This window comes from Cellulomonas sp. Leaf334, assembly GCF_001424195.1.
Lineage (GTDB): Bacteria > Actinomycetota > Actinomycetes > Actinomycetales > Cellulomonadaceae > Cellulomonas.
The window spans coordinates 230,687-343,695 of sequence record NZ_LMOO01000005.1; the positions used below are offsets into that span (position 1 = coordinate 230,687).

At 72.9% G+C, this 113,009-nt stretch carries 105 protein-coding genes and 4 tRNA genes (2 of these 109 running past the window's edge); 59 read left to right on the top strand and 50 right to left on the bottom strand.

Going from position 1 to position 113,009, the window contains the following annotated elements:
- The 3 genes from ASF78_RS11515 to ASF78_RS11525 all read left to right on the top strand — a co-directional run.
- Positions 1-430, top strand: partial view of an ATP/GTP-binding protein gene (locus ASF78_RS11515; protein ID WP_055916480.1) — the 3' portion only. The gene continues 182 nt to the left of window position 1, outside the view; 430 of the gene's 612 nt are visible here — the last part of the coding sequence; the start codon falls outside the window, past its left edge; the stop codon is at positions 428-430.
- Between the two features lie 89 nt (positions 431-519).
- Positions 520-1,053, top strand: a complete 534-nt coding sequence (locus ASF78_RS11520) for a hypothetical protein (protein WP_235518533.1) — start codon at positions 520-522, stop codon at positions 1,051-1,053.
- 33 nt (positions 1,054-1,086) lie between these two features.
- Positions 1,087-2,577, top strand: coding sequence for a DUF2252 domain-containing protein (locus ASF78_RS11525; protein ID WP_082494998.1), 1,491 nt, complete (start codon positions 1,087-1,089; stop codon positions 2,575-2,577).
- 7 nt (positions 2,578-2,584) lie between these two features.
- On the opposite strand, the gene ASF78_RS11530 is transcribed toward ASF78_RS11525, so the two are convergent.
- Genes ASF78_RS11530 through ASF78_RS11550 form a run of 5 tightly spaced genes read right to left on the bottom strand, consistent with a single transcriptional unit; the run spans position 2,585 to position 5,015 of the window.
- The gene (locus ASF78_RS11530; protein WP_056589151.1) at positions 2,585-3,301 is read right to left on the bottom strand and encodes a copper homeostasis protein CutC; all 717 of its coding nucleotides are present in this window, start codon (positions 3,299-3,301) and stop codon (positions 2,585-2,587) included.
- Positions 3,298-3,753, bottom strand: coding sequence for a PTS glucose transporter subunit IIA (locus tag ASF78_RS11535; protein ID WP_056589154.1), 456 nt, complete (start codon positions 3,751-3,753; stop codon positions 3,298-3,300). The genes ASF78_RS11530 and ASF78_RS11535 overlap by 4 nt, the downstream gene beginning before the upstream one ends.
- Positions 3,753-3,983, bottom strand: a complete 231-nt coding sequence (locus ASF78_RS11540) for a PTS transporter subunit EIIB (protein WP_056589157.1) — start codon at positions 3,981-3,983, stop codon at positions 3,753-3,755. Before ASF78_RS11540 ends, ASF78_RS11535 begins: the two co-directional genes overlap by 1 nt.
- Before the next feature lie 10 nt (positions 3,984-3,993).
- A complete protein-coding gene (locus tag ASF78_RS11545; RefSeq protein WP_056589159.1) occupies positions 3,994-4,239 on the bottom strand; it encodes a glucose PTS transporter subunit EIIB in 246 nt (81 codons plus the stop codon).
- Positions 4,236-5,015 (bottom strand): GntR family transcriptional regulator, encoded by a 780-nt coding sequence (locus ASF78_RS11550; RefSeq protein WP_056589162.1) that lies wholly within the window; start codon positions 5,013-5,015, stop codon positions 4,236-4,238. The genes ASF78_RS11545 and ASF78_RS11550 overlap by 4 nt, the downstream gene beginning before the upstream one ends.
- A 133-nt stretch (positions 5,016-5,148) precedes the next feature.
- On the opposite strand from ASF78_RS11550, the gene ASF78_RS11555 reads away from it, so the two are divergent.
- Together ASF78_RS11555 and ptsP are read left to right on the top strand one after the other, a co-directional pair.
- A complete protein-coding gene (locus ASF78_RS11555; RefSeq protein WP_056589165.1) occupies positions 5,149-6,492 on the top strand; it encodes a PTS transporter subunit EIIC in 1,344 nt (447 codons plus the stop codon).
- Positions 6,489-8,186 (top strand): phosphoenolpyruvate--protein phosphotransferase, encoded by a 1,698-nt coding sequence (gene ptsP, locus ASF78_RS11560; RefSeq protein ID WP_056589168.1) that lies wholly within the window; start codon positions 6,489-6,491, stop codon positions 8,184-8,186. The genes ASF78_RS11555 and ptsP overlap by 4 nt, the downstream gene beginning before the upstream one ends.
- On the opposite strand, the gene ASF78_RS11565 is transcribed toward ptsP, so the two are convergent.
- Positions 8,183-8,446: an HPr family phosphocarrier protein gene (locus ASF78_RS11565; RefSeq protein WP_056590774.1), complete on the bottom strand. Its 264-nt coding sequence runs from the start codon at positions 8,444-8,446 to the stop codon at positions 8,183-8,185. The two genes, ptsP and ASF78_RS11565, sit on opposite strands and share 4 nt — an antisense overlap.
- Before the next feature lie 110 nt (positions 8,447-8,556).
- Between ASF78_RS11565 and ASF78_RS11570 the strand changes: the two genes are divergently transcribed.
- Positions 8,557-8,648 (top strand) — tRNA-Ser (locus tag ASF78_RS11570).
- A 185-nt stretch (positions 8,649-8,833) separates the two neighbouring features.
- Positions 8,834-10,348 carry an RNB domain-containing ribonuclease gene (locus ASF78_RS11575; protein ID WP_235518534.1) on the top strand — a complete coding sequence of 505 codons (1,515 nt, stop codon included), beginning with the start codon at positions 8,834-8,836 and terminating at the stop codon, positions 10,346-10,348.
- Here ASF78_RS11575 and ASF78_RS11580 read toward each other — a convergent pair.
- Genes ASF78_RS11580 through ASF78_RS11590 form a run of 3 tightly spaced genes read right to left on the bottom strand, consistent with a single transcriptional unit; the run spans position 10,291 to position 13,369 of the window.
- Entirely contained in the window at positions 10,291-11,022 is a 732-nt protein-coding gene (locus tag ASF78_RS11580) for a glycosyltransferase family 2 protein (protein ID WP_056589171.1), read from the bottom strand. The two genes, ASF78_RS11575 and ASF78_RS11580, sit on opposite strands and share 58 nt — an antisense overlap.
- Positions 11,019-12,380, bottom strand: coding sequence for a PIG-L family deacetylase (locus ASF78_RS11585; protein ID WP_056589175.1), 1,362 nt, complete (start codon positions 12,378-12,380; stop codon positions 11,019-11,021). Before ASF78_RS11585 ends, ASF78_RS11580 begins: the two co-directional genes overlap by 4 nt.
- Positions 12,374-13,369, bottom strand: a complete 996-nt coding sequence (locus tag ASF78_RS11590; protein ID WP_056589178.1) for an acyl-CoA dehydrogenase family protein — start codon at positions 13,367-13,369, stop codon at positions 12,374-12,376. Before ASF78_RS11590 ends, ASF78_RS11585 begins: the two co-directional genes overlap by 7 nt.
- Positions 13,370-13,526: 157 nt before the next feature.
- Here ASF78_RS11590 and ASF78_RS11595 point away from each other — a divergent pair, with 157 nt between their 5' ends.
- The 3 genes from ASF78_RS11595 to ASF78_RS11605 all read left to right on the top strand — a co-directional run bounded on the left by ASF78_RS11595 (position 13,527) and on the right by ASF78_RS11605 (position 15,470).
- A complete protein-coding gene (locus ASF78_RS11595; RefSeq protein ID WP_056589181.1) occupies positions 13,527-14,549 on the top strand; it encodes a hypothetical protein in 1,023 nt (340 codons plus the stop codon).
- Between the two features lie 178 nt (positions 14,550-14,727).
- The gene (locus ASF78_RS11600; RefSeq protein WP_056589184.1) at positions 14,728-15,321 is read left to right on the top strand and encodes a YdeI family protein; all 594 of its coding nucleotides are present in this window, start codon (positions 14,728-14,730) and stop codon (positions 15,319-15,321) included.
- Positions 15,322-15,381: 60 nt separating this feature from the next.
- Positions 15,382-15,470, top strand: a tRNA-Ser gene (locus ASF78_RS11605).
- A gap of 21 nt (positions 15,471-15,491) precedes the next feature.
- On the opposite strand, the gene ASF78_RS11610 is transcribed toward ASF78_RS11605, so the two are convergent.
- Positions 15,492-16,712, bottom strand: a complete 1,221-nt coding sequence (locus tag ASF78_RS11610; protein ID WP_056589186.1) for a low temperature requirement protein A — start codon at positions 16,710-16,712, stop codon at positions 15,492-15,494.
- A gap of 99 nt (positions 16,713-16,811) precedes the next feature.
- On the opposite strand from ASF78_RS11610, the gene ASF78_RS11615 reads away from it, so the two are divergent.
- The 3 genes from ASF78_RS11615 (at position 16,812) to ASF78_RS11625 (ending at position 18,024) form a co-directional block, all read left to right on the top strand.
- Positions 16,812-16,884: transfer RNA gene (locus tag ASF78_RS11615), tRNA-Arg, on the top strand.
- Positions 16,885-17,006: 122 nt separating this feature from the next.
- Complete coding sequence (locus ASF78_RS11620; protein WP_056589191.1) at positions 17,007-17,372, top strand: hypothetical protein; 366 nt, start codon at positions 17,007-17,009, stop codon at positions 17,370-17,372.
- Between the two features lie 106 nt (positions 17,373-17,478).
- A complete protein-coding gene (locus tag ASF78_RS11625; protein ID WP_056589195.1) occupies positions 17,479-18,024 on the top strand; it encodes a M15 family metallopeptidase in 546 nt (181 codons plus the stop codon).
- Here the strand turns inward: ASF78_RS11625 and ASF78_RS11630 are convergent.
- Entirely contained in the window at positions 18,007-18,408 is a 402-nt protein-coding gene (locus ASF78_RS11630; protein WP_056589198.1) for a phage holin family protein, read from the bottom strand. The two genes, ASF78_RS11625 and ASF78_RS11630, sit on opposite strands and share 18 nt — an antisense overlap.
- Positions 18,409-18,572: 164 nt before the next feature.
- On the opposite strand from ASF78_RS11630, the gene ASF78_RS11635 reads away from it, so the two are divergent.
- Both ASF78_RS11635 and ASF78_RS11640 read left to right on the top strand, forming a co-directional pair.
- Positions 18,573-21,044 (top strand): glycogen/starch/alpha-glucan phosphorylase, encoded by a 2,472-nt coding sequence (locus ASF78_RS11635; RefSeq protein WP_056589201.1) that lies wholly within the window; start codon positions 18,573-18,575, stop codon positions 21,042-21,044.
- An 86-nt stretch (positions 21,045-21,130) separates the two neighbouring features.
- Complete coding sequence (locus tag ASF78_RS11640) at positions 21,131-21,547, top strand: DUF5997 family protein (protein ID WP_056589204.1); 417 nt, start codon at positions 21,131-21,133, stop codon at positions 21,545-21,547.
- Positions 21,548-21,578: 31 nt separating this feature from the next.
- On the opposite strand, the gene ASF78_RS11645 is transcribed toward ASF78_RS11640, so the two are convergent.
- The 4 genes from ASF78_RS11645 to ASF78_RS11660 all read right to left on the bottom strand — a co-directional run bounded on the left by ASF78_RS11645 (position 21,579) and on the right by ASF78_RS11660 (position 25,819).
- The gene (locus tag ASF78_RS11645; protein WP_056589208.1) at positions 21,579-23,108 is read right to left on the bottom strand and encodes an APC family permease; all 1,530 of its coding nucleotides are present in this window, start codon (positions 23,106-23,108) and stop codon (positions 21,579-21,581) included.
- A 242-nt stretch (positions 23,109-23,350) separates the two neighbouring features.
- Positions 23,351-24,196, bottom strand: coding sequence for a LysR substrate-binding domain-containing protein (locus ASF78_RS11650; RefSeq protein WP_056589210.1), 846 nt, complete (start codon positions 24,194-24,196; stop codon positions 23,351-23,353).
- A gap of 67 nt (positions 24,197-24,263) precedes the next feature.
- Positions 24,264-25,004: a tRNA (guanosine(46)-N7)-methyltransferase TrmB gene (trmB, locus tag ASF78_RS11655; protein WP_082495000.1), complete on the bottom strand. Its 741-nt coding sequence runs from the start codon at positions 25,002-25,004 to the stop codon at positions 24,264-24,266.
- A gap of 32 nt (positions 25,005-25,036) precedes the next feature.
- Complete coding sequence (locus tag ASF78_RS11660) at positions 25,037-25,819, bottom strand: VOC family protein (protein ID WP_056589213.1); 783 nt, start codon at positions 25,817-25,819, stop codon at positions 25,037-25,039.
- A 90-nt stretch (positions 25,820-25,909) separates the two neighbouring features.
- Between ASF78_RS11660 and ASF78_RS11665 the strand changes: the two genes are divergently transcribed.
- Together ASF78_RS11665 and ASF78_RS11670 are read left to right on the top strand one after the other, a co-directional pair.
- Entirely contained in the window at positions 25,910-26,899 is a 990-nt protein-coding gene (locus tag ASF78_RS11665) for a cation diffusion facilitator family transporter (protein ID WP_082495001.1), read from the top strand.
- A 31-nt stretch (positions 26,900-26,930) separates the two neighbouring features.
- Positions 26,931-28,238 (top strand): ion channel protein, encoded by a 1,308-nt coding sequence (locus ASF78_RS11670; RefSeq protein WP_082495002.1) that lies wholly within the window; start codon positions 26,931-26,933, stop codon positions 28,236-28,238.
- On the opposite strand, the gene ASF78_RS11675 is transcribed toward ASF78_RS11670, so the two are convergent.
- Both ASF78_RS11675 and ASF78_RS11680 read right to left on the bottom strand, forming a co-directional pair.
- Entirely contained in the window at positions 28,228-29,112 is an 885-nt protein-coding gene (locus tag ASF78_RS11675) for a YhjD/YihY/BrkB family envelope integrity protein (RefSeq protein WP_056589216.1), read from the bottom strand. The genes ASF78_RS11670 and ASF78_RS11675 overlap by 11 nt on opposite strands.
- Positions 29,109-30,059: an alpha/beta hydrolase gene (locus ASF78_RS11680; protein WP_056589219.1), complete on the bottom strand. Its 951-nt coding sequence runs from the start codon at positions 30,057-30,059 to the stop codon at positions 29,109-29,111. The genes ASF78_RS11675 and ASF78_RS11680 overlap by 4 nt, the downstream gene beginning before the upstream one ends.
- A gap of 108 nt (positions 30,060-30,167) precedes the next feature.
- Between ASF78_RS11680 and clpB the strand changes: the two genes are divergently transcribed.
- On the top strand, positions 30,168-32,756 hold the full coding sequence (clpB, locus tag ASF78_RS11685) for an ATP-dependent chaperone ClpB (protein WP_056589222.1): 2,589 nt from the start codon (positions 30,168-30,170) through the stop codon (positions 32,754-32,756).
- A gap of 61 nt (positions 32,757-32,817) precedes the next feature.
- Positions 32,818-33,438: a TetR/AcrR family transcriptional regulator gene (locus tag ASF78_RS11690; protein WP_056589224.1), complete on the top strand. Its 621-nt coding sequence runs from the start codon at positions 32,818-32,820 to the stop codon at positions 33,436-33,438.
- Positions 33,439-33,468: 30 nt separating this feature from the next.
- Here ASF78_RS11690 and ASF78_RS11695 read toward each other — a convergent pair whose 3' ends face one another.
- The 4 genes from ASF78_RS11695 to ASF78_RS11710 form a co-directional block, all read right to left on the bottom strand.
- Positions 33,469-35,721, bottom strand: a complete 2,253-nt coding sequence (locus ASF78_RS11695; protein ID WP_056589227.1) for a glycoside hydrolase family 3 C-terminal domain-containing protein — start codon at positions 35,719-35,721, stop codon at positions 33,469-33,471.
- Between the two features lie 67 nt (positions 35,722-35,788).
- The gene (locus tag ASF78_RS11700; protein ID WP_369816337.1) at positions 35,789-36,544 is read right to left on the bottom strand and encodes a DUF4190 domain-containing protein; all 756 of its coding nucleotides are present in this window, start codon (positions 36,542-36,544) and stop codon (positions 35,789-35,791) included.
- On the bottom strand, positions 36,463-37,620 hold the full coding sequence (locus ASF78_RS23405; RefSeq protein WP_156374145.1) for a DUF4190 domain-containing protein: 1,158 nt from the start codon (positions 37,618-37,620) through the stop codon (positions 36,463-36,465). Before ASF78_RS23405 ends, ASF78_RS11700 begins: the two co-directional genes overlap by 82 nt.
- 52 nt (positions 37,621-37,672) lie before the next feature.
- Positions 37,673-38,464 carry an exodeoxyribonuclease III gene (locus ASF78_RS11710; RefSeq protein WP_056589231.1) on the bottom strand — a complete coding sequence of 264 codons (792 nt, stop codon included), beginning with the start codon at positions 38,462-38,464 and terminating at the stop codon, positions 37,673-37,675.
- Between the two features lie 125 nt (positions 38,465-38,589).
- Between ASF78_RS11710 and ASF78_RS11715 the strand changes: the two genes are divergently transcribed.
- Positions 38,590-39,345, top strand: a complete 756-nt coding sequence (locus ASF78_RS11715) for an SDR family NAD(P)-dependent oxidoreductase (protein WP_056589233.1) — start codon at positions 38,590-38,592, stop codon at positions 39,343-39,345.
- Between the two features lie 48 nt (positions 39,346-39,393).
- Here the strand turns inward: ASF78_RS11715 and ASF78_RS11720 are convergent, their stop codons facing one another.
- The gene (locus ASF78_RS11720; RefSeq protein WP_162243355.1) at positions 39,394-39,990 is read right to left on the bottom strand and encodes a TetR/AcrR family transcriptional regulator; all 597 of its coding nucleotides are present in this window, start codon (positions 39,988-39,990) and stop codon (positions 39,394-39,396) included.
- Positions 39,991-40,061: 71 nt separating this feature from the next.
- Here ASF78_RS11720 and ASF78_RS11725 point away from each other — a divergent pair, with 71 nt between their 5' ends.
- On the top strand, positions 40,062-42,362 hold the full coding sequence (locus ASF78_RS11725) for an MMPL family transporter (protein WP_082495085.1): 2,301 nt from the start codon (positions 40,062-40,064) through the stop codon (positions 42,360-42,362).
- Between the two features lie 58 nt (positions 42,363-42,420).
- Here the strand turns inward: ASF78_RS11725 and glpK are convergent, their stop codons facing one another.
- The 3 genes from glpK to ASF78_RS11740 form a co-directional block, all read right to left on the bottom strand.
- The gene (gene glpK / locus ASF78_RS11730; RefSeq protein ID WP_056589240.1) at positions 42,421-43,944 is read right to left on the bottom strand and encodes a glycerol kinase GlpK; all 1,524 of its coding nucleotides are present in this window, start codon (positions 43,942-43,944) and stop codon (positions 42,421-42,423) included.
- Positions 43,945-44,036: 92 nt separating this feature from the next.
- A complete protein-coding gene (locus tag ASF78_RS11735; protein WP_369816324.1) occupies positions 44,037-44,723 on the bottom strand; it encodes an MIP/aquaporin family protein in 687 nt (228 codons plus the stop codon).
- 113 nt (positions 44,724-44,836) lie between these two features.
- The gene (locus ASF78_RS11740; RefSeq protein WP_056589245.1) at positions 44,837-46,645 is read right to left on the bottom strand and encodes a glycerol-3-phosphate dehydrogenase/oxidase; all 1,809 of its coding nucleotides are present in this window, start codon (positions 46,643-46,645) and stop codon (positions 44,837-44,839) included.
- 146 nt (positions 46,646-46,791) lie between these two features.
- Between ASF78_RS11740 and ASF78_RS11745 the strand changes: the two genes are divergently transcribed.
- Genes ASF78_RS11745 through ASF78_RS11755 form a run of 3 tightly spaced genes read left to right on the top strand, consistent with a single transcriptional unit; the run spans position 46,792 to position 48,384 of the window.
- Entirely contained in the window at positions 46,792-47,787 is a 996-nt protein-coding gene (locus ASF78_RS11745; protein WP_056589248.1) for a sugar-binding transcriptional regulator, read from the top strand.
- 34 nt (positions 47,788-47,821) lie between these two features.
- On the top strand, positions 47,822-48,040 hold the full coding sequence (locus ASF78_RS11750) for a ribbon-helix-helix domain-containing protein (protein ID WP_056589251.1): 219 nt from the start codon (positions 47,822-47,824) through the stop codon (positions 48,038-48,040).
- Positions 48,037-48,384: a type II toxin-antitoxin system PemK/MazF family toxin gene (locus ASF78_RS11755; protein ID WP_056589254.1), complete on the top strand. Its 348-nt coding sequence runs from the start codon at positions 48,037-48,039 to the stop codon at positions 48,382-48,384. Before ASF78_RS11750 ends, ASF78_RS11755 begins: the two co-directional genes overlap by 4 nt.
- Here ASF78_RS11755 and uca read toward each other — a convergent pair whose 3' ends face one another.
- The 3 genes from uca to ASF78_RS11770 are packed head-to-tail and all read right to left on the bottom strand — an operon-like array spanning position 48,385 to position 53,413.
- The gene (gene uca, locus ASF78_RS11760) at positions 48,385-51,969 is read right to left on the bottom strand and encodes an urea carboxylase (RefSeq protein WP_056589257.1); all 3,585 of its coding nucleotides are present in this window, start codon (positions 51,967-51,969) and stop codon (positions 48,385-48,387) included. It abuts the gene before it with no gap.
- Complete coding sequence (locus tag ASF78_RS11765) at positions 51,966-52,571, bottom strand: urea amidolyase associated protein UAAP2 (RefSeq protein WP_056589260.1); 606 nt, start codon at positions 52,569-52,571, stop codon at positions 51,966-51,968. The genes uca and ASF78_RS11765 overlap by 4 nt, the downstream gene beginning before the upstream one ends.
- Positions 52,568-53,413 (bottom strand): urea amidolyase associated protein UAAP1, encoded by an 846-nt coding sequence (locus ASF78_RS11770; RefSeq protein WP_056589263.1) that lies wholly within the window; start codon positions 53,411-53,413, stop codon positions 52,568-52,570. The genes ASF78_RS11765 and ASF78_RS11770 overlap by 4 nt, the downstream gene beginning before the upstream one ends.
- A gap of 290 nt (positions 53,414-53,703) precedes the next feature.
- Here ASF78_RS11770 and ASF78_RS11775 point away from each other — a divergent pair, with 290 nt between their 5' ends.
- From ASF78_RS11775 to ASF78_RS11790, 4 genes are all read left to right on the top strand, one after another.
- The gene (locus ASF78_RS11775) at positions 53,704-54,345 is read left to right on the top strand and encodes a TetR/AcrR family transcriptional regulator (RefSeq protein ID WP_056589266.1); all 642 of its coding nucleotides are present in this window, start codon (positions 53,704-53,706) and stop codon (positions 54,343-54,345) included.
- A 244-nt stretch (positions 54,346-54,589) separates the two neighbouring features.
- The gene (locus ASF78_RS11780) at positions 54,590-56,107 is read left to right on the top strand and encodes a sodium:solute symporter family protein (RefSeq protein ID WP_056589268.1); all 1,518 of its coding nucleotides are present in this window, start codon (positions 54,590-54,592) and stop codon (positions 56,105-56,107) included.
- A 58-nt stretch (positions 56,108-56,165) separates the two neighbouring features.
- The gene (locus ASF78_RS11785) at positions 56,166-56,816 is read left to right on the top strand and encodes a GDSL-type esterase/lipase family protein (RefSeq protein WP_056589271.1); all 651 of its coding nucleotides are present in this window, start codon (positions 56,166-56,168) and stop codon (positions 56,814-56,816) included.
- Between the two features lie 9 nt (positions 56,817-56,825).
- Positions 56,826-57,329 carry an amino-acid N-acetyltransferase gene (locus ASF78_RS11790; protein ID WP_056589274.1) on the top strand — a complete coding sequence of 168 codons (504 nt, stop codon included), beginning with the start codon at positions 56,826-56,828 and terminating at the stop codon, positions 57,327-57,329.
- A gap of 4 nt (positions 57,330-57,333) precedes the next feature.
- On the opposite strand, the gene ASF78_RS11795 is transcribed toward ASF78_RS11790, so the two are convergent.
- Together ASF78_RS11795 and ASF78_RS11800 are read right to left on the bottom strand one after the other, a co-directional pair.
- Positions 57,334-57,807: a DivIVA domain-containing protein gene (locus ASF78_RS11795; protein ID WP_082495086.1), complete on the bottom strand. Its 474-nt coding sequence runs from the start codon at positions 57,805-57,807 to the stop codon at positions 57,334-57,336.
- A 13-nt stretch (positions 57,808-57,820) separates the two neighbouring features.
- Positions 57,821-58,723 (bottom strand): A/G-specific adenine glycosylase, encoded by a 903-nt coding sequence (locus ASF78_RS11800; protein ID WP_235518542.1) that lies wholly within the window; start codon positions 58,721-58,723, stop codon positions 57,821-57,823.
- Between the two features lie 187 nt (positions 58,724-58,910).
- Here ASF78_RS11800 and ASF78_RS11805 point away from each other — a divergent pair, with 187 nt between their 5' ends.
- Positions 58,911-59,504, top strand: a complete 594-nt coding sequence (locus ASF78_RS11805) for a hypothetical protein (protein ID WP_056589280.1) — start codon at positions 58,911-58,913, stop codon at positions 59,502-59,504.
- 3 nt (positions 59,505-59,507) lie between these two features.
- On the opposite strand, the gene disA is transcribed toward ASF78_RS11805, so the two are convergent.
- From disA to radA, 4 genes are all read right to left on the bottom strand, one after another.
- On the bottom strand, positions 59,508-60,584 hold the full coding sequence (gene disA / locus ASF78_RS11810) for a DNA integrity scanning diadenylate cyclase DisA (protein WP_056589283.1): 1,077 nt from the start codon (positions 60,582-60,584) through the stop codon (positions 59,508-59,510).
- Between the two features lie 62 nt (positions 60,585-60,646).
- Positions 60,647-61,726, bottom strand: coding sequence for a LacI family DNA-binding transcriptional regulator (locus tag ASF78_RS11815; RefSeq protein WP_056589286.1), 1,080 nt, complete (start codon positions 61,724-61,726; stop codon positions 60,647-60,649).
- Between the two features lie 71 nt (positions 61,727-61,797).
- Positions 61,798-62,028 carry a hypothetical protein gene (locus ASF78_RS11820; protein ID WP_056589288.1) on the bottom strand — a complete coding sequence of 77 codons (231 nt, stop codon included), beginning with the start codon at positions 62,026-62,028 and terminating at the stop codon, positions 61,798-61,800.
- Positions 62,029-62,157: 129 nt separating this feature from the next.
- Positions 62,158-63,579, bottom strand: a complete 1,422-nt coding sequence (gene radA / locus ASF78_RS11825) for a DNA repair protein RadA (RefSeq protein WP_056590796.1) — start codon at positions 63,577-63,579, stop codon at positions 62,158-62,160.
- A gap of 74 nt (positions 63,580-63,653) precedes the next feature.
- On the opposite strand from radA, the gene ASF78_RS11830 reads away from it, so the two are divergent.
- From ASF78_RS11830 to ASF78_RS11845, 4 genes are all read left to right on the top strand, one after another.
- Positions 63,654-64,304, top strand: a complete 651-nt coding sequence (locus ASF78_RS11830; RefSeq protein ID WP_056590799.1) for a TetR family transcriptional regulator — start codon at positions 63,654-63,656, stop codon at positions 64,302-64,304.
- Positions 64,301-65,227, top strand: a complete 927-nt coding sequence (locus ASF78_RS11835) for an ABC transporter ATP-binding protein (protein ID WP_056589291.1) — start codon at positions 64,301-64,303, stop codon at positions 65,225-65,227. Before ASF78_RS11830 ends, ASF78_RS11835 begins: the two co-directional genes overlap by 4 nt.
- Positions 65,224-66,831 carry an ABC transporter permease gene (locus tag ASF78_RS11840; RefSeq protein WP_056589293.1) on the top strand — a complete coding sequence of 536 codons (1,608 nt, stop codon included), beginning with the start codon at positions 65,224-65,226 and terminating at the stop codon, positions 66,829-66,831. Before ASF78_RS11835 ends, ASF78_RS11840 begins: the two co-directional genes overlap by 4 nt.
- Before the next feature lie 66 nt (positions 66,832-66,897).
- On the top strand, positions 66,898-67,713 hold the full coding sequence (locus tag ASF78_RS11845; RefSeq protein ID WP_056589296.1) for a hypothetical protein: 816 nt from the start codon (positions 66,898-66,900) through the stop codon (positions 67,711-67,713).
- Here ASF78_RS11845 and ASF78_RS11850 read toward each other — a convergent pair.
- Positions 67,692-68,528, bottom strand: coding sequence for a helix-turn-helix domain-containing protein (locus tag ASF78_RS11850; RefSeq protein ID WP_200940596.1), 837 nt, complete (start codon positions 68,526-68,528; stop codon positions 67,692-67,694). The genes ASF78_RS11845 and ASF78_RS11850 overlap by 22 nt on opposite strands.
- A 72-nt stretch (positions 68,529-68,600) precedes the next feature.
- Between ASF78_RS11850 and ASF78_RS11855 the strand changes: the two genes are divergently transcribed.
- On the top strand, positions 68,601-69,005 hold the full coding sequence (locus tag ASF78_RS11855; protein WP_056589299.1) for a DUF1761 domain-containing protein: 405 nt from the start codon (positions 68,601-68,603) through the stop codon (positions 69,003-69,005).
- Positions 69,006-69,033: 28 nt separating this feature from the next.
- On the opposite strand, the gene ASF78_RS11860 is transcribed toward ASF78_RS11855, so the two are convergent.
- From ASF78_RS11860 to ASF78_RS11875, 4 genes are all read right to left on the bottom strand, one after another.
- Complete coding sequence (locus ASF78_RS11860; RefSeq protein ID WP_056589302.1) at positions 69,034-69,414, bottom strand: VOC family protein; 381 nt, start codon at positions 69,412-69,414, stop codon at positions 69,034-69,036.
- 145 nt (positions 69,415-69,559) lie between these two features.
- Positions 69,560-71,044: a cell wall metabolism sensor histidine kinase WalK gene (locus ASF78_RS11865; RefSeq protein WP_056589304.1), complete on the bottom strand. Its 1,485-nt coding sequence runs from the start codon at positions 71,042-71,044 to the stop codon at positions 69,560-69,562.
- 1 nt (position 71,045) lies between these two features.
- Positions 71,046-71,783, bottom strand: coding sequence for a response regulator transcription factor (locus tag ASF78_RS11870; RefSeq protein WP_056589307.1), 738 nt, complete (start codon positions 71,781-71,783; stop codon positions 71,046-71,048).
- A 51-nt stretch (positions 71,784-71,834) separates the two neighbouring features.
- Complete coding sequence (locus ASF78_RS11875; protein ID WP_056589310.1) at positions 71,835-72,488, bottom strand: TetR/AcrR family transcriptional regulator; 654 nt, start codon at positions 72,486-72,488, stop codon at positions 71,835-71,837.
- A gap of 153 nt (positions 72,489-72,641) precedes the next feature.
- Between ASF78_RS11875 and ASF78_RS11880 the strand changes: the two genes are divergently transcribed.
- The 6 genes from ASF78_RS11880 to ASF78_RS11905 all read left to right on the top strand — a co-directional run bounded on the left by ASF78_RS11880 (position 72,642) and on the right by ASF78_RS11905 (position 81,113).
- Entirely contained in the window at positions 72,642-75,143 is a 2,502-nt protein-coding gene (locus ASF78_RS11880; protein ID WP_056589313.1) for a beta-glucosidase, read from the top strand.
- Positions 75,144-75,221: 78 nt separating this feature from the next.
- A complete protein-coding gene (locus tag ASF78_RS11885) occupies positions 75,222-76,907 on the top strand; it encodes an ABC transporter substrate-binding protein (protein ID WP_056589316.1) in 1,686 nt (561 codons plus the stop codon).
- A gap of 79 nt (positions 76,908-76,986) precedes the next feature.
- A complete protein-coding gene (locus ASF78_RS11890; protein WP_056589318.1) occupies positions 76,987-78,048 on the top strand; it encodes an ABC transporter ATP-binding protein in 1,062 nt (353 codons plus the stop codon).
- Positions 78,045-79,022 carry an ABC transporter permease gene (locus ASF78_RS11895; protein ID WP_056589322.1) on the top strand — a complete coding sequence of 326 codons (978 nt, stop codon included), beginning with the start codon at positions 78,045-78,047 and terminating at the stop codon, positions 79,020-79,022. Before ASF78_RS11890 ends, ASF78_RS11895 begins: the two co-directional genes overlap by 4 nt.
- 1 nt (position 79,023) lies before the next feature.
- Positions 79,024-80,016, top strand: a complete 993-nt coding sequence (locus tag ASF78_RS11900) for an ABC transporter permease (protein WP_056589325.1) — start codon at positions 79,024-79,026, stop codon at positions 80,014-80,016.
- Positions 80,013-81,113, top strand: coding sequence for an ABC transporter ATP-binding protein (locus ASF78_RS11905; protein ID WP_056589328.1), 1,101 nt, complete (start codon positions 80,013-80,015; stop codon positions 81,111-81,113). Before ASF78_RS11900 ends, ASF78_RS11905 begins: the two co-directional genes overlap by 4 nt.
- A gap of 112 nt (positions 81,114-81,225) precedes the next feature.
- Here ASF78_RS11905 and ASF78_RS11910 read toward each other — a convergent pair whose 3' ends face one another.
- Positions 81,226-81,792 (bottom strand): helix-turn-helix domain-containing protein, encoded by a 567-nt coding sequence (locus ASF78_RS11910; RefSeq protein WP_082495089.1) that lies wholly within the window; start codon positions 81,790-81,792, stop codon positions 81,226-81,228.
- An 89-nt stretch (positions 81,793-81,881) separates the two neighbouring features.
- Here ASF78_RS11910 and ASF78_RS11915 point away from each other — a divergent pair, with 89 nt between their 5' ends.
- From ASF78_RS11915 to topA, 4 genes are all read left to right on the top strand, one after another.
- A complete protein-coding gene (locus tag ASF78_RS11915; protein WP_235518544.1) occupies positions 81,882-82,862 on the top strand; it encodes an NAD(P)/FAD-dependent oxidoreductase in 981 nt (326 codons plus the stop codon).
- A 184-nt stretch (positions 82,863-83,046) separates the two neighbouring features.
- A complete protein-coding gene (locus tag ASF78_RS11920; RefSeq protein WP_056589336.1) occupies positions 83,047-83,388 on the top strand; it encodes a hypothetical protein in 342 nt (113 codons plus the stop codon).
- Between the two features lie 54 nt (positions 83,389-83,442).
- Positions 83,443-84,390 carry a phosphatase PAP2 family protein gene (locus ASF78_RS11925; RefSeq protein WP_235518546.1) on the top strand — a complete coding sequence of 316 codons (948 nt, stop codon included), beginning with the start codon at positions 83,443-83,445 and terminating at the stop codon, positions 84,388-84,390.
- Positions 84,391-84,460: 70 nt separating this feature from the next.
- Positions 84,461-87,181 (top strand): type I DNA topoisomerase, encoded by a 2,721-nt coding sequence (gene topA, locus ASF78_RS11930; RefSeq protein WP_056589340.1) that lies wholly within the window; start codon positions 84,461-84,463, stop codon positions 87,179-87,181.
- 11 nt (positions 87,182-87,192) lie between these two features.
- Here the strand turns inward: topA and ASF78_RS11935 are convergent, their stop codons facing one another.
- Positions 87,193-87,657, bottom strand: coding sequence for a hemerythrin domain-containing protein (locus ASF78_RS11935; RefSeq protein ID WP_056589343.1), 465 nt, complete (start codon positions 87,655-87,657; stop codon positions 87,193-87,195).
- Between the two features lie 185 nt (positions 87,658-87,842).
- Here ASF78_RS11935 and ASF78_RS11940 point away from each other — a divergent pair, with 185 nt between their 5' ends.
- The 6 genes from ASF78_RS11940 to ASF78_RS11965 all read left to right on the top strand — a co-directional run bounded on the left by ASF78_RS11940 (position 87,843) and on the right by ASF78_RS11965 (position 92,955).
- Positions 87,843-88,850, top strand: a complete 1,008-nt coding sequence (locus ASF78_RS11940; RefSeq protein WP_056589345.1) for a Gfo/Idh/MocA family protein — start codon at positions 87,843-87,845, stop codon at positions 88,848-88,850.
- Between the two features lie 29 nt (positions 88,851-88,879).
- Complete coding sequence (gene tmk, locus ASF78_RS11945) at positions 88,880-89,506, top strand: dTMP kinase (RefSeq protein WP_056590804.1); 627 nt, start codon at positions 88,880-88,882, stop codon at positions 89,504-89,506.
- Positions 89,503-90,639, top strand: a complete 1,137-nt coding sequence (locus tag ASF78_RS11950; protein ID WP_056589349.1) for a DNA polymerase III subunit delta' — start codon at positions 89,503-89,505, stop codon at positions 90,637-90,639. The genes tmk and ASF78_RS11950 overlap by 4 nt, the downstream gene beginning before the upstream one ends.
- 88 nt (positions 90,640-90,727) lie before the next feature.
- On the top strand, positions 90,728-92,308 hold the full coding sequence (locus ASF78_RS11955) for an alpha/beta hydrolase (RefSeq protein ID WP_056590807.1): 1,581 nt from the start codon (positions 90,728-90,730) through the stop codon (positions 92,306-92,308).
- 43 nt (positions 92,309-92,351) lie between these two features.
- Positions 92,352-92,846 carry a hypothetical protein gene (locus tag ASF78_RS11960; protein ID WP_056589352.1) on the top strand — a complete coding sequence of 165 codons (495 nt, stop codon included), beginning with the start codon at positions 92,352-92,354 and terminating at the stop codon, positions 92,844-92,846.
- A 33-nt stretch (positions 92,847-92,879) separates the two neighbouring features.
- Positions 92,880-92,955 (top strand) — tRNA-Thr (locus ASF78_RS11965).
- A 211-nt stretch (positions 92,956-93,166) separates the two neighbouring features.
- Here the strand turns inward: ASF78_RS11965 and ASF78_RS11970 are convergent.
- Both ASF78_RS11970 and ASF78_RS11975 read right to left on the bottom strand, forming a co-directional pair.
- Positions 93,167-94,102 (bottom strand): hypothetical protein, encoded by a 936-nt coding sequence (locus ASF78_RS11970; RefSeq protein WP_056589355.1) that lies wholly within the window; start codon positions 94,100-94,102, stop codon positions 93,167-93,169.
- Between the two features lie 170 nt (positions 94,103-94,272).
- On the bottom strand, positions 94,273-94,824 hold the full coding sequence (locus tag ASF78_RS11975; RefSeq protein WP_056589358.1) for a hypothetical protein: 552 nt from the start codon (positions 94,822-94,824) through the stop codon (positions 94,273-94,275).
- A gap of 131 nt (positions 94,825-94,955) precedes the next feature.
- Between ASF78_RS11975 and ASF78_RS11980 the strand changes: the two genes are divergently transcribed.
- Positions 94,956-95,600, top strand: a complete 645-nt coding sequence (locus tag ASF78_RS11980; RefSeq protein WP_056589361.1) for a hypothetical protein — start codon at positions 94,956-94,958, stop codon at positions 95,598-95,600.
- 138 nt (positions 95,601-95,738) lie between these two features.
- The gene (locus ASF78_RS11985; RefSeq protein WP_056589364.1) at positions 95,739-99,170 is read left to right on the top strand and encodes a hypothetical protein; all 3,432 of its coding nucleotides are present in this window, start codon (positions 95,739-95,741) and stop codon (positions 99,168-99,170) included.
- A gap of 8 nt (positions 99,171-99,178) precedes the next feature.
- Here ASF78_RS11985 and ASF78_RS11990 read toward each other — a convergent pair whose 3' ends face one another.
- Complete coding sequence (locus tag ASF78_RS11990) at positions 99,179-100,165, bottom strand: hypothetical protein (RefSeq protein WP_056589368.1); 987 nt, start codon at positions 100,163-100,165, stop codon at positions 99,179-99,181.
- A 171-nt stretch (positions 100,166-100,336) separates the two neighbouring features.
- Here ASF78_RS11990 and ASF78_RS11995 point away from each other — a divergent pair, with 171 nt between their 5' ends.
- Complete coding sequence (locus tag ASF78_RS11995) at positions 100,337-100,534, top strand: hypothetical protein (protein WP_056589371.1); 198 nt, start codon at positions 100,337-100,339, stop codon at positions 100,532-100,534.
- A gap of 31 nt (positions 100,535-100,565) precedes the next feature.
- On the opposite strand, the gene ASF78_RS12000 is transcribed toward ASF78_RS11995, so the two are convergent.
- Positions 100,566-101,744 carry an RtcB family protein gene (locus ASF78_RS12000; protein WP_056589374.1) on the bottom strand — a complete coding sequence of 393 codons (1,179 nt, stop codon included), beginning with the start codon at positions 101,742-101,744 and terminating at the stop codon, positions 100,566-100,568.
- A gap of 83 nt (positions 101,745-101,827) precedes the next feature.
- Between ASF78_RS12000 and ASF78_RS12005 the strand changes: the two genes are divergently transcribed.
- Positions 101,828-102,862, top strand: a complete 1,035-nt coding sequence (locus tag ASF78_RS12005) for an RDD family protein (RefSeq protein WP_056589377.1) — start codon at positions 101,828-101,830, stop codon at positions 102,860-102,862.
- Between the two features lie 14 nt (positions 102,863-102,876).
- Here ASF78_RS12005 and ASF78_RS12010 read toward each other — a convergent pair whose 3' ends face one another.
- The gene (locus tag ASF78_RS12010) at positions 102,877-104,445 is read right to left on the bottom strand and encodes a nitrilase-related carbon-nitrogen hydrolase (protein ID WP_056589380.1); all 1,569 of its coding nucleotides are present in this window, start codon (positions 104,443-104,445) and stop codon (positions 102,877-102,879) included.
- Positions 104,446-104,654: 209 nt separating this feature from the next.
- Between ASF78_RS12010 and ASF78_RS12015 the strand changes: the two genes are divergently transcribed.
- The 4 genes from ASF78_RS12015 (at position 104,655) to ASF78_RS12030 (ending at position 109,005) form a co-directional block, all read left to right on the top strand.
- Positions 104,655-106,934, top strand: coding sequence for a LuxR C-terminal-related transcriptional regulator (locus ASF78_RS12015; protein WP_156374148.1), 2,280 nt, complete (start codon positions 104,655-104,657; stop codon positions 106,932-106,934).
- 105 nt (positions 106,935-107,039) lie between these two features.
- Entirely contained in the window at positions 107,040-108,005 is a 966-nt protein-coding gene (locus ASF78_RS12020) for an alpha/beta fold hydrolase (RefSeq protein WP_082495009.1), read from the top strand.
- A 33-nt stretch (positions 108,006-108,038) separates the two neighbouring features.
- Positions 108,039-108,701, top strand: coding sequence for a LiaI-LiaF-like domain-containing protein (locus ASF78_RS12025; protein ID WP_056589388.1), 663 nt, complete (start codon positions 108,039-108,041; stop codon positions 108,699-108,701).
- 4 nt (positions 108,702-108,705) lie between these two features.
- Positions 108,706-109,005 carry a hypothetical protein gene (locus ASF78_RS12030; RefSeq protein ID WP_056589392.1) on the top strand — a complete coding sequence of 100 codons (300 nt, stop codon included), beginning with the start codon at positions 108,706-108,708 and terminating at the stop codon, positions 109,003-109,005.
- Positions 109,006-109,009: 4 nt separating this feature from the next.
- Here ASF78_RS12030 and ASF78_RS12035 read toward each other — a convergent pair whose 3' ends face one another.
- The 4 genes from ASF78_RS12035 to ASF78_RS12050 are packed head-to-tail and all read right to left on the bottom strand — an operon-like array spanning position 109,010 to position 112,221.
- The gene (locus ASF78_RS12035; RefSeq protein WP_056589396.1) at positions 109,010-109,711 is read right to left on the bottom strand and encodes a hypothetical protein; all 702 of its coding nucleotides are present in this window, start codon (positions 109,709-109,711) and stop codon (positions 109,010-109,012) included.
- 47 nt (positions 109,712-109,758) lie between these two features.
- Positions 109,759-110,187 carry a YdeI/OmpD-associated family protein gene (locus ASF78_RS12040; protein ID WP_056589399.1) on the bottom strand — a complete coding sequence of 143 codons (429 nt, stop codon included), beginning with the start codon at positions 110,185-110,187 and terminating at the stop codon, positions 109,759-109,761.
- A gap of 13 nt (positions 110,188-110,200) precedes the next feature.
- Complete coding sequence (locus ASF78_RS12045) at positions 110,201-110,917, bottom strand: DUF5701 family protein (RefSeq protein WP_200940597.1); 717 nt, start codon at positions 110,915-110,917, stop codon at positions 110,201-110,203.
- Positions 110,918-110,937: 20 nt separating this feature from the next.
- Positions 110,938-112,221 (bottom strand): hypothetical protein, encoded by a 1,284-nt coding sequence (locus ASF78_RS12050; protein WP_056589403.1) that lies wholly within the window; start codon positions 112,219-112,221, stop codon positions 110,938-110,940.
- Positions 112,222-112,330: 109 nt separating this feature from the next.
- Between ASF78_RS12050 and ASF78_RS12055 the strand changes: the two genes are divergently transcribed.
- Positions 112,331-113,009: the 5' portion of a D-alanyl-D-alanine carboxypeptidase family protein gene (locus tag ASF78_RS12055; protein WP_082495010.1), read on the top strand. The gene runs 410 nt beyond the window's last position; the window shows 679 of its 1,089 coding nt (coding positions 1-679); the start codon lies at positions 112,331-112,333; its stop codon lies off the right edge, out of view.

Consider the following 113,009-nt stretch of genomic DNA (forward strand, 5'->3'; position numbering starts at 1 on the left):
CGGCGTCGACGACGCCGGCGGTGTCTCCGACCGCAAGACGACCACCACGGTCGCGATGGACTTCGGTCGCATCGCGCTCCCCGGGTCGCTCTGGCTCTACCTGTTCGGTACCCCTGGCCAGGACCGGTTCCTGTTCATGTGGGACGACCTGGTCCGCGGTGCCATCGGCGCCGTCGTCCTGGTCGACACCGACCGGCTCGACCAGTGCTTCCCGGCCGTGGACTACTTCGAGAGCCGCGGCATCCCGTTCGTCGTGGGTGTCAACTGCTTCGACGGCGTCGCCAAGCACCAGCTCGACGACGTCCGTGAGGCGCTCGCGATCCCGGCGCACGTGCCGGTCCTGTACACGGACGCGCGTTCGCGTGCGGCCACGAAGCAGGCTCTGATCTCCCTCGTGCAGCTCGCGATGGAGCGTCTGCGCAGCCGGTGACCCGAGAGGTCTCACCGCGACCACGGCCGGTCCCCGCAGGGGGGCCGGCCGTCGTCGTGCGTCCCAGGTCCGTACGCGATCATGGGGTGGTGTCCGTCCCGTCCCCCGGCCCGAGGCCGCGTCCGCCCGGTGGCGGCGGCGTGCTGCCGCACCCGCGGCCCGCGGGCGACGACGTGGTGCAGCCGGCTGACGCGTCCCGTCGGGTGGCGCGCGTCTACGCGGACGGTTCGGCGCTGTCGCGGTACCTCGTCGGTGCGCCGTGCCGTGAGCAGTGGCTCGCCTGGACGGCCGAGCACGAGTCGCAGCTGGTGACGACGCCGCTCGGCCTGACCGAGCTGCGGCGCGTCGCGCAGCCGCGCGGGGTCGACGCGTCGGGGGTCGCGCACGAGGTCGAGGAACGCCTCGAGGTCATCCGGTTCTCCGACCAGACCCTGAGGGCGGCGACGAAGGTGTCCGGGGTCCTCCCGCCGTTCGTCGCGCTGCACATCGGGGCGGCTCTGGCGCACCCGGACGTGTCGAGCGTCGCGACGTACGACGTGCAGCTGGCCCAGGTGTCCGCCCTGCACGGCCTCGCCGTCGTGTCGCCCGGGTGGCCGTCGGCCTGGTGGGAGCGCGAAGGCTAGGCACGGCACGCTCCGCGAGCCTAGGTTCGGAGGATGGTGGACGACGACGGTGCACAGGTCACGACGGTGCTCGATCCCGGAGCAGTCGGTCCTGCCCCGCCGCTGACGCCGACCCGGCGACGCGCCCCGGCGCAGGTCCACCTCCTGAGCCGCGACGAGCGCGAGTCGCGGGGGGCGGCCGCCCGGGTGCTGCTCCCGCGCGAGAACCTGGCGGACGTCGGGACGGCGACCAAGCGGCCCGACCCCGTCGACCTGCTGGTGTCCCAGGGCCGGTCCCGCGTGCCGGAGCTGCTCCCGCTGCGGTACGGGCGGATGTCGGCCTCGGCATTCGCGTTCTACCGTGGTGCGGCCCTCCTCATGGCGTCCGACCTGGCGGCGACCCCGGACTCCGGGCTGGACGTGCAGCTGTGCGGTGACGCGCACATGTCGAACTTCGGGCTCTACGGCACGCCCGAGCGCCGCTTGCTCTTCGACCTGAACGACTTCGACGAGACCCTGCCGGGACCGTTCGAGTGGGACGTGAAGCGGCTCCTGGCGAGCGTCGAGATCGCCGCGCGCGGCATCGGTGCGGGGGACAAGGAGCGTCGGAAGATCGCGATGGACGTCGCGAAGGCGTACCGGACGGCGATCAGGGAGTTCGCGGCGCGGCCGAACATCGACGTCTGGTACGCCCGGCTCGACGTCGACGACTTCCTGCGCGAGCACGGCGGGTCGTTGGGCAAGGCGCAGTCGAAGACGACCGCGTCGACGGTGAAGAAGGCGCGCAGCCGGGACCACCTGCGGTCGGTCGAGAAGATGACGGCCCTGGTGGACGGGCGTCGGCGGTTCGTGTCCGACCCGCCGCTGGTCACGGCCCTGGACGACCTGCTGGGGGACGAGGCGCCCGCCTTCCGCGCCGCTCTGGGGGAGCTGGTGAGCGCGTACCAGGCATCCCTCCAGCCGGACCGTCGGCACCTCGTGGGTCAGTACCGGCTGGTCGACATGGCCCGCAAGGTCGTGGGCGTCGGCAGCGTCGGCACGCGCGCGTGGATCCTGCTGCTGGAGGGTGCCGACGACGGCGACCACCTGATCCTGCAGGCGAAGGAGGCCCAGTCCTCGGTGCTCGAGCAGTTCCTCGGGGCGAGCGAGTACACGCAGTCGGGGCAGCGGGTCGTCGAGGGTCAGCGGCTGATGCAGGCCGCGAGCGACGCGATGCTCGGGTGGCAGCGGACGCGTGGGATCGATGGGGTCGAGCGCGACTTCTACGTCCGCCAGCTGCGCGACTGGAAGGGCTCGGCCGTCATCGAGGACATGCGTCCCGAGGGTTTCAGCCGGTACGGGGGCCTCTGCGCGTGGACCCTGGCCCGCGCGCACGCCCGATCGGGGGACCGGGTGGCCATCGCGTCCTACCTCGGCGGGTCGAAGACGGCCGACGAGGCGTTCGCGGCCTTCGCTGCGACGTACGCCGACCGGAACGAGTCGGACCACGCCGCGCTCGTGGCGGCCATCGGGTCAGGTCGGCTCGCAGCGGTGCACGGGGTCTGACGCGCGCTCAGCCTCGTCGCAGCGCCGCGACGGCCGCGGACACGAGCGCAGGGTCCGTCGTCGTGTAGCCGGACGCGCCGCCACCGGGGCCACCGGACTCGTCGACGTGCCGGCTGGCCGACAGGTGCACGGCGTCGACCCCGGCCGCCACGAGTGCTCCCACGTCGACGGGACGGACCCCGCCGCCGGCCATGACCTGCAGGCGCCCCGTGGCGTGCGCGACGGTGGACCGCAGCCGGTCGAGGCCGTCGATGCTGCGGGGCGCGCCGCCGGAGGTGAGGACGCGGACGACGCCCAGCGCGACGAGGTCGTCGAGGGCGGGTTCGAGGCGGGGGACGGTGTCGAGCGCCCGGTGGAAGGTGACCTCGCGCCCGTCGGCGGCGTCGACCAGCCGGGCGACGACGGCACGGTCGACGGCTGCCCTCGGGGTGAGTGCGCCGACCACGACGCCGGCGGCACCCGCGCGCACGGCAGCGCGGACGTCCCTGACCTGCACGTCGACCTCGTCGGCGGTGTAGACGAACGACCCGGCACGGGGCCGGACGAGGACGTGCACCCCGACGTGCGACGGCAGTGCGCCGACGACGGCGTCGAGCAGCCCGATGCTCGGCGTCAGACCTCCGGTGGCGGCGAGCGCGGCGCACAGCTCGAGCCGGTCGGCGCCCAGCTCGGCGGCCAGGACTGCGCCGGCGACGTCCTGGACGGCGATCTCGAGGAGGGTCATGCCCAGGACAGCAACGGCTCGCCGGCGGCGACGGTGTCGCCCGGACGCGCGAGCCGGGTGAGGGCGTCGGCGCCCGCGTCGAGGCCCACCACGGGGCAGACCGGGGAACGACCGCCCAGCGAGGACGGGTCCCAGCTCACGACGACCTGCCCCGCGCTGACGACCGCACCTTCGGCGGCGTGCAGCGTGAATCCGGTGCCGCCGAGCTCGACGGTGTCGATGCCGAGGTGGACGAGGACCGCGCGACCGTCGTCGTGCTGGACGACGAAGGCGTGGGGGTGGAGCTTGACGATGGTGCCGGCGATGGGGGAGATGACCTCCGAGCCGGCGGCGAGCGGCGGGTCGAGCGCGAGGCCGGGGCCGACGAGCTCGGCGGAGAACACCGGGTCGGCGACCTCGGACAGGCCCAGGACCTGGCCGCTCACGGGGGACAGGACGGTCAGGGTCGGCATCAGCGCAGGTCCTCGATGTCGGAGGCGAGCGTGTCGGCCTCGGGGCCGACGATCACCTGGACGGCCACGCCGGACCGCACGACCGCGATGGCACCGGCGGCCTTCAGCCCGGGCTCGTCGACGAGCGACGGGTTCTCCACCTCGACGCGCAGGCGCGTGATGCACGGCTCGAGGTCGAGGACGTTGGCGTCCCCGCCCAGCGCGGCGAGGATCTGCTCGGCCTTCGTCATGTCCTGCTCCTCACATCAGCTCGTCGAGATCGGTGGCGATGAGGTCGACGTGCGGCCCCACCACCACCTGGACCACGCGTCCGGAGATCATCACTCCGAACGCCCCGGCTGCTCGCAGCCCGGCGGCGTCGACCCTGCTCGCGTCGCGTACGAGCGACCGCAGCCGCGTGGTGCACGGCTCGATCTCGTCGATGTTGTCGACACCTCCGAGGGCGGCCAGGATCGCGGCCGCCTGGTCTCTGCTCTGCGGCCTCATTGCCGTCCTCCTGAGATGGGTGCGGTTGTCTCGGTGCGGCGTCGGGGGACCAGCACGGGCCCGGGGGCGCGCAGTGGGACCCACACGCTGTAGCGGTCGGCGCGGTAGCAGGCGCGGGAGAACATCGTCGCGGTGTCGACGGAGTAGGTGCGGCGCTCGGCGCGCAGGACTGCCCGGGCGTCACCGAGTCCGAGCAGGGAGGCCTCGGTGTCGGTGGCCTCGTCGGCGGACAAGGTGTCCTCGCCCCACTCGGGGGCCAGCCCGCGCTCCCGCAGCGCGTCGTAGATGCTCGCGGGGGGCCCGTCGTCGAACAGCGTGGGCGCCAGGGCGACGGGCACCCAGGCCTGCTCGATGCAGATGGGGACGCCGTCGGCGCTGCGCACCCGGTAGAGGAAGTGCACCTTCGTGCGCGGCTCGAGCTCGAGCGCGGTGGCGACGTCGGGGGTCGCGGCGACGACCTGCGCGGTGAGCACCGTCGTCGCGGGCTCCATGCCACGTCGGCGCATCTCCTCGCCGAACGTGGTCAGCCGCATCTCGAAGTCCATGCGCTGGGGGGCGACGAAGGTGCCGCGCCCCTGCTCGCGGACCAGGACGCCGTCGGTCACGAGGGTGTCGACGGCCTGCCGCACGGTCATCCGGGACAGGCCGAACTGCTGGCTGAGGTGCCGTTCCGACGGGATCGCGTCGCCGACCTGGAGGTCCTGCGCGACGAGCGTGGCCAGGTGGTCGCGCACGGTCAGGTACTTGTGCGCGCTGCCGTGCTCCGGTTCGTCCACGCGGTGCCACCCCTCTGCGACGACGGTCTGCGTCGTCGCGACGTGACCCTTGACACATCATGAGGTCTAGACCAGTCTGCTCGCAACTGGTCCAGACCAGACAGATCCCAGGACACCCAACGAGGAGTGCTCCATGACCACCGCCACCGCGGACGCCCCCGCGTCCACCGAGAAGCGCGGCTTCCCCGGCCTCGCCCAGCTCCAGCGCATCGGCCGTTCCCTCATGCTCCCGATCGCCTCCCTGCCGGCCGCCGCGCTGCTGCTGCGGCTGGGTCAGCCGGACATGCTGGGCGCCGACGGCCTCGGCGCCCACCTGCCTTGGATGCTCCCGGTCGCCGACGTCCTCGGCGCCGCGGGCAACGCCCTGTTCGCCAACCTGGCGCTGCTCTTCGCAGTCGGCGTCGCGGTCGGCTTCGCCCGGAAGTCCGACGGCTCGACGGCCCTCGCGGCTGTCATCGGCTACCTCGTGTTCGACGGGGTGAGCACCGCCCTCTCGCCGTACGTGCTGGAGAAGGCGGGCGAGGGCGAGACGCAGGAGGTCATCAACTACGGCGTCCTCGGCGGCATCGTCATGGGCCTCGTCGCCGCCCTCTTGTTCCAGCGGTACTACCGGATCAAGCTGCCCGCCTACCTCGCGTTCTTCGGCGGCCGCCGGTTCGTGCCGATCGTCACGGCCGGTGCCGCCATCCTCGTCGCCGTCGCCGGTGCGCTGATCTACCCGGCGTTCAACTCCGGCTTCACGGCCGTCGGCGACTGGGTCACGGGCTCGACGATCCTCGGTGCCTTCGTCTACGGCACCATGAACCGGCTGCTGGTCCCCATCGGTCTGCACCACCTGCTGAACTCGCTGCCCTGGTTCCAGTTCGGCTCCTACACCGACTCCAACGGCGAGGTCTGGCACGGCGACATCGCCCGCTTCCTGCACGGCGACCCGACCGCCGGCACCTTCATGACCGGCTTCTTCCCGATCATGATGTTCGCGCTCCCCGCCGCCGCCCTGGCGATCGTGCACACGTCGAAGGCGAAGAACCGCAAGGTCATCGCGGGCATCATGGGCTCCGCCGCCCTGGTCTCGTTCGTCACGGGGGTCACCGAACCGCTCGAGTTCGCGTTCGTCTACGTCGCCTACCCGCTCTACGTGATCCACGCGATCCTGACCGGCACGTCGCTCGCGCTGGTCAACGCCCTCGGGATCAAGGACGGGTTCGGGTTCTCCGCGGGCGCGATCGACTACCTGCTGAACTTCCGGATCGCGACGATGCCGCTGCTCCTCCTCGTCATCGGGCTCGGGTACGCGCTCGTGTACTACTTCCTGTTCCGGTTCGTCATCACCCGCTGGAACCTGCGGACCCCGGGCCGCGAGGACGACGACGATCCGGCGACGACACCCACGACCGAGGACCGCACCCCGGCGGAGGCTCCGGCCGGGTCCGTCGATCCCGCCGGGCCCGTCGACGAGAAGGCCGCGAGCCGATGACCTCCGCGGTCGCCGCAGCCCCGCTGACCCTGCGGGGGTTCGGGGTCAGCCCAGGACGTCGGGCGGGTGTCGTGGCGCGCATGCCCGACGCCCCGCCGGCACCGTCGCCCGAGCCGTCGGCTCCGGGAACGGACCTGGAGGCGGCGGCGACCGCGGTCGACGAGGCGTCCGCGCGCGTCCGCGACGCGTTGGCCCGGGCCGCTGCGGTCGCTTCCGGTGAGGCCGCCGAGATCCTCGCCGTCACTGCCGCGATGGCGGCGGACCCCTCGCTCGCCGACGAAGCGCGGCGGCGGGTGGTCGAGAACCGGTCCACGCCCGCGCGTGCCGTGTGGGACGCGGCCGAGCTCGTCGCGGAGCAGCTGCGCGCGCTGGGCGGGATGTTCGCCGACCGGGCGCGGGACGTGCAGGACGTGCGGGATCGCATCGTCGCGGAGCTGCTGGGCCTGCGCGCACCGGGCGTGCCGGACCCCGGGACACCGTTCGTGCTGGTGGCGCGGGATCTCGCCCCCGCCGACGCCGCGCGGCTGGACCCGGCGCAGGTCCTCGCGATCGTCACCGCGGGCGGCGGGCCGACGGCCCACACGGCCATCCTGGCGCGGTCGCTGGGCATCCCGTGCGTCGTCGCCGTGGCCGGCGCGCTCGACATCGTCGACGGCGAGACCGTGCTCGTCGACGGGTCAACGGGCGACGTCGTCCGGCACCCGTCGCCCGAGACGGTCGAGCGCGCGTCCCACGTCCGCCCGCGTCCGACCCGGCTCAAGCACCCAGGACGCACCGCCGACGGGCACCCCGTCGCGCTGCTGGCCAACGTCGGAGACCCCGCCGGAGCGCTCGCCGCGGCGCAGACCGGCGCCGAGGGGATCGGGCTGTTCCGCACTGAGTTCGGCTTCCTCGGTCGCACCGCCGCGCCGAGCATCCCGGAGCAGGTGACGGCCTACGCGCAGGTGTTCGCAGCGTTCCCCGGGCGACGCGTCGTGATCCGCACGCTCGACGCCGGCGCCGACAAGCCACTCCCGTTCGTCACGGCCGCGGGCGAGCCCAACCCGGCACTCGGCGTCCGCGGCCTGCGCACCTCGTGGGCGCACCCGGCGGTCCTCGACGACCAGCTCACGGCGATCGCGCAGGCCGCGGCATCCTCGTCGGCGGACGTCTGGGTGATGGCTCCGATGGTCGCGACGGCCGACGAGGCCGACGCGTTCGTCGACCGCTGCGCCGCCCACGGGCTGCCGCACGCCGGGATCATGGTCGAGGTCCCCGCCGCCGCGCTCCGGTCCGCCGACCTGCTCGACCGCGCCCGGTTCGCCAGCCTCGGCACCAACGACCTCACGCAGTACGCGATGGCCGCGGACCGTGAGCTCGCCGGTCTGGCGCAGCTGTCGACGCCGTGGCAGCCCGCAGTCCTCTCGCTGGTGCAGCTCGCGTGCGCGGGCGGGGCCGCCCGGGACCGGCCGGTCGGCGTCTGCGGCGAGGCGGCCGCGGACCCGGCGCTCGCTCCCGTGCTCGTCGGGCTCGGGGTCACGTCGCTGTCGATGACGGCGAGGGCGCTCCCCGACGTCGGCGCTGTGCTCGCCTCGGTGACGCTGGACGAGTGCCGGGCGCTCGCGGCCCTGGCGCTCGCGCAGCGCACGGCCGACGAGGCGCGGTGGGCGGTCCGCGCCTCGCTCGGGGACGTGCTCGACGGGCTGGGGCTCTAGGCCGTCCGCTGGAGGAACTGCTCCAGCACGTCGATCGAGGCGGCCGCGTCGGCGTCGTCGTCGGCCGTCGCCAGCACGACCTCGTCGCCGGCCCCGACCCCCAACGTCATGATCGCGAGGATCGACGCGGTCGCGACGGGTGTCCCGCCGGTCTTCGCGATGGTCACCTTCGTGGGGAGCTGTCCTGCCGCCGCGACGAACTGGGCGGCGGGGCGGGCGTGCAGCCCTTCGGGAAGTGCGACGACGACGGAACGCTGCATGGCCTGCCTCCTGGGCGGGTCGACGATGACCCCACCGACCATACTGGTCTAGACCATGTCCGCGCGAGTGCTTGTGGGAGACTCGTGCCGCTGCGGGCTCGCCCCGCACGGGAGGGCTGTCTGAGCGGCCGAAAGAGACGGTCTTGAAAACCGTTGGAGCGGGACAACCCCGTTCTCGTGGGTTCGAATCCCACGCCCTCCGCCGTGTGATGTCGCAGGACATCAAGGTGGGCCCCGAACGACGAAGCGCGGGTCCGGACCGTTCGTCGTGTCGGGCCTCGTGGCTGGTGGTCAACGCGCTCCCGCCGGTCAGGCACGCGGGAGGCGATGCAGACCTCGACGGGCGTCCGGCGCGCATCGAGACGTTCCCCCACCTAGGCTCTCCGCGTGCCCCGACGCCATGTCCAGCTGCACGCCCGCCCGCCGCAGGAGGCGCAGGGGGAGGCCGTCGACGTGCTCGTGCGGCGCGGCCTCGACGACCTGCGTGTCGAGCTCGGCGTGCCGGAGGAGTTCCCGCCGGCCGTGCTGGCCGAGGCCGCGGAGGTGGGCGCTCGCGGACCTGAGGGTGAGCGGGACGACGCCACGGACATCGCGTTCGTGACCATCGACCCCGAGGGCTCGAAGGACCTGGACCAGGCGGTCCACATCGAGCGCCACGACGGCGGGTTCCGGGTGCGGTACGCGATCGCGGACGTCGCGGCGTGGGTGTCCCCGGGTGGCGCGATCGACGACGAGGCCCGTGAGCGTGTCGAGACCCTGTACGCACCGGACGGCCGGACGCCGCTGCACCCGCCGCAGCTGTCGGAGGGCGTCGCGAGCCTGCTGCCGGACCAGGTGACCCCTGCGCTGCTGTGGATGATCGACCTCGATGGTGACGGCGCCCCGATCGCCGTCGACGTGCGCCGCGCCTCTGTACAGAGCCGCGCACAGCTCACGTACACGGGTGCCCAGGCCTCGCTCGACGACGGCACCGCGGACGAGACGCTCCAGCTCCTGCGGGAGGTCGGCATCCTTCGGGAGGCTGCCGAGGGGGCCCGTGGCGGGATCACGCTGCCGACCCCGGAGCAGGTGGTCGAGCAAGGTGCCGACGGGGTGTGGACCCTGGGCAGCCGCGCGACGTTGCCGGTCGAGGAGTGGAACGCGCAGATCTCCCTGCTCACCGGCATGTGCGCGGCGCGACTCATGCTGGACGGCGGCATCGGCATCGTGCGGACGCTGCCCGACGCGGACCCGCGGGACGTCGAGCGGCTGCGGCTGTCGGCGCACGCGCTGGGCGTGCCGTGGCCGGAGGGCGCGACGCCGGGTGACGTCATCCGTCGGCTCGACGCCGCCGACCCCGCCCATGCTGCGCTGCTCACCGACGCGACGTCGCTCCTGCGCGGAGCGGCCTACGTGGCGTTCGACGGCGGGCTGCCGAGTTTCACCATGCACGCCGCCATCGCCGCGCCGTACGCCCACACGACCGCACCGTTGCGGCGGCTGGTGGACCGGTTCGTCGGCGAGACGTGCCTCGCGCTGTGCGCCGGCCGTCCGGTGCCGGACTGGGTGCGCGACGCGCTGCCAGAGCTGCCGGGACTCATGGCGTCGGGGGACAAGCACGCCGCCGAGTACGAGCGCGGCTGCCTGGACCTCGTCGAGGCGGCGCTGCTGACCGGCCGGGAGGGCGAGGTGTTCGACGGCGCGATCGTCGACGTGCGCACCGACCGCGGCACCGGCGTCGTGCAGCTGCGCGACCCGGCGGTGCGCGGACGCATCGAGGGGGTCTCGCTGCCGCTGGGCGAGGACGTGCGGGTGCGGCTGACGCAGGCGTCGGTGGCCCAGCGCAAGGTGCTGTTCGAGCTGGCTCAGGCCGACTCGGCCTCGACCGGGTCGTCGATCGCGCCGAACCTCGACCGCAGGTAGCCCGCGTACCCGCCGGGTGCCCGACCGGCGAGGCGACCGGACGTGAGGACGTCGCAGGTGTCGGTCGCGACGACGCGTGCGCCCGACGCGACGAGCGCGGCCACCAGGTCGACGTCCTCGTGCACGGGCCGGTCGGGGAAGCCGCCGGCCCGCAGGTACGCGTCGGCCCGCACGCCCAGGTTCGCGCCGTGCACGTGACCGTTCGGGCGGCCGGGGACACGGGTCGCACGCCACGCGGCGTGCTGCGTCGGCGTGAGGTCGGCGGGGTCGGGCCGCACGGTGCCGACGACGACGTCGGCCCCGGCGTCGGCCAGCCGTACCTGTTCCAGGATCCAGCCCTCGGGGACGACGGAGTCGGCGTCGGTGCCGGCGAGCCACGTCTGGTCGAGGTCGGCGGCCGAGCGCTCCAGCGCGTCGCGGACGCCCGCGGCGCGAGCAGCACCGACGCGTCCCTCGTCGAGGTCCACGAGGCGCACGTCGAGGTGCCCGAGCGCGACGGAACGCGTGCCGTCGGTGCACCGGTCGAGCACCAGGACCAGGTCGACCGTCAGGTCGGGCAGCACCGCCCGCGCGGCCTGCCGGGCCGCCTGGAGCGCGCCGAGGCACCGGCCGACCAGAGCCTCCTCGTCGCGGGCCGGCACGACGACCACGACGTGCTCGACGCGCGGTCTCACGCCAGTCCCGTCCGCTGCGCCACCGACCGCGAGTCGTCGCTGTACACGTCGAGCAGCAGGTCCTTCTCCCGGTGCTCGGCCAGGAGCGTGAGGTCGGTGGTCCGGCGCAGGACGCGGTGCACCTCGTCGCCGGTCAGCGGGTACGCGTCGACCGGGTGGCGCCAGTGGCAGACCAGGAGGGTGCCGCCGGGCGCGAGGCGCGTGCGCAGGTCGGCGAGGACCCGCTCGAGCGTCGGGCGGTCGAGGTAGTAGCCGACCTCCGACAGGACGACGAGGTCGAACGACCCCGCGGGGACGGCGTCCGCCACGTCCGCGACCTGCGCCTGCACGTGCGGCAGCCCGGCGAGGCGACCACGTGCCCGCTCGACCGCGGCCGTGGACACGTCGACGGCGAGCAGGTGGTCCGCGCGCTGCGCGAGCTCCGCGGTGAGCACGCCGATCCCGCAGCCGATCTCCAGGACGTCCCTGTACCGCTGGTCCGGGAGCGCGGCCAGCGTCAGCGCCCGCTTGCGCTCCTCGTACCACCGGTCGGTGTACCCCCAGGGGTCGTCGTGCCGACCGTAGGTCGCGTCGAAGAACTCGCCCCTGAGCGTGGGCGTGACGGGCTCCTGCGCGACGACCACCTCGACGTCCCGGTCGAACGTCCGCAGGAACGCCGGGTGCAGCGTCGGCGCGTCGTGCGGGTCCGACGACAGTGGCTCGACCTGGCTGGCGTGCGCCGCGACGGCCCGGTGCTTGCGGACCATCGACCGGTCCGCCAGCTCGACCACCCGGAGCCGGTCCCACGGCACGCGGGGGTCGTCGGGGGTGGCCCAGTGCCACAGCCACACCGGGTACTCCAGGAACGTGCAGCCGAGCTCGTCGGCCAGCACCGCGCAGACCTCGCCGACGATCCGGTGGTCCCGGTGGCCGTCGCCACGCCAGGTCGCGACGAGCTGGTCGACCGGGAAGCCGTCGGTCAGCAGCGCGCGCAGGTCGTCCTCGATCGAGTCGCGGACCTCGCGCAGCCCGCCGTCCGGGTGGCCCAGCATCGTGATCGGCGAGGCGGGGGACAGGATGTGCACCGCCTCGACGACCTCGGCCCAGCGGCGTCCCGCCAGCTCGTCCGCGTCGAGCGTCGGGGACCCCGGGTGGGAGCCGCTGCCGTCGGAGACGATCACGACCTCGGCCGGGCAGCCCGCGTCGGCCAGCTCCGCCAGGATGCCGCCCGCGCCCAGCGTCTCGTCGTCGGGGTGCGCGGCCACGACCACCGTGCGGCCGGTCCGCCGCAGCGCGAGCGCGGGGAGGTCGCGGAACCGAGGGTCGGTGGTCCAGGCGGTGGCGGGTGTCCCGGGCGTGCGACCGTCGAACGTCACCACGGTGCGACCTCCGACGCGAGCGTCCGCCCCAGCGCGAGGTCGTCACGCTCGGCGTGCTGCTGGCGGACGTAGACCTGCAGGTCGGCGACGCGCTTCGCGTGATCGGTCTCCAGTGCCAAGGGCGCAGGGCCGAGGGCGTGCGCGGCCCGCGCGAGCACGTCCTCGCAGACGCCCGCGACCGTCGCGCGGACCCGCTTGGCCAGCAGCCGGCCCTGGGCGGCGTCGAGCTCGTGCGCGTCGACGAGGACCGCTGCCTCCGCGAGCGCACGCCGGGCGTCCTCGAGCCGGTGGTCCACCGCGCCGAGGTGCATCGCGAGCAGCGGGTCGTCGCGTCGCGCGGCCTCGGCGTGCACGCGTCGGCCGATCCCGACAGCACCCCCGAACCAGCACGCGGCCACGCCGATCCCGCCCCACCAGAACCCCGGACGGTCCAGGTACCAGCCGGGTGCGCCGACCGCCGTCGCGGCGACGTCGTCGAACGCCACGGCCGTGCTGGGGATCTCGGTCAGCCCGCGCGACACCCACGCCTGGTCGAGCAGCCGGACCCCGGGGTCGTGCAGGTCGACCGCGAACAGCGCCCGTCCGCCGTCGGCCAGGTGCGCCGTGACCAGGGCCGCGTCCAGCACGCCCGCCAGGGAGCACCAGGGCTTGGTCCCGCGCAGCCGCCAGCCGTCGCCGTCGCCGACCGCGTCCAGCCGCACCCCGGGCCCCTCGGCGGCGAACACGCCCCACGTGCGGCCCTCGGGGTCGGGGACGCCCGCCTGCGCGAGGATCGCCCGCGCGTCGAGGTGCGGCTCCACCGCGCGCGCGACACCGAGGTCGGTGGCGCCGAGGGTGGCGAGCAGCTCCCACAGCTCACGGGTCGCGCCCCGGCCGGGCAGCAGGTCGTCCGGCCAGGAGGCGCGCAGGGCGTCGTCGACCGTGCGGGGGACGCGGGGCGACGGGCCGCTCGCACGGAACGGCGCCAGGCGCACGGCAGCGTCGACCATCGTCGTTCTCCGGGGGCCGTGCCTCGGACCGCTTCTCGATCCGTCGTCCAGATCATCACCGCCACCCGACGCGCGCGCGACCTGGGACGACACCCGTGCGCGGACGGACTCCGGCGTGGCAAGGTCGGAGCGTGCACCCGAGCGCCGGACCGGTCCGATGAGCGAGCTCGACGAGGTCGTCGACGACCTCTACTCCGGTGCACCCTCCGACTTCGTCGCCCGGCGGGACGCCGCGGTCAAGGCCGCCCGCGCCGACAAGGACCGCGAGCTCGCGACGGCCATCGGCGAGCTGCGCAAGCCGACCGTCTCCGCCTGGCTGGTCAACCTGCTCGTGCGTGACGACGCCGCCCTCGCCGGGCAGATCGTCGCCCTCGGTGAGGGGTTGCGCGACGCCGAGAAGTCGCTCGACGGTCCCGCGCTGCGCGAGCTGTCGAAGCAGCGCCGCCAGCTGGTCCGGTCGCTGGTCGCGCGGGCCCGCAAGCTCGCACAGCCGACCGGGCAGAAGATCGGCGACGCCGTCGTGCAGGAGCTCGACGCCACCCTCACCGCCGCCCTGGCCGACCCCGCCGTCGCGCGCGAGGTGGTCTCCGGCCGGTTGACCGCCGCGCGCGAGTACGCGGGGTTCGGCAGCGCGGACGCGTCGGACAGCCCCGCCCCCGCCCCGACGCCGCCGCCTTCGAAGGAGAAGCCGCCCCAGGCGACGCCGGCGCGCGGGAAGCTCCGGCTGGTCGGCGAGTCGGAGCGGGCCGAACCGCCCGGCGAGTCGGCTGCGGAGCGCGACCGGCGCCGCCGCCGCGAGGAGCGCGAGCAGCGCGCGCGCGACGAGGCGCAGGCCGCGTGGGAGCAGGCGGAACGTGCCGCGACCGACGCGAAGCGCCGTCACGACGCCGCGGTCGCGGCCCGCGACGAGAGCGCCGCCGAGGTCGAACGCGCCGAGGGGGCGGCCGCCCGCGCCCACGAGGAGGAGGACGACCTCGTCCGCGCGCTCGCGGAGGCCCGCCGCAGGCTCGCCGCCGCCGGGAAGGCCGCGGCGGTCGCGGACAAGGAGGTCGGCACCGCGCAGCAGACCCTCCGGGCCGACGAGCGCGAGCTCACGACGGCGGAACGCGAGCTCCACCGCGCGGAACGCACGCTCGAGTCGGCGGCGACCGCACGTGAGGCGACGTCGCCGTCGAGCTGAGGCGCGCGCAACCCAGCCGCACCGGGGGCCGGTGGGCCACGTGCGGCGGCCGCAGCGCCACCTGCGTCCCACCCGCCACAAGAGCGGCTGGTTTCTACAGCCCCGCCCGGCCGCCCGGCGACGTCGGTGGTGTCCGCAAGGATGGGCGGCGAGGACGCGACGAGGAGGACGTGACGCCATGGCAGGCAGGGACGACGCTCCACTCGTGCACGCGGAGACGCTCGACGAGTGGCGCGACTGGCTGCTCGCCCACCACGCCACCGAGACGGGGGCGTGGCTCGTGTCGTGGAAGTCGCCCACCGGCCGTCCGTCCGTGAAGTACGAGCTCGCGGTCGAGGAGGCGCTGTGCGTGGGCTGGATCGACTCGGCCGGCCGGACGCTCGACGACGAGCGGCGCGCGCTCTGGTTCACCCGCCGCAAGCCCGGCAGCGGCTGGGCGCGGACCAACAAGGAACGGATCGTCCGACTGGAGGCCGAGGGTCGGATGCTGCCGGAGGGACGTGCGGTGATCGACGCGGCGAAAGCCGACGGCTCGTGGACGCTGCTGGACGACGTCGAGAACCTGATCGTGCCCGACGACCTCGCGGCGGCGTTCGAGCGGCACCCCGGGTCGCGGCAGAACTTCGACGCGTTCCCGCCGTCCGCCCGCCGCGCGATCCTCGAGTGGATCGTGCAGGCCAAACGTGAGACCACCCGGGCGGCGCGGCTGGAGGAGTCGGCCCGGCTGGCGGCGCAGGACGTACGGGCGAACCAGTGGACACCCAAGGCGTAGGGGCAGGTCAGGGGCCGCTTTGGTGGTGGGCCACCCGCACGGGTACCCTGTGCTGGTCCTGGAGACGTCGCATAGCCCGGTCTAGTGCGCGACCCTGCTAAGGTCGTGAAGGCGCAAGCCTTCCGTGGGTTCAAATCCCACCGTCTCCGCTCTCAGAACAGCTCGAACCCTCAGGGTTCGGGCTGTTGCTGTGCCCGGCCCAGGACGACGTCGCCGACGATCACCGCGAGCAGCACGCCGTTCGACACCCAGTTCAGCGCCAGCGGTGTCATCGTGTCCCGCAGCAGGAACACGCCCAGCACCAGGGCGACACCGACGAGGTGTGCGACGGACCACCGGCCGCCGGTGGCTCGTCGGAAGAAGGCGTTCCCCAGCAGGTAGACGGCCGCCGCGCCGCAGATGAGTCCCGCCGTCCACGTGTCGGTGTGCCCGAGGGGGTGCAGGAGGACCACCTCGTCGGCGACCGCGGTGAGCACGATGCCGACGATCAGCAGGAACGGGACGTACGTGTAGGCGGTCTGGGCGACCATCCCCGGGTTCGTCTGCGACGAGAAGTACGCCGTGGCGGACTGCTCGGAGCGGTCGAAGAACAGCAGCCAGATGAGCACCGTGCTCGCGAACGCGGCGAGGAACGCCAGGACCGTCACGCCGTCGACCTCCAGCTCCGCGAACGCGGTGCCGGTCACGATGATCGACTCACCCAGGCTGATGATGAGGAACAACGACACCCGCTCGGCCATGTGCGACCCACGGACCGACCACGTGTGCGGGTTCGTCGGCCCCAGCCCGGGAACCCAGAACAGCGCCCGCGGCCCGGCCATGTCCAGCAGGGCGGCAACCACCCAGAGCACCAACCGCGTCTGCTCGTCGGCGAGCGCACCGGCGATCCACAGCGCCCCGGACACGCTCAGCCACACTGTGATCCGCACGAAGTTCTGCGCGTTCTCCGGCCAGTGCCGGCCCATCGCCCACACCGTGAAGAGCGTCCGCCCCACCTGGATCAGCACGAACGGCACCGCGAACAGCAGCGCCTTGCCCTCGAACGCCTCCGGGATCGCGCTCGACATCAGCAGCCCCAGCCCCATGAGGACCAGCAGCATCGTGCGGACCGGCACCTTGTCCGGGTCCAGCCAGTTGGTCACCCACGTGGTGTCGATCCACAGCCACCACACCGCCCAGCCCAGGATCAGCGTGTGGAGGAGCGTGGTCAGGTCGGGGTGCGCGATGAGGCTGTGCGACAGCTGCGTGACCGCGAAGACGAACACCAGGTCGAAGAACAGCTCCACGTAGCCGACGCGGCTGCTGTCGTGCCCGTCACCGTGCCGCAGCACGTCCGCCCGCATGCCCCAGCGCCCGCCGCCGGTGCCGATGCGGTTCGTGGTCGACGACATGGCCGCGATCCTGCCACGAGCGTGTGACGGCTCACGTGCATCCGGTTTGGGCGACCGGGCTCCTGGCCTGTATCGTCGTCTCCGGCCCTGCGGGGTCATGCGCCCGTAGCTCAATGGATAGAGCATCTGACTACGGATCAGAAGGTTGGGGGTTCGAGTCCCTTCGGGCGCACAGCAGGAGGCGCGGTGCTCACGGGCACCGCGCCTCAGGTCTTTCCAGGCCGGCCGCCGGGGAGGAGCATGGCTCCTGACGGGCCTGGTCGCCGTCCCCGCGACGGTCCGTGGAGGCGTGCCGTGCGACGACGTCGGCTGATCTTCCGCTCGGTGGTGCTGGTGCTCGCGGTGGTGGGTGGCGTGCTCCTCGCCGTCCCGTTCTCGCTCGGCGGCGGAATCATCGTGATCGTTCTCGCGATGGTCGCGGCGGCCGAGCTGGCGGGTCTGGTGAGGGTGCTCCGCGACCGGAGACCCGACCATCCACCCCTCGGCGCGTGGTGGTGGTGCGAGTTCCCCGTCGACCACAAGGAGGTCCGGCTCGCCGTCGAGGACCCGACGTGGCGGTGCCGGCGGTGCGGCGACGTGCGGCACACACCCCCGGCGCGGTCGACCATCGACATCGCCGCGGAGGGCGAGGCGGGCATCAAACCCATGTACCACGACTGACCGTCCACGGGACGACGAGGGTCCGTCGCTGGTCCCACGCGCGCGTCCGCGGGATCAGCCCGCAGGTCCACGCGCCGGAGGGGTGTCCCCGCGGACAGTGAGGAGCATGACCCTCTATGTCGGTCGGCTCCCGGAGCGTGTGCGTCGCCGCCGTGCCCGCGCGGCCGTGATCGCCGCTGTCGCGACGCTCTGTGCGACGGCCGCGTTCGTCGTCCACCTCCTCGGCGGGCTCGCAGCGAACGGGGCGGACGACCTGCCACCGACCCCGGGGAGCGCCGCCGGGCTCGACCCCGAGCTGCAGCGACGGTTCGACGTCGCCCGGGTGGCGGCGGCTGCCGACGGGGTCGAGCTCAAGCTGACGTCCGGGTGGCGGTCCGCCGCGGAGCAGCAGTCGCTCGTCGACGGGGCCGTCGAGAAGTACGGGTCGCTGGAGGAGGCGCGCCGGTGGGTGCTGCCGCCGGAGTCGTCGGCGCACGTCCAGGGGAAGGCGATCGACGTCGGGCCGACGGACGGTGCCCTGTGGTTGGAGCAGCACGGGCTCGAGCTCGGGCTGTGCCGGACCTACGCCAACGAGATGTGGCACTTCGAGATGCTCGCCGACGGCGCGACGGCATGCCCCGAGATGCACCTGGACTCATCCGGCGGCTGGTGAGCCCTTCCTCGCATCGACGCGGTTGCGCAGGAGGATCAGCGGGAGGATCAGCGTCCCGAGCATCGTGACGATCCAGACGGTGAGCGAGCCGAAGACCCACGCGCTGGTGCCGCTGATGGTCAGGCCGTCACCGATGAGCGTCGCGACGAAGAGCGCTGCGACGGTGGAGACGAGGCCGACGGCGCCCGTGAGCGCGTTCGCGTACTTGCGGGACATGACCAGGAACCACGGCGTCAGGATGCTCTGCAGGACCGCGAACACCACCACCGCGACCAGGAACCCCGAGGCGGTGATGGTGAACCCGTCGACGATCAACGACGCGATCCACAGCCCGAGGGCCGCCGACGCCAGGAAGATGAACGCCCGGATGAGGAAGACGACCATGGGGCCACGCGCTCCTTCGTCGGCGACGGGCGCAGGACGGCTCCTGGCCCTGGGGCTCACAGTAGGGACTGGCCGCCCGCAGGCGCCAGGGTGTGACCAGTCCGTTTGTTACGAGTGATCGCACGGAGAGGTTCTCGTCCGGGTCGCCCGCTACCGTGGCGAGGGTGACGGACAACACGACCCCCATCGCCACCCCTGAGCACACCGTGGACGGCTTCGTCAGGGAGTTCCTGCGGGAGCTCAACTTCGGTCAGGGCACCGACCTGACGCGCGCCTCGGTGAACGACAAGTACCTCGCCATGGCTCGGACCGTGCGCCACTACCTGATGGTCCGGTGGCTCGCCACGCTGCGCCGGCAGTACCAGATCCAGGCCAAGTCGGTCGCGTACCTGTCGGCGGAGTTCCTCCTGGGCCGGCAGCTGGACAACGCGCTCCTCGCCGCCGACCTGGACGAGGTCGTCGAGGAAGGGCTCGCGTCGCTCGGCATCGACCTGGCGGAGCTGCGTGAGGCGGAGGTCGAGCCCGGCCTCGGCAACGGTGGCCTCGGCCGGCTCGCGGCGTGCTTCATTGACTCGCTCGCCACGATGAACGTGCCCTGCATCGGCTACGGCATCCGCTACGAGTACGGGATCTTCCGGCAGACGTTCGTCGACGGCTGGCAGGTGGAGAAGCCCGACAACTGGCTGGCGCTCGGGTCGCCGTGGGAGTTCCCGCACCCCGAGTCGGCCGTCACGGTCGACTTCGGCGGGCACACCGAGCAGTACGACGACGACGGCGTCACGCGGTCGCGCTGGGTGCCGGGCTGGAGCGTGCTCGGCGTCCCCTACAACTACATGGTCCCGGGCTTCGAGAACGGCCGCGTGAACACCCTGCGGCTGTGGAGCGCCCGAGCGACGCGTGCGTTCGACCTGGAGATCTTCAACGCCGGCGACTACGCGCAGGCCGTCCGGGCGCAGACGTTCGCGGAGAACATCTCCAAGGTCCTCTACCCGGAGGACTCCACGCCGCAGGGCAAGGAGCTGCGCCTCCAGCAGCAGTACTTCTTCGTCGCGTGCTCGCTGCGCGACTTCCTCGACCAGGTCCTGCCGCGCGACTTCGACCTGCGCAACCTGCCCGAGCGCATCGTCTTCCAGCTCAACGACACCCACCCGGTCATCGCGATCCCCGAGCTCATGCGGATCCTTGTCGACGAGCGCGGCTGGGAGTGGGCGGAGGCCTGGGAGATCACGCAGAAGTGCTTCGCGTACACCTGCCACACGCTGCTCCCCGAGGCCCTCGAGGTCTGGTCGGTGGAGCTGCTCGGCAAGCTGCTGCCGCGGCACCTCGAGATCATCTACCGGATCAACGAGGACTTCATGGCCGAGCTGCGGGAGGCCTACCCGGACGACGAGCTGCGGGTTCGCCGCATGTCGATCATCGCCGAGTACCCCGAGCGTGCCGTCCGCATGGCCTACCTGGCGACGGTCGCCGGCTCGAAGGTCAACGGTGTGGCCGCCCTGCACTCGCAGCTGCTCAAGGACAAGGTCCTGCACGACTTCTCCGACCACTACCCGGACAAGTTCACCAACGTCACCAACGGCGTCACCCCGCGACGGTTCGTGCGGCTGGCCAACCCGGGGCTGTCGGAGCTGATCACCTCGGCGATCGGCGACGGCTGGGTCACGGACCTCGACAAGCTCCAGGAGCTCGAGCCGCTCGCCGACGACGCCGACTTCCGGGCGGCGTTCCGGCAGGTGAAGCGGGCGAACAAGCTCCGGCTCGTCGACGTGCTGGCCGAGCGTGACGGCATCACGGTCGACCCCGACACGATGCTCGACGTCATGGTCAAGCGCCTGCACGAGTACAAGCGGCAGACCCTCAAGCTGCTGCACGTCGTCACGCTGTACGACCAGGTGACCTCGGGCGCCGTGAAGATCGAGGACATCACCCCGCGGACGTTCGCGTTCGGCGCGAAGGCGGCACCGGGCTACCGGATGGCCAAGCAGACGATCGGGCTGATCAACGCGGTCGGGCGGGTGGTCAACAACGACCCCGCGCTGCAGGGCCGGCTCACGGTCGCGTTCCCCGCCAACTACAACGTCACGCTCGCGGAGAAGCTCATCCCCGCAGCGGACCTGTCCGAGCAGATCTCGCTGGCCGGCAAGGAGGCGTCCGGCACGGGCAACATGAAGTTCGCGCTTAACGGCGCCCTGACCATCGGGACCGACGACGGCGCGAACGTCGAGATCCGCGAGCTCGTCGGCGACGACAACTTCTTCCTGTTCGGGCTGCTGGAGCCCGAGGTCGCCGAGATCGTGGACCGCGGGTACCACCCGACGTCCTACTACGAGGAGAACCGCTCCCTGCGGCACGCCCTCGACCTGATCGCGTCCGGGGCGTTCTCCGGCGGCGACCGGGCGACGTTCGAGCCGATCGTGTCCAACCTGCTCTCGGAGGACCGGTTCCTGGTGCTGGCCGACTACCAGGCGTACATCGACGCGCAGGAGCGGGTCGACGAGGCGTACGCGGACACCGAGGCGTGGACGCGTTCGGCGGTCCTCAACGTGGCCCGTTCGGGCTTCTTCTCCTCCGACCGCAGCATGCGCGACTACATCGACCGCATCTGGCACACCCACCCGGTGCCGCCGGAGCGGTAACGACCCCACAGCGTCCGAGGAAGTGGCCGCCAGAGCGCTCACTTCCTCGGACGCTGTCGTGTGGTGGCGGGGCCTACCCTTGACGCGTGACACCCGCGAAGAAGTCCCAGGAGATGAAGGCGTCCACCGCCGCCGCCAAGCTCGACGTGTACCTGCCGGCGACCCCGGAGGACTTCCAGAACCGGATGATCACGCGCGACGAGCTGTCGGAGCTGCAGCGCACGCCTCCGCAGTGGCTGGTGGACCTGCGTCGTGAGGGACCGCACCCGCGCAGCGTCATCGCCGGGCGGCTGCGCATCTCGATCAGCGGTCTCGCCCGCGGCGGGATCACCGACCCGCTGACCACCGAGCAGATCGAGCAGCTGCAGGCCGAGCCGCCCAACTGGCTGGTCCGCGAGCGGGAGATCGCCGCGCAGGTCCGGCTCGAGGAGCGTCTGCAGGAGTCGCGGGAGGCCGACCGTAAGGCCGAGGCCGACCGCAAGGCCGCCGCGCAGAAGTCCTGATCGGCGGGAGCCGGCTCTCGCCGAGGACCGGTCAGAGCCCTCCGTGGGGCGGGTCGAAGTCGGGGACCAGGACCGGGGTGTCGCGGTTGAGCGACTCGCCGCGGAAGAACGGCCGCAGCGACATCCGCGCGGCGCACGCCACCATCAGCGGCACGCCGAGGGCGAGCATCCCGATGCCGATGACGAACACCCCGCCGACGCCGCCGAAGCTGGTGTATCCGTAGTCCGGGTCGAGCATGTCCCGCGCGGAGATGCCGAACGCCCACACCATCCCGAGGCCGCCGAGCACGGGGAACAGCCCGCGCAGGAAGAAGTTGCGGGTGCTGCGGAAGATGGAGCGCCAGAAGTACGCGACGCACGCGAACGCGGTCACGGCGTAGTAGAACGCCACGGCGAGACCGAGTGACGCGATCGAGTCGAATAGCGCGTCCTCGCTGAGCAGCTTGAGCACGATGTAGAACAGGCCCGCGGTGACGCCCATGACGATCGTGGAGAACGACGGCGTCTTGAACACGGGGTGCACGCGCGCGAACTGCCCGGGCACGGCCTTGTAGACGGCCATCGCGAGGGTGCCGCGGGCGGTCGGCAGGATGGTGGTCTGCGTCGACGCGGTGGCGGACACCGCGATGACGAGCAGCAGGACGAACGCCATCACGGGGCCGAGCATGGGGCCGCCGAGGACGGTGACGACGTCGTCGATGTTGGCCTCGTTGTTCAGGCCGATCCCCGTCGTGCCGAACCCCGCGTACGCCTGGACCGCGACGGCGACCAGGCAGTAGGTGACCAGGAGGATGACCGTGGCCAGGACCGCGGCGCGGCCGGGGGTGCGCGCGAGGTCCTTGGTCTCCTCGTTGACGGCCAGGCACGCGTCCCAGCCCCAGTAGATGAACAGGCACAGGATGACGGCGGCGGCGATGGCCGACGAGCTCAGTCCCACCGGGCTGAACCACGACCACTCCGGCAGCACCGCCTGCGGCCCGGCGGTCCCGCCGTAGACCTTCCAGAGCGCCAGGATGCTCAGCCCGCCGAGCACGATGAACTGGAACACGACGAGCACGTTCTGCAGCCGCTCGCTGACGATGATCCCGCGGTAGCTCACCCACGTCATCGCCGCGATGAACCCGACGCCCAGGAGCAGGACCGCGATGCGGCTCTCGGCGACCTCGTCCAGGCCGAACGCGCGCAGGAAGTAGACGGCCGCGACCTCCGCGACGTTGGCCAGCACGATGATCCCGGAGACGGCGACGCCCCAGCCGCCCATCCAGCCGACCCACGGCCCGAGCGCCTTCGAGCCCCACGTGAACGTGGTGCCGCAGTCCGGCATCACCGAGTTGAGCTCGCGGTACGCGATGGCGGTCAGCAGCATCGGGACGAACGCGATGAGGAACATGGCCGGCGACTTCTCACCGACAGCCAGGACCACGTAGCCGAGCGTCGCGGCCAGCGAGTACGCCGGGGCCGTCGACGCGAGGCCGATCACGGTGTTGCCCCAGAGGCCGAGGCTGCCGGTGCTCAGCCCTTTCGTGGGCGCAGGGGACTCGTCGGTCACGGCACTGCTCATCGGACCTCCCGGCTCGCGTCGTCGCGGTGCCCCCGGAAACGGACAGTACTCCCGCGGGGTCGCCGCGCGCCGGACCGGAGCCCTCGAACCCGACGTGAGTACCGCGAACGGGTGGATGACGTCACCCGTGTCGGCTTCGCCCCCGGCTCGACCGCGAACGAGCCATGGGTGACGCGAGATCGCGCCGTAGCGGCACTCATGGCTTGGTCGGCGCTGAAGGGAGGCGTAGAGGTGGCCGGAGGTCAGCGGCCCGGGCGGGGCTTGCGGGGGTTGGGCTTCTTCGACGACGAGCGGGTCGACGACGACCGCCCGGACCCACCCTTGCCGGATCTCTTGCCCGACGTACCGCTCGTGCCCGACGTACCGCTCTTGCCCGACGCGCCGCTCTTGCCCGACGCGCCGCTCTTGCCCGATGTCGCGGTGCCTGCGGACGACCCGCCCGCCCGGCGACCGCGACCGGTCGGCTCGACGGGTGGTGGGGCGCCGCGGCCGCGAGAGCTCGTGGCGGTGCGGCCGCGGACGATGCCGATGATCTCCTCGGTCAGGTCGTCGTAGCGGTCGGTGATCCAGGCGAGACCGACGGCGGACCCGGGGGCGTCGCGCACGACGCGGGCCGTGAGCCCGCGACGCTGGTGCAGGCGGCCGAGCGACTGCGGCAGGACGATCACGCCGATGCCGGCGGCGACGAGGTCGATCGCGTCGGCCGTCGTGGGAACGGGGTCACCGGCGAACGGGGTGCCCGGTGGGTCGGCCCAGTGCAGCTGGTCGTCGAGGGGCACGAGGAGCGTCTCGTCGTCGAGGTCGGCGGCGTCGACCTCCTCCACGACGCTCACCACATGGTCCTTGGGCACGACGACGACCGTGGCCTCGGTGTACAGGGAGATCGTCGACAGGTCGTCACCGACGACGGGCAGCCGGACGAGGGCGACGTCCGCGCCGCCGGACCGCAGGAGGGTCACGGCCGCGTCGGGGGACGTGTGCACGAGCTCGACCGGGACGTCCGGCAGCCGCTGCTGCCAGACGCGCAGCCAGCGGTCGGGGTTGACGCCCGGGACGAGCGCGAGCCGGAACACGACGGGCGCGGTCACTGGGTGCTCCGGGTGGCCGGGAGGGTCGTCGGAACGGCCGGACCGCGCGGTGCGGGGGTGGGCGTGCTCATCGCACCCGCCGGAAGACCAGGTCACGGACCTCGTGGCCCAGGTCGAGGCCGCGCTGCTCGAACTTGGTGACGGGTCGGTGCGCGGGGCGCGGCGTGAAACCGTCGGCGGTGTTCTCCAGGAACGGGTCCGCGGTGAGCGCCTCCAGCATCGCGTCGGCGTAGTCCACCCAGTCGGTCGCGCAGTGCAGGGTGCCGCCGACGCGCAACCGCGACCGCAGCAGCGCCACGTGGGACGGCTGCACGAGCCGGCGCTTGTGGTGGCGGGCCTTGGGCCACGGGTCGGGGAAGAACACGTGGACGGCGTCGAGCGACTTCTCGGGCAGGACGGTCCGCACGAGGTCGAGGGCGTCGCCGTGGGCGATGCGGACGTTGGTGAGGCCGGCGCGGTCGAGCAGGCCCAGCAGGTTCGCGACGCCAGGCAGGTGGGCCTCGACGGCCAGGTAGTCGCGCGACGGGTCCGCGTCGGCCATGGCGGCGGTCGTCTCGCCCATACCGGAGCCGATCTCGAGGACGAGCGGCGCCGGGCGGCCGAACAGCGCGACGGTGTCCAACCGGCCGTCGGCGGTGAGGGGTATCGGGGAGTCCGCGTCGTGCACGGAGAACCCGAGCCGCGGCCACAGGAACCGCAGGGCGTCCTCGCGCTCGCGGCCCAGGGGGGCGCGGCGCGGGTGGAACGTGCGCAGCGGCTCGTGTGGGCGCGCGGCCACGTGCCGGAACGCGTCGGACGGGAGGCTCACGATCCGCCAGCCTAGGTGCCGCCGCGAGGCCGTCAGGACCCGGCGGTGGGCGTGATGAGCGCGAAGACCTCACCGAACGGTCCGGCCACGATCGCCATGCGACCGAACGGGCTGTCGGTCGGCGGGCTGACGACCCGTCCGCCCAGCTCGGTCACGCGCGCGGCCGAGGCGTCGGTGTCGGTGACGGCGAAGTAGATCGTCCACGCGGCGGGTGCGTCGGTCCCCGCCTGGGCTCCGTAGCGACCGACCCCGGCCGCAGGGTGGCCGTCGAGGGACAGGGACGTGTAGGTGAAGCCGGGGGCGCTGAGGTCCTCGACGTCGTACCCGAACACCTGCTGGTAGAACGCGACGGCGGTCGGCTGGTCGTGCACGAGGACCTCGCACCACACCATGGAGCCGGGCTCGTCGGTGACGTCCCAGCCGGTGTGCGACGCGGCCTGCCAGATGCCGAAGACGGCCCCGGCGGTGTCGGCGACGATCGCCATGCTGCCGAAGTCCATGATCGGCATCGCCGGCACCACCTCGGTGCCGCCGGCGTCGGCGACGGCAGCGACCGTCGCGGCGAGGTCGTCGCTGGCGAGGTAGACGCACCAGGCGGGGGGCGGGGCGGGGTCGTCGCCCATGGGCTCGCCGAGCCCGACGACGCGCCGGTCGCCGACGAACGCCTGCGTGTAGTAGCCGGTCTCCGGGCCGCCGACCTCGAACTGCCAGTCGAGCAGGGGCCCGTAGAACGCGCGCGCGACCGCCAGGTCGGGCACGGTGATGTCGGCCCAGGCCGGGGTTCCGGGGGGCCAGGCCTCGCGACGAGTGGTCATGGGGACCACCCAACACCCGGACCAGGGCAGATGCACCCGCGAGGCCCCGGAAGGGGAGACATCACCCGGCCCGTGTGCTACTCACGTCTCATGGCCGACGCACCCGACGACGCCGCCGGGCCGCCGGTCGACATCGCCGGACGCTCCGATCCGGAGGACTCCGGCTCGGAGAGCGTCCTGACCGTCGTCGTCGCGTTCTGCGCCAACCTGCTCATCGCTGTCGCGAAGTCCGTGGCGGCGGTCGTCACGGGGTCGGCGTCGATGCTCGCGGAGGCCGCGCACTCGTGGGCGGACACCGGCAACGAGGTCTTCCTCATCATCGCGCAGCGCCGCGCCGCCAAGCCGGCGGACAAGGAGCACCCCTTCGGCTTCGGCCGGGAGGTGTACGTGTGGTCGCTGTTCGCGGCGATCGGGCTGTTCGCGGTCGGTGCGGGGGTGTCGATCACGCACGGCATCTCCGAGCTGGTCGACCCGGAGCCGGCCGGTGACTTCGTCGTCGCGTACGTGGTGCTCGCGGTGTCGTTCGTGCTGGAGGGGATCTCGTTCCTGCAGGCGTCCCGACAGGCGAAGCGCGCCGCGGCGACGCAGGAGCGCGACCTGCTGGACCACGTCCTGGCGACCTCCGACCCGACCGTGCGCGCGGTGTTCTTCGAGGACGCGGCCGCCCTGGTCGGCATCCTCATCGCGACGCTCGGGATCGGGCTGCACCAGGTCACGGGATCGCCGGTACCGGACGCGGTGGGGTCGATCCTGGTCGGCGTGCTGCTCGCGGTCGTCGCGGTCGTCCTCATCGACCGCAACCGCCGGTTCCTCGTCGGCCAGGTGGCCGACCCGCGCGCCAACGCCGCTGCCGTCCGTGCACTTCTGGCCCTGCCGGAGGTGGAGCGGGTGACCGAGCTGCGGCTGGAGTTCGTGGGTGCCCGGCAGGTCTACCTGACGGGCGCGGTGGACCTCACGGGCAACCCGCGGGAGGACGAGGCATCGCACGTGCTGGCCACCCTGGAGCGCCGGCTGGCGCGGTCGCGCGCCGTCGTCGGCGCGACGCTCTCCCTGTCCGAGCCGCAGGACCCGGCCCTGTGACGTCCTCGACCACCGCCGAAGGAGTCCCGACATGACGACGCAGGAGCCCTCGCCGGCCACCGAGACCGAGACCGAGCCGTTCCGGGTGCCCGTGCTGAACCTGCTCCGGCTCGCGGTGCCCGCCGTGCTGGTCGGGATCGGGTCCGCCCTGACGCTGCTCGGTCTCAGCCGGCTGGCCAGCCTGTTGGAGCACTGGATCTGGGACGACCTGAGCGCGGCCGTCGGGGTGTCGTCGGACTCGGCCCTGTGGATCATCGGGGTGCTGACGGCGACCGGCCTCCTGATCGGGCTCGTCGTCCGGTACGTGCCCGGCCACGCCGGACCCGACCCGGCGACCCTCGAGCTCGTCGCGGAGCCGCTGCCGTTGCGTGTGCTGCCCGGGCTGGCCCTCGCGCTGGTCCTGATGCTCGCGGGCGGCGTGAGCCTGGGTCCGGAGAACCCGATCATCGGCATCAACGTCGGCCTCGCGGTCGGGCTCGGGATGCGGTTCCTGCCGAAGGTGAAGGCCCCGATCTGGCTGATGATGGCCGTCGCGGGGACGATCGGCGCGATGTTCGGCACGCCCGTCGCGGCGGCCCTGCTGTTCTCCGAGCTCGACCCGGGCGACCGCCGCGTCCCGCTGTGGGACAGGCTGTTCCCGCCGCTCGTCGCGGCCACCGCGGGGTCCTTGACGATGATGCAGCTGGAGGACCTCGACCTGGCCGTGTCCGTCCCCGACTACACGTACGGCGGCCTGGACGACCTCGGCATCGCGATCGCCATCTCGGTCGGCGCGGCCCTGCTCGGCCTCGTGGCGGTGTACCTGTTCGTGCCGATGCACCGGCTGTTCCGACGCATCGGCCACCCGGTCCTCATGCTCACCACCGGCGGCCTGCTCCTTGGCCTGCTCGGCGCGCTCGGCGGCGAGGTCACCCTGTTCAAGGGCCTGTCGCAGATGCAGGAGCTGCCCGGGCTGGCTGCGACGACGACCGCGCTGGGCTTCCTCGCGATGGCCGGCATCAAGCTCCTGGCCATGCTCGTGGCGGCCACCTCCGGGTTCCGGGGCGGGCGCATCTTCCCGGCGCTGTTCGTCGGGGTCGCGCTCGGGTTCGCGATCCACCAGGCGTGGGACGCGGTGCCGCTCGCGCTCGCCGTGTCTGCCGCCGTGGTCGGCATCGTCGTCGCCGCCACCCGCAACGGATGGCTGAGCATCTTCATGGCGATCGCCGTGGTGCCGCAGGTGACGCTGCTCATCCCCGTCGTGCTGGCGACGCTCGCGGCGTGGCTGATCGTGACCAACCGACCGGCGCTGGTGGCGCCCGCGGACCCTGCACCCGAGCCGGCTCCCGCTACTCCGTGAGCACGCGAGGCGCCGTGGCGTCGTCGTTGCGACGGCCCCGCACCAGCCGCCCGAGCGCGCCCTCGTCCTCGGCGCACGCGCGGCCGACGACGGTGGCCAGCACGAGCGCGAAGCTGAACGCGAACAGCCAGCCGATGTACGCGAACACCAGGCCGAGCACGCCGTACTGCCTCGCGCCCGCCTCCAGGACGATCGGCAGGTACACGATGCCGACGACGCTCAGGACACACATGAAGAACGCCGTGACCGCGCCCGTGAACGCGAGCGCACGCACGGGGATCTGGGCGCGCAGCAGGGCCCACGGCACGTACGTCCACACGACCGTCCAGACGATCATCCGCACGACGAAGTCCCACAGCGCAGGCAGCGGCACCCCCTCCGTGGCCTCGCGCGTGAGGCCCAGCAGCCCGACCGCCAGGATCACCGCGAGCACCGTCGCGAGCCACCGCCACGCGGACCGCAGCCCGGGCCGAGGGACGTGCCACACCTTCGCGTACATGCGTTCCAGGGCCCGGGAGTACGCCGTGGCACTGAGGAGCGCGACGAGCAGGCCGATGATCCCGACGCTGCTGCCCACCGTGGCGTCGGTCGTGACGCTTCCCGCGACGGCGTCACGCGTGGCGTCGGAGAGCCCCATCGAGTCGGCCATGAAGGAGCCGAAGCCCGGCTCGGCCGGGCGGAGGGCAGCCATCACGATCATCACCGGCACGATCGAGACGAACGCCTGCGCGGCGAGGGTCATCGCGCGGTCGAACGGCTCGATGGCCACGAAGCCGTCGACCGTGCGCTGCACCAGGCGGCCCAACGGGGTGCGGCGGTAGCGCGCCGCGATCCGCAGGGCGCGTACCCGAGCACGCTCGACGGTGGTGGTCACGGCAGCCGGGCGTCCAGGAACGCGAGGACCTCCGCGACGTACGTGTCGCGGGCCGGTGCGGGGGACAGGGCCAGGTCGTGCGCGCCGCCAGGGATCTCGACGAACGTCACGTCGGGGCCGAGGTTCGGGGCGAGCCGCTTCATGTCCGCGACGTCGAGCACCGAGTCGGTGGTGACCAGGGCGTCGTGCCAGGCGTCGTCGGGACCGGACGCGTCGGACGCCAGGAGCAGCACGGGCACGTCGACGGCCAGGCCGCGGGCGACGCGCGCATGGCCCCGGCGCACGGCCCGGGCGAACCCGGCGCGTGCCGGGAACCCGTCCAGCGGCTTCCACGCGAGGTCGTAGGACCACTCGCCGCCGGTGCCCTCGTGCAGGGCGCGTCCGTAGAACGGGCCGACCTTGCCGACGACGACGCCCGGGGCGATCTTGCCGACGCCCTTGAGCACGGCCGTGAACACCGTGCGCTCGAACCACGACCCGCGCAGGTCCAGCCACGGGCTGTTCAGCACGAGGGCGTCGATGAGGCCCGTGCCGCGGCGCGCGTCGGCCCACAGGGAGGTGACGAGCCCGCCCATCGAGTGGCCGAGCAGGACGATCTCGTCGTGGTCCGCGCGGATGGCCCGGATCGCGGCGTCGATCTCCTCCGCGTACGTGCCCAGGTCGGTGATGTGGTTGGGCGGCCGGCCGTCGCGGATGGACCGGCCGTAGTCGCGCAGGTCGAGCGCGTACACGTCGTAGCCGTGCGCGGCGAGCGTGTCGGCGAACTGCGTGTGGAAGAAGTAGTCGACGAAACCGTGCACATACAGCAACGAGCGTCGGCTGGCTGTGCTGTCGGAGCCCTCTCGATGGACCAGAGTGGCAACCGGGTCCGGTGTGCCGCCGTCGGGGCGCAGGGGGAGGGTGCGGGCGGTCCAGCCGGGTCCGAGCACGTCGACGTCGTCGGTCATGGCGTGATCGTCGCACGGGGCGGCTCCCCGGGTGGTCCGTAGAGTTGAGCGGAATAGACTCAACTCCGGCCGTCGTTGCCACGAGCAGTCGATCATTCAGGAGGTCACGTGGACGCCAAGTTCACCACCCGGTCCCAGGAGGCCCTCGGCGACGCCATCCAGCAGGCGTCGGCCGCGGGCAACCCGCAGCTCGAGCCCGCGCACGTGCTCAACGCCCTGCTCCAGCAGGAGGGCGGCGTGGCCAACGGGCTGCTCGACGCCGTCGGCGCGGACCGCACCGCGCTCGGCCGTGCCGTGCGCGGCATGCTCGTCGGCCTGCCCGCCAGCAGCGGCTCCACCGTCGCCCAGCCGTCCGCGTCGCGCGGCACGTCGACCGCGCTCGAGGCCGCCTCGTCCGAGGCCCGCTCGCTCGGCGACGACTACGTCTCCACCGAGCACCTGCTGCTCGGCCTCGCCACCGGCCAGTCCGGCGTCGCCGACGCCCTGCGCGCGCAGGGGGCGTCCCGCGAGGCGCTCGCCGCCGCGCTGCCGACCGTCCGCGGGTCCGCGCGCGTCACCACGCCGAACCCCGAGGGCACGTACAAGGCGCTCGAGAAGTACGGCGTCGACCTCACGCAGCAGGCCCGCGACGGCAAGCTCGACCCCGTCATCGGGCGCGACTCCGAGATCCGCCGCGTCGTGCAGGTGCTGTCCCGGCGCACCAAGAACAACCCCGTCCTCATCGGCGAGCCCGGCGTCGGCAAGACCGCGGTCGTCGAAGGGCTTGCCCAGCGGATCGTCGCCGGGGACGTCCCCGAGTCGCTGCGCGGCAAGAAGCTCGTCGCGCTCGACCTGGCCGCGATGGTGGCCGGTGCCAAGTACCGCGGCGAGTTCGAGGAGCGGCTCAAGGCCGTGCTCGCGGAGATCACCGGGTCCAACGGCGAGGTCGTCACGTTCATCGACGAGCTGCACACCGTCGTCGGCGCCGGAGCGGGCGGCGAGGGTGCCATGGACGCGGGCAACATGCTCAAGCCCATGCTGGCCCGCGGCGAGCTGCGCCTCGTCGGCGCGACGACGCTCGACGAGTACCGCGAGCGCGTCGAGAAGGACCCCGCCCTGGAGCGCCGGTTCCAGCAGGTGTTCGTCGGCGAGCCGTCCGTCGAGGACACCGTCGCCATCCTGCGTGGGCTCAAGGAGCGGTACGAGGCGCACCACAAGGTCACCATCGCCGACTCCGCGCTGGTCGCCGCCGCGACCCTGTCCGACCGGTACATCACCGGCCGCCAGCTGCCCGACAAGGCCATCGACCTCGTCGACGAGGCCGCGTCACGCCTGCGCATGGAGCTCGACTCGTCGCCCATCGAGATCGACGAGCTCCAGCGTGCCGTGACCCGGCTCGAGATGGAGGAGGTCGTGCTCTCCGAGTCCGACGACCCTGCCTCTCAAGATCGCTTGGACCGCCTGCGCAAGGATCTTGCGGACCGCCGCGAGGACCTCGCGTCGCTGACCGCGCGGTGGGAGAAGGAGAAGGCCGGGCACAACCTCGTCGGCGACCTGAAGGCGCGCCTCGACACGCTGCGCTCCGACGCGGAGCGGCTGCTGCGCGAGGGTGACCTCGCCGGTGCCGCGCGCATCCAGTACGGCGAGCTGCCCGCGCTGCAGGAGCAGATCGCGGCTGCGGAGGCCGACGAGGAGGCGATCGACGCCGCTCCCGAGGCCCCGCCGATGATCGCCGAGAAGGTCGGACCCGACGAGGTCGCCGACGTCGTCGCGCAGTGGACCGGCATCCCCGCCGGGCGGCTGCTGGAGGGTGAGACCGCCAAGCTCCTGCGCATGGAGGAGGTCCTCGGGGAGCGGCTCATCGGGCAGCGGCCCGCGGTCGCGTCCGTCTCCGACGCCGTCCGCCGCTCCCGCGCGGGAGTGTCCGACCCCGACCGGCCCACGGGCTCCTTCCTGTTCCTCGGGCCCACCGGCGTCGGCAAGACCGAGCTGGCCAAGGCGCTCGCGGACTTCCTGTTCGACGACGAGCGCGCGATGGTCCGCATCGACATGTCGGAGTACGCCGAGAAGCACTCGGTCGCCCGGCTCGTCGGCGCGCCCCCCGGGTACGTCGGGTACGAGGAGGGCGGGCAGCTGACCGAGGCCGTGCGCCGCCGGCCGTACTCGGTGGTCCTCTTCGACGAGGTCGAGAAGGCGCACCCCGAGGTGTTCGACGTGCTGCTGCAGGTGCTCGACGACGGCCGCCTGACCGACGGTCAGGGCCGCACGGTCGACTTCCGCAACGTGATCCTCGTGCTCACCTCGAACCTGGGCTCGCAGTTCCTGGTGGACCCGATGCTGTCCGCCGACGAGAAGCGCGAGGCGGTCATGTCCGCGGTGCGCTCGTCGTTCAAGCCGGAGTTCCTCAACCGTCTCGACGACGTGGTCCTGTTCGACCCGCTGTCGCTCGACGAGCTCGGGCACATCGTGGAGCTGCAGGTCGCCGCGCTGGCGAAGCGCCTCAAGGACCGGCGCCTCACGCTGGAGGTCTCGCCCGCGGCGCGCGAGTGGCTGGCGCTGGAGGGGTACGACCCCGCCTACGGTGCCCGGCCGCTGCGCCGGCTGGTGCAGCGCGAGATCGGCGACAGGCTGGCCCGGCAGATCCTCGCGGGGCAGGTCCACGACGGGGACACGGTGGTGGTCGACCGCGGCGAGGACGGCCTGGTGGTGGGCGGCTGACCGTCCGCCGATCCCCACCACCGGCCCGACGTGCTCGTGTCGGCCTGGCATCCTGGGACGCATGACGACCGAGGCTCCCACCAGCGCGAGGTCGGGCGGCTACGCCAAGGGCCGCGCCACCCGCGAGGAGATCCTCGACGTCGCCATGCAGCTGTTCGGCGAGGTCGGGTACCGCACCGCGTCACTGCGTGAGGTGGCGGCGCGTGTCGGGATCTCCCACCCCGGATTGCTGCACCACTTCGCCAGCAAGGCGGTCCTGCTCGCCGCGGTGCTCGAGCGTCGCGACGAGGTGGACGACACCGCGTTCGAGGCCGATCTCGACGCGGGGTACGACTACGTCGACGCGCTGGTGCGGGTGATCGAGCGCAACGCGTCGCGCCCCGGGATCGTCGAGCTGTTCGCCACGCTGTCCGCGGAGGCCACGTCCCCGGACCACCCCGCGCACGCCTACTTCCAGGAGCGGTACCGACGGGTGGTCGACGGGGGCCGCGCCGAGTTCGAGCGCCGCCGCGTCGCGGGCGAGCTCCGCCCGGGGATCGACCCGCTGACCGCGTCCCGCCTGACGGTCGCGGTCATGGACGGCCTGCAGATCCAGTGGCTCCTGGCGGCCGACGCCCCGGACGACCGCCTGGACATGGCGATGACGCTGCGCGCCCACGTGGCCACCCTGCTCACGGACTGAGCAGGAGCCGTCGCGCGACGCGTGCGCCCGTCAGCCCGCTGCGGCCTGGGCGACCAGCGTGTCCAGGACGTCGCGGTCGAAGCCGGACAGGCCGAAGTCGGCGATCACCTTGGCGGGCATCTGCAGGATCATCGCCTGCATGGTGTCGTCCAGCGGCGGCGTGTCTGCGGGCGGCACCAGGGCGGCCTGCAGGAGCGGCCCGCCGACGGGGTGCGCGAACCACTCCGCGACCGTCGACATCGGCGTGAGCTCACCCCACAGCGGCTCGCCCTCGACCGTGAGCGACACCGACCCGCGCAGGTCACGCGACGACGCCCCGACCTCGACGACGAGCTCGCCGCCCTCGACCACCCAGCGTCGCAGCCCGGGGTGCCAGTACGAGAGGTCGCGCGCTACCAGGTCGAACGACACCTGCCGGGACTCGCCGGGCTCCAGGTGCACCTTGGTGAACGCCTTGAGCTCGCGCGTCGGGCGCAGGACGGACGCCTCGGGGTCGCGCACGTAGACCTGGACCACCTCGGCGCCCGCCACCGCGCCGGTGTTGGTGATCGTCGCGGTCACGGTGACGTCCGTGCCGGCGGCGGAGGCGGTGACCGCGTCGTACGCGAAGGTCGTGTACGACAGCCCGTGGCCGAACGGGTAGGCGACGTCCATCGCGCGGGTGTCGTACCAGCGGTAGCCCACCAGGACGCCCTCGCCGTACCGGACGACGCCGGCCTCGCCGGGGAAGTTCCCGAACGCCGGGGTGTCCTCGATGCGGTGCGGGACGGTCTCGGTGAGCTTGCCGGACGGGCTGCGGACGCCGAGCAGCAGGTCCGCGACGGCCGAGCCGCCCGCCTGGCCGCCGAGCCACGTCTCGAGGATCGCCGGGGCCAGGTCGCGCCAGCCGGACACGCCGACGGCCGACCCGTTGGCGAGCACGACGACGACCCGGGGGTTGACCGCGGCGACCGCGCGCAGCAGCGCGACCTGGTTGTCGGGCAGGCCGAGGCGCGGCCGGTCGTAGCCCTCGGACTCGTCGGGACCGGGCAGCCCGAGGAACGCCACGACGGTCCCGGCGCCGCGCGCGACAGCCACGGCCTCGGCGAGGAGGTCGTCGTCCGACCCGTCCGGCCCGCCCGCGATGGTGAACCCCGCCGCGAACGGCACGTCCGCGCCGACCGCCCGCAGCGCGTCGAGCGGGGCGTCCAGCCGGGTCGGCTTGACCTGTGAGGACCCGGCCCCCTGGTAGCGCGGGGTGCGTGCGAACTCGCCGACCACGACGACCCCGTCGGTCGAGGCGAGCGGGAGCAGCCCGCCGTCGTTCTTCAGCAGCACCGACCCGGCGGCGGCGGCCTCGCGGGCCAGCGCGTGGTGGGCGTCGACGTCGTACGTGTCCTGCGTGGACAGGGCGGGCAGGCTCTGCGCGACGAGCCGGAGCACGCGCCGCACGGCCACGTCGAGCACCGCCTCGTCGAGCGACCCGTCGCGGACGGCCGCCACGACCTGGTCGTCGGGACGCGTCCCCGCCGACGGCATCTGCAGGTCGAGCCCCGCCGCGAGCGCGGGCACCCGGTCGTGCACGGCCCCCCAGTCGGACACGACGAGGCCCTCGAACCCCCACTCGTCGCGCAGGATCGCGGTGAGGAGCTCGTGGTGCTCGGACGCGTACGTGCCGTTGACCTTGTTGTACGCGCACATCACGGTCCAGGGCTGGGCCTTCGTCACGACGCGCTCGAACGCGGGCAGGTAGATCTCGCGCAGGGTGCGCTCGTCGACCTCGGCGGACACGCGCATGCGGTCCGACTCCTGGTTGTTCGCCGCGTAGTGCTTGAGCGACGTCCCGACGCCCTGGCTCTGGATGCCGCGCACGAGCGCGGCGCCCAGCTCGCCGGCGACCACCGGGTCCTCGGAGACGTACTCGAAGTTGCGGCCGCACAGCGGGGTGCGCTTGATGTTGACGCCCGGGCCCAGCAGGACGGAGACGTCGTTCGCGCGCGTCTCGCGGCCGAGCGCCTCACCGACGCGGGTGAGCAGGTCGACGTCCCAGGACGAGCCCAGCGCCGCAGCGGTGGGGAAGCACGTGGCGGGGACCGAGTCGCCCAGGTCCAGCTGGTCGCCGTCGTCCGCGGGCTTGCGCAGGCCGTGCGGGCCGTCGGAGACCATCACCGCGGGGACGCCCGCCCGCTCGACGCCCTGGGTGTGCCAGAAGTCGGAGCCGGACGTCAGGGACGCCTTCTCCTCGAGGGTCAGCTGAGCCAGGACCTGGTCGATGGTGCGCTCGACGTCGAAGACCTGCGACATTGCCGGGTACCTCCTCGGTGGGGTGCGTCGCCGCCACCCTAGCCGATTACCTACCACGTGGTAAGTGTCAGGGGACCTGCGCTGTCCGGTCCAGGAACGAGCCCGTGATCCCGCCGCCGTCGAGCACGGCCAGGCACAGGCCCACCCGGTCGCCGTCCGCCCACGAGCGCTCGGTCGGCGACCACGTCACCGTCCGCACCCCGGCGGCGACCTCGTCGGCATCGAGCACGCACGCGCGGGCCACCCGGGCGTCGGCGGACTGCTGCCCCGGCCACACCGCATCCGGGGCGAACGTGAACTCGGTGACCACCTGAGCCTCGTGCGGCTCGGCGCACGGGACCACCCGGACGGTGTCCACCGGTCCGTCGTCGGGCACCGTCAGCACGCAGTTGCCCGTGACCAGCTGCTGCGCACGAGCGTCCCGCGCGGCGGGCACGTCCGCCGGCAGCGGACGCGTGGCCATCACCGTGAGCACGGCGACCGTCACCCCGACGACCAGGGCGACCGTCCCGACGACGCCGAGGACGGCGCCCGCGATCGCGAGACCGCGCCCGCGGGTGCGCCGCGACGCGATCCGCCGGAACGCCACGACCGCCAGCGCCAGGGCCACCGGACCGAGCCCGAGGATCCCGGTGACCAGCGACCAGACCGCAGTCGGCTCGACCGTGGCGCGTGGCTCCGCCCACCCGGGCGCGTAGTGCGTCTGCGGGTAGCCGTCGGTGTCGCGAGAGTCGCTCAGGACTACGCCCCAGCGCCTGCGAGCTGAAGGGTGCCGCTCACGGCGGACCCGGTCATGCCCGCCGTGTCGCCGTAGTAGACGCAGTAGGCGGACGTGACACCGTCGGCGAAGTCGTCGGGGTGCGGGTAGTAGAGCTCGATGGTGCCGTCGGCGAAGTAGTCGGGGACGAGCGACTCGGTGAGGGCGTCACAGGCGTCCCAGGCGTCGTTGAACGCCGTGTCGTACTCGTCCTCGGGGTCGAGGCTCACCGCGGCCGACATCGGGACGAGCGCGACGACCTCGGCCTCGTGCGGGACGGCGCAGTCGACCGGGTCGGTGTCCGCCATGTCGTACTCGTACGAGTACGTGGTCAGGCAGGTCCCGGCGGTGAGGTCGGTGCGGAGCGCGAAGTCGGGCAGCGCGGAGCCCGTGTCCCCGCTGGTGGCGCCGTCGTCCGTGCCGTCCTGGTACCCCTCCTCGAACCCCTGCTCGAACTCGTCCCAGAAGCCCGACGAGCTGCCCGCGCTGGCGAACAGCGCGAGGACGAAGATGATGTACGCGACGATCGCGAGCAGCCACAGGATCCCGAACGCACCGATGGTGATGCCGGCGATGGCCCACCCGCGGCCCGCCTTGCCGTTGACCTTGATCCGACGCAGCGCCGCGATGCCGAGCCCGAGCCCGACCGGGCCCGGGAGCCCGCCGAGGAACAGCAGGCCGGCCGTGCTGGTGACGAACGACGCGATCGCCATGCCCTCGGTGGGCGGCGTGACGTAGGGCTGGCCGTACCCGTAGGGCTGCGCACCGTACGGCGGCGGCGCCTGTCCGTACCCGGGCGCGCCGTACTGGGGTGCTCCGTACTGCGGCTGCGGTGCTCCGTACTGCGGTGCTCCGTACTGCGGCTGCGGAGCCCCGTACTGAGGGTGCGGTGCCCCGTACTGGGGCTGCGGGGTCGTGTACTGCGGCGCGGCACCGGTCTGCTGCTCGCCGTAGGGCATCGGTGCCGGGGCGGGGGCGGCCGCCGGCAGAGGCTCCGTCGGCGGCACGCCGGAGGGCTCGGTCTCCGCGACCGGCGTGCGGACGGCCTCGTACCCGCTGGGCGGGATGGGGGCCGTCGGGGCCGGGTCGGGGACGGCGTAGGGGTCGGGAACCGGAGCCGGCCCCCCGGGCTCGTTGCTCATGCGCGCACGGTAGCCCACGGTGCACCCGCGAGGACGACCCTTTCCACAGACATCACCCCGCGATGTCGAGCACGACCGGCACGTGGTCGGACGGCGCCTTGCCCTTGCGCTCGTTGCGCTCGATGCTCGCGCCGGTCACCCGGGCGGCCAGGGCGGGCGTCGCGTACGTGAGGTCGATGCGCATGCCCTCGTTCCGGGGGAACCGCAGCTGCTGGTAGTCCCAGTAGGTGTAGGTGTGCTCGGCGGGGAGGTGGACGCGGGAGACCTCGGTGTAGCCCGCGTCGGCGATGGCGGTGAACGCGGCGCGCTCGGCCGGGCTCACGTGCGTGCGGCCGGCGAACCAGCCGATGTCCCAGACGTCGGTGTCGAGCGGTGCGATGTTCCAGTCGCCGACCAGCGCCACCTGCGCGTCGGCGTCGTCGGCGAGCCAGCCCTGGGCCGCGTCGCGCAGCCGTCCCAGCCAGTCGAGCTTGTACGCGTAGTGCGGGTCCTCGAGCTCGCGGCCGTTGGGCACGTACAGGCTCCACACCCGCACGCCGCCGCACGTCGCCCCAAGCGCCCGCGCCTCGGCGGCCGCCGGGTCTCCCCACGTCGGCATGCCGGGGAACCCGACCTCGACGTCCTCGATGCCGACCTTCGAGATGATCGCGACGCCGTTCCACTGGCTGAAACCGGTCGTCGCGACCTCGTAGCCGAGCGCCTCGAACCCCTCCCGCGGGAACTGGTCGTCCTTGCACTTGGTCTCCTGCAGGGCGAGGACGTCGACGCCCGTCCGCTCCAGGAAGGCGAGGGCGCGGTCCGCTCGTGCACGGATCGAGTTGATGTTCCAGGTGGCCAGACGCATGGGGCAGGACGCTACCCGGCGCCACCGACGCCGCGGGGAACCGGACCTTTCGGACATCCGGGTGTTGAGCGGGACGAATCGCTCCCCTACTGTGCAGGACACAAGTCCAACAGGAAGGCACCAAGGTGGAGCACGCGCTCACCGGCAGGCGCGCGCTCGTCACCGGCGGCGCCTCGGGGATCGGCCGCGCCGTGGCACTCGCCCTGGCCCGGGCGGGGGCCGACGTCGCGGTCACGCACCTGTCGCACGACGCCACCGACGTGGTCACCGCGATCAAGGAGACGGGACGTGTCGCAGCGTCGTTCCAGGTGGACCTCCGGCTCAGCTGGGACGTCGACAAGGCCGTCACCGACGCCGCGGCGGCGCTCGGCGGTGGTATCGACATCCTCGTCAACAACGCGGGCGGACCGGTCGACCGGCGCAAGGTGCCGGGGATGGACGACGCCCACTGGCACCGCGTGCTCGACCTGAACCTGTCCTCGGCGTTCTACGCCAGCCGCGCCGCGCTCGCGGTCATGCCCGACGGGGGGCGCATCGTCACGATCGGCGCCCAGGCGGCGCGCAGCGGCGGTGGCACGGGGATGGTCGCGTACACCACGGCCAAGGCGGCGATCGAAGGGTTCACCCGGGCGCTGGCCCTGGAGCTGGGGCCGCGGCAGATCACGGTGAACGTGGTGGCTCCGGGCTTCGTCAGCGGTACCCCGCTGCACGCGGCGCTCACCCCGGAGCCCGCCCAGCGCGCCGCGGTCGTCGCGTCCCCCCTGCGCCGGGCCGGCACGCCCGACGACGTCGCCGGCGCGGTCCTCTACCTGGTGTCCGACGCGGCGGCGTTCGTGACGGGCACCGTGCTCGACGTCAACGGCGGAGCCCACTACAGCTGACCCGTCTCCCCGGCGCCCGCGCACCGCGGACGTCGGCGTGCCCCGGCGTCAGGAGTCGATCGCCGTCGGCCAGCCGCTGACTGCCGACCAGGCCCAGGTCGCCACGTCCTGCGCGGGGGGCAGCGGGTCGCGTTCCAGCCAGGCGACGAGCACGCCGATGACCGACCCTGCGAGCGCCGCCGCGGCGATCGGCAGGGGCAGCCCGGACAGGGCCGGCGGTGCGCCGTGCAGCTCGAGGCCTTCGAGCGCGAGACCGCTGATGCGCCGACGCAGCCGTGTGACGGCGACGGGCGACCCGTGCTCGCCCAGCGCGCTGCGGTACAGGCCGACGTTCTCGGCGACGTGCGTGGCGTACCGGACCAGCACGTCGGGAGGGCCCTCGGAGCCTGTACCGGGGTGGATCTGGGAGAGGTCCGCGCCCACGAGGGCGGCCTGCGCGTCGAGGGCGTCGGCCAGCAGCGTGTCGGTGTCGGGGTAGTGCTGGTAGAAGGTGCTGCGGTTGACCGTGGCCCGGTCGGCCACGTCGGCGACCGAGATCTCATCGAGGCTGCGTTCCCGTGCGAGCGAGAGCAGGGCATCCTGGAGCAGCCGCCGCGTACGCAGCACTCGCGGGTCCACCCGGGCGCCTTCGTCCTGGATCGTCACCCGGCCCATGATGCCACCGACCAGTAACCGACACCTGTCGGGTATCCTGCACCGTCGACCAAGGAGTGAACATGGCACGCGTGCTGGACCGTCTGGGCCGGGGAAGCTTCCGCCACCGCTGGATCGTGCTCGTCGCGTGGCTGCTGGTGCTCGCCGCGGCCGCGTTCGGGGCCGTCGCGTCGGGGCTGAACATCTCGGACTCGTTCTCGATCCCCGGGACCGAGTCCCAGCGGGCCCAGGAGCTCGTCGCGGAGCGGCTGGGTGACCAGGCCGCCGACGTCGGCTCGGACAGCAGCATGTCCGCCCAGCAGGGTGGTGACACCTCGAGCGCGCGGGTCGTCGTCGCGGCTCCCGAGGGCGAGTCGTTCCTCACCGGGACCGGGATCCCGGACGTGCTGACCGCGCTCGCGCCGGTCTCGAGCGCGGAGGACGTCGTCGCGGTCTCCGACCCCGTGACCGCCCAGGCGGTCGCCCCGGACGGCAGCGTCATGTACGTCGACGTGTCGTTCGGCGTGGGTGTCGACGACATCCCCGACGCCACCACGACCGCCCTCGAGGACGCCGCGGCGAGCCTCGAGGGCGACGGGTACGAGGTCGCGCTGGCCGGCGGTCCGTTCACCCACCCGCTCGAGCTCGCGGGGCCGATGGAGGCGATCGGGCTGGTCGTCGCGCTGATCGTGCTCGTCGTGACCTTCGGGTCGCTCCTCGCGGCGGGCATGCCGATCCTCACCGCGCTGCTCGGCGTCGGCATCGGGGTCGCGGGCGTGCTGTCGCTGTCGGGGATCGCGGACATCTCCTCCTCGACGCTGACGCTCGCGCTCATGCTCGGCCTCGCGGTCGGCATCGACTACGCCCTGTTCCTGCTGTCCCGGCATCGCCAGCAGCTGGCCGACGGGATGGCGCCGGAGGCGTCGGCCGGTCATGCGGTGGGCACGGCGGGCAGCGCGGTCGTGTTCGCCGGGACCACCGTCGTCATCGCGCTCGCCGCCCTGACCGTGACGGGCATCCCGTTCCTGTCGGCGATGGGTCTGGCCGCGGCGGCCACGGTCGTCATCGCCGTCCTCGTGGCCATCACCCTGCTGCCCGCGATGATGGGCTTCGCCGGGGAGCGTCTGCGCCCGCGCGGTCGCGCCGCCCGGCAGGCCGAGAAGTCGCGCACCGCGCAGAACCGGTGGGGCGTCTTCACCACGTCGCACCCCGTCATCACGCTGCTCGTCGCGGCGGCCGTGCTGCTCACGATCGCGGTGCCCGCGCTGAGCATGCGACTCGGCCTGCCGAACGCCGGTCGTGAGCCGGAGGGCTCGGGCGACCGCGCCGCCTACGAGATGCTCGCCGACGGCTTCGGCCCCGGCTTCAACGGCCCGCTCGTGGTCCTGGTCGACGCCGCCGACGACCCGTCGGCCCTGGCCGGTGCCGTCGAGGAGGTCGTCGGGTCCGTCTCGGCCCTGCCCGACGTCGCCTACGCGGCTCCGATCGCGGCGCCCGGCGCGGCCGAGGGGGCCGAGGCTGCTCTCGTCGTCGTCATCCCGACGGGCGCCCCGGACTCCGAGGAGACCGCCGACCTGGTGCACGCGATCCGTGACGCCCGCCCGGACATCGAGACCTCGACCGGCACGCAGCTGTGGGTGACCGGCGCCGCCGCGGCGAACATCGACATCACCGAGAAGCTCGCGGACGCGTTCCCGCTCTTCCTGCTCATCGTCGTCGGGCTCGCGATCGTCCTGCTGATGGTCGCGTTCCGGTCGCTGCTGGTGCCGGTGACCGCGGTGCTGGGATTCCTGCTGACGATCGCCGCCTCGTTCGGTGCGACGACCGCCGTTTTCCAGTGGGGCTGGCTGGCTCCCGCGTTCAACGTCGACTCCACCGGCCCGCTGCTCAGCTTCCTGCCGATCCTGCTGGTCGGTGTGCTGTTCGGGCTCGCGATGGACTACCAGGTGTTCCTGGTCTCCCGGATGCGTGAGGAGCACGTGCACGGCGCCGAGCCGGTCCCGTCGGTCCGCATCGGGTTCGCCCACGGTGCCCGCGTGGTGCTGGCCGCTGCACTGATCATGATCTCGGTGTTCTCGAGCTTCGTGTTCAGCGGATCGGCCCAGATCGGCCCGATCGCGTTCGCGTTGGCCATCGGGATCGTGTTCGACGCGCTCGTGGTCCGCATGACCATGATCCCGGCGGCGATGGCCCTGCTCGGGAGGTCCGCCTGGTGGATCCCGCGCTGGCTCGACAAGGTCATCCCCAACGTGGACATCGAGGGTGCGGCGCTGGAGCGCGCGGGCTCGCACGCCGCTCCGGGACCCGTCGACGAGGTGCCCGCCGTCGCCCACACCCACGCGACGCACGGCACGCACGCGGCGCCGACCGACCCGCCCGGGTAGGACGAAGGCCGGGGTGCCTCGTCGCACCCCGGCCTCCGCCCAGCCTCCGCTCAGACGGTCAGACCACGTCGTCGTCGACCCAGTCGAAGGTCTTGGTGACGGCCTTCTTCCAGAGCCGGTACTGCCGGTCGCGCTCGTCGTCGGCCATCTGCGGCTCCCACCGCTTGTCCTCGGCCCAGTTGTCGATGACGTCCTGCTCGCCGTTCCAGAACCCGACGGCGATCCCGGCCGCGTAGGCCGCACCGAGGGCGGTGGTCTCCGCGACCTGCGGGCGGATGACGGTGACGCCGAGGATGTCGGCCTGGAACTGCATGAGCGTCTCGTTGGCGATCATGCCGCCGTCGACCTTCAGCTCGGTCAGGTCGACGCCCGAGTCGGCGTTCATGGCCTCCAGGACCTCACGGGTCTGGAACGCCGTCGCCTCGAGCGCAGCCCGGGCGATGTGCCCCTTGTTGACGAACCGGGTCAGGCCGACGAGCGCGCCGCGGGCGTCGGACCGCCAGTACGGCGCGAACAGACCCGAGAACGCCGGCACGAAGTAGGCGCCGCCGTTGTCGTCGACGGTCTTGGCCAGGTCCTCGATCTCGGGTGCCGACGAGATGATGCCGAGGTTGTCGCGCAGCCACTGGACGAGCGAGCCGCTCACGGCGATCGAGCCCTCGAGCGCGTACACGGTCGGCTGGTCGCCGATCTTGTAGCAGACCGTCGTCAGCAGACCGTTCTTCGACGGGACCGGCGACGTGCCCGTGTTGATGAGCATGAAGTTGCCGGTGCCGTACGTGTTCTTGGCGTGGCCCACCTCGAAGCAGGCCTGCCCGAACGTGGCCGCCTGCTGGTCGCCGAGGATGCCCGCGATCGGGACGCCCGGGACCATGCCGCCCTCGCGGCCCTTCCCGTACACCTCGGACGACGACCGGATCTCCGGCAGCATCGACAGCGGGATGCCCATGTCAGCGGCGATCTCCTCGTTCCACGTGAGCGTGTCGAGGTTCATCAGCATGGTGCGCGACGCGTTGGTCGGGTCGGTGACGTGCACGCCACCGTCGACCCCGCCGGTCATGTTCCACAGGACCCAGGAGTCGGTGTTGCCGAACGCCAGGTCACCGGCCTCCGCCTTGGCCCGGGCGCCCTCGACGTTGTCGAGGATCCACTTGACCTTCGGGCCGGAGAAGTACGTGGCCAGCGGCAGGCCGACCTTCGCCTTGTACCGGTCCGCACCGCCGCCGAGCGCCCCCAGCTCGTCGGCGATCTTCTGGGTGCGCGTGTCCTGCCAGACGATCGCGTTGTAGACCGGCTTGCCGGTGGTCCGGTCCCAGACGACCGCCGTCTCGCGCTGGTTGGTGATGCCGACCGCGGCGAGGTCCCGGTAGGTGAGGTTGGCTCGGGTCAGCGCGAGGCCGACCACCTCACGGACGTTCTTCCAGATCTCCTCGGCGTCGTGCTCGACCCAGCCGGCGCGCGGGAAGATCTGCTCGTGCTCGATCTGGCCGGACTCCACGATGTGTCCGGAGTGGTCGAAGACGATCGCGCGGGAGCTCGTGGTGCCCTGGTCGATGGCAAGGACGTACTTGGTGTCGGGCATGGTGAAGATTCCTCCGGGTGGTTCGGGTGGCCCGGACGGCGCTCGCGGGGGGTGTGGAGCGCCGCCCGGACGGGGACGGCTGTGCTGTGGCGTCAGACGATGTAGACGGAAGCCGCGAGGCCGGCGATCGCACCGCCGACGAGGGGGCCGAGGACCGGCACCCAGGAGTACGCCCAGTCGCTCGAGCCCTTGCCCCGGATGGGCAGGAGGGCGTGCGCGATGCGCGGACCGAGGTCACGTGCCGGGTTGATGGCGTAGCCGGTGGGGCCACCGAGGCTGGCGCCGATGCCGATCACGAGGAGAGCCACGGGGATCGCCCCGAGCTCGGCGGGGGTCTTCGCGAACGCGAGGATGACGAAGACGAGGACGAAGGTGGCGATGGCCTCGGTGATGAAGTTCCACCCGTAGGAGCGGATGGCGGGGCCGGTGGAGAAGACGGCGAGCTTGGTGCCCGGGTCGGCGTCCTCGTCGAAGTGCTTCTTGTAGGCGAGGAACGCGAGACCGGCACCTATCGCGGCACCGGCCATCTGTGCGGTCACGTAGAGGAACCCGTTCGCTGCGGTCACGGGGATGCCCGCGGCGAACTCCTCCGCACCGCTCGTCCAGATGCCGATCGTCACCGCGGGGTTGAGGTGTGCCCCCGACTTGTACGCGACGTACACACCCGAGAAGACCGCGAGGCCCCATCCGAAGTTGATGAGGAGCCAGCCGCCGTCGAAGCCCTTGTTCTTCGGCAAGATGACGTTCGCGACCACACCGGCGCCGAGCAGGATCAGCATGCCGGTGCCCATCAACTCAGAGATGAAGGCGTCACCTATTGTGTAGTCCACTGTCGACCCTTTCTGACGGACATCGTTGTCACGTGCGCCCCGCGGATGGCCGCGGGGAGTTCTCAGGTCCCGACGGGTCCGGACGACCCCTTCCCCGCGGGTGATCCCGGCTTGGTGCCGGCAGCGGCAGTCGTGTCGCCGAGCATCGGTGACACGTCGGCGGCACGCAGCCTGACCTTGACCGCCTCCACGTCGTCGAGCTCCTGCGCCGCGGCGTCCTCGGCCTCGGCCCGGGCGCGGTACGCCTCGATCTCCGTGCTGCGCGTGTGCGCGTCCCAGCCGAGCACGGGGGCGACGAGGTCGGCGATCTCCTCGAGGGCACCCACACCCTTGTCGGCCTGCTCGTAGTTGAGCCGCGTGCGGCTCATCAGCACGTCGTCGAGGTGCAGCGCGCCCTCGTGGCTGGCGGCGTAGACGATCTCGGCACCGATGTAGGCGTCGGCGTTCTTCAGCGGCTCGGCGAGCGCCGGGTCGGCGTCGACGAGGTCGATGAGCTCGCCCAGCAGCGACCCGTACCGGTGCAGCAGGTGGTCCATGCGCGGCCGCGTCCAGCCGTACTTCTGGCTGATCGCCCGGGCCTGGCGCTGGAACACCTGGAGACCTTCGGCGCCGACCAGCGGCAGGTCGTGCGTGATGGACGGCAGGCTGGTGGCGCGGCTGCCGATGGCGAAGTCGACCGCGTCCTTGGCCATCACGCGGTAGGTGGTGAGCTTGCCGCCCGCGATGACCGTCAGGCCCGGTGCGGGGGAGGCGACCGTGTGCTCGCGCGACACCTTCGCGGAGCTGGTGCCGGCCTTGACCTGCGGCTGGAGCAGCGGACGCAGTCCCGCCCAGCTGCCGATGATGTCCTCGCGGGTGATCGGCCGGGACAGCACCGCGTTGGCGTGCTCGATGACGTAGTCGATGTCCGCGCTCGTCGCGACGGGGTGCACCAGCTCCTGCTCCCACGGCGTGTCCGTGGTGCCGATCACCCAGTACCTCGACCACGGGATGATGAACAGGACCGACTTCTCGGTCTGCAGGATCAGCCCGGTGTCGCCGGAGATGCGGCTGCGCGGCACGACGATGTGCACGCCCTTGCTGGCCAGCACGTGCAGCCCGCCCTCGGCCCCCGCGAGCGACTCGGTCTGCTCGGTCCACACACCGGTCGCGTTGATGACGGCGCGCGCCCGGACGTCGATGTGCTCGCCGGTCTCCAGGTCCACGACCTCGGCGCCGGTGACGGCCCCACCGGTCGTGGTCTGCAGGTCTGCCACCTGGGTGCGGGACGCGGCGTGCGCGCCGTAGCTGACGGCGGTGCGGATGATCGTCTCGACGAGGCGGGCGTCGTCGACGCTCGCGTCCCAGTACCGGACCGCGCCGATCGCGGCGTCGTGCCGCAGGTCGGGGAACAGGCGCTCCATGCCCTTGCGGGTCAGGTGCCGGTGGATGGGGAGCGCGCGCCTCGACCCGGTGACCGACGCGAGCGTGTCGTACAGGGCGACGCCCGCCCCGACGTAGGCCCGTTCCCAGATCCGGTTCTCCAGCGGGTAGAGGAAGCTGACCGGCTTGACCAGGTGCGGTGCCAGCCGGTTGATCAGCAGGTCGCGTTCGGTGAGGGCCTCGCGGACGAGGTGGAAGTCGAGCATCTGGAGGTAGCGCAGCCCGCCGTGCACCAGCTTGCTGGACCGGCTCGACGTGCCGGACGCCCAGTCCTGCGCCTCGACGACCGCCGTGGACAGTCCTCGGCTCACCGCGTCGAGCGCGATCCCGGCGCCGGTGACACCGCCACCGATGACGAGGACGTCGAGCTCGTTCCCGCGTTCAGCACTCCCGCGCATGGCGTCGAGTGCGTCCTGTCGTGCCTGGGCCGTCAGCGGCGCCGTCCTCATCCGTCGTACCCCCGGTGGTTCCGTTGTCGCGCTTTGTCCGGCTCGCCCGGTGCGGGCTTGCTCGCTATCGTCGTCACCAGGCGAACGAACGCGCAACCGGGCTGCACAAACGTGCAAAGGTCGACCGCGGACCGGAGGGGGTCCCGATGTACATCGAACGGGAGCAGGACGTGCTGCGGGCGGCGTCGATGTACTACCTCCAGGACATCAAGATGGAGGTCATCGCGCGGCACCTGGGCACCTCCCGCTCGACCGTCTCGCGGCTCATCAAGCGCGCGCGGCAGTCCGGGCTGGTCGAGATCACGCTCCGGCCGGCGAGCACGCGTGCACCCGGGCTCGGTCGCACGATCGCCGCGGCGTTCGGCATCGACACGTACGTCGTCCCGGTGCCCGACTCCGCCAGCCACATCGAGCGTCTCGACCAGGTGTCGATCACCGCGGCCAGGCTCCTGTCCTCGTGGTTCGACTCCGACATGGTGCTCGGCGTCGCGTGGGGCACGACGCTCGCGTCCGTGTCCCGGTACCTGGCGCCCAAGCCGACGCGCGGCTCGGCGGTGGTCCAGCTCAACGGTGCGGCGAACATGCGCACCAGCGGGATCGAGTACGCCAGCGACCTGATCTCGACGTTCGGCACCGCGTTCGCCGCGGCCGTGCACCACTTCTCCGTGCCCGCGTTCTTCGACTACCCCGACACGAAGGCCGCCATGTGGCGCGAGCGCTCGGTCCGCCGCGTGCTCGACATGCAGCGCCGCGCGGACATCGCGGTGTTCTCCGTCGGTGCCGTCGCGGGGGCGGTGCCGTCGCACGTCTACTCGGCGGGCTACCTCGACGACTCCGACGTGAAGAACCTGCACGACGAGGGCGTCGTCGGCGACGTCTGCACCGTCTTCCTGCGCGCCGACGGGTCCTGGCAGGACGTGCACCTGAACGAACGGGCCACGGGCCCGACGCCCGTCGAGCTGCAGCGCGTCCCGCGACGGGTCTGCGTGGTGGCCGGGGACAACAAGGTCGCCCCGCTGCTCGCCGCACTGCGCGCCGGGGTGGTGACGGACCTCGTCGTCGACGAGATCACGGCCACCGGCCTGCTCGACGCAGCCGAGCCGCCCCACCCGCGGCGCGTGCGCGCACGGGTCTCGGGGTAGCCTCGACGGTGCCACCGCGAGTAGCATCGCGGGTGTGAAGCTGAGTGTGAGCCTGTCCGACAACGATGTCCACCTGCTGGACGACTACGTGCGCACCCATGCGGGATCGACGCGTTCCTCTGCCCTCCGCGAGGCGCTGCAGCTCCTGCGAGAGCGTGAGCTGAGCGACCAGTACGAGCTCGCGTTCGCGGAGTGGGACCAGTCCGCGGACAGCGACCTCTGGGATGCCGTCGCCGGCGACGGCGCTCGGTGAGCCGCGGAGAGGTCTGGCTCGTCGACCTCGAGCCGGCGCGAGGGGCGGAGTCGAACAAGGTCCGCCCGGCGGTGATCGTCGGGCACACCGCGTCGGCGAGCAGAGCCTTCGCGAACGGCCACGGCGTCGTGACGGTCGTACTGCTCACGACCAACACAGACCGGGTGCTCGACTTCCAGGTGCTCGTCGGAGCCGACGTCAGCGGCCTCGACCGGGACTCGAAGGCACAGGCCGAGCAGGTGCGCAGCATCGACGTCCGCAGGTTCGTGCGCCAGGTCGGGCGCCTCCCGGGACCGACGATGCGCGCCCTCGACGACGCGCTCCGCCTCCATCTGAGCCTCTGATCACGCCGCAGCCGTGATCGCCGCAGGCTCGACGATCACCAGCACCTGGCCCGGTCCCACCTGGTCGCCCGGGGTCACGACGATGTCGACCACCCGACCGCCGACCGTCGCGACCACCGGAGCCTCCATCTTCATCGCCTCCAGGGCGAGCAGCTGCTGGCCGCGCTCGACCACGTCGCCGGGCCGCACGTCGACCCGGAAGACGGTCGCGACGAACGGCGCCTCGACGCCCTCGCACCCGTCCGGGACCTCCGTGTCGACCGCCGGCGCCGGTGCGTCGGGCTCGACCACACGGTCGAACTCGCCGGCCGCCGCCCACGCGTCCCGCTCGGTGCCGAACGCGCCGGCCTGCTGCGCGCGGAACGCCTCGATGGACGGGGCGTTCTCGGCCAGGAACCGCTGGTGCTCCGCGATCGAGAACGTCCCCGGCTCGATGGCCACGTCGAGACGCCCCGCGGCCATGTCGCCACGCATGTCCAGCAGCTCGTCGGCGCCCACGGGGTACCAGGAGATCCGGTCGAAGAACCGGAGCAGCCACGGGGTGCCGGGCTCGAACGGCCGGTGCCGCGCGTGCGTGTCCCAGACCTGGATGGTGCGCCCGACGAACTGGTAGCCGCCAGGGCCCTCCATGCCGTAGATGCACAGGTATGCGCCGCCGATGCCGACCGCGTTCTGCGGGGTCCACGTGCGGGCGGGGTTGTACTTCGTGGTGACCAGGCGATGGCGCGGGTCCAGCGGCGTGGCCACCGGGGCGCCCAGGTACACGTCGCCCAGGCCCATGACCAGGTAGGACGCGTCGAACACCGTGCGGTAGACGTCGTCGACGGAGGGCAGGCCGTTGATCCGGCGGATGAACTCGATGTTCCACGGGCACCAGGGGGCGTCGTCGCGGACACCGGCCATGTAGCGCTCGATGGCCTCGCGCGTGGCCGGGTCGTCCCAGCTCAGCGGCAGGTGCACCGTCCGGCTCGGCACGACGAGGTCCGTGGTGGCCGGCAGCGCGTCCTCGATCTCACGGACCAGGTCGAGGGCCGTGCGCAGGGGGAGCCGGTCCGGGTCGATGTGCAGCTGGAGCGAGCGGATGCCGGGCGTGAGGTCGACGACACCGCGCAGACCGTCGTGGTCGACCCGCTGCTGGACCTCCTGCGCGAGGGCGTGCACACGCATCCGGGACGCCAGGTCGAGGGTCATGGCGCCGTACTCGACCAGCAGGTTGTCGTCGCCGCTGCGGCGGTAGGTGACTTCGGTGTCGCTGTCCTTGCGCGCGAGGATGCCGCCGTCGTCGTGCGCTGCACGGGTCGCGCGGGGCGCCCGTTGTGGGCGGGTGCGCAGCGCGTCCGCCTCGGCCTCGTCGACCGGCACGAACTGCACGGTGTCGCCAGGCCGGAGCTGGCCGAGCTTCCACAGCTGGCCGAGCGCGACCGTCGCCGGGCACGTGAACCCGCCGAGCGACGGGCCGTCCGGACCGAGCAGGATCGGCAGGTCGCCCGTGTAGTCCACCGCCCCGACCGCGTACGGGGTGTCGTGGATGTTCGACGGGTGCAGGCCCGCCTCGCCGCCGTCGGGACGCGCCCACGTGGGCTTGGGTCCGACGAGCCGGACCCCCGTGCGCGCCGAGTTGAAGTGGACCGCCCAGGTGGTCGCGTAGAACTCGGCGACGTCGCCCGGCGTGAAGAACTCCGGTGCGGCGTGGGGGCCTTCGAGCGCACCGACCCGCCAGTCGCTGGTGATGAGAGGGCGGTCCGTCTCCGGGACGGGTCGTGCGGTCCCCGACGCGGTGCCGATCGCGAGCTGGTCGCCCAGCCGCAGCGGGACGCCCGTCGTGCCGCCGATCCGACCGAGGTCGAAGGTCGCCGCCGACCCGAGCACCTGTGGGACGTCCAGACCGCCCCTGACCAGCAGGTACGTGCGCATGCCGACGGCCGGGGCGCCGATGGCGAGCACGCCGCCGGGCGGGATCTCGACCGGCTCCCACTGCGGCACAGGGGCGTCGTCGAGCGCGACCGTCGCCGGGGCACCGGTCACCATGACCGTCGCACCTGTGACGAACCGGAGCTCCGGACCGGCCATCGTGCACTCCAGGCCCGGGGCGCCCTCGGGGTTGCCGAGCGCGGTGTTGCCCAGCCGGAACGACAGGTCGTCCATCGGTCCCGACGGCGGGATGCCGACGTGCCACAGGCCTGTCCGGCCGGGCCAGTCCTGGACCGTCGTGAGCATCCCCGGGCGGACGACCTCGATGCGCGGGGTCTCGTCGTGCAGGTGCGCGAGCGTGCCGGTGTGGTGCAGCGCGGACGCGACCTCGGGTGCGTGCACGATCGTGCGGAGCAGGCCGAGGTTCGTCGCGATGCCCGTCAGCCGGGTGCCCGCGAGCGCGTCGCCCAGCGCGTCCCAGGCGGCCGCCCGGTCCACGCCCGCCGTGACCACCTTGGCCAGCAGCGGGTCGTAGTGGGTGGAGACCTCGCTGCCCGGTGCGATCCAGGTGTCGACACGGGCGTCCGACGGGAACGCGAACGCGGTGATCGTGCCCGCGCTCGGGAGGTGGTCGCGGTCCGGGTTCTCCGCGTAGACGCGCGCCTCGACGGCGGCGCCGCGCGGTTCCAGGACCGTGTCGACGACGGACGTGTCGCCCTGCGCGAGCCGGATCATCCACGCGACGAGGTCCACGCCGAACACCGCCTCGGTGACCGGGTGCTCGACCTGCAGCCGCGTGTTGACCTCCAGGAACGCGGCCTCCTCGCGCTCGGCGTCGTAGACGAACTCGACCGTGCCCGCGGACCGGTAGTCGACCGACTCCGCGAGCGTGCGGGCGGACGCCCCGATCAGCGCACGGACCTCGTCGGGAAGCCCGGGCGCGGGTGCCTCCTCCACCACCTTCTGGTGCCGGCGCTGCAGCGAGCAGTCGCGGTCGCCGAGCGTGACCACGCGGCCCAGCCCGTCGCCGAACACCTGCACCTCGACGTGCCGTGCTGCAGTGATGAGCCGCTCGAGGTAGACCCCGGCCGTGCCGAACGCGGCGCCCGCGGTCCGGCGCACTGCCTCCCAGGCTTCCCTGAGGTCGTCGGACGACGCGCACGCTCGCATGCCGATGCCGCCGCCGCCCGCCGTCGCCTTGAGCATGACCGGGTAGCCGATCGAGTCGGCTGCCGCGACCGCCTCGTCGAGGGTCTCCAGCAGGCCCGTGCCCGCGAGCATCGGCATGTCGACCGCCCGGGCCGCGTCGCGCGCCGTGTGCTTCGACCCGAACAGCTCCAGCTGCACCGGCGTCGGGCCGACGAACGCGATGCCAGCCGCCTCCGCCGCGCGGGCGAACTGCGCGTTCTCGGACAGGAAGCCGTAGCCCGGGTGGATCGCGCCCGCACCCTGCGCGAGCGCGGCGTCGAGGATCAGGTCGCTGCGCAGGTACGACTGCGCCGCCGGGGCAGGTCCGAGGCGGACCGCGGTGTCGGCGAGGTGCACGTGGGCCGCGCCCGCGTCCGCGTCGGAGTAGACCGCGACCGTACGCAGGCCCAGGTCGCGCGCGGTGCGCAGGATCCGGACGGCGATCTCGCCGCGGTTGGCGACGAGGAGCGTGTCGAAGCCGCTCATCGGGAGACCACCATGCGCACCGGCGTCGGGTCGAAGCCGTTGCACGGGTTGTTGATCTGCGGGCAGTTGCTGACCACCACCAGCACGTCGCGCTCGGCGCGCAGGGAGACCGACAGGCCCGGTGCGGAGATCCCGTCGACGATGCCGAGGGCTCCGTCCGGGTCGACCGGCACGTTCATGTACCAGTTGATGTTGGACACCAGGTCACGCTTGCCCAGGCCGTACCGCCCGCCCTCGGCGAGGAAGTTCTCCGCGCACGCGTGCTGTGCCCAGGTGTGGTGGCCGTAGCGGAGGGTGTTCGACTCCTTCGAGCACGCGCCGCCGAGGGTGTCGTGCCGGCCGACCTCGTCGGCGACCACCGTCATCAGCGGTCCGTACTCGCAGTCGCGCAGGATCGAGCCGGTGGTCAGGAACACGGAGTCCTGGCCCTGGATCGTGTCGGGCGCGCTGTAGCGCAGGGTGGTGTCGGCGGCGTCGAACACCAGGAAGTCGACGGCCTGGTTGCCGCCGAGGTCGACGATCGTGAGGACGTCGCCCGCGCGCACCACGGCGGACCAGGGGGCTCGGGCAGGGACGACGTCGTCGAGCAGTGTCTCGGTCATGCGATCCCCCGTGCGGTCAGGTCGTCGTGGGTGTTGACGAAGGCGCGGCGGCCCTCGGGTGTGGCGCTCCAGAGCGGGTCGGTGTCCGTCGTCGGGGAGCCCGTCCAGGCCAGCACCTCCAGCGGCGTGCTCACGAACTCGCGCGGGTCGAGAGGGTGCGCGGTGTTGGCGACGAGCAGCAGCAGCGGCACCTCGGCGCGCAGCGTGACCGCGGTGCCCGGTCCGGCGGATCCCTCGAACACCGGGCGGCCGTCGTCGTCGATCCGGACGCCCTGGAAGAACGAGATGCTCGGCGGGAGGTCGCGTCGGCCCAGGTCGTGCTTGGCCGCCGCGAGCGCGAACAGCTCGCGGCCGGCGGGCGTCGGACCCTGCGCGCTGCCGTCGCCGTAGCGTTCGTCGTTGCGGGCCCGGGTCGTCGTCCCGTACAGCGCGTCCTGCCGGCCGGACGTGTCGCCGACGATGCTCGCGAGCACCCGCCCCTGGTCGCTGAGCAGCAGGTGCCCTGCCGTCAGGTAGACCTGCCACTGGACCTTGACCGTGTCCGCCACGTTCAGCCGCTCCCACGGGCGGTCCAGGCGGTAGGCCAGCAGGTGCGCGCAGGCGTCGCCCGCCAGGTCGGTCAGCCGGACGTGCGTCCCGCGAGCGACCGCGAGGTGCGTGTAGCCGCCGCCCGCGACGACCTCAGCGTGCACGAGCGTGGCCGGGTCGACCTCGCTCGGCGGCGTGGGGAACGACCGGGCGGGTCGCGTCGGCATCGTGGCGACCGTGCCGACGGCGTCGGCCTCCTGCGCCCGGGCGTGCTCACGGGCGCCGGCGGTGGTCCCGGTGGTGGTGGCGGTCATCGCGTCCTCGATTTCTGTCGACTGACAGAAACAGCCTCACGCCCGGACGTTTCGGCGACGGTCACCGCCAGGTAAACCTCCTGTTACGCCGCCCGGTGCGTCCGCACTCCGGCGGGCTCCGACCCGCCCGACTGCGGACGATGGCGATGAGGAGCGGGTTGCGTCCGCACTCCGGTGGGTTCCGACCGGCACGAGTGCGGACGTCCGCGGGATCGAGCGTCCGGGCGACACGAGGTGTGGACGTCGTGCGGAGGGGAGGGTTGTGGGGGCGGTGGTAGCGTCGGCTCGCCATGGCACGCAGACCCGGTCGACCGCGCGCGAGCGGCGACCCCGACGGTGAGCGCGACACCCGTCGCGACGTGCTCGACGCCGCCGCCGCCCTGTTCTGCACCGTCGGCTTCACCTCGACCAGCACCCGTGCCGTCGCCGACGCGGCGGGCGTCCGGCAGGCGTCGATCTACCACCACTTCGCCGGCAAGGACGCGATCCTGCTGGAGCTGTTGCTCGGCACGGTCCGACCGTCGCTCGAGCTGGCCGACGCCCTCGCGGCCGGCACCGAGCCCGCCGCCGCGCGCCTGTGGACCCTCGTGCACGCCGACGTCGGCCTGCTCTGCGCAGGGCCGGTGAACCTGGGCGTGCTCTACATGCTCCCGGAGGTGGCCGGGGAGCAGTTCGCCGAGTTCCACGCGCTGCGCTCACGCCTGCGTGCCCGGTACAGCGAGCTCGCATCAGCCGCCGACGACGGTGGCGACGACCGCGGCGAGCTGGCCCTCGGCCTCGTCGAGTCGGTGATCCTGCGCCGACGGGACACCCCGGACCTCGACGTCGCCGCCGTGCAGGACGCCGTGGCGGACGGGGTGCTCCGGCTCGTCGGCTGCACCCCCGCCGAGATCGCGCTCGCCCGCGCGGTCCCGGTCACGCTCACGGTCTGACGCACCCGACCGTCGCGACCGCCCTGACCCCCCGACGAACCCGACACGGGGACCGGGGAGCGGGTACGGCGGCCTGACGCGCGCGCGTACGCGAGTGCTGCGGTCGTCGATTTAACACAAGCGTTTCTTGGGCGCATCGGGCCGGACACAGGGCGGGTGGTCAATGAACCTGTCGGACGACAGAAACTCTGCCGGCCGGTTCGTCGAACCCCCCAGACCTGTCTGCCGTCCCCTCGGAGCCCCCATGATCATCGCCGGAGTCGGTCTCTCCGTCCTCGCCGTCGTCCTCGTCGGCATCGTCGTCGCGCGCAAGGTCGACGGTGACAGCGCCAACTACCTCGTCGCGGGCCGGCGCCTGGGGGTGCCGCTCGTCGCGGCGTCCCTCATGGCCGCCGCCGTCGACTCGAACGCCACGGTCGGGAACACCGACCTCACGTCCTCGTTCGGCTTCTGGGCCGGGGCGTCGCTCGCGCTCGGCCTCGCCATCTGCCTGCTGCTCACCGGCCTCTTCCTGGCCAAGCCCATGAACCGGATGAAGCTCTTCACGCTCGCGGACTTCTACCGGCTCCGCTACGGCCGCGGGGTCGAGGTGGCGTCGTCGGTGTTCATGATCTTCGCGTTCGCCATCCTCATGGCCGGGAACCTGGTGGCCTGCGGGTACCTGCTGGAGCGGTTCCTCGGTCTGGACTACACGATCGGCGTCCTCGTCGCGGTCGGCCTGGTCCTCGTCTACACCATCGGCGGCGGCATGTTCTCCGACGCCTACACGGCGGCCATCCAGATCGTCATCACCATCGTCGCGACGGTCTGCCTCGTCGTCTGGTTCGGCACCACGTACGGGTTCGAGGTCGCCCCGGGCATGGGACCGTTCGACTTCGAGCAGCTCACGCAGACCAGCGCGGGCGCCCCCATCAACTGGGCGACCCTGGTCGCGCTCGGCATCGGCGACATCGTGGCCATCGACTTCATGCAGCGGATCTTCGCCGCCCGAAGCCCCGAGACCGCGCAGAAGTCCTGCTTCACCGGTGCCGCCGGCACCGCGATCATCGGTATCGCGTTCGCGATGGTCGCCCTCGGCGCGTCGTCGGTGTTGGGCCTGACCACGGAGAACGGGCCGATCCTGTTCCAGCTCCTCGACGGCTACGCACCGTCCGGGCTCACGGTCCTGGTCCTGTCCGGCATCGTCGCGGCGTCGTTCTCGACCGCGTCGGGCGCGATCCTCGCGACGTCCGCCGTCGCGGTCCGGAACATCTTCGGCGTCCGCCGGGTCGTCTCCGTCAAGGAGGAGGGCGTCCGCGACCCGCTCCTGCTGTGGACCCGCGTGGCGATGATCCCGATCGTCGTGCTCGGGGTCTCGGTGGCGCTCAAGGTCGCCCAGACCGGCATCCTCCTGACGCTCGCCTTCGACCTCATGCTCGCCGGGCTGCTCGTGCCGTTCATCCTCGGGCTGTTCTGGAAGCGCGGCGGGACCCGCGCGGCCGTCGCGGCGCTCGTCGTCGGCGTCACCGTCCGGCTCGTGCTCTTCGTCCTGACACCCACCGTCTACGGCGTGCCCAACGACGTCTGGTACATCCCGAACGACCTGATCGACGCGTCGTTCGACGGCTGGCCGACGTTCTGGGGGTTCGGCGCCTCGCTGCTCGCCTACCTGGTCGCCGCCGCGGTGTGGCCGCGCACCGTGACCGAGGAGGCCTGGGCGATCGCCGACGGGATGCCCGACGAGACCGTCCCGGCACCCCGGGAGGCCGAGCCTGCCGTCTGACCGACCGAGGAACACCGCGCCGTCCGCCTCGGCGGACGGCGCGGTGTTGACTGTCCGGATGCCGACGCGCCTGACGGTCCTGTTCTTCGGCGACTCGTTCGTGGCCGGTGTGGGTGACCCGACCGGCCTCGGCTGGACGGGCCGCCTCGCCGCAGGACCACGTCCGCCAGGGCTCGACCTGACCGTCTACCCGCTCGGCGTCCGTCGGGACACGTCCGCCGACGTGCTCGCCCGGTGGGAGCCGGAGACGTCCGCCCGGCTCCCCGACACCGGGGCCACCGGTCTGGTGCTCGCCCTCGGTGTGAACGACGCGACCGACGACGACCTCGGTGGCTCGCGCGTCGCAGCGGCGGACACCGTCGGGAACCTGCGGGCCGTCCTGACGCGCGCGTCGTCACTCGGGCTCGCCACGCTCGTCGTCGGCCCGCCGCCGATCGCGGACCCGCGCACCAACGACCGCATCGTCGAGCTCGACGCCCTGCTCGCCGACGAGGCGCGCGCCCACCAGGTCCCCGTCGTGCCGGTCGTGCACGACCTCCTGGCCGACGAGGCGTGGATGTCGGAGGTCCGCGCCGGCGACGGGGCGCACCCGGGCGCCCACGGGTACGCGGCGCTCGCGGCCCTCGTGCGGCCGCGGTGGGAGACGTGGCTCGACGGCGGCATCTCGGCGACCGGGCTGCTCCTCGGCCGTCCGCGCACCCGCCAGTAGGTTGTCCCGGTGCCCTTCCGTGTCCGCCCCGCCGTGCCGGCCGACGTCCGTGCCATCCGCGCGCTCGTCGAGCCGTACGCCGCCGAGCGCATCCTGCTGGCCAAGGAGTGGGTCGGGTACTACGAGGCGGTCCAGGAGTTCCTCGTGGTCGAGGCCGACGACGGCAGCGTGATCGGCTGCGGCGCGCTGCACGTCATGTGGCAGGACCTGGCCGAGATCCGCACCCTCGCGGTGGACCGGACCTGGCGGGGGACCGGCATCGGCCACGCCCTGCTCGATGCTCTGCTGGAGCGTGCGGGGGAGATGGGGCTGCGTCGCGTCTTCTGCCTGACGTTCGAGGTGGCGTTCTTCGAGTCGCACGGGTTCCACGTCATCGAGGGGACCCCCGTGACACCCGACGTGTACCTCGAGCTGCTGCGCTCCCACGACGACGGCGTCGCCGAGTTCCTCGACCTGGCGCGCGTGAAGCCGAACACGCTGGGCAACACACGGATGCTGATCGAGCTCGACTGAGCCGTCAGCCCAGGACGAGCTCGATGCCTGTCGGCGTGCTCCGGACGTCGACGACAGAGCGGACCTGACCGTCCGGGAGGTGCACCGACACGACGTCGGGCGCGCCGGGCGGTCGGGTGCTGTGGGCCATCTGCAGCCGCATCACCAAGGCGGTCGCAGCGATCGCGGGAACGTCCACCGGCGCCCCCGGCTGCCACACCGGGGCGTCGGCGGGAGCCTGCGTCAACCGCTCGCGCACCCGGTCGAGGAAGTCGTCGACCTCGTCCTGGTCGTAGCCCTCCCGGAACTTCGTCGCGTGGAACCGGACGGCGCCGACCTCGTCCGCCGTCACGGCGTCGCCGGTGGTCTCGCCCCCTTCGAGCCCACGGAGGGTGACCGTCACCCGGTCGAGGAAGCGGTCGACCTCGTCCTGGTCGTAGCCCTCCCGGAACTTGGTGGCGGCGAACTTCTGGTTCAGGACGTCGTAGGCGGTCAGCATGCCGCGCATGCTGTCACGACGGCAGCCGGTACGTCGGCGGATCGTCGACGCTCGCGGCCGGGTCGCGGGTGACCAGGCCGTCGGCGACCAGACCGTCGACGCAGCGCGCGAGCTGGCGGGCGTCCGGCCAGACGGCGTCGACGGCGGCCGCCGGCACCGGGCCGAGGGCGTCGCGCAGCAGCGCCATCACACGGCCGCGCACCTGGCGGTCGGTCCCCGTGAACGTCTGGACCTTCCGGCGGCCGGCGTGCTCGTCGGCGGGCCGGCCCGCGCCCCACCACGCGCAGACGTCCCGCACCGGGCAGACCTCGCACCGCGGGGACCGGGCGGTGCACACCAGCGCACCCAGCTCCATCGACGCCGCCGCCCAGCGGGCCGCCGTCGCGTCGTCGTCCGGGACGTACCGGGACGCGCGGCGGACCTCGTCGACCGTCTGGCTCGGCGCCGGCAGCGCGACCCCGTCGACCGTGCGGGCCAGCACCCGCCGGACGTTGGTGTCGAGCACCACCGACCGGCGCCCGTAGGCGAACGCGAGCACCGCGGCCGCCGTGTACGACCCGACCCCGGGCAGGGCCAGCAGCTCGGGTTCCGACGAGGGGACGACCCCGTCGTGCCGCTCGACGACCGCCCGCGCGCACTCCTGCAACCGCAGCGCACGCCTCGGGTACCCCAGCCGGTCCCACGCCCGCAGCACGTCCGCCGTCGACGCGGCCGCCAGGTCGGCGGGCGTCGGCCAGCGGGCCATCCACGACCGCCACGCCGGCTCCACCCGGACCACCGGCGTCTGCTGGAGCATCACCTCGCTGACCAGGACGCCCCACGGCGACCGGTCCGCTGCCCGCCACGGCAGGTCGCGCGCGTGCACGGCGAACCAGGCGAGCACCGGCTCGCGCAGCTCGGTGGGGGTCGGCGGCACCGCAGCATCCTGCCCCACCCGGGTGGTCGCAGCCTGCTCGGGTCGAGGGCGAGGCGCTCGTCGCCAGATAGCGCCGTCGTCCGTCTCGCTCTCTGAGCAGGTCCGCGCGTCGCCCGGGCGGGTCGGCGAACCTTGCCTCTACGGTGGTCGCGCCGCGGGGTCACGCGGCGCTCGTCCTGGAGGATGCATGAGCGACTCGCGACGCCTGCCGGCCCGCGTCTACTGGGTGCGTCGCTTCGTGGTGCTCGGCATCCCGCTGATCATCATCGCGGTGGTCGTGTGGCTGTTCGTGCGACCCGACTCCGGGGAGGACCCGGCCGCCCAGGGCGGCACGTCGTCCGCACCCGTCGCGCCGGAGACGAGCGAGACCCCGACGGACACCGACGGGGTGGGCGACTGCGCGCCCGCGTCCCTGGCCCTCGCGATGGCCGCGGACGCCACGTCGTTCGCGCCGGGTGTGAGCGCGACGTTCACGGTCACCGTCACCAACACCGGTGAGCAACCGTGCCTCGTGGACGCCGGCGAGGCGCAGCGCGAGATCGTCATCACGTCCGGGAGCGACCGGGTGTGGTCGAACCGCGACTGCATCGCGCCCGGCACCGAGACCCGCACGCTGCTGCTCGCGGGCGGCGGGACGGACTCGACGCCGTTCGCGTGGAACCGGATCCGCTCCGCGGAGGGCTGCCCGGCGGACCTGCCCGTGCCCGGTGCCGGCACCTACTCCGCGCAGCTGAACCTCGCCGGCGTGAGCGCGCCGGCGGTGGTGTTCGGGCTGGAGTGACGGCTAGACGTACCGCTCGAGGATGCTGGACTCCGCGAGCCGCGACAGGCCCTCGCGCACGGCCCGGGCGCGCTGCTCGCCGACGCCGTCGACGGCCATGAGGTCCTCGATGCCGGCGGCCAGGAGCTTCTGGAGCCCACCGAAGTGCGCGACGAGCCGGTCCACGATCGCGCCGGGCAGGCGCGGGACCTTGGACAGCAGGCGGTAGCCGCGCGGGCCGGCGGCCGCGTCGAGCGCGTCGCCACCCCCGGGCAGGCCCAGGACGCTCGCGATGCGGGCGTTGTCGAGCAGCTCCGTGGAGTCCAGCTCCGCCAGCTCGTCGAGGACCGTGTCGACCTCGCGGCGGCTGGTGTCGACGTAGTCGCGGATGATGAGCGCCCGGTCCGAGCCGATGCCGCCCACGAGCTCGTCGAGCTGCAGGGTCAGCAGGCGGCCGTCGGTGCCCAGCTCGACGACGTAGCCCTCGATCTCCTCGGAGATGCGGCGGACCATCTCGAGCCGCTGCACCACGGCGGACACGTCGCGGACCGTGACGAGGTCCTCGATCTCGAGCGCGGACAGGGTCCCGCTGACCTCGTCGAGGCGCGACTTGTAGCGCTCGAGCGTGGCCAGGGCCTGGTTGGCTCGGGACAGGATCGTCGTCGAGTCCTCGATGACGTGCCGCTGGCCGCCGACGTACAGCGCGATGATCCGCATCGACGCCGACACCGAGACCACCGGCAGGCCGGTCTGCTTGGCGACGCGCTCCGCGGTGCGGTGCCGGGTGCCGGACTCGGACGTCTCGATGGTGACGTCGGGGAGCAGCTGGACGGCCGCGCGCAGGATGCGGGAGATGCCCGCGTCGACGACGACGGCGCCGTCCATCTTGGCCAGCTCGCGCAGGCGGGTGGCGGAGAACTCGACGTCCAGGACGAAGCCGCCGGAGCAGATGCTCTCCACCGTCTGGTCGAAGCCGAGGACGATCAGCGCGCCCGTGCGCCCCCGCAGGATCCGCTCCAGGCCGTCGCGAAGCTCGCCGCCGGGGGCGACGGCGGCAAGGGTCGACCTCAGCAGGTCGTCAGGAGCGTGCGAGTGGGGCACGGTTGCATGGTAACGACGAGCACCGACGACGGTCGTCGCGACCCGCATCCCGGACCCGTTCGCTACGACGGGTTCGCCCGTTCGCCGCCGGCGGGGGGTGCCGTGCTGTCGCGGACCACGAGGTCCACCAGGATCCGGTGCTGCTCGGGGGCCGGGGCGAGGCCGGCGCGGGAGCGGCTGATCGACGACGTCAGCGCCGCCGCGGCCGCCCTGCCCTTGGCGACGAAGTCCTGCTCGACGGTGGTGAGCGTCGGACGCACGCGCTGCGCCAGGGGGGAGTCGTCGAAGCCGACGACCGACAGGTCCTCCGGCATCCGCAGCCCGAGGTCCTCGGCGGCGTGCATGATCGCGGCCGCCATGAGGTCGGAGAAGCACAGGACGGCGGTCGGGCGGTCGTCGCCGGCGAGCAGCAGCCGCGCACCCTCCGAGACGTACGGCTCGCTGTTGTCCCGCACCTCCATGACGACGGGCGTCACCCCGGAGTCCGCCAGCTCGTCGACCCACCCGATCTGGCGTTCGCGCGCCACGTAGCCGGACCCGGCCGCCGCAGGGTCGCTCGCGAGCTCGGCGCGCACCCCGGCGTTCATCGTGAGGATGCCGATCCGGCGGTGCCCGAGGTCGAGGAGGTGCCGGGCGCCGAGCCGGGCCCCGTGCCGCTCGTCGAGGAGCACGCTGGACGCATCGGCGACGGGCGCGCTGTCGATGAACACCAGCGGCAGCTTCCGCTTCACCAGCCAGCCGACCGCGGGGTAGTCGCCCGCGCAGCCGTAGACCAGGGCGCCGTCCATGGGGATGTCCCGCGCGGGGATCGTGTCCTCGGAGCTGGTGGACGGCAGCAGCACGACCGCCATGCCCGTCGGCGCGAGCCCTTCGGCCGCCGCCCCGAAGAACGCTGCCGCGATCGGGTCGAGGAACGCGGTGCCGATCGACTCGGTGAGCAGCACGCCGACCGCTCCTGTGGTCCCGCGCGCCAGGGCACGGGCTGACGGGTCGGGGCCGACGTACCCGAGGTCGTCCGCGGCCGCCAGGATCGTGCGACGCATCTCCGCGGAGAGCTGGTCGGGGCGGGAGAACGCGTTGGACACGGTCATCCGGCTGACGCCCACCCGGTCCGCGATCGTCTGCAGCGTCACCCGGGACATGACGAGACCACCCTGTTCCGCTCCATGCGGGACAGGGTAGGTCGCCGGGGCCGGTCCCGGTGGGGTGAACGTCATCTCGCCGGGTGGCCGACCTCGCCGGTGCACGCGGGGGAGACCGCGTCGGCCAGGTGGTGCAGCGCCCCGGCGAGCGTGCGCCGGGTCCGGGGAGCGCGTGTGCGTGCGGTGCGCTGCCGTGGTGCGGCCTCGGGCTCGACCGGAGCCCAGGGCTGAGCGCTCTCGGCGTGCTGCCGCGCGGCGGTCACTCCGAAGAGGAGCCCGAACTGGGGTGTGTCCATCGACATCAGGTTCTCCTGTCGGTTCGTCGTTCCTTCTGTACCGCTAAAGTACCCTCCTGCTCTGTACCGGTCAAGAGATTGTCAGGACCAGATGTGACGGGGTGGCCGACGCCGACCGTTCGCGGGCGAGGGGTGTCAGCGCTGGGCGGCGGCGGACAGCTCCGGGACCAGCCCGGCCGCGGTGACGGCCTCGCCGAGGTCCGCGGCGGTCAGCACCGTCAGCCCGGCGGGCGGCGTCGCACCGTCCAGCGCCCCGGCCGGCACGATCGCCCGCGTGAACCCGAGCCGCGCTGCCTCGGCGAGCCGACGACCCACTCCGGAGACGGTCCGGATCTCCCCGGCCAGGCCGACCTCGCCGATCGCGACCAGCCCGCGGGGCAGCGGGACGTTCTCGCGCGAGCTCACGGCGGCCAGCGCCAGCGCGAGGTCCGCGCCCGGCTCGACGACCCGCGCGCCGCCGATGGTCGACACGTAGACGTCCTGGTCCGCCAGCCGCGCGCCTAGCCGGCGCTGGAGCACGGCGAGCACCATCGCGAGGCGGCTGCTGTCGACGCCGCTCGTGGTCCGCCGCGGGTTGGGGACGGCACTGGGCGCGACGAGCGACTGCACCTCGACCACGAGCGGGCGTCGGCCCTCCAGCGTCACGGTCAGGCAGGTGCCCGGGACGGCGTGCAGCGCCTGGGAGATGAACAGCCCGCTGGGGTCGGCCAGCCCGACGATCCCGGTCTCCGACAGGTCGAAGCAGCCGACCTCGTCGGTCGGGCCGTAGCGGTTCTTGGTGGCGCGGAGCATGCGCAGGCGGGAGTGCCGTTCGCCCTCGAACTGGCAGACGACGTCCACGAGGTGCTCGAGCGTGCGGGGGCCGGCCACTGAGCCGTCCTTGGTGACGTGCCCGATGAGCACGACCGGCAGGTCCCGGGACTTGGCAGCCTGGATCACCGCGCTGGCCACCTCCCGCACCTGGGAGACGCCCCCGGCCGTCCCCTCGACCTGCGCGGATGCGATCGTCTGGATCGAGTCGAGCACCAGCAGGTCCGGGTCGACGTGCTCGATGTGCCCGAGGACCGTTCCCAGGTCGGTCTCGGCGGTGAGCAGCAGCCGCGGGTCCAGCGCGTGGATCCGGCCGGCCCGCAGACGCACCTGCGCGGCGGACTCCTCGCCGGTCACGTACAGGACCTTGCGCCCGGTCCGGGCGGCCCGTGCGGCGACGTCGAGCAGCAGGGTCGACTTGCCGACGCCCGGCTCGCCGGCCAGCAGGACCACGGCACCGGGGACGAGGCCGCCGCCGAGCACGCGGTCCAGCTCGTCGACCCCCGTCGGCCGGGCGCGGGCGGTCTCGATGTCGATCTGGTCGATGGGCCGGGCCGGGGAGCGCGCCGGGTTCGTGGCGACCGTGCGCGGGGCGCCGCCTCCGGGGCCGGTGTCCTCGACGACCGACCCCCACGCCTGGCACTCGCCGCAGCGGCCGACCCACTTGCCGGCGGTCCACCCGCACTCCGTGCAGCGGAAGGCCGGGCGGGCGCTGCGGTCGGGCCGCTTCGAGGAGGGTGAGGTCACGCGCCGCACGCTAGCCGCAGCCTCCGACACGACCCTCTTGCGCCACGGCTGAACACGCGTTTAACGTAGTGAACGTGCGTTCAGAGGACCTCACCGCCCGTGCCCGCATCCGGGACGCCGCCGTCGCACGCTTCGGCCGCGACGGCTTCCGGGCGCCCGTGCGCACCATCGCGCAGGACGCCGGGGTCAGCGCCGGTCTCGTGATCCACCACTTCGGCTCGAAGGACGCGCTGCGCGCCGCGTGCGACGAGCACGTCCTGACCGTCATCCGCGAGCAGAAGTCGGCTGCGATCACGCAGGCGTCGCCCGCCGAGACGATCGGCCTGCTGGCGACCGTGCGGGAGTACGCGCCCCTGTTCGCGTACATCGTGCGCAGCCTGCTGGACGGGGGCGAGGTCGCGGCGCACTTCGTCGACGGCCTGGTCGACGACGCCGCCGCCTACCTCGCGGCGGGCGAGGCGGCGGGCACCATCCGGCCGTCGGTGGACCCGCCCGGGCGCGCGCGGCAGGTGATCGCCACGCAGATGGGCCTTCTCGTCCTGGCGCAGCTCGACGCGGCCGCCGGCCGGGGGACGGCCCCCACCGAGGACCCCGGCACCGCCATCGAGGAGCTGACGTCCAGGTCCATGCTCGCCGGCCTGGAGCTCTACACGCACGGCCTGTTCACCGACACCGGATACCTCGACGCCTATCAGCACTTCCGGCAGGACAAGGAGAAGCCATGACCGACGCCATCGCGGTCAGCGGACTCGTCAAGTCGTTCGGCGCCAAGCGCGCGCTCGACGGGTTCGACCTCACGGTCCGGACGGGGGAGGTGCACGGGTTCCTCGGCCCCAACGGCGCAGGCAAGTCGACCACCATCCGCGTGCTGCTCGGGCTCCTGCGCGCCGACGCGGGCGACGTCGCGCTCCTCGGCGGCGACCCGTGGCGTGACGCCGTCGCCCTGCACCGTCGGCTCGCGTACGTGCCCGGCGAGGTGAACCTGTGGCCCAACCTGTCCGGTGGCGAGTCGATCGACGTGCTCGGACGGCTGCGCGGCGGGCTCGACCCGGCGCGCCGCGACGCCCTGATCGAGCGGTTCGAGCTCGACCCCCGCATCAAGGGCCGTGCCTACTCGAAGGGCAACCGGCAGAAGGTCGCGCTCGTCGCGGCGCTCGCGGCGGACGTCGAGCTGCTGCTCATGGACGAGCCGACCAGCGGCCTGGACCCCCTCATGGAGGCCGTGTTCCAGCAGGTCGTGCAGGAGGCGGCCGCCGAGGGGCGCACCGTGCTGCTGTCCAGCCACATCCTGGCCGAGGTCGAGGCCCTGTGCCGGCGCGTCACGATCATCCGGCAGGGCCGCGCGGTGCAGAGCGGGTCGCTGGAGGAGCTGCGCAGCCTCACCCGCACCACCGTGACGGCCGGGCTCCGCGACGCCGACGAGGCGGAGCGCACCCTCGCCGCGCTCGACGGGGTGCACCACGTGCAGCGCGACGACGGCCACCTGACGGTCGACGTCGACACCGCCGCGCTCAACGACGTGCTCGCGCGGCTCACCGGGTTCGGCGTCCGGTCGCTCACCGCGCACCCGCCGACCCTGGAGGACCTGTTCCTGCGGGAGTACAGCGACGAGCTGGCGACCTTGGGCGTGCACGAGGAGTCGCGATGAGCACCGTCGTCGACACCGAGCTCGCGGGCACCCGCGGACTGGTGCGGGTCGCGCTGCGTCTCGACCGGTGGCGCACGATCGTCTGGGCGGTCGCGGTCGCCGGGCTCACACAGGTGTCGGTGTCCGCGATCACCGAGCTGTACTCGACGCCCGAGTCGCGCGCGGGCCGCGCCCAGCTCATCTCGTCGCCGGCAGCGACGGCCCTGGCCGGCCCGGGGTACGGGCTCGACGACTACACCGTCGGGGCCATGACGGCGAACGAGCTGGGCCTCTGGATCATGCTCCCCGTCGGGATCATGGCCCTGCTCACCGTGACGCGGCACCTGCGGGCCGCCGAGGAGGACGGCCGGCTCGAGCTCGTGCGGTCCGCACCCGTCGGCCGGGACGCCCCGGTCGTGGCCGGCCTCACCGCGGCGGTCGTCGCGACCCTCGCCGTCGGTGCCCTGACGTTCCTCGCGCTGCTCACCACGGAGCTCGACCCCGTCGGCTCGGCCGCGCTCGTGGGCGGTGTCGTCATGGTCGGGCTCGTGTTCGCCGGCGTCTCGGCGGTCACGTCCCAGCTGACCGCCCACGGTCGCACGGCGAGCTCGCTGGCGATGGCGGTGCTCGGCGTCGCGTTCCTGCTGCGGGCCGTCGGGGACGTGCGAGGTCCGGAGAGCACGAGCGTGCTGACGTGGCTCTCGCCGTTCGGCTGGGCGCAGGCGACCCGGGCGTACGTCGACGAGCGGTTCTGGCCGCTCGCCATCGGGGTGCTCGTCGCCGTGCTCCTGGTGGGGTGGGCGTTCTGGCTCGCCGGACGGCGCGACCTCGGCACCGGCCTGCTCGCCGAGCGGCTCGGTCGACCGCGCGCGTCAGCCCGCCTGACCGGGCTGTTCGCCCTGACGCTGCGTCGGCAGCTGGGCGCGATCCTGTCGTGGGGCGCCGGGATCGTGCTGAGCGGGGCGCTCATCGGTCTGCTGGCGGGGGAGCTCGTGGACTACGTCGACGACGAGCCGCAGCTCGCGCAGATGTTCCCCGACGGTCCCGGCGGTGTGATCGCCTCGGCCTTCGCGCTCTACACGGTGTTCCTCGCGGTGATGGCGGCGGCGTACGCGTCGACGGCCGTCGGTGCCGCGCGGTCCGAGGAGGTCGCCACGCGGGGGGCGCTCGTCCTGTCCGGGCCGGTGTCCCGCACCCGCTGGCTGGGCTCGCAGGTCGGCCTGGGCGCCCTGGCCGTCGTCGTGATCATGCTGGTCACGGGGCTCGTGATGGGTCTGACGGCGAACGCGTCGCTGGGCAGCGACGGGCACCTGGCCGAGCTCGTCGGCGCCTCGGCGGTCACGCTCCCCGCCATCGGCTGCGTGCTGGGTGTCGCCGTCGTCGTCCTGGGCGTCGCACCGCGCGGGTTCGGGCTGGTCTGGGCCTACGTCACGTACGTCGGGGTCGTCGGCCTGTTCGGCGGGCTCCTGCCCGACGGGTCCGACGTCCTGTCGCCGTTCACGTACACGCCGCAGCTGCCCGCGGAGCCCATGGACTGGCCGCCCGTGGTCCTGCTCACCGTCGTCGCGGTCGCGCTCAACGCGGCAGGGCTCGCCGCGTTCCGGCGTCGTGACGTGGTCGGCTGACTTTCCGTCGGTAGGCTGCGGGCGTCCGGCGAGGGTTCGGGCGACGCGATGCAAGGGGGAGCCCCGATGAGCGACACCGGCCGTCCCGGCCCCGAGCGACCGGCCGGCCCGCCGACGCCGCCGATCTCGAACTGGCAGGCGATGCAGCAGAAGCCGCCCACCTCGCCGATCCCGGCCACCCCGTCCGCCGGCCCTGCGGCGTTCGCAGCACAGGAGTCCGCACCGGCACCCACGACCGAGCCCCCGGCCGCGTCGGGCCGGCCGAAGTGGCTGATCCCCGCGATCATCGGTGGCGTCGTGGTCGTCATCGCCGCGATCGTCATCGCCGTCGTCACCAGCGGGGGCGGGGACGACACAGCGGACGCACCCCCGGCCGTGGCCACGACGATCCTGCTGCCCTCGCCGACCCCGTCCGTCGAGCCCGTCGCGCGGCCCGCGACGACCGCGTTCGCCGTCGCCCTGCCGACGAGCGTGCTCCAGTACGCCCTCGCGACGTCGGCCGTGGACCCCGAGTGGCAGGCGGCCGGCGCCGTCGAGGCCTACACCGAGACGTACACCGACGGCGGCTCCGGCACCGTCACCGTCCGCTCCGGCCAGTGGGAGACCCCGGAGGAGGCCGCCGCGTTCGCCGCGACGCTCGTCGCCGGGTTCCCGGCCGCACCGGCACCCGACCCGTCCGCGTCGTCGTCGGCGTCGCCGACCGGCCCGACCCTCCCGCAGAGCGGTGAGGTCAGCGCCGGAGGTGCCGTCGCCGGGACGTACTCGATCGCCGACGCGGGCGACGGGACGGGCGTCGCGGTGTGGACCAACGGCTCGACCGTCTTCCAGGCGACAGCCCCGGTCGCCGACATCGCCGACTTCTACAACGCGTTCCCGCTCTGACGCTGGAGCTGACGGCGGTACGCACCGGGCGTCAGGCCCGTCGACGTGCGGAAGTCGCTGGTGAGGTGGGCCTGGTCCGCGTAGCCGAGCTGCACGGCGATCCGTGCGAGGTCGTCGTCGTCGTGCACAGCGACCGCCCGCGCGGCCTCCTGCAGACGGATGCGCCGGGCCGCCTGCTTCGGGCCGATGCCGAGCGTCGCGGACAGCGCCCGCTGGATCGTGCGCTCGCTGACCGCGAAGTGCTCGGCGAGCGGGGTGCCGGTCCGGCGGTACGCGCGTGAGCGCAGCTCGTCGAGGACGTGGTTGGCCAGCAGGTGCACCACCGACGGCGGGTTCGCCCGCAGCCGGTCGGCGACCAGCGCGTCGGCGGTGCGCGCGCGGTCCTGCGGGGTGCTCGCGGCAGCGACGCCGGTCAGCAGGGTGCGCAGGTCGTCGTCGACGCCGTCGGTCAGCGCGACCGTCCGGTCGGCGAGGTCGTGCGGGCGCAGCGAGCCGAGCACGGCGAGCCCGGCGGGCCTCAGCCGGACCGCGAAGACGTCGCCCGACCCGGTGATGCGGCGCTGCCACGCGCGCCGGTGCAGGCCGGTGACGACGAGGCCGGCCGGCACGTCGCCGGTCTCGACCGTCAGCGTGACGGCGGGCAGGTCGACGATCGTCTGGTCGAGCACCTCGCCCTCGTCGAGCCGCCAGCGCACGTGCCAGTACGTGTCCACCACGTCGCGGACGGCGGGGTCGGGGTCGATCCACCGCGCGGCGTACCGGGTCAGGTTCTCAGGGTGCAGCACGCCCGAGGTCTCGTCGGGACGGATGCGCATGGCCCCCACCATCGCGGCCGGTGTCGCGTTTCTCCAAGACCCCGCCGCCGGCCGGTGCCGACGATGGCGCCTGTGACCACCACCCTGGCCGACCTCAGCTGGCTCGCGATCGGCATCGCGACCCTCGTCTACTACCTGCTCGGTGCCCTGTGGTTCACGCCGCTGTTCGGCACCGCGTGGGACACCGCCATCGGGCGCACCCGTGGCGACCGCTTCTCCGCGTCCTACTACGTGGTGCCGCTGGTCAGCAGCCTGCTGGTCACCGTCGCGATGTCGCTGCTCGTCGGCGCCACGCGGACCGACAACCTGGCGGACGCGCTCGTCCTCGGGCTCGTCGTCGGCATCGGCGTCGCCCTGGCTGTCTCCGTGAACAACGCCCTGACCCCGCACACCCCCCACCCGTTCCGACTGGGCTTCATCACGGGCGGTTACCACGTGGTCGGCATCGTGGCGGTGACGCTGATCGTCGCGCGCTAGCGCCGAACCCCGTCGCGGGTTCGTGGGGTCAGCTCGCCTCGATGACCGACAGGATGTTGCCGGCCGGGTCCGTGAACCACGCGATCAGGGGACCGCCGCCGCGGAACACGAAGTCGTCGTCGGTCTCGACGGGCGTGCCCGCGTACTTCTCGAACTGCACGCCGCGCTGCCGCAGCTCCGCGACCGTGCCGAGCACGTCCTCGACGGGGAAGTTGAGGACGGTGTACCCGGCGGGCTCGTGGGCCGGACCCTTGGGGTAGACCAGCACCTCGTGACCGCTCTCGAAGCGCAGGAAGAGCATCCCGTTCTCCTCGGACACCTCGAGCCCGAGCACGTCGGCGTAGAACGCCCGCGCGGCCGGGACGTCGTCGGTCGAAAATCCGCTGAACGCCTTGCTGAGGTCCGCCATCACCACTCCTCGATGCACCGTCGGGACCCGTCCAGGCTCCCGCGCCGACAGCCACGCTGCCACTCGGACATCGCGCGTCGCCAACACCCAACGTCCGAGGAAGTGAGCGTCAGGGCGACCGGATGCTCGGACGTTGCGGGGAGGGTCAGGCGACCGCGGCGGGGAGGGTGACCGTGAACGTGGTGCCGGGGCCGCTCGACACCGTGATGGTGCCGCCGTGGGCGGTGACGACGGCGTGCACGATCGCCAGGCCGAGGCCCGTGGACCCCGTGGCGCTGTTGCGGGACGCGTCGCCGCGCGTGAACCGCTGGAAGAGGCTCTCGCGCAGGGCGGGCGGGATGCCGGGGCCGTCGTCGGCCACCTGCAGGACCACCCGGTCGCCGGCGCGACGGACGCGGACGGTCACGGCCGTCCCGGCGGCGGTGTGCAGCCGGGCGTTGGACAGGAGGTTGGCCAGCACCTGGCGCAGGCGGTGGTCGTCGCCGAGCACGAGCGCGTCCTCGAGGGACTCCTCCGACGGCAGGTCCAGGCGCCAGTCGTGGTCGGGGCCGGCGGCGTGCGCGTCGGTGACGGCGTCGATCGCGAGGACGGTCAGGTCGACGGGTTCCGACGCGAGCGGTCGGCCGGCGTCGAGCCGGGCGAGCAGCAGCATGTCCTCGAGCAGGGCGGTCATCCGTTCCGACTCGGACTCGACGCGGGACATCGCCTGCAGGGCGCTGACGGGCATCTCGTCGGGGGAGCGCCGGACCAGCTCGGCGTACCCGCGGATGGACGCCAGGGGGGTGCGCAGCTCGTGGCTGGCGTCGGCGACGAACTGGCGCACCTGCGACTCGGACTCGTGCCGCGCGCCGAGCGCCTGCTCGACGTGCCCGAGCAGCTTGTTCAGGGCGGCACCGACCTGCCCGACCTCGGTGGCGGGGTCGGTGTCCCGGGCGGGCACGCGGTCGGCGAGGACCACCTCGCCGCGGTCGAGGGGGAGCCGGGAGACCCGGTTGGCGGTGCCGACGACGCGGTCCAGGGGCCGCAGCTCGCGGCGCACGAGCACCAGGCCGGCGGCTGCGGCGACCAGCAGGGCGAGCGCGGCGACGACGACCTCGACGGCGACGAACGAGGTGACGGTGCTGGTCACGGATGTGGTCGGCAGGGCGGTCGCGGTCGTGACCCCGGCCGGGCTCACAGAGGCGACGGCGCGGTAGCTGCCCAGACCCGTGAGCGAGACCGGGTGGGGCTGTCCGTCGGCGGGCACGGCGAGCATCTGCGCGGTCTGGGTGTCGTCGAGGGCGGTGAGGTTCCCGTCGTCGGCGACGTAGCCGGCCTGGACGGGCGTGAGGTCGGTCGGGTCGGCTCCCTGGGGGACCTCGACGTTGACGGTGCCCGCGTCGAGGCCGGGTCGGAAGCTGCCGCCGGTGACGAACGGGGAGCCGGCGTCGGGGGCCCGGGCCGTGCCGCCCTGGGGGACCACGGGCCCTTCGGCGGCACGCCGGTGCGCGGCGGTGAGCTTCTCGTCGAGCTGCGTCGTCAGCGAGCTCTGCAGCGCGAGGGTCGACAGGGTGCCCATGGCCGCGGCGACGACGGCGACCAGTGCCACGACGACGACGACCAGCCGTCGCCGCAGCGTCCAGCGACCCACGTCAGACGGACGGCTTGAGCACGTACCCGACGCCGCGCAGGGTGTGCAGCATCGGGGTGCGACCCTTGTCGATCTTGCGCCGTAGGTAGGACACGTAGAGCTCGACGATGTTGGCCTGGCCGCCGAAGTCGTACTGCCAGACACGGTCGAGGATCTGGGCCTTGGACAGCACGCGCTTCGGGTTGCGCATGAAGTAGCGGAGCAGCTCGAACTCGGTCGCGGTGAGGCGGATGTCCTCGCCGTCGCGGGTGACCTCGTGGCTGTCCTCGTCCATCGTGAGGTCGCCGACGACGAGCGTGGCCTCCTCGCGCGACGAGACCGCACCGGTGCGGCGCAGCAGGGCGCGCAGGCGGGCGACGACCTCTTCGAGGCTGAACGGCTTGGTCACGTAGTCGTCGCCACCGGCCGTGAGGCCCGCGATCCGGTCCTCGACCGCGTCCTTGGCGGTGAGGAACAGCACGGGGACGTTCGGGTGGGTGGTGCGGACGCGGCGGAGCACGTCGATGCCGGACAGGTCGGGGAGCATGACGTCGAGCACGATGACGTCGGGGTCCAGGGCCTTGGCGGCGCGGACGGCGGCGTGGCCGCTCAACGCGTGGTCCACCTGCCAGCCCTCGTAGCGCAGGGCGGTGGACAGCAGCTCGGCGAGGGTCGGCTCGTCGTCGACCACCAGCGCGCGGACAGGGGAGCCGTCGGCGCGGGACAGAACCTCCGGGCGACGGGTGGTGGTCGTTGTCATGACCTCAGCCTGGGGCGGCTACCTGACGTGCGCCTGGAGCGAACCTGTGAATTACCTGAGCGGGTGCGGCCGGCCGGTACCCAGCAGGGCGGACGTGAGGATCGCCTCGATGGCGAACTGCGTGGCGGCCGGCAGGTCGACGCTGTCGTCGAGCAGCCACTGGACCTGCAGCCCGTCCATGACGCCGATGATCGCGCTCGCGGCCTGCGCGGCGACGTCGGCGGGCACGTCCCCACCGCCGACCTCGACGATCGCGGCCTGGATCTCCCCGCGCAGGATGGTGAAGCGGTTGGTCACCCAGCCGCGGGCCGGGTGATCCTCGGTGACGGACTCGCCCGTCAGCACGGTGTAGCCCTGCACGATGCCGCGCCGCTCGACGTTCATCCGGGCGGTGCGGACGAGGTGCTGGAAGAGCTGGATGCCGTCGGGGATGTGCTGGCCCTCGAGGTCCCGGACGTCCTCCTTGTCGCGGTACTCGAGCACCTCGACGAGCAGCGCCTCCTTGGAGCCGAAGTGGTGCAGGACCCCGGCGTGCGTGATGCCGACCTGCTCGGCGACCTCGGCGAGCGAGCCGTTCTTGTACCCCTTGGACCCGAACGTGTGGGCGGCGGCCCGCAGGATCTCCGCGCGCCGCTCGGTGGTGGCCTGGCGGGGCTGCCGTGCGCGGCGCTGCGGCGGCGCGGCGGGCGGTACGGCGTCGTCCATGACGGAACCATACTGCGACGACGGCAGTTACTGACAAGTCAGTAAGTTAGATCGCTACCGAAACCATACTGTGATCATTCACTTACTGACACGTCAGTAAGTTGTGCGTAGATTCACCGCAGAAGACGACGACGTCCGATCGGAGAACGCGCGGTGCCCCTCACCACCACCACCGACCTCACCGCCCTCGCGGCTGCGCTCAGCCTCGAGGACAAGGTGCGCCTGGTCGTCGGCGCCGGCCTGTGGTCCACCGCCGCCATCCCGCACATCGGCCTGCGCGCCATGCAAGTCTCCGACGGCCCCGCCGGTGTCCGCGGCGTCTCCGACTCCACCGACGAGACCTCCGCCTCCTTCCCCGCCCCCAGCGCGCTCGCCGCCACGTGGGACGTCGACCTCGCCGACGAGGTCGGCCACCTGTTCGCCGCGGAGGCCCGTCGGCACGGCGTCGACGTCGTGCTCGCCCCGCAGGTGAACCTGCAGCGCACCCCCGTCGGCGGTCGCCACTTCGAGTGCTACTCCGAGGACCCCATGCTCACCGGCGCCATCGCGGTGCACGTGGTCCGCTCCGCGCAGGACCGCGGCGTCGGCATGTGCGTCAAGCACTTCGTCGCCAACGACTCCGAGACGCAGCGCACCACCTACCTGGCACGCGTCGACGAGAAGACGTTGCGCGAGGTGTACCTGGCACCGTTCGAGCAGCTCGTGCACGAGGCCCAGGCGTGGTCGGTCATGAGCGCGTACTCCGGCATCGACGACGGCACGACCGCCGCGACCGCCGCCGAGCACCGCCCGCTGCTGACCGGGGTGCTCAAGGACGAGTGGGGCTTCGACGGTGTCGTGATGAGCGACTGGGTGGCCACCAAGACGGTCGTCGGAGCCGCCGAGGGCGGTCTCGACCTGCAGATGCCCGGCCCCGACGGACCCTGGGGCGACGGGCTCCTCGACGCCGTCGAGTCCGGAGACGTCAGCGAGGCGCTGCTCGACGCCAAGGTGGTCCGGCTGCTCCGGCTCGCCCAGCGGGTGGGCGCCCTCGACGGGGTCGAGCCCGCGGGTGCGCAGCGGGACCACGTGACCGACGTCGACGTGCGGGCCGTCCTGCGGGACCTCGTCTCCCGCTCGATGGTCGTGCTCCGCGACGACGCGCACGCGCTGCCCGTCGACCCCGCCGGCGTCACGCGGATCGCGCTGCTCGGCCCCAACGCCGTCCACCCGTTCGTGCAGGGCGGTGGGTCCGCCTACGTCCGCCCCGACCACGCGACGACGCCCGAGACCGCGCTCCGCGACGCGTTCGGCGAGGTCGACGTCGACGTGCACCCCGGCGCGGTGTCCCGCCTGCTGCCCCCCGCGCTCGACCTGGCCGGACGCTGCACCACCCCCGACGGGCACGCCGGGGCGCTCGGCGAGCTGCTCGACGCCGACGGGACCGTGCTGGTCACCACCGACGTCACCGGCTGGAACGGGTGGCTGCGCGAGGTGCCCGGCCCCGCGGTCGCGCTGCGGCTGCGGACCACCGTGCGGCTCGACGAGCCAGGACGGCACGAGGTCGGCGTCGGTACCGTCGGCAGGCACCGGATCACGGTCGGCGGGCAGGTGCTCTCCACCAGCGAGCACGTCGTCGGCGCCGAGGTGATCCTCGACTCCAGCGTCAACCAGCCCGTGCCCGCGACGCTGGTCGTCGAGGTGACCGAGCCGACGACCGTCGAGATCGACGCGCTCGTGCAGGCCGTCCACCCCGTCGGGTACGCCAGCTTCGCGCGCGCCGAGCTGGTGCACCGCGTACCCGGCACATCGCCCGACGAGCTGCTCGCCGTCGCCACCGAGGCGGCCGCGGCCGCCGACCTGGCGATCGTCGTCGTCGGCACCAACGAGGAGATCGAGTCGGAGGGGTACGACCGCACGAGCCTCGCGCTGCCCGGCACGCAGGACCAGCTGGTCAAGGCGACGCTCGCCGCGAACCCCCGCACGATCGTCGTCGTCAACGCCGGTGCCCCCGTGCTGCTGCCGTGGCTCGACGAGGTTCCGTGCGTCCTGTGGGCGTGGCTCGGTGGGCAGGAGTGGCCCGACGCGCTCGCGGACGTGCTCACCGGGATCACCGAGCCCACGGGCCGCCTGCCCTGGACGCTCCCCGCGCACGAGACCGACGTGCCCGTCCCGGACGCGGTCCCCGTCGACGGCGTCGTCGAGTACCACGAGGGCGTCCACGTCGGGTACCGCTCGTGGCTCCGGCTCGGCCGCACCCCGGCGGCGCCGTTCGGGCACGGTCTCGGCTGGACGACGTGGGCGTACGAGTCGGTGTCCCACACCGTCGAGGCGGACGGGTCGGTCCTGCTGGACGTCCGCGTGCGCAACACCGGTGCCCGCGACGGGCGCGAGGTGGTCCAGGTCTACGTCGAGCCGCCGGGCCCGGACGAGTCGCGGCCCGTCCGCTGGCTCGGCGGGTTCAGCACGGTGCACGCCGCCGCCGGCGCGCACGCAGATGTCCAGGTCCGGGTGGACGCCCGTGCGTTCCGGACCTGGGACAGCGCACTGCCCGGCTGGGTCACCCCGGCCGGTACCTACCCGATCCGCGTGGGCCGCTCCTCGAGCGACCTGCGCCTCAGCGCCGACGTGGCCGTGCTTCGTCTGCACAGTCCGACGTCGGCACAGCCCGCGTAACGCCCCGGTCCGGCGGGATCCGCAGTCCCGTCGGACCGGCTCGACCAGCAGTTTCCGCATCAGTGCAAGGAGGCACTCGTGAGAATCCGCAAGCTCTCGACGGTCGTCGCTACGGCGGCCACCCTCGCGTTGCTCGCCACCGCCTGCTCCGGCGGCGGTAGTGGCAGCGACGACGACGCGACCGGCGGCACCGGTGGCGTCTCGGACAAGATCCTGACCATCGGCATGCCGAACGGCCCGCAGCAGCCCAACCAGAACCCGCTCGCGACCGGCTCCGCGTCGCTCTCGCTCGGGTACGCGTTCGCCGTCTACGAGTCGCTCATGCAGGTCAACGAGCTCAAGCCGACGGACCCCCCGACGCCGTGGCTCGCCGAGAGCGTCGAGTGGAACCCCGACTCCACGCAGGCCGTGATCACGGCGCGTGAGGGCGTGAAGTGGTCCGACGGCACGGACTTCACCGCCGAGGACATCGCGTTCTCGATCCAGCTCCGCAAGGACAACAAGGAGCTGAACACGGACTTCCCGGACCAGTACGGCGACATCACGGTCGACGGCAACACGGTCACGGTGAACTTCGAGTCCGGCCAGTACGTCAACCGCGACAAGCTGCTCAAGCTCCTCATCGTGCCCAAGCACCTGTGGGAGAACGAGGACCCGGTGACGTGGACCGACGACGAGATGATCGGCACGGGCCCGTTCAAGCTCAAGAGCTTCACCCCGCAGGCCGTGACGCTCGAGCCGAACACCGACTACTGGGGCGAGACCCCGAAGGTCGGCACGCTGCGGTACGACACGTTCAACGACAACGCCGGCCTGACCACGGCGCTCACCACGGGTGACGCGCAGTGGGGCTGGACGTTCATCCCGGACTTCGAGAACACGTTCATCGCCAAGGACCCGGAGCACTTCCACCAGGTCGCGGGCGGCGGCTTCGGCGTCGACGTCCTCTACCTGAACAACGAGACGAAGCCGTTCAACGACGTGGCGTTCCGCAAGGCGCTGAACATGGTCGTGGACCGCGCGGACATCTCCGCGACGGCCGGTTACGGCGTGTGGCCCCAGATCAAGAGCGTGACCGGGCTGCCCCAGCCGTCGGGTGACGCGTTCATCTCCGACGAGTTCCTCGACCAGGAGCTCACGGTCGACGTCGACGGTGCCAAGGACGTGCTCACCGACGCGGGCTACACCTGGGACGGCGACGCACTGGTCGACCCCGACGGCGAGAAGGTCTCCTTCACGCTCCAGAACCCGACGGGGTGGACCGACTACCTGGACGCGCTCGGCATCATCAGCGAGGGCGCGGCCGCCCTCGGGGCCGAGGCGTCCGTCGAGGGTGTCGTCCAGGACACCTGGTTCAACGACATCATCCCGTTCGGCAACTTCCAGGCGTCCCTGCACTGGACCGACGGGGGCAGCACGCCGTGGAACATGTACTCCAACATCATGGACGGCGCGTCGTACGTGCCGCTCGGTGAGTCGGCGACGTGGAACTTCGGCCGCTACAAGAACGACGCCGTCACCGCGGCGCTGGCCGACTTCAAGGCGGGGACGGACGACAACGCCCGCGCCGCCGCCCTGGACGTCGTGCAGAAGGCCTTCGTGGAGGACGTCCCCGGCCTCGTCATCTGGTCCCGTCCCGCCGTCGCGCAGTACTCGACGGTGAACTACACGGGCTTCCCGACCGACGAGGACCCGTACGCGAACCCGCAGCCGACGGGCCCGCAGGCCGCTCTGATCCTGTCGAAGCTCGTTCCGACGGAGTGAGATGACGTGGTGCGGCGGGCGAGCCCCCTCGCCCGCCGCACCGCGTGCCCGGCCCGCACCCGACCCCCAAGGTGACCTGATGTCAGACGACCAGCCGGTCCTGCAGGCGATCGACCTGCGCAAGCACTTCCCCGTCCGCGGCTCCCGCTCCAAGAAGTTCGTGCACGCCGTCGACGACGTGAACCTGTCGCTCCACCGCGGCAAGGTGATCGCGCTGGTGGGGGAGTCGGGCTCCGGCAAGTCCACGATCGCCCGGCTGCTCGCGCAGCTCATGCCGGTCACGGGCGGCCAGATCCTGCTGCACGGGCAGGACGCCACGGCGAAGAACCGGCGCGCGTTCCACCAGTACGTGCGCAAGGTCCAGATGATCTTCCAGGACCCGTTCGGGTCGCTGAACCCCGTGCACACCGTGCGGTACACCCTCACGCGCAGCCTCAAGATCCACCGCGGGCGCCTGCGCGGAGTCGAGCTCGAGGCCGCCCTCGACGAGCTGCTGGACCGGGTCCAGCTGCGCCCGGCCGCCCGGTACATCGACAAGTTCCCGCACGAGCTGTCCGGCGGTCAGCGCCAGCGCGTGGCCATCGCCCGCGCGCTCGCGGCCGACCCCGAGGTGCTGCTCGCCGACGAGCCGATCTCGATGCTCGACGTGTCGATCCGCCTCGGCATCCTCAACCTGCTGCGCGACCTGCGGGACCGCCTGCAGCTCGCGATCCTCTACATCACGCACGACATCGCGTCGGCCCGCTACTTCGCCGACCGGACGATGGTCATGTACGCCGGCCGGATCGTGGAGACGGGCGACTCGGAGTCCGTCACGCAGGACCCGAAGCACCCCTACACGCAGCTGCTGGTGCGCTCCGCGCCGGACCCGGACGACCTGGAGTCCCGCGCCCGGGGCGCCCGCGGCGAGGCGCCGAGCCTGGTGACCCCGCCCGGCGGGTGCCGGTTCAACCCGCGCTGCCCGTTCGCCGTCGACCTGTGCCGCACCGAGGTCCCGCCCTTGCTGCCTGTCGGCGAGGTCCGCGAGGCCGCCTGCTGGGGCTACTCCGACCGTGCGGACCGCCCGTCGCTGGGCTCGGTGCTCGACGCGTACGGCGAGCGGCCGGCCGTGGACGTCTCGGTGCTGGAGGTCGACCGATGAGGTTCTTCACCCGACGCATCGTGTTCTACGCGATCACCGCGTGGGCAGCGATCACGATCAACTTCTTCATCCCGCGGATCATGCCGGGCGACCCCGTGAGCGCCCTGATCGCCAAGAACCAGGGCCGGATCAGCCCCGACGCCGCCGAGGCGCTGCGGGCGCTGTTCGGGCTCGACGAGGACATGTCGCTGTGGGAACAGTACGTCGCGTACTGGAAGCTGCTGCTGCAGGGCGACCTGGGCATCTCGTTCTCGTACATGGCACCCGTGGCCGACGTGATCCGGCAGGCGCTGCCGTGGACGATCGGGCTGGTCGGCGTCGCGACGATCATCAGCTTCACGCTCGGCACGCTGATCGGCACCGGGATCGGGTGGCGCCGGGGGACCTGGATGGACGGTCTGCTGCCGCTGTCCACGTTCTTCTCGGCCGTGCCGTACTTCTGGCTCGCCCTGATCGCCATCTCGCTGTTCTCGGTGACGCTCGGCTGGTTCCCCGCCAGCGGCAGCTACGACCGCAGCATGGTGCCCACCCTGTCCTGGGAGTTCGTCGGCTCCGTCATCTACTACGGGTTCCTGCCGGCCATGACGATCGTGGTGTCCTCGATCGCCGGCTGGATGCTCGGGATGCGCAACATGATGGTCACCGTGTCCTCCGAGGACTACGTGACGGTCGCGCAGGCCAAGGGCCTCAAGGAGCGGACCGTCATGATGGGCTACGCCGCCCGGAACGCGATCCTCCCGCAGGTGTCCAGCTTCGCCCTGTCGCTCGGCTTCATCGTCGGCGGCACCCTCGTCATGGAGATCGTCTTCTCCTACCAGGGCATCGGGTACTACCTGTTCAGCGCGGTGAACGCGAAGGACTACCCGCTCATGCAGGGGTGCTTCCTGGTGATCACGTTCGCCGTGCTCCTCGCCAACATGGCCGCCGACGTCGCCTACGGCGTGCTCGACCCCCGCACGCGACAGGAGGGCTGACATGACCGTCGAAGCCGCGTTCCTCGAGGACCTGGAGATCAACCCGGACGCGACGACCCCCCGCACGGGCAAGCGTCGCTTCCTGTTCATGCGCAACGCGAAGGCCCTGACCGGTCTGGCGATCCTCGGGTTCTTCTTCCTCATCGCGATCATCGGGCCGTGGATCGCGCCGTACGACCCGAACGCGCGGTCGTCGGCGATCCTGCAGTCACCGTCGTGGCAGCACCTCATGGGCACCACGCACCAGGGGCAGGACGTCATGAGCCAGCTGATCCTGGGCACGCGCAGCGTGCTCGTGGTCGGGTTCGTCGCCGGGACGGTCGCGACGGTCATCGGTGTGATCGTCGGCGTCACCGCGGGCTACATCGGCGGGTTCGGCGACGAGTCCCTGTCGGCGCTGTCCAACGTGTTCCTGGTCATCCCGCAGCTCCCGCTCATCATCATCATCGCGGGGCAGCTGCCGTCGGCAGGCGGGCTCACCGTCGCCCTCGTCATCGCTGCGACCGGCTGGGCGTGGGGTGCCCGCGTGCTGCGCGCGCAGACGCTGTCGCTCAGGAAACGAGACTTCGTCGAGGCCGCGCGCGCCAACGGCGAGAGCACGTGGCGGATCATCTCCGCGGAGATCCTGCCCAACCTGACCGCCATCATCGCCGCGGGCTTCGTCGGCACCGTCGGGTTCGCCGTGCTGTCCCAGATCACCCTGTCGTTCGTCGGCATCACGCCCACCAACGAGTGGAACTGGGGGACCGTCCTGTACTGGGCGCAGGCGCAGCTGGCCCTGCAGCGCGGCGCGTGGTGGTGGTTCGTCCCCGCCGGGCTGCTCATCGCGCTGCTCGGCATGGCGCTGACGCTCATCAACTTCGGGATCGACGAGTTCGTCAACCCGCGCCTGCGGTCGGTCGGCCTCAACGCCCGGTCGATGCGCAAGCGCAAGATCCGCCCGCGCATCGGCTTCACGCCGGTCGTCCGCGAGGCCAAGGAGGACCGGGCATGACCGCCATCGACACGCAGCGTGCGTTCCGCTCCGGGGCGGCGGCCGTCGATCCCGTGCTGGAGATCAAGAACCTGTCCGTCGACTACGGGTACGACGAGGACCCGACGCACGTGCTGCGCCAGGTGTCATTGACCCTCAACCGCGGCGAGGTGCTCGGCCTGGCCGGCGAGTCCGGCTGCGGCAAGTCGACGCTCGCGTACGCGGCCACCCGGCTGCTGCCGCCCCCCGGTCTCATCACCGGCGGCGAGGTCATCTTCACCGACCGCGACGGGCAGAGCACCGACATCCTCACGCTCAGCGACGCCGACCTGCGGGCCACCCGCTGGCAGGACCTCGCGATCGTGTTCCAGGGCGCGATGAACTCCCTCAACCCGGTGTACCGGATCGGCCGGCAGATCGCCGACGGGATCTCCGCGCACCTACCGGGGGTCACCAAGAAGGAGGCCCTGGAGCGGGCTGCCGGGATGCTCGAGCTCGTCGGCATCTCCGCCGACCGGCTGCGCGACTACCCGCACCAGCTCTCTGGCGGCATGCGGCAGCGCGTGATGATCGCCATGGCCCTCGCGCTCGACCCGCAGGTGCTGATCATGGACGAGCCGACGACGGCCCTCGACGTGGTCATGCAGCGGCAGATCGTCGAGCAGATCGCGGAGCTGCGCGACCGGCTCGGCTTCTCGGTCATCTTCATCACGCACGACGTGTCCCTGCTGATCGAGATCGCCGACCGCATCGCGATCATGTACGCCGGCGAGATCGTCGAGGACGCCTCCGCGCAGGACATGTACCGCCGCCCGCGGCACCCGTACTCGGACGCGCTGCTGCACTCGTTCCCGCCCTTGCGCGGTCCACGCCGCGAGCTCACCGGCATCCCCGGCTCACCCCCGGACATGTCGAACCTGCCCACCGGCTGCCCGTACCGCGACCGCTGCGCGCACGTGTTCGACGCGTGCGCGGCGATCACCCCGGAGCTCGTCGCGCCGCTCGTCGAGGGCGACGACCCGCGCCGGTCCGTCGCCTGCCTGCGCCACGACCCCGCCGCCGTGACCGCGGCCGGCTTCGAGCCGCAGCCGGTCCCGGTGGAGCTCTCGGTCCGCTGATCCCCGCCCCACCCCCGGCTCCCTCTCCACAGGGCTGCTGGCCGGGGGCGGGGCGGCCCTCTCACCAGCCGGACGACCTCGTCCCCCCCAGCAGGACCGCGTCGTCGGCTGTCTACGCACCGCTCGAGCGGGGTCGTGCACGGACGTGCACGCGGGCGCCCTGGGCGCCGAAGATGCTGAGCAGCTCGACGGGGTGCGCGGTCTCGTTGCCGAACCAGTGGGGGACGCGGGTGTCGAACTCCGCGGCCTCGCCGGGCGGGAGGACCAGGTCGTGCTCGCCGAGCACCAGGCGCAGGTGGCCGTCGATGACGTACAGCCACTCATAGCCCTCGTGCGAGTTCAGCTCCGGGTCGGGGTGCGGGCCGCCGGGCGGGAGGACGAGCTTGTAGACGATCATGCCGCCGCTCTTGCGGGACAGCGGGATCACGGTCATGCCGTGCTCGGTGACCGGGCGCGGGTGGATGCGTGGGTCGCCCGTGGCGGGGGCGCCGACCAGCTCGTCGAGCGGCACCCGGTACAGCGCGGCCAGGGGGACCAGGAGCTCCAGCTGCGGTCGCCGCGTGCCCGACTCCAGCCGAGAGAGGGTGCTGACCGAGATGCCGGTCGCCTCGGACGCCTGCGCGAGCGTCAGGTCGCGCTGCTGCCGGACGGCCCGGAGCCGGGGCCCGACGGTGCGCATCAGCTGGTCGACGTCGTCCACGCTCCGCAGTTTGCCACTTCGGCAACGATGCTTGCCAGCCTGCGACGGTCCGTCGGATGCTTGCCGACATGAGAGATGTGGTTGTCATCGGTGGTGGTGCTGCGGGTCTGAGCGGAGCGGTGACGCTCGCACGAGCGCGTCGGTCGGTGCTGGTGATCGACGACGGGACCCCCCGCAACGCCCCGGCGGACGGGGTGCACGGGATCCTGGGACAGGAGGGCGTGTCTCCGCTGGAGCTGCTCGCGCGCGGCCGCGCCGAGCTGGCGGGCTACGGCGGGTCGCTGCGGCAGGGCCGGGTCGTGGCGGCGGCGCGCGAGGACGGCGGGTTCGTCGTGACCTTGGACGACGGGACGTCCGAGCGCGCTCGGCGGATCCTCGTGGCCACCGGCCTCGTCGACGACCTGCCCGACCTCCCCGGTCTGCGGCAGCGCTGGGGTCACGACGTCCTGCACTGCCCGTATTGCCACGGCTGGGAGGTGCGTGACCAGCCGATCGGCGTGCTCGCCACGTCCGAGCGCGCCGTGCACCAGGCACTGCTGTTCCGGCAGTGGTCCGACGACGTGGTCCTGCTCCAGCACACCGCCCCGGAGCCGACGCCGGAGCAGGCCGAGCAGCTGGCCGCCCGAGGGGTCCGCGTGGTGCCCGGGGTCGTCACGGAGGTGCTGTCGACCGACGGACGGCTCACGGGCGTGCGCCTGGAGTCCGGCGCGGTCGTCGAGCGATCCGCCCTGACGGTCATGCCCCGGTTCGTCGCGCGCCTCGACGGGCTCGACGGTCTGGGCCTGACGGCGGTGCCGCACGAGATGGGCGTCGGCGAGCACGCCGCCTCCGACCTCATGGGGGCGTCGTCGGTGCCCGGCGTCTGGGTGGCCGGCAACGCGACCGACCTCATGGCCCAGGTCACGGGCGCGATGGCCGCCGGCACCCGTGCGGGCGCAGCGATCAACTCCGACCTGATCCTGGAGGACACGGCCCGCGCGGTCGCCGCGTCGCGAGCGGCACCTGAGGCGCACCCCCGTCCGAACCAGCCGCTCCTGGTGCGCGAGTGACGCGAGCGGACATGTGCGCCGCCTCATCCGCACCACGCGTCACAGGTGCGGCTGGTTGCGCCGGGTGGCGCGACGACGCACAGGGAGAGAGACGGTCAGGTCCAGGCGATCCACAGGGGCGGCGGGTGAGGTGGGGGTCGAGCACGTGGAGGACCACGTGACCGACAGAGCCGGGAGGCCCGCCATGAGCACGGTGACCGCAGACGTACCGGACGCACCCGCGAGCCCCGCGTGGATCACCGCCAACGTGCGACCGGCCGGGTCGTTCGGGCGCGCCGACGTCGGCCGGCTCCGCGACCTCCTGGGCGTCCTGTCGGCGTCGGCGTCGCTCGTCGTCCTCGACCTCGCGGCCACGAGCCTGCGCAGCCGGCACGCCGCCGACGCGATCGACGAGGCCGGGTGGGAGCTCGAACGGCGCGGCGGCTGCCTGCTGTGCATCAACGCCGACGACGACGCACGCGCCCAGCTCGACGGCTGCCGCCACGCCGTCGTCGTCGGACCGGAGGAGCCGACGCCCGTGCCGTGATCCGAGCGTCGGAACGGTCCCGGCACACCGGCGCGGGTGACCTACCGTTGTCCGGTGAGCAACGCCCCCACCCTCCCCGCGCCTGTGCGCCCGACCCCCGACGCCGGGGACCGGCGCGGCATGGTCGTGGCCGTGGCGGTGGGAGTCGCGGCCCTCTCGTTCGCCGGGGTGTTCCTGCTGTGGCGGGTGTTCGTCGACACCCTCGCCGGTCAGCAGGTGGAGAACGCGGCGTTCCAGGGCGCCCTCTACGGGCAGACGCAGCTGTGGCGCGTCGCCGAGCGCGTGCTCGACGTGGTGTCGGTCGGGTTCATCGTCGCCGTCCTGCTCGCCGCGATGCTCATCGCCGTGCTCCGTCGCCGGTGGTCGCTCGCCGCCCAGGTGGCGGTCCTGATGATCGGCGCCAACCTCACGACGCAGGTGCTGAAGAAGTGGGTGCTGTACCGCCCGGACCTCGGCGTCGAGGCCAGCTACGGCAACACCCTGCCCAGCGGTCACACCACCGCGGCGGCCTCCGTCTCGGCGGCGCTGCTCCTCGTGGTGCCGCCCCGCGCCCGCCCGTGGGCTGCCGTGCTCGGCGCCGGCTACACGACGGCCACCGGCATCTCGACTCTGATCGGCCAGTGGCACCGCCCGTCGGACGTCGTCGCGGCCGTGCTGGTGGTGCTCGCCTGGACCGCGATCGCGTGCGCGCTGGTCGCGTTGACCCCTGCCCGCGCCTCGACGGCCACCGGTGCGCTCCGGCTCTCCGTCGACCCGCCGCCGACGCCTGCCACGATGCGCGGTGTGGTGGCGGGGCTGCTCATCGTCGGGGTCGGCGCGGGGGCGTCGGCCGTCGTCGCGCTGTCGCACACGTGGCAGAACCTGGACGATCTGGACGCTCGCGCCGAGGAGGTCACGGCCTACCTCGGCGGCGCCGCGGGGGTGCTGATGGCGTCCTGTCTGGCGTTCGCGATCATGCTGCTGCTGCGTCAGGCCGCGGCATCGCGATTGCCGCGGGGTTGACCGCACGCCGTAGAGTCCCCAACGTCGCACGGGTCGTCCGGCCCGTCGCAGTCCGAGAAGGGCCTGACTGATGTCTGCAGGGCGCAAGCTCGTGATCGTGGAGTCGCCTGCCAAGGCGCGCACGATCGCCGGGTACCTCGGCGAGGGGTACGACGTCGAGGCGAGCGTCGGGCACATCCGTGACCTCCCGCAGCCCTCCGAGCTGCCCGCGGACATGAAGAAGGGGCCGTTCGGCAAGTTCGCCGTCGACGTCGACAACGGCTTCGCGCCGTACTACGTGGTCGACGCCGACAAGAAGAAGAAGGTCAGCGAGCTCAAGAAGCTCCTGAAGGACTCGGACGAGCTCTTCCTGGCCACCGATGAGGACCGCGAGGGCGAGGCCATCGCCTGGCACCTGCTCCAGGAGCTCAAGCCCAAGGTCCCCGTCAAGCGCATGGTGTTCCACGAGATCACCCCCGAGGCCATCCAGCGGGCGCTGGAGAACACGCGTGAGCTGGACGACCGGCTGGTCGACGCGCAGGAGACCCGACGCATCCTCGACCGGCTGTACGGGTACGAGGTCAGCCCGGTGCTGTGGCGCAAGGTCCGGCAGGGTCTGTCGGCCGGGCGCGTGCAGTCCGTCGCGACGCGGCTCGTGGTCGAGCGCGAGCGCGAGCGCATGGCGTTCGTCGCCGCCGACTACTGGGACGTCACGGGCACCTTCGCGGTTCTCGACGACGCCGAGCCGTCCTTCGACGCGCGACTGACGTCGGTCGACGGTCGCCGCGTCGCGACCGGACGGGACTTCCTCGACACCGGTCAGCTGCGCGCCGCCGATGTCGCCCACCTCGACGAGGCACGCGCGACGTCGCTGGTCGCCGGGCTGGCCGACTCGTCGTTCACCGTCGCGTCCCTGGAGACCAAGCCGTACACCCGTCGCCCCGCGGCGCCGTTCACCACGTCGACCCTCCAGCAGGAGGCGTCGCGCAAGCTCCGGATGGCGTCCCGGCAGACCATGCGCACGGCGCAGGGCCTGTACGAGAACGGCTACATCACCTACATGCGTACGGACTCCTCGTCGCTGAGCTCGCAGGCGATCGACGCCGCGCGCCGGCAGGCCTCGGAGCTGTACGGGGCCGAGTACATCCCCGACGCGCCCCGCGTGTACGCGAGCAAGGCCAAGGGCGCGCAGGAGGCCCACGAGGCCATCCGGCCCGCCGGTGACCACTTCCGGACGCCCGCGCAGGTGGCCAAGGAGCTGTCGGGCGACCAGTTCCGGCTCTACGAGCTCATCTGGAAGCGCACGGTCGCCTCCCAGATGGCCGACGCCCGCGGGCAGACCGCGTCCGTCCGCCTCGGCGCCACGGCGTCCGACGGCACGGACGTCCTGTTCTCCGCCTCCGGCACGGTCATCACGTTCCGCGGGTTCCTCGCCGCGTACGAGGAGGGTCGCGACGTGTCGCGGTACGACTCGTCGGAGGAGGCCCCGGCCGAGAAGGACGACGCGCGCCTCCCGAAGATGGCCGAGGGCGACCCGCTGTCCGCATCCGACCTCACCGCCGACGGCCACCGCACCTCCCCGCCGCCGCGCTACACCGAGGCGTCGCTGGTCAAGGCGCTGGAAGAGCGCGGGATCGGCCGGCCGTCGACGTACGCCGCGACCATCTCCGTGATCCAGGACCGCGGCTACGTGACCGGTCGCGGGCAGGCCCTCGTGCCGTCGTGGCTGGCGTTCGCGGTGACGCGGCTGCTGGAGGAGAACTTCGAGTGGCTCGTCGACTACGACTTCACCGCCGAGATGGAGGAGGACCTCGACGCCATCGCCGCCGGTGACAAGGACCGGGTGGCCTGGCTGACCCGGTTCTACTTCGGTGACGGCACCGGCAACGAGGAGGGCGAGGGCCTGCGGGACCTCGTCGCGAACCTCGGCGACATCGACGCCCGCGAGGTCAACTCGATCCCGATCGGTGAGGGCATCGTGCTGCGCGTCGGCCGGTACGGCCCCTACCTGGAGGACTCGGCCGCCGAGCCCGCCGAGGACGGCACCACGCGGCGCACCTCGGTCCCCGAGGAGCTGGCCCCCGACGAGCTCACCGTCGCGAAGGCCCGCGAGCTGCTGGAGACGCAGCCCGAGGGGGACCAGGTGCTCGGCACCGACCCCGTCGCCGGCACGCCGATCGTCGCGCGCAACGGCCGCTACGGCCCGTACGTGACGGAGATCCTGCCCGACCCCGAGATCGACACGTCCCTGTCGGCCGCCGCGCAGAAGCGCGCGCTCGCGGCGGCGCCGAAGCCGCGGACCGCCTCGCTGTTCAAGTCGATGTCGCTGCAGTCGATCACCCTCGACGAGGCGCTCACGCTGCTGTCGCTGCCCCGCGTGGTCGGCGTCGACCCGGAGTCCGGCACCGAGATCACCGCGCAGAACGGCCGCTACGGCCCGTACCTGAAGAAGGGCACGGACTCGCGCACGCTCGCGTCGGAGGAGGCCCTCTTCACGACGACGCTCGAGGAGGCGCTGGCCATCTACGCGCAGCCGAAGCGCGGCCGCGGCGCCACGTCTGCGCCCCCGCTGCGCGAGCTGGGCGACGACCCGACGTCGGAGAAGCCGATCACCGTCAAGGACGGCCGCTTCGGCGCGTACGTCACCGACGGCGTCACCAACCGGACCCTTCCCCGCGACCTCACGCCCGAGACGATCACGCGCGAGCAGGCGATCGAGCTCCTCGCCGAGAAGCGCGCGTCGGCCCCCGCGAAGAAGAAGGCGCCCGCCCGCCGTGCGCCGGCCAAGCCGAAGGCCGCCGCGAAGAAGTAGGCACGGTCCGGTCAGACCTCGCGGCCGAACAGCCGCTCGGCGGTGAGCCCCGGCTCGGCGAGACCGTCGAGCGCCGCGACGATCGCGCGCTCCTCCCAGCGGAAGTGCGACTCGAGGATCGCGGCCAGTCCGTCGATGTCGCTGCGCGCCTGCGCGAGGTCGTCGCTGCCGGTCAGCACCGCGTCGATGCTCTGCAGGATCCCCGCCACCACGTGATGGTCGCGGGCGAGCCCGTCGAGCGTGTCCTGGAGCTCCGGGTACTGCGCCGCCAGGGCGGGGAACGCCGTCCCGTCCTCGCTGGTGTGGTGCCGACCGACCGCCCCGCAGAACGCGACGCAGTGGCTGCGGAGGTCGGGGGTGAGCGCGGAGGTCTCGTCGAGCTCGTCGAGGAGCCGGTCCAGCTCGTCGCGCAACCGGTCGTGCGTCTCGACGAGCTGCTGCCCCCAGGCTGCGAGACGGTCGGGGACGGCTGGCACCCCGCCACCCAACACGCCCACGACGTCCCCGTCAACGCGCGGTCGCTCCGCCCCGCGGCCCACGAACTCGTCAGTCCCCGACGAACTCGTCCGTCGCAGCAGACGAGTTCGGCCGCAACCGACGAGTTCAGCTGCACCCGGTCACCCGGGCGGACCTGTCCCGTGTCGCGCGCTAGGTTGTCGCCATGGCTGACCGCGCTGAAGACCCCCGCTCCGCACCGCCGATCCGCTGGGGCATCCTCGGCGCCGGCAACATCGCCGCGACGTTCGCGGCGGCCGTGAACGCGCACACCCGCGCGCAGCTGGTCGCCGTCGGGTCGCGCAACCGGGACCGCGCGCAGCGGTTCGCCACGGCGCACGGCATCCCGACGACGCACGTGGGCTACCGCGAGCTCGTCGAGGACCCGCAGGTGGACGCCGTCTACATCGCGACGCCGCACTCCGAGCACAAGGAGCAGGCGCTCCTGGCCATCCGCGCCGGCAAGCACGTGCTCGTCGAGAAGGCGTTCACGCGCAACGCGGGCGAGGCCGAGGAGGTGTTCGCCGCCGCCCGCACCGCAGGGGTGTTCGTGATGGAGGCGATGTGGACGCGGTTCCTGCCGCACGTCTACGCGCTGCACCAGGTCATCGACGCCGGGGAGATCGGCGAGATCATCAACCTCTCCGCCGACCACGGCCAGGCGTTCACGTACGACCCGAAGAGCCGGCTGTTCGACCCGGCCCTCGCGGGCGGTGCGCTGCTCGACCTCGGTGTCTACCCGGTGTCGTTCGCGCACGACTTCCTCGGCGTCCCGGACGCGGTGCAGGCCGTCGGGCAGCTGACGCCGACCGGTGTCGACGGGCAGATCTCGATCGTCCTGTCCTACGGCGACCGGGCGCAGGCCACCCTGTCGACCACGCTGTGGGCCAAGACACCGACGATCGCGACGATCTCCGGCACCGAGGGCAACATCTGGGTCAAGGGCAGCTTCTACGCGCCGACGTCGTTCCGGGTGCAGCGTCTCGACGGCCGCGTGTGGGACTTCGACCAGCCCGGCACCAAGGGCCTGCAGTACGAGGCCGCGGAGGTCGCCCGCCAGGTGGCCGCCGGTCAGACGCAGAGCCCCCGCCTCACGTGGGACAACACCCTCGAGGTGCTGCGGACGATGGACACGATCCGCTCGCTCGTCGGCGTCAGCTACCCCGGGGAGTGACGTCGGACCCGACGGCTACCCTGACGCACGTGACGACGCTCCCTGGCTTGTTCCTCTCGTTCGAGGGCGGCGACGGCGCCGGCAAGTCGACGCAGGCGCGGCTGCTGGGCGACTGGCTGACCGGGCTGGGACGTGAGGTCGTCCTGACGCGGGAGCCCGGCGGCACCGAGCTCGGCCTGCTGCTGCGCGACGCGGTCCTGCACGGCGACCACGTCGACGCCCGCACCGAGGCGCTTCTGTACGCGACCGACCGCGCGCACCACGTGGCCTCGCTCGTCCGCCCGGCGCTCGCCCGCGGCGCGGTGGTCGTCACCGACCGCTACCTGGACTCGTCGGTGGCCTACCAGGGCAGCGGGCGGGACCTGGGGGCCGACGAGGTCGAGCGCCTCTCCCTGTGGGCGGTCGACGGGCTGCTCCCGGCGCTCACCGTCCTGCTGGACCTCGACCCGGTCGCGGGCAAGGCGCGGCTGACGGGGGACCCGGACCGGCTGGAGCGTGCGGGCGACGAATTCCACCGGCGCACCCGGGAGGCGTTCCTCGGACGCGCCGAGGCCGAGCCGGGGCGCTGGCTCGTCCTCGACGCGACGCAGCCGGTCGACGAGCTGGCGTCGGCGATCCGGGCCCGGGTGGCCCCCCTCCTCGGGGTGACGCCGTGAGCGTCTGGGACGACGTCGTCGGCCAGGAGCCTGCCGTCGAGGTCCTGCGGCACGCGATCGAGGACCCGGCCGCGATGACCCACGCGTGGCTGCTCACCGGACCGCCCGGCTCCGGACGGTCCAACGCGGCCCGGGCGTTCGCCGCGGCGCTGCAGTGCGCGACCGGCGGCTGCGGCACCTGCCACGGCTGCACGACCACCCTGCGCGGCCTGCACCCGGACGTCACCGTCGTCGCGACCGAGGGCGTGTTCATCCGCGCCGAGACGGCCCGCCCGCTGGTCGAGCTCGCGCAGCGGTCCCCGTCACAGGGACGGCACCGGGTCATCATCATCGAGGACGCCGACCGCCTGAACGACACCAGCGGCAACTCGCTCCTCAAGGCCATCGAGGAGCCGGCCGGTCGCACGGTCTGGATCCTGTGCGCCCCGAGCCCGCAGGACGTCCTGGTCACCATCCGCTCCCGCAGCCGCTCCGTCGCGCTGCGGGTGCCGCCCGTCGACGCGGTCGCCGCCCTGCTGGTGTCGCGCGACGGGATCGACCCCGCGGTCGCCGCCGTCGCGGCACGCGCGGCGCAGAGCCACGTCGGGATCGCCCGTCGGCTCGCCCGGGACCCCGAGGCCCGCGCCCGGCGGTCCGCGGTGCTGGGCATCGCGGCGAAGATCCGCGGCGTCGGCGACGCGGTGCTGGCCGCGGGCGAGCTCGTCGAGACGGCGCAGGCCGATGCCAAGGCCGCGACCGAGCAACGGGACGCCGAGGAGAAGGCCGAGCTGCTGCGGTCCATGGGGGCTGAAGGTGCGGCGACGCTGCCACCCGCCCTGCGCACCCAGGTCCGGCAGCTCGAGGAGGACCAGAAGCGCCGGGCCACCCGCGCGCAGCGCGACGTGCTCGACCGCGCGATGGTCGACCTGCTCTCCCTCTACCGCGACGTGCTCGTCGTGCAGCTCGGTGCCGGCGTCGAGCTCGTCAACGTGGAGCACGAGCAGTCGGTGCGCGCCCTCGCGGAGTCGAGCACCGCCGAGCAGACCCTGCGCCGGATGGACGCCGTCGGCCAGGCCCGCACCCGCCTGGCGGGGAACGTCGCCCCGCTGCTGGCGGTCGAGGCGATGGCGGTGGCACTGCGCCCGCAGGGCTGACCCGGCCGACTGTGCAGATCGGGTGACGGTCCCGCGCAACCGGCGGACGCGGCGCCGGCCGCTCAGTCTCGACGGCTACCGTGTGCGCATGCCGCTCTCCGCCCGCCTCGTCGCGCCCACGAGCGTCGGACGCGATCCGCGGCACCGGCTCGCCGTGGCCCTCGTCGCCGCCGGCCTCCTCCTCGTCGTGCTGCTCGCCGGGTGCGTGGCGCCCAAGAACCAGGCGGCCGGACCGGCGCCCGGCACGACCCCCGACGCTCCGACGGCCGAGGTCACGGGTGACCTCGCGCGCTACTACGGCCAGCAGCTCGAGTGGACCACGTGCGCGGAGGGTGAGTGCGCCACCGCGCAGGTTCCCCTCGACTACGCCGACCCCGCAGGACCGTCGATCGGGATCGCGCTCGCCCGCGCCCGGGCGACCGGCGGTGAGCCGATCGGCTCCCTGCTGCTCAACCGCGGCGGACCCGGGGCGTCCGGCGTCGACTTCGTCAGCCAGGTCGCTGGCATGGTGAGTGCCGACATCACCCGGCAGTTCGACCTGGTCGGCTTCGACCCGCGCGGCGTGCAGCGCTCGAGCCCCGTCGAGTGCGTCGACGGCCCCGGCCTCGACGCGATCCTCGCCTACGACGCCGACTACTCCACCGACGCCGGGATCCAGGAGGTCATCGACCTCTACGGCGGCCTCGGTGCCGCGTGCGAGCAGAACACGGGTGCGCCGCTGGGTCACGTCGACACGACCAGCACCGCCCGCGACCTCGACGTGCTGCGCGCGGCACTCGGCGACGAGACCCTCACCTACCTGGGCTTCTCCTACGGCACCGCGCTCGGCGCCACCTACGCGTCGCTCTTCCCGGAGAAGGTCGGCCGGCTCGTGCTCGACGGCGCCCTCCCGCCCGACCTGGCCTCCGCCGAGGCCGCCGAAGGTCAGGCCGTCGGCTTCGAGAACGCGCTGCGCGCCTACATCGAGGACTGCCAGGCCGGGAACGGGTGCCCCCTCGACGGATCGGTGGACGACGGGCTCGCGCAGATCACCGAGCTGTTCGAGCGGGCGGAGGCCAACCCGCTGCCCACGGAGTCGGACCGCGTCCTGACCAGGTCCCTGGCGTTCTACGGGATCGCGCTCCCGCTGTACGCGCAGTCGTACTGGCCGTACCTGACGCAGGCGCTGACCGCCGCGATCGACCAGAACGACGGGACCATCCTGCTCGCGCTGGCCGACCAGTACGCGGACCGCCAGCCCGACGGCACGTTCAGCACCAACTCGATCGTCGCGTTCTACGCGATCAACTGCCTCGACGGACGCGACTCCGCGGACTTCGACGTGATGCGTGCAGAAGCCGCGCAGATCGAGGCCGCCGCCCCCACCGTCGGCTACTTCTTCGGCTACGGCGGCACCGTGTGCGCGCAGTGGCCCGTGCCCGAGGTCGGCGGCCTCGACTCCTACGCCGCCGAGGGTGCTGCCCCGATCCTCGTCGTCGGCACCACGAACGACCCGGCGACGCCCTACCGGTGGGCCGAGCAGCTCGCGGAGATCCTCTCGTCCGCCACGCTCCTCACGTACGAGGGCGAGGGCCACACCGCCTACGGGTCCTCGAACGACTGCATCGCCGACACCGTCGACGCCTACCTGCTCACCGGGGCCGTCCCCGCGGAGGGCACCCGCTGCTGAGCCTCCGGTTGCCGCGCGCACCTCGACGGGCGACGGTGGCCCGATGACAGCACTGTTCCGCGACGACGTCCGCACCCGACGACCCGGCGCCGCACTGGTGGCACGGTCAGCGCTGCTCGGCTGGGCCGCTGGTGCCCGCGCGTCCCTCGGGCTCGCCGGCCCGACGATCGCCGGCGCGCACCGCCCGGTGGTCCGCGCGGTCGCGGCGCTGGGCGTCGTCGGCGAGCTGATCGGCGACAAGCTCCCGACCGCACCGAGCCGGCTCGACCACGGCGGCGGCCTGGTCCGGGCGACGTCGGGCGCGATCGGGGCGAGCATGCTCGCGACACGCGGCGGCGAACACCCGGTCATCCCCGCGTTCGCCGGTGCGATCGGCGGGCTCGCCGGCGCCTACGGGGGAGCTGCCTGGCGGGCGTGGGCGGTCGGTCGGCTCCCCGCCTGGCAGGCAGCGGTCGCCGAGGACCTCGTGGCGCTCACCGCTGCCACCATCGCCTGCGGCGCTCGCTTTGGAGCGCCGGGGGTCGGCCAGGTACAGTAAGCGGGCTCGCCGGGGTCCATGGGTCCCGACGACGCCGCCTTAGCTCAGTCGGCAGAGCGTCTCACTCGTAATGAGAAGGTCAAGAGTTCGATTCTCTTAGGCGGCTCCACCTCGAAGGCCCTGTGACCAGCGGAGACGCTGGCCACGGGGCCTTCGTCGTCGGGCTGGAGTGGCGATCGGCGTCGCAAAGCTCCACGCAGGCCTTCGCCTTCCCGCCGGCGCCGCCCGCCCGGTCGACGGCGTCCCTCGTCCTGGCGGGGACGGGGTCGCGGAGGTCGTCGACCCTCGACAGTGCGGGTGACGTGGGTGTCTGACGTTCGTCAGCTCGTCGGGACGAGTGTCGTGAGGAAGGCGGTGGCGAACGGCGCGAGGATGCTCAGCGCGGCGATCGGTGTCCGCAGGACACCTGCTCGCAGGCCGAGGTGGTTGAGGAACCGGTCGCGGGTCTCGACGTACTCGGCGGTCGGCACCCCGGTGGGCGGCTCGCCGAGCGCCAGGTCGACGAGGGTCGTCGCACGGGTGCGCCAGCCCACGACGAGCGGGGCGACGAGCGCTGTCGCGACCGCGGCCAGGAACGCTCCGTACGCGAGGACGAGCACCGCCGGCGACTTCTCCTCGGTGGTCGCGCCCGAGCTGAGCGCGGCGAGGCGCAGCGTGCCTGTGTTGAGCACGGCGGTCGAGAGGATGACAGCGAACGCGATCGCACTGTCCTCGATGGTTCTCCAGGTGCGGTGCAGCGCGGCGGTCGCCGCCAGGATCGCGGTGGCGTCGTACTGCGGCTCCACGCCGGCGTCGTCCCATCGGGGCGGGTGCACAGCCGCGACGGCACGAGTGACGCTGTCGTCGTCGTGCGTGTGCCACACGAGCAGCGTCCAGGGAGCAGCCGCCGCCCAGCCGACGGCGAGGACCACGAGGACGGCAAGGAAGATGACGACGGAGTCGTCCTCGGTGAACTTGGTGTAGTGCGTGGCGGTCTGGAGCATGGCGGTCGCGAACATGGCGATCGCGACGTACCGGGCGAGGGCACCCGACCAGAGGCGGATGCCGGCGCGCCGCACGCGACGGACTCCCGCGCGCAGGACGACCACCCAGGCGAGCAGGCCGATCAGGACGAGCGCGGCCCAGATCGCGAACCACCCCGTGGTGATCGGTCCGCCCGACCGCTCGTAGAGCCAGACCGTGACGACGTACAGGGGCGATCCGACGAGCAGGAACATCACCGGCGCCCAGCCGCCGGGGTGGGTCGTCTCCGTCATGGCGCCTCCCGGCCCGGTACCCGTTCTCGCCCTCGGACAGAGGAATCCGCGCGCTCCCGTCTGATACCTCTGGTCGGGGCGACGACGTGACCTTCGAGTCGGGTGGGAGGCTGGCGGTCACGGCACCTGGTCGGGGTTCCTGCCAGCGCTACGACGACGCCGGTCGGCCGTCAGACCTGCGGTGCGGACCGCGCCCGGAAGTACTCCGACGACGCCGGACGCCACAGCAGCACCAGGATGGTGACGGCGAGCACGAGGGACACCACCTGCATCGCGATCGTGATCCCGGTCCCGGTGGTGAGGCTGTAGACCGAGCTCAGGACACCGAGGCCGCCGAAGACCGTGGCGAGCACCCGGGCCCACGACTTGCCGGCACCGTTCGCGGCAGCCATCCACAGCCACAGGCCGACGCCGACGAGGCCGACGACGGTCGCGAACGCGAGGGAGATCGTCGTGGCGGACTCCACGTCGTCCGGCGACAGGGTCGGGCTCGCCGCGGCGAGCTGGTCGCTCAGCTGGCTCCTGGTCGCCCACGCGACGATGATGCCGACGACGCTCAGCGCTGCGCCGACGTACATGAGCTGCACGGCCCGCGTCACCGACGACGGCCTGTCGACCGACGCAGCGGTGACCGGTTCGGCGCGGTACTGCGGTGCGACGGGCATCGACGATCCGGCGCCGCTCGCGGTGGTGTCGTCCATGTGCGGGTCGCTGTGTGCCATGCGGGTCTCCTGGTGCAGAGTGCGGTGAGGTCGGGCACCCGGACGCTATCGGGTTCGCTGGTGGCGCTGCAGCCTGGTTCCAACCCGTGTCGTCGCAGCGACAGACGTCGGCGAGCCCCTACATTGCAGACATGGCAGACATCCTGTTGGGCATCCTCGCGATCGTCGCCGGGGGCGTGATGCTCTTCGCGGGGCAGTTCGTGCTGCGGCTCGTCCTGCCGATCTGGGGCTTCTTCGCCGGGTTCGCCTTCGGGGCGGGGCTGTTCGCCTCGCTCGCGGACGAGAGCTTCCTCGGCACGGCGTTCGGCTGGGTGTCGGGGTTCGTCTTCGCCGTGATCTTCGCGGTGCTCGCCTACCTCTACTACGCGGTGGCCGTGATCCTCGCGATGGCGGCGTTCGGCTACGTGATCGGCGCGGGGCTGATCGTCGCCCTGGGGATCGACTGGAGCTGGGTCGCCGTGCTGTCGGGTGTGGCCGTCGGCGCGATCTTCGGGATCGTGTCGGTCGTCGGGAACATGCCGATGGTGGTGCTCGCGGTGGCCAGCTCGCTCGCCGGTGCGGTCAGCGTGGTCGCCGGCGTGATGCTGCTCGTGGGCACCCTGAACTCCGCCGACCTCGAGGACGGGAGGTTCAGCAGCGCGCTCGACGCCAGCTGGACCTGGTGGGCGCTGCTGCTCGTGCTGGCTCTGATCGGTTTCGTCGCCCAGACCCGGCAGAGGGTCGCGGTGCGCCGCAGCGTCGACGAGGCATGGCACGCGCAGAGCCGCACCGCCTGATCAGCTCGTCGCGCGAGCTCGGTCTTTGCGTTCACCGGTGACACGTGTCACTGTATGGGAGCGCATCCACGGCTGCATCGACGCAGCGTGCACGTCCGCCACGGACCGGCCCACGCGCTCGAACGAAGGACATCGGCAATGGCGTCGCAGACCGTCACCCCCGCACCCGCGGGCGAGCAGCCCGAGGTGCTCGACGTCCCCGTCGCCGGGCTCGTCGACCTCGACGGACGCCGCTTCTACCGGATCACGTCCTACGACGACCTGCCGCCGTTCTTCATGACCCTGGTCGGCGCGAGCGACCTGTGGCTGTTCATCTCCAGCACCGGGGGCGTCACAGCCGGGCGCGAGGAGGCCGACCGAGCGCTCTTCCCGTACTCCACCGAGGACAAGGTCTCCGCGGGCGCGGGCCGGACCGGTGGGCTCACGCTCCTGCGAGTCGGCACCGTCTTCTGGCAGCCGTTCGCGCCGCGCCGACCGGGCGACCCGGACGTCGAGCGCCACCTCTACAAGGACCCGCTCGGCACGACGCTCGTGTTCGAGGAGACCCGGCCCGACCTGGGGCTGCGCGTCCGGGTGACGTGGACGACCGCTGCCCGGTTCGGCGTCGTGCGCGAGGTCGAGGTCGCTTCGATGACCGACCGGCACCTGCGGACCGAGGTCCTGGACGGCTTCGTCGACCTCCTGCCCGCGGGAGTCACCGTGCAGACGCAGAGCGAGTTCAGCAGCCTCCTCGACGCGTACAAGCGTGCCGAGGTCGACCCCGCGACCGGCCTCGGGCTGGTCTACCTGAACTCGACGCTCACGGACAAGAGTGACCCGAGCGAGTCGCTCTCGACGACCGTCGCGTGGCAGGTCGGCCTCGTCGACGCCGACCACCTGCTCTCGGTCCGGCAGGTCGGCGAGTTCGCGACCGGCCGCCCCGTCGTCGCGGAGCACGAGGTCCGCGGCGAGAAGGGTGCGTACCTGGTCCGCGCGGACCTCACGCTCGCCCCCGGTGAGCAGCGCCGCTGGAGCGTCGTCGCCGACGTGGACCAGAGCGCCGCCGACGTCGTCCGCCTGCAGACCCTGCTCGCCGACCCCGTCGCAGCCGCCCTCGCGCTCGCCGCCGACGTCGCGGGCACGCGCGCGCACCTCGACCGGCTCGTCGGGACCGCGGACGCCGCGCAGGTCACGGGCGACGAGCTCGCCACCGCCCACCACCGCGCGAACGTCCTGTTCAACATCATGCGCGGGGGAGTCCTCGTCGACGGGTACGCCGTCCGCACGGCAGACCTGCGGGCGTTCGTCGGCCAGCGCAGCCCGCTGACCCTCGACCGCAGCAGGGCGTGGTTCGACGACCTCGCCGCGACCGAGCAGATCGACGGCCTCGTCGAGCGGGCCGACGCGTCCGGCGACCCGGACCTGCTGCGGCTCGTGCGCGAGTACCTCCCGCTGACGTTCAGCCGCCGGCACGGCGACCCGAGCCGCCCCTGGAACAAGTTCCGGATCGCCCTGACCGGCGAGGACGGCGAGACGCTCGTCGACTTCCAGGGCAACTGGCGGGACATCTTCCAGAACTGGGAGGCGCTGGCCTGGTCGTTCCCGGAGTACGTCGAGTCGATGGTCGCGGTGTTCCTCGACGCCACGACGGCCGACGGCTACAACCCGTACCGCATCTCGCGCTCCGGCGTCGACTGGGAGGTGCCCGAGCCGTCGAACCCCTGGGCGAACATCGGTTACTGGAGCGACCACCAGGTGATCTACCTGGTCAAGCTCCTCGAGGCGTCGCGACGGTTCCACCCCGGTCGCCTGGAGGCGCTCGTCGACCGCGCCGTCTTCACGCACGCCGACGTCCCGTACCGCATCGCGACGTACGACGAGATGGTCGTCGAGCCGATCGCGACGATCTCCTTCGACACCGAGGCCGAGGAGCGGGTCCAGCGGCGCGTCGCGACCGAGGGTGCCGACGGGCGGCTCGTGCATGGCACCGACGGTGACCTCGTGCGCGTGTCGCTCGGCGAGAAGCTGCTGCTGACCATCCTCGCGAAGGTCGTCAACCTGGTCCCCGACGGCGGCATCTGGATGAACACCCAGCGCCCCGAGTGGAACGACGCGAACAACGCGCTCGTCGGCAAGGGCCTCTCCGTCGTCACCCTCGCCTACCTGCGCCGCGCCCTGACCCTGGCCCAGGACCTGCTCAGCCAGGACCTCACCGTGACCAGCGAGCTCGCGAGCCTGCTGACAGACGTGCACGCCGCGCTCAGCGAGCCCGTCGAGCAGGCGGCCACCGGGTTCGACGGCCAGGGGCGACGGGCCGTCATGGACGCCCTCGGCTCGGCCGGCACCGCGTACCGAGCGCGCGTGTACGCAGGGTTCAGCGGCGAGCACGCGACGATCCCGGTGCGCGCCGTGCAGGCGTTCCTCTCGGACGCGACGGTGTACGTCGACGCCGCGCTGCGGGCCAACCGTCGCGAGGACGGTCTGTACCACTCGTACAACCTGCTGGACCTGCGCGACGGCGCGACCGTCGGTCGCCTGCAGGAGATGCTCGAAGGCCAGGTCGCCGTCCTGTCGTCCGGCGTCCAGACGCCCGCCGAGGCACTGGCGCTCGCCCGGGCACTGCGCCGCAGCGCGCTGTACCGGGCGGACCAGAACTCCTACCAGCTCTACCCCGACCGCGAGCTCCCGACCTTCCTGGTGCGCAACCTGATCACCGCGGAGCAGGCGGCCTCCGCACCCCTGCTGGCGACGCTCGTCGCGGCCGGCGACACGACGGTCGTGCTGCGCGACGTGCGCGGCGACCACCGCTTCGCGCCCGGGCTGCACAACGCACGCGACCTCGACGCCGCCCTCGACGCGGTTGACGTCCCCGGGGTCGCCGACGGCCGCCACGCCGTCCTCGACGTGTTCGAGCAGGTGTTCCGGCACGCCGAGTTCACCGGCCGGTCCGGCTCGTTCTTCGCCTACGAGGGCCTGGGCAGCATCTACTGGCACATGGTGTCCAAGCTGCTGCTCGCCGTGCAGGAGAACCACGACCGCGCGGTCGCCGAGGGCGCCGACCCGGCCGTCGTCGCCGGTCTCGCCGACGCGTACGAGGACATCCGGCTCGGCCTGGGCTACTGCAAGACCCCCGGCGAGTACGGCGCGTTCCCCGTCGACCCGTACTCCCACACCCCCGCCGGCAAGGGCGCCCGGCAGCCCGGCATGACCGGCCAGGTCAAGGAGGAGATCCTCACCCGCCTCGGCGAGCTGGGCCTGCGCGTCGAGAGCGGTCGCGTCGTCGTCCGGCCCGTGCTGCTGCGGGCCGACGAGTGGACGTCCTCCCCGACGACCTTCAGCTATCACGACCTCGCCCAGCGCGAGAAGACCCTGACGCTCCCCGCAGGCTCCCTCGCGTTCACGTTCTGCCAGGTGCCCGTCGTCTACCGCCGCACCGCCGCACCCGGTGCGACGCCGACCGTCGTCGCGCACCTCGCCGACGGCACCCGCGTCGAGGGCATCGACGGCGCCCTGGACACCGACGTGAGCGAGCGGATCTTCCGACGCACGGGCGACGTCGTCCGCGTGGAGGTCGAGGTCCCCACCCGCTGACGTCCGGCTCAGCCCGGCGGGTACCGGGCGTCCCACTCGGCGGAGAGGTAGGGCATCCGGCCCTCGCGGCCGAACGTCCACAGGAAGTCGTCGGCGCGTCGGTGGAGCTCCGCCAGAACGTGCGGTGGCACGTCGACGTCGGGCGGACGACCGAGCGCGCCGCGCAGCTGCCCGGTCAACGACTCCACCGTCGCGAGACAACCGGCGTCCACGTCCGACGCCTGAGCATCCCCGTCCGGCCCGTGCATCACCCGGGCGACGGCTTCGGCGACGCACTCGGCCGCAGTCGTCGGGACCCTGCGCGAGCCGTCGACGGCCTCGAGAAGTGCTCGGGCGAGAGCCGGGTCGCCCGCACCCGACGCGGCCGCCGCACACTCGGCGGCCGCCGCCTCAACGTCCGTCCCGCGCACCAGCCGGTCGACGAGCATCGCGACGCACCCGCCTACTGCCCCGTCCACCCCGCTGCCGCGGGTGCCGGCCATGATCTCCACGCCCTGCTCGAACGGCGCGTCCGTACCGACCAGACCCGCCACAGCGGTCGGGACGCACGTGCCCCAGCCGGTGCCGCCGGTTCTGCTCGAGCCACCGCCGAGGACGTCCGGGTCGTACCCGAAGAGAGCCGAGCCGACGAAGGCACCGTCGGGCTCCACATCGAAGTCACCGTGCAGGGAGCACCACCTGCTGATGTTCCGGGCGTGCAGGTCGCTGACCGAGACGAATCCTCGGTCGAGCACGCGCCGGTACGAGCGGATCAGGGTGTCTGCGGCCAGCACGGCCAGGCACGCGTCGACGCTGACTCCCGTCGCGAAGGCGCCCACCAGGACTCCGCGTGTGCGAGCGGTGAGCTCGGCGTCCGGTTCGCCGAGCGACGCAGAGGTGTCCGACGACGGCCCGACATCGGTGTGGGCCGCCCGGAACCGTGAGTACGGCCGGCGCGTCGCCCGCCCGACGAGTCGGAACACCGTGTTCGCCGCGGCCCACCCGAGCCGTTTCATGAGGGCCCCCGGTTGCCGGCACGGATCGACGATCGACACCGTCCTCCGCGACGGCTGCCGGGTCAACACAGTCACAGGTGTTCGCACCTCAGAATCGGGACAAATAGGTCGCGATTCTGTACACCCGGTTTCGAACGCGACGCGCTCAGCCCTCCACTGCGGTGCGCAGCCGTGCAGGGCCTGAGCCCGGTCGGCATCGAGGTCGACGAGATCCCGCCGGCAGGGTTCTCGTCCGGCGACCACTCCGTGCTGACCGTTGCGCCGCTGAAGTACGCCGGCCGGCAACCGCAGGCAGCCCGACTCGCGGAGTCGGCCGCAAACGTCAGAGACTTCCTGGTCGCGAGGCTCAGCCAGTCCGCGAACAGGTAGCCCGGATCCCTGCGGATCCGGGCCCCCGTCGTCAGTCGCCCTTCACGTTGACGATCTGGTGCAGGACGTGGCGGAGCTCGACGAGGTCGGCGGCGTCGGCCATGACCTGGTCGATGTCCTTGTACGCCGCCGGGATCTCGTCGATGAACGCGTCGGTGTCGCGGTACTCGATGCCGGTCATGGCCTCGCGCAGCTGCTCGTGGGTGAACAGCCGACGCGCGGCGGACCGCGAGTGGTTGCGGCCGGCGCCATGCGGCGACGAGTTCAGCGAGAGCGGGTCACCCTTGCCGGTCACGACGTACGACGCGGTGCCCATCGACCCCGGGATCAGCCCGGCGTCACCGACACCGGCCTTGATCGCGCCCTTGCGGGACACCCACACCTTCTTCCCGAAGTGCTTCTCCTGCTCGGTGAAGTTGTGGTGGCAGTTGACGCGCTCGGCCTCGACGACGGGCTCGCCCATGTGCTCGGAGATGGCGGCCACGACGCGGTCCATCATCTCCTCGCGGTTGAGCAGGGCGTAGTCCTGGGCCCACCGCAGCTCGCGGATGTACGCCCAGAACTCGTCGGTGTCCTCGACCAGGTACGCCAGGTCGCGGTCGGGCAGCGTGATCCACCACTTCGCGCAGAGGTCGGCGGCGACCTTGATGTGCCGCTGCGCGATGCGGTTGCCGACGCCGCGGCTCCCGGAGTGCAGGAACAGCCACACGGTGCCGGCCTCGTCGACGGTGACCTCGATGAAGTGGTTCCCCGACCCGAGCGAGCCCAGCTGCAGCCGCCAGCGCGGGGCGTCGGCACCCGGGTCGAAGCCCGCCTCGTCCGCCCTCGCCTCGAGCGTCGCGACGCGGCCGGCCGCGGTCGACGTCAGCCTCGCGTTCACGCCACCTGCCGACAGCGGGACCGCCTTCTCGATGGCCTGCCGCAGCGTCGCCAGCGACCCCCGCCCACGCACCTCGTCCGCCGTCCACTGGGTGCGGACGGCGATCATGCCGCAGCCGATGTCCACGCCGACGGCGGCGGGGATGATCGCGCCCAGCGTCGGGATGACACTGCCGACCGTCGCGCCCTTGCCCAAGTGGGCGTCGGGCATGAGGGCCAGGTGCGGGTAGATGAAGGGGAGGGTGGAGGTGGCGACTGCCTGGGCCCGGGTGTTCTCCTCGAGGATCGATGCCCAGCTGATCAGTCGCGGGCTGAGGTGCTCGCGTGTCATGAGGCGGGAGCCTGTCACGGCGATCGCGTGACGTCGCCGTCATTCCCCGGACACCACCCGGCTGGACCTGCCACGATCTGCCCGTGACCGACACGGAGGTGCTGCCCCCCGACCTCGCGCCGCCCGCCGACGGCCCGCCCCTCGCCTCCTGGCTGCGCCGCGTCGTCGCCGCGCTCCTCGACGGGTCGATCCTCGGCGGCGCGACGTGGATCGTGCTCGGCCCGGGGGGTTCGGGTCCGTCGCTGACGCCGACCTTCGACGTCGATGCCACAGGTGGCGTGGACGTGGTCGGGTGGTTCACCAGCCCGTGGCTCGTCGGGCTCCTGGTCGCGATGCTCGCGCTGCAGGGCTGGACCGGTGCCACCCCGGGCAAGCGGGTGGCGGGCGTCGCGGTCGTGCGGGTGTCCGACGGGCTGCCGGTGGGGTTCCTCGCGTCGGCGCTGCGGGTCGTCGCGCACGTGCTCGACGCGATCTTCCTCATCGGGTACCTGCGGCCGCTGTGGAACGCCCGCAAGCAGACGTTCGCCGACTCGATCGTCGGCACCCTGGCCGTCGAGACCCGCGAGCCTCCGGCGCACCCGTGGTTCGCGCGGTTCCGACGGGAGCGGTCGGTGTGGCGGTCGGCCGTGGTGAACGTCGCGGCGATCGTTGTGTGCGCGCTCGGCGTGGCGTTCTCGGCGTCGCAGACCACGACCGGGTCCGTGCAGACGTCCGACGTCCCGTGCGTGGAAGGCGTGCAGACCGCGACCGCGTCCGTCGCAGGCTCACGGGAGGTCCTGGCCTACGTCGACCAGCGGCTGTGGCTGACCCGGCCCAGCACGGACCTCTCGCAGACCCGGCTGAGCATCGGCTGGACGTGGTACGACACCGACCTGATGTCGGTCGACCGCATGGTGGCGACCGACATCCTCGACGCCGACGGGCAGGTGGTGACCGAGCACGAGCAGGAGCCCGGCGCTCGCAGCATCGCCGTGCTCGACCCCGTGACGATCGAGGCCGCCGACCTCGAGAACGCAGGCCGGGGCTGGACTGTCGAGTCCCGTCTCGTCTCCAACGGCGCCACCGTCGCGTCGTGCATGGTGAGCCAGGAGGACTGGGACAGCGCGGGCCAGGGCTGACCGGACGGGCGGGGTCATCGGCCCTGCGGGCGCCTCCCGGGCCGGAACGCGGCGACGGTGAGGACCACCAGCCCGGCCGCGACGGCGTAGGCGACACCGTCCCCGAGCGAGGCGTACCAGGTGTCGTACCCCTGCGTCGGCACCGCCACCACCAGGGTCTGGTCGTCGGACACGAAGTAGTCGCTCTTGTGACCGAGCAGTCTGCCCTGCCCGTCGGTGGCCAGCGAGACCCCCTGCCGGGTCGGCCGCACCAGCGCCACCCCGTTCTCGACCGCACGGAACGGCGCCTGCTGGCCGTGCCACGCCGCGATGCTCTCCCAGTCGCTGGACGGCACCAGCAGGATGTCCACGTCCGCCTGGCCGGCCTGGCGCACCAGGGCCGGGAAGAAGTCGTCCTGGCAGATGATCGTGGCGAGGCGTCCGTAGGGCGTGTCGACGCTGGGGATCACACCCGGGCCCGCCTCGTGCCCGTCGCCCGGCACCGGCCTGGACTTCAGGTAGTCCCAGACGATGTCGCCCTGCGGGTCCAGCAGCACGGCGTGGTTCTCGTTGACCGGGCCGCCGTCGGAGCCGCGGTCGGCGGACAGCTGGACGATCATCGAGACCTGTACGTACACACCGTGCTCGCGGGCGAGCCGGCCTGCCCGCGCCACCACGTCCTCCTGCTCCTCCTGGAGCGTCAGTGCCGCCGCCTCGGACCACGCGATGATCCTCGCGCCCGCCACGGCCTCGCGCGCGGACCTCTCGAAGAGGTCGTCGAGCACGGGCGCGAAGTACTCCTTGCTCACCGCGGCACGTCCCGACGGATCGCCGGACCCGATGTCAGGTGCGGAGTAGGCGAGGTCGATCAGCCGCCGGTCGGGCGCCAGCGCCGCCACCCGCACCGTCTCGCTCCTCGGCGACGCGAAGGCGAGCTGCGCACCGCCGAACAGCAGCGCGGCGGCGGTGACGGCGACGAGGAGCATCGCCGGTGCCTTGACTCCCGGCCCGGACCACCCTCGCTCCCAGAGCTGGTTGACCACCGGGGCGAGCCAGCTGACGAGGAACGTCAGCGCCCAGATGCCGGCGATAGACACCACCTGCAGGAGCGGCAAGGACCCGTACTGCGAGTACGCCGTGCTGCCCGCGGTACCGAACGGGTTGCCCATCGTGCCGAGCAGCTCCGCGGTCGTCACCGCCGCCGGGAACACCAGCGTCCGGGAGATCCCGTCCAGCCGCGGCGCCAGGAGGCGGTCGACGGCGAACGGCAGGGCTCCGCCGAATCCGAGGGTGAGGACGAACAGGTAGTAGCCGGATCCGTCGACGACCGGGAGGAACCCGTTCCGCAGCCCCACCAGGAGGGCGCAGGAGATCGCGACGACCAGGACGGGCAGCCCGACCACGGCGCGTTGGCTGCGGCTGAAGCGCAGCAGGAACACCGGTGCCAGCCACGCCGTCAGCGGGATCAGCGTCTGCAGGCCGGCGAAAGGCAGCAGTGCGGTGCCGACGACAAGCCACACCCACGACCACCGTCGGACCGCGCGGGACGCGGGGGCGTTCGGGTCGGTGGGTGGCGCGACTGCGTCGGCTGTCTGGACGGCCATGACGGCTCCTCGGGTTGTCGGTGAGGAGGTGCCCTCCTCGCTCCGTCCGCACCGTCGCGCGCACCCGGGCGGGCCCGCACCACCCTGCGCGCAGGACACCCCGGGTGGGCCGGACGGCCGGTCACCGGCGGCGTGGGGGACCATGGTCGCGGTGCAGCGCCGGAGCCCGGCCCGCGGGTACGGCATCGTGCGTCCGACCGGAGGCCTCCATGAGTGATCAGGTGCGCGGGCGCGGCCCTCTGCTGGCGGGCAAGCTGGTCCGGCCGGCGGCGCCTGCCGTGCTGGTGGAGCGGCTGCGGTTGCTGGACCTGCTCGACGCCGCTGCCGACGTGCCTGTCACGGTGGTCGCGGCCGCTGCCGGGTGGGGCAAGTCCACGTTGCTGAGCTCGTGGGCCTCGACCACGACGACGTTGGCAAGCACCGCGTGGGTCAGCTTCGACCGCGCCGACGACGAACCCTCGCGCTTCTGGACGTACGTCGCGACCGCCCTGCGCACGGTGGTCCCGACGGCTTCCGCGGGTGCGTTGGCGGCGCTGGCCGTGCCGCAGGTGGATCCGCTGGACGCAGCCGTCCCGGAGCTGCTCAACGCCCTGGCCGGCCTGACCGATCGTCATGCCCTGGTGCTGGACGACCTCCATGAGCTCGGTGCCCGGCAGATCCATGAGGGTCTCGAGCTGTTCCTGGACTACCTGCCGGTCGGCTTTCGTGTTCTCGTCGCCAGCCGCGGGGAGCCTCCGCTGCCCGTGGCGCGGCTGCGGGCGCGCGGTCGTCTGGTCGAGCTGGGACCCGACGACCTGCGGTTCACCCGCGGCGAGGCATCGACGCTGATCGCGGGAGTTACCCAGGCGGCGCCACCCACAGGGCTGGACGACATCGTGGCCGCGACCCAGGGGTGGGCCGTCGGGCTCGTGCTCGAGGCGCTGTCGTTGCGCGACCGGCGGGGCCGCGACGGGGCGGCAAGGCGCTCCGGGGTGCACCACGCGGTGGACTACCTCCTGAGCGAGGTGCTCGCGGGCCAGAGCGTGGACCGGCGAACGTTCCTCCTCCAGAGCGCGGCGCTGGCGAGGATGAGCGGGTCCCTGTGCGACTGGGTACTGGAGCGCGACGGCTCCGTCGAGCACCTGAGGGACCTGGACAGGGCCGGCCTGTTCACCACGGTCGTCGACGAGGACGAGGAGTGGTACCAGTACCACCCGCTCTTCCGCGCGGCACTGCTGCAGAAGCTGAGCGATCCCGAGCGCGTGGTGCAGCTCCAACGACGTGCCAGCGACTGGTACGCGGCGCAGGGGTTCGTCGAGGAGGCAGTCCGGGCACTCCTCGAGTCGGGTGACCGGGCCGGTGCCGCCCGGCTGCTGTCCGCCAGTGCCGCGGAGTTCCTCCGCGTCGGCTCCGTCGGCACGTACCTCCAGCTCGGTGAGCAGCTCGGCGAGGAGATGGCTGCCCGATCGCCTGCGCTGGCGCTGTCCCTGGCCTGGGCGGCGGGTTCCACTGGTCGGCTCCACCGTGTGCCCCGGTACCTCGAGCTCGCTGACGCCGGTCCCGACGGGGAGTCGACCCCAGGGTTCGTCTCCCTGCGGGGTGCCGCGGCCGCGTTGCGGTCCGTGTACGGGGCGGACGGTGATCCCGACGCTCCCGTGACCTACGCCCGTGAGGCGGTCGCGCTGGAGATCGACCGCACCCTGCCCGGTTGGGTCGTCGCCCGCGTGGCGCTCGGTGGTGCGCTGCTCGCTCGGGGCGACACGGTCGAGGCGCTCGGACCGCTGGAGGAGGCATGGGGATCGCCGGCCACCGCGCTGCTCCCCGCGGTGTCGCGGCTGGAGATCGCCGGCCTCCTGGCCTGGGCCCTGGCGCAGCCCGCAGGGGACTGGCCTGACACCGACCTGGATCCTCAGCAGCAGGCACGGCTGCGGAACCTGCTGACCACGACCAGCGCCGAGGCGCAGGCCACCGAGGGAGCGCTGGGGGACGCGGCTGCTCCGGGCGTCGGACTGCTCCACGCGGCCGGCGGCCAGCTGCACCTGGTCAGCGGGCGGCCCGGGCCGGCGCTCACGGAGCTCCGACGCGCGGGCGACCTGGTCGCGGTGCACGCCCACCCGGCTCTGGTCTCGCTCGTGCTGGCGACGCTCGCCGTGGTGGAGGTGGCGCACGGCGACAAGCGGACGGCACGCGGCGCGATCGAACGGGCGCGGGCCGCCCTGGCCGACGGGCCTGTCGTGCCGGTCGCGTCGGCCCGGCTGGAGGCCGCCGAGGCCCGCGCCGGGCGGAGCGCCGCCGACGGTGCACAGCGGGTGCTCGGGGAGCAGCTGACCGACCGGGAGCTGTCGGTGCTCCGCGCACTGCGCGGACCGCTCACCCAGCGGGAGATCGGGCGCGAGCTGCACCTGTCCGTCAACACCGTGAAGGGGTACACCAAGAGCCTCTACCGCAAGCTGGACGTCGTCTCCCGCTCGGAGGCGGTCGCGGTCGGGCGCGAGCTGAACCTCTGCTGATCCTCGGACCACCCGGGGTGGGCGACGGGTGGGTGGTCCGGCGACACCCGGAGGTCGACGACGCTGCACGCGTCCGCACACCACCGCGCCAGCCAGGGAGCTCCCATGGATCGACACCTGCCCGCACCGTCCCCGTCGCCGTCAGCCGACTTCGGGGGAGCCGCTCGTCACGTCGATCTCGACGGTCCCGTGCAGTATCGCGACTTCGGCGGTCCGCCCGGCGCGCCGGTGCTGCTGTGCCTGCACGGCCTGGGCGGGTCGGCGCTGAACTGGGCGGTGCTCGCGCCCCGGCTCGTCGCGACCCATCGTGTGCTGGCCCTGGACCTCCTCGGGCACGGCGGCACCGGGCCCGGTCCCGGCGGCGGGGCTGACCGGGCCGTGGCGGCACAGCTCGACGTGGTCGGGCGGTTCGTCGACGAGGTCGTGCGCGCACCGGTGACGCTCGTCGGACACTCCATCGGAGCGATCCTGGCGATCCTGCACGCCGGGGCGACGCCCCGGCAGGTCGACCGGCTGGCGCTGCTCAGCCCTCCGGTGCCTCGCCGGACGCGGTGGGCGCTGGACCTGCGCCTGGCGTCGAAGCTCGCACTCCTGCGTGCACCGGGCACCGCGGCGGGGGTCCGGCACCTCACGGCCCGGCGGGCTCCCACCGAGCTGGTCCGGGAGCAGCTGACCCGGGCGACGCCGCACGTCCAGCGGATCCCGGCACACGCCGTCGACGCCTCGGTCGCGGAGGCGGTGAGCCGGGCGGCGCGACCCGACGCCGGGCGAGCGGCCGCCACACAGTGGGACCAGACGCTCGGGGTCGTCTCCCTGCTGATGCACGTCGGGCGGTGGCGCGCGACGATCGCAACCGTGCCGCCGCGTGCCCTGTGGCTGCACGGGACCGATGATCCGCTCGCGGGCGCCGCGCCCGCCCGGGCGCTGGCCGCATCTCGACCCGACTGGGACTTCGTGGCGCTCCCCGGCGTGGGGCACCTTCCGCACCTCGAGGAGCCCGGTCCGGTCGCCGTGCGGATGCTCGCGTGGCTGACCACCGACTGCTCGTCGCCCGCCGATCCCCGGGGCTGACCTGCACCCCTGCATCCCGCTACGGTGACGCCCATGGACCGTCGCCCTCCCGTGCAGGTGTTCCTCGGTGTGCTGATCGTGACGGTCGGGGTGATCGCGCTGCTGATCCAGCTGGACCTCGTCGACCTGAACCTCGGGCAGCTGGCCGCCGACTGGTGGCCGCTGATCGTCATCGGCGTCGGCGTGGTCGCCCTGGTCACGGTGCCGCGAGCGTGGATGGGTCCGTCGGTGATCATCGCGGTCGGGGTGTTCTTCCTGCTGCGGACGCTCGACATCATCGACATCAACATCTGGGAGCTCTGGCCCGTCGCCGTGATCCTGGTGGGGCTGTCGCTGCTCACCAGCTTCGGCCGGCGGAACTCGGACGAGGACACCATCAACTCCACCGTCATCTGGTGGGGGTCGGAGCGCAAGACGCGGTCGCGGCAGTTCAAGGGCGGCAGCCTGACGGCGATCATGGGCGGCATCGAGGTCGACCTGCGCGAGGCGGACATCGTCGACAAGGCGGAGATCGCGATCTTCGCCCTGTGGGGCGGGGTCGAGGTCAAGGTCCCCCCGACGTGGCGCGTGCGGGTCAGCGGGCTGCCGCTGCTGGGCGGCTGGGAGGACAAGACGACCCTCCCGATCCAGGACGGCGCACCGGAGCTGATCGTGCACGTCACCGCCATCATGGGCGGGGCCGAGATCAAGAGCTGACGCCGTGCCCTCCTACCGGGTCACCGCCGCGATCGGCCTCCTGCAGCCCGGGGTCGCCGCGCCCGACGTCCTGCCGGACGCGGTCGCCGTCGCGGAGGCGATGACGACCGTCGAGGCGCACGACGTCGCCGTGGTGCGCGGTCAGGCGCGTATCACCGTGCGGTTCCAGGCCGACGACGACCAGACCGCGCGACGCGTCGGCTGGGCGGTGCTGGCGCGGCTCGACGAGCTCGCGGACATCAGCGGGCGCAGCGTGACCCGCCGGTTCGGCTCGCGGTGGTACCCGGTCCGCGCGCAGACCTGAGCCGTCACCCGCGGTCGATCGTGAGGCTGCCCAGCCCGCCTGCGACGGTGATCTCGTAGTGGTCGTCGGCCTCGTCGAAGCCGTCGGTCGTCAGGACCGTGCCGGCGCCGATCCCCTGGGTGGACTCGCCGTCGACCTGCGCGCTGCCCGCGCCGGACGTGACGGTCACCCGCGCGCCGACGCCGTCCGGCAGGTGGATCACCAGGTGGTCCGCGCCGGCGCGCTGCTCGATCGGCACGGTCCCGCTCGGCTGGGGCAGCGTGAGCTCGATGCTGCGCGCGCCGCCGTCGAGCACGACTCCCGACACGCTCGTGGCGCTCAGGTCGGCGTCCACCGTGTCGGCGCCAGCGCCCAGGTCGACGGTCCACGCGACGTCGTCGGCCAGGCGGACGACCACGGCGCCGCCGTCCAGGGCGAGCACCTGCGTGTCACCGGACTGCTCCGCCGCCGGGCGTGAGTCGGGGCCGGTGGCGCGGACCTCCAGCAGGTCGCCCGCGGCGGCGTCGGTGCCGAGCGTGATCGACGACGCGTCGCCCGTCAGCGAGAGCGCCGCGTCGTCCACCGTCCCGCGATCGACCGTGACCGGCTCCTCGCGGTCGACGTCCTGCCGCTCGACGCCGTCGTCGGGGCGCGGGTTCGGGTCGAAGCACCCTCCGACGAGCGACAGGACCGCGGTGAGCAGGGCGGCGAGGACGAGTCTGCGCATCCCGGGACGCTAGTGGCGGCCGGTCGTCGGCGCTCGTCGAGAGTCGGCTACCCCAGCTCGGCGGCGGCCTTCGCGATCCGACGCTCGCGCGTCTCCGACGTCTTCGCTGCCTCGATCGGCTCGACGATCGCCCGCTGCCGGCTGAACGACAGGGCGTCGAACGCGGCGCGGGCGGGACCGGCCAGCGCCGCCGCGAGGTCGTCGGGGACCTCGACCGTGCGCGGGGCGTCGTCGTGCTCGATGTCGACGTCGACCTCCTGGCCGGCCTCGACCCCGGCGGCCGCACGGTTCTCCGCACTCAGCGGCAGCATCGTCTCGCCCCGGTACGGCGTGACCGTGCTCCGGTAGGAGTGGCCGTTGATCGTCACGACGACGGGGAACCGTGCCCCGCGGTCCATGGCCGCGACCGTCTCCGGCGGGACAGGGATGCCTGTCGCGGACTTGCCGCTGAGCTGGATCGTGCTCCGGAATCGCATGCTCGCACCCTAGTCACGCGTCGCCGCGCACGAGCCGGCCCGCTGCGGACGCGGCACCGAGCCACGTGTGCGGGTTGCGGTCCCAGCACCAGCCGAGCTTCGCGCGCCGCTCGCTGATCCACACCGCCGGCACCCGCTGGTTGGTGCCCGTGCGCGAGGCCAGCAGGGAGAAGCACTTGTTCGGGCGGAGCATGTCGGGACGCACGACGACGAGCGCGACCCCCTCGTCGATGGTCAGCGGGGTGCGCCCGCGGCCGGTGATCGTCACCAGCGCCTCCTCGGGCCGCACGTTGCAGAGCTCCGACCCGGTGTCGACGCCCCACAGCAGGTACGGCTCCGTAGGTACCTCGACGTCCGGGAGAGGGCGGTAGGTCGGGGCCTCGTCGCGGTCGATGACACTGACCCCGAGCTTGGTGCCCCGCCGCATCGCCGGGGCGACGTCGTTGACGTCCAGCCCGGGCAGGATGAGCACGAACGGCACGTCGTCGCCCTCGACGGCGGGCGGCGTCGACGGCGTCGTCGCGACCTCCGCCAAGGGCGCGAGCCGGGCGCGGAACGCGTCGGTGTCCTCGCCCAGGAGCGTCGCGACGCCGAGCTCGACGTACGCGGTGATCTGGCGGTCGAGCTCGGCGCGGACGTCGGCCGACGGGTCGAACGCCGTCGCTGCCGCGGACGGCGGGGCGGTGACGGTGGGCAGGTGCGGGTCGACGACGGTGACGGGGACGCCCATGGGGCCACCGTCCCACGCGGTCAGAGCAGCGGCACGTCCTGGCCGAGGACCAGCGGGTCGCCGACGGGCCGAGCGGGTCGCGTCCGGCCCTCGTCGTACGACACGGCGCTGTAGCGGTGCGCGACCACCAGGCTCGGCGCTCCCGCATCCGACGCCTCGACGAACACCGCGGGCGCCTCGTCGGCCGGCAGCTCCCCGAACCAGGCGACCGCCGCACGCGCCGCGCCCGTGCTCCGGACCCATGCGCGGGCCTCCTGCTGCGCCCGGGCGGGGTCGCCCTCGAACCAGCGAGGCTCGTGGCTCTGCGTGGGGCTGCCGTCCACGACGGCGAACGGTGCGGCGGGCCCTCCCGAGGCGATCGCCATGCCGAGTGCCTGGTCGAGCACGCCGAGGGCGATGTCCTGCGCGGCTCGCGACGGCGGGTGGGGGAGGTCGGCCGGGACCCGGTACACCGCGGGGGCCGGTGGCGCCGGAGGGGGTGCGGCGGCCACCGGGTTCCTCGAGAACGCGGACGCGAGCGACGTGTGGGCCGGGCGGGACGGACCCGAGCTCACGGGGCCGGGCGCGGGCGCGACGACGTGCGGGGTCGGGAACGCGCCCCCCGCCGTCGCGAAGTACCCCGCGGGTCCCGCGCTCGCGGCCGCGCGGGCCGGCAGCTGTGCAGGCTCGGGCGCGGTGGGGACCGACGCGGGTGCGACCCGCCGCGAGGGCAGCGGGGTCTCCGCGCGGGACGGCAGCGCTGCGGTCGCGGGCGTGGTGGCCGCACGGGCGGGGAGCGGCGCGACGTCCGCCCGGGGCTCCGGTGCCGTGCGCGTCGGCACGCGGGGGGTCGGCACGTCGTGTGTGGCCGGTGCGGACAGGTGGGCGGCTGCCGCGACGACGTACTCCGCGACCCACGCGGGGGTGCACCCGGTGCGCCAGCGCGTCGCCACATCGGCCAGCGGCAGCGCGGCGTCCTCGCCCGAGAGCGACACGACCGCGGGTGTGGGTGCGGCGCCGGCGGTGCGCAGGGCCCACCGAGAGCCGGGGACGAGCGCCACGACGAGGTCGCCGACCCCGACGCCGAGCGCCATGACCATGGCCTGCGGGACCGGCGCGCCGGGTTCGGCCGCCCAGCGTGTCCGCGTGGCGTGCAGCAACGCGCCGACGGCGTGGACGTCCGTGAGGTCGGCGCCGCTGGCGCGCAGGTGCGCACGGGCACGGTCGAGGTGACCGAGCTCGTCGGCGGTCAGGGGCCGGACCCCGGGCGGTGTGCTGTGGGCACCGGACGCGGGATCGGACAGCGTCGGGTGCAGATCAGTCATGTGGGCGGATCGGCGCGCCACCGGTTCCTCTTGAGCGCGCCGACGACGGTTCCACCGGATGGCGGGTGGCTGACGGCGAGCGGCGGGCCGCGCGGGGTGGCGGTTACCCTTGCTGGCGGATCGAGACCGCCGCACGCACTGGAGAACACCCATCCGTCGACCCTCGCGCAGCATCGTCGCCGTCACCGCCGCCGTCCTCGTGGTCGGTGGCGCGGGTGGTGCGTGGGCGTGGACGGAGCGCGAGGACCGGGTGGCTGCTGAGCAGGCCGCGACGCAGGAACGCGCAGCCGACGCCCTCGACGCGCAGGTGCGCGACGTCGACGCCATCCAGGCGCAGGCCGCCGACGCCGCCGCGGCGCACGTCGCCACCGTCCGTTCCGACGCCCGTGCGGTGCTCGCCGCCGCTGCCGAGGACGCGCGGGCGACGCTCGCGACGACCGAGGGCAAGGTCGCCGACGACGCGGTCCGGCAGACGCTGGCCACCCTCGTGGCCGAGGCCGACGCGAGGGTCGCCGCCACGGACCCGGCCGCTGCGACCGGGACGACCGGTCCGCACAGCGCCACGGCACTGCGCGCGGGGGCCGCCGCCCTCGCCGCCGCCGACGCCGCGGCGACTGCCGCGCACGAGACCTGGCTGCAGGCCGAGGCGGCTGCCGCTGCCGCTGCGGTGCGACCCGCCGCGAAACCCACGGCCCGACCAGCGACCGGCGCCGCGGCCCCGTCGTGCGGCACCACCTACACGGGCCCGCCGTTCTACACCTCGCCCGCCACGGCCGGCGGCGACGGCT

Bases quoted from the DNA above. Each gene is read 5' to 3' on its own strand.
- ASF78_RS11525 (WP_082494998.1), top strand. From the start codon at position 1,087: ATGGTGGACGACGACGGTGCACAGGTCACGACGGTGCTCGATCCCGGA.
- ASF78_RS11530 (WP_056589151.1), bottom strand. From the start codon at position 3,301: ATGACCCTCCTCGAGATCGCCGTCCAGGACGTCGCCGGCGCAGTCCTG.
- ASF78_RS11535 (WP_056589154.1), bottom strand. From the start codon at position 3,753: ATGCCGACCCTGACCGTCCTGTCCCCCGTGAGCGGCCAGGTCCTGGGC.
- ASF78_RS11540 (WP_056589157.1), bottom strand. From the start codon at position 3,983: ATGACGAAGGCCGAGCAGATCCTCGCCGCGCTGGGCGGGGACGCCAAC.
- ASF78_RS11545 (WP_056589159.1), bottom strand. From the start codon at position 4,239: ATGAGGCCGCAGAGCAGAGACCAGGCGGCCGCGATCCTGGCCGCCCTC.
- ASF78_RS11555 (WP_056589165.1), top strand. From the start codon at position 5,149: ATGACCACCGCCACCGCGGACGCCCCCGCGTCCACCGAGAAGCGCGGC.
- ptsP (WP_056589168.1), top strand. From the start codon at position 6,489: ATGACCTCCGCGGTCGCCGCAGCCCCGCTGACCCTGCGGGGGTTCGGG.
- ASF78_RS11565 (WP_056590774.1), bottom strand. From the start codon at position 8,446: ATGCAGCGTTCCGTCGTCGTCGCACTTCCCGAAGGGCTGCACGCCCGC.
- ASF78_RS11590 (WP_056589178.1), bottom strand. From the start codon at position 13,369: ATGGTCGACGCTGCCGTGCGCCTGGCGCCGTTCCGTGCGAGCGGCCCG.
- ASF78_RS11595 (WP_056589181.1), top strand. From the start codon at position 13,527: ATGAGCGAGCTCGACGAGGTCGTCGACGACCTCTACTCCGGTGCACCC.
- ASF78_RS11600 (WP_056589184.1), top strand. From the start codon at position 14,728: ATGGCAGGCAGGGACGACGCTCCACTCGTGCACGCGGAGACGCTCGAC.
- ASF78_RS11610 (WP_056589186.1), bottom strand. From the start codon at position 16,712: ATGTCGTCGACCACGAACCGCATCGGCACCGGCGGCGGGCGCTGGGGC.
- ASF78_RS11625 (WP_056589195.1), top strand. From the start codon at position 17,479: ATGACCCTCTATGTCGGTCGGCTCCCGGAGCGTGTGCGTCGCCGCCGT.
- ASF78_RS11630 (WP_056589198.1), bottom strand. From the start codon at position 18,408: ATGGTCGTCTTCCTCATCCGGGCGTTCATCTTCCTGGCGTCGGCGGCC.
- ASF78_RS11645 (WP_056589208.1), bottom strand. From the start codon at position 23,108: ATGAGCAGTGCCGTGACCGACGAGTCCCCTGCGCCCACGAAAGGGCTG.
- ASF78_RS11660 (WP_056589213.1), bottom strand. From the start codon at position 25,819: ATGACCACTCGTCGCGAGGCCTGGCCCCCCGGAACCCCGGCCTGGGCC.
- ASF78_RS11665 (WP_082495001.1), top strand. From the start codon at position 25,910: ATGGCCGACGCACCCGACGACGCCGCCGGGCCGCCGGTCGACATCGCC.
- ASF78_RS11670 (WP_082495002.1), top strand. From the start codon at position 26,931: ATGACGACGCAGGAGCCCTCGCCGGCCACCGAGACCGAGACCGAGCCG.
- ASF78_RS11680 (WP_056589219.1), bottom strand. From the start codon at position 30,059: ATGACCGACGACGTCGACGTGCTCGGACCCGGCTGGACCGCCCGCACC.
- ASF78_RS11690 (WP_056589224.1), top strand. From the start codon at position 32,818: ATGACGACCGAGGCTCCCACCAGCGCGAGGTCGGGCGGCTACGCCAAG.
- ASF78_RS11695 (WP_056589227.1), bottom strand. From the start codon at position 35,721: ATGTCGCAGGTCTTCGACGTCGAGCGCACCATCGACCAGGTCCTGGCT.
- ASF78_RS23405 (WP_156374145.1), bottom strand. From the start codon at position 37,620: ATGAGCAACGAGCCCGGGGGGCCGGCTCCGGTTCCCGACCCCTACGCC.
- ASF78_RS11710 (WP_056589231.1), bottom strand. From the start codon at position 38,464: ATGCGTCTGGCCACCTGGAACATCAACTCGATCCGTGCACGAGCGGAC.
- ASF78_RS11725 (WP_082495085.1), top strand. From the start codon at position 40,062: ATGGCACGCGTGCTGGACCGTCTGGGCCGGGGAAGCTTCCGCCACCGC.
- glpK (WP_056589240.1), bottom strand. From the start codon at position 43,944: ATGCCCGACACCAAGTACGTCCTTGCCATCGACCAGGGCACCACGAGC.
- ASF78_RS11735 (WP_369816324.1), bottom strand. From the start codon at position 44,723: ATGCTGATCCTGCTCGGCGCCGGTGTGGTCGCGAACGTCATCTTGCCG.
- ASF78_RS11740 (WP_056589245.1), bottom strand. From the start codon at position 46,645: ATGAGGACGGCGCCGCTGACGGCCCAGGCACGACAGGACGCACTCGAC.
- ASF78_RS11745 (WP_056589248.1), top strand. From the start codon at position 46,792: ATGTACATCGAACGGGAGCAGGACGTGCTGCGGGCGGCGTCGATGTAC.
- uca (WP_056589257.1), bottom strand. From the start codon at position 51,969: ATGAGCGGCTTCGACACGCTCCTCGTCGCCAACCGCGGCGAGATCGCC.
- ASF78_RS11765 (WP_056589260.1), bottom strand. From the start codon at position 52,571: ATGACCGAGACACTGCTCGACGACGTCGTCCCTGCCCGAGCCCCCTGG.
- ASF78_RS11770 (WP_056589263.1), bottom strand. From the start codon at position 53,413: ATGACCGCCACCACCACCGGGACCACCGCCGGCGCCCGTGAGCACGCC.
- ASF78_RS11775 (WP_056589266.1), top strand. From the start codon at position 53,704: ATGGCACGCAGACCCGGTCGACCGCGCGCGAGCGGCGACCCCGACGGT.
- ASF78_RS11780 (WP_056589268.1), top strand. From the start codon at position 54,590: ATGATCATCGCCGGAGTCGGTCTCTCCGTCCTCGCCGTCGTCCTCGTC.
- ASF78_RS11785 (WP_056589271.1), top strand. From the start codon at position 56,166: ATGCCGACGCGCCTGACGGTCCTGTTCTTCGGCGACTCGTTCGTGGCC.
- ASF78_RS11795 (WP_082495086.1), bottom strand. From the start codon at position 57,807: ATGCTGACCGCCTACGACGTCCTGAACCAGAAGTTCGCCGCCACCAAG.
- ASF78_RS11805 (WP_056589280.1), top strand. From the start codon at position 58,911: ATGAGCGACTCGCGACGCCTGCCGGCCCGCGTCTACTGGGTGCGTCGC.
- ASF78_RS11815 (WP_056589286.1), bottom strand. From the start codon at position 61,726: ATGTCCCGGGTGACGCTGCAGACGATCGCGGACCGGGTGGGCGTCAGC.
- ASF78_RS11820 (WP_056589288.1), bottom strand. From the start codon at position 62,028: ATGTCGATGGACACACCCCAGTTCGGGCTCCTCTTCGGAGTGACCGCC.
- ASF78_RS11835 (WP_056589291.1), top strand. From the start codon at position 64,301: ATGACCGACGCCATCGCGGTCAGCGGACTCGTCAAGTCGTTCGGCGCC.
- ASF78_RS11840 (WP_056589293.1), top strand. From the start codon at position 65,224: ATGAGCACCGTCGTCGACACCGAGCTCGCGGGCACCCGCGGACTGGTG.
- ASF78_RS11845 (WP_056589296.1), top strand. From the start codon at position 66,898: ATGAGCGACACCGGCCGTCCCGGCCCCGAGCGACCGGCCGGCCCGCCG.
- ASF78_RS11850 (WP_200940596.1), bottom strand. From the start codon at position 68,528: ATGCGCATCCGTCCCGACGAGACCTCGGGCGTGCTGCACCCTGAGAAC.
- ASF78_RS11860 (WP_056589302.1), bottom strand. From the start codon at position 69,414: ATGGCGGACCTCAGCAAGGCGTTCAGCGGATTTTCGACCGACGACGTC.
- ASF78_RS11870 (WP_056589307.1), bottom strand. From the start codon at position 71,783: ATGACAACGACCACCACCCGTCGCCCGGAGGTTCTGTCCCGCGCCGAC.
- ASF78_RS11875 (WP_056589310.1), bottom strand. From the start codon at position 72,488: ATGGACGACGCCGTACCGCCCGCCGCGCCGCCGCAGCGCCGCGCACGG.
- ASF78_RS11890 (WP_056589318.1), top strand. From the start codon at position 76,987: ATGTCAGACGACCAGCCGGTCCTGCAGGCGATCGACCTGCGCAAGCAC.
- ASF78_RS11895 (WP_056589322.1), top strand. From the start codon at position 78,045: ATGAGGTTCTTCACCCGACGCATCGTGTTCTACGCGATCACCGCGTGG.
- ASF78_RS11900 (WP_056589325.1), top strand. From the start codon at position 79,024: ATGACCGTCGAAGCCGCGTTCCTCGAGGACCTGGAGATCAACCCGGAC.
- ASF78_RS11905 (WP_056589328.1), top strand. From the start codon at position 80,013: ATGACCGCCATCGACACGCAGCGTGCGTTCCGCTCCGGGGCGGCGGCC.
- ASF78_RS11910 (WP_082495089.1), bottom strand. From the start codon at position 81,792: ATGCGCACCGTCGGGCCCCGGCTCCGGGCCGTCCGGCAGCAGCGCGAC.
- ASF78_RS11915 (WP_235518544.1), top strand. From the start codon at position 81,882: ATGAGAGATGTGGTTGTCATCGGTGGTGGTGCTGCGGGTCTGAGCGGA.
- ASF78_RS11920 (WP_056589336.1), top strand. From the start codon at position 83,047: ATGAGCACGGTGACCGCAGACGTACCGGACGCACCCGCGAGCCCCGCG.
- topA (WP_056589340.1), top strand. From the start codon at position 84,461: ATGTCTGCAGGGCGCAAGCTCGTGATCGTGGAGTCGCCTGCCAAGGCG.
- ASF78_RS11940 (WP_056589345.1), top strand. From the start codon at position 87,843: ATGGCTGACCGCGCTGAAGACCCCCGCTCCGCACCGCCGATCCGCTGG.
- ASF78_RS11955 (WP_056590807.1), top strand. From the start codon at position 90,728: ATGCCGCTCTCCGCCCGCCTCGTCGCGCCCACGAGCGTCGGACGCGAT.
- ASF78_RS11960 (WP_056589352.1), top strand. From the start codon at position 92,352: ATGACAGCACTGTTCCGCGACGACGTCCGCACCCGACGACCCGGCGCC.
- ASF78_RS11970 (WP_056589355.1), bottom strand. From the start codon at position 94,102: ATGACGGAGACGACCCACCCCGGCGGCTGGGCGCCGGTGATGTTCCTG.
- ASF78_RS11975 (WP_056589358.1), bottom strand. From the start codon at position 94,824: ATGGCACACAGCGACCCGCACATGGACGACACCACCGCGAGCGGCGCC.
- ASF78_RS11980 (WP_056589361.1), top strand. From the start codon at position 94,956: ATGGCAGACATCCTGTTGGGCATCCTCGCGATCGTCGCCGGGGGCGTG.
- ASF78_RS11985 (WP_056589364.1), top strand. From the start codon at position 95,739: ATGGCGTCGCAGACCGTCACCCCCGCACCCGCGGGCGAGCAGCCCGAG.
- ASF78_RS11990 (WP_056589368.1), bottom strand. From the start codon at position 100,165: ATGAAACGGCTCGGGTGGGCCGCGGCGAACACGGTGTTCCGACTCGTC.
- ASF78_RS12000 (WP_056589374.1), bottom strand. From the start codon at position 101,744: ATGACACGCGAGCACCTCAGCCCGCGACTGATCAGCTGGGCATCGATC.
- ASF78_RS12010 (WP_056589380.1), bottom strand. From the start codon at position 104,445: ATGGCCGTCCAGACAGCCGACGCAGTCGCGCCACCCACCGACCCGAAC.
- ASF78_RS12015 (WP_156374148.1), top strand. From the start codon at position 104,655: ATGAGTGATCAGGTGCGCGGGCGCGGCCCTCTGCTGGCGGGCAAGCTG.
- ASF78_RS12020 (WP_082495009.1), top strand. From the start codon at position 107,040: ATGGATCGACACCTGCCCGCACCGTCCCCGTCGCCGTCAGCCGACTTC.
- ASF78_RS12025 (WP_056589388.1), top strand. From the start codon at position 108,039: ATGGACCGTCGCCCTCCCGTGCAGGTGTTCCTCGGTGTGCTGATCGTG.
- ASF78_RS12035 (WP_056589396.1), bottom strand. From the start codon at position 109,711: ATGCGCAGACTCGTCCTCGCCGCCCTGCTCACCGCGGTCCTGTCGCTC.
- ASF78_RS12040 (WP_056589399.1), bottom strand. From the start codon at position 110,187: ATGCGATTCCGGAGCACGATCCAGCTCAGCGGCAAGTCCGCGACAGGC.
- ASF78_RS12045 (WP_200940597.1), bottom strand. From the start codon at position 110,917: ATGGGCGTCCCCGTCACCGTCGTCGACCCGCACCTGCCCACCGTCACC.
- ASF78_RS12050 (WP_056589403.1), bottom strand. From the start codon at position 112,221: ATGACTGATCTGCACCCGACGCTGTCCGATCCCGCGTCCGGTGCCCAC.